Here is a 115,343-nt window from a genome sequence, read left to right as displayed (position 1 = left end):
CGACGATATAGGTATTCGCGCCAGGGGCTGGATTTAAAGCCAGCAAAGCCTGCGCATCGGCGTCCAGGTTTTCCACTTCTTCGATCACGAACTCGGGACCCGTTTGTACCACTTTCTTGACCGTGCAACGGTCGATCGAGCGCAGGATGCCCTGGCGGTCCTTGGCCGAGATATCGGCCGGCAGCTCGACCTGAATCTTGAAAATCTGCTGATAACGGTTTTCTGGATCAACAATATTGTTTTGCGACAGGCGGATGTTTTCGGTGGAAATATTGCGCGTATCGCAATACAACTTCACGAAGTAGGCCGCGCACAGTGCCGATGATGCCAAAAAGTAATCGAACGGGCCAGGCGCCGAGCCATCGCCCTTGTAGCGGATGGGCTGGTCGGCGATGACCGTAAAATCGTCGAACTTGGCTTCGAGACGCAGCTTGTCGAGAAAGTTGACTTTAATTTCCATGAGGTAATCCAATACAGTGCTTATGAGTTAGGCGCTATTATCCGTGCTTTCTGCCGCAGGGCAAATATTGTTCACTGCGGCCGTTCTGGCCGGGCACCGTCGGGGCAATGAGGCAGGCTGATAAATATGCGAGGCGACCGAACTGAACATGCGAATAACACTGATGCGTCACGGCGAGCCGCAACTCGTCAAGGGCGGCTGGATAGCGCCCATGCAAATGGGACAGTGGATTGATCTCTACAATCAATCGCTGATCAAGGAGGGCAGTATCCCTGCGGAGTGCCCCGTGGCCGCGCTTTCCGCGTCGACCATCGTGGCCAGCACGGCACCCAGGGCATGCTCGACGGCCAGGGCGCTGGGTGACTTGCCATTCACGCAAGAGGCGATTTTCACTGAAGCGGAGCTTCCCTTTGCGCTCTGGAAAGCGCCTTGGCTGCCGCCTCAAGCCTGGGCAGTGATTTTCCGCCTGCTGTGGCTTTGCGGTTATGCGCGCGGCTCGGACTCGCTGACGCTCACCCGGCAGCGTGCCAGGGCCGCCGCCGAGCGGCTTGTTGCGCTTGCCGCCAAGGGGCCTGTGCTGCTAGTCGGACATGGCATCATGAATCGTTTGATCGGCAAGGAACTGCAGGCATTGGGTTGGCTTGCCCGCAACAGGCAAGGCAGCCGCTACTGGAGCATGGGCGTCTACGAGTTGTGAAACTGGCGGGGCGTGGATCGATACAATAGATGGTGATGTGATCGAAACGCTTGGACCTTCCCATTGCGAAGGTCAGCGTCATTCATAAAGAAGGCCGTGCCGATGCAAATTTCCATGAATGATGTGATCACCGAGCAAGAAGTGATAGCCCTCTACAAGGCCAATCACTGGTCGTCCGCGGAAAAGCCCAAAGAGCTGATGGCTGCGCTGCGCAATTCCCACAGCCTGGTGACGGCCCGTGCCGATGGCAAACTGATTGGCATCGGCAATGCCATTTCCGATGGCCATCTGGTTGTTTACTTTCCGCATATGCTCGTCGATCCGATGGCGCAGGGCCAGGGCGTCGGCAGAAAGATGATGGCGGCCATGCTGGAAAAATATGCGGGATTTCACCAGCAAATGCTGACGGCGGACGGCAAGGCCATCGCGTTCTACGAATCCGTGGGATTTGTTCGTGCCGGGAAAACAGAGCCCATGTGGATCTATGCGGGCGATGAGCATTGAATGGTGATGCCGACATAAAAACAGCGGCTGCCCATGCTGGCGCAGCCGCTGTTTTTTTAGGTGGATACGGTGGTCAGAACTTTACCCACAGCCGTCCGAAATACGAAGCGCCGTTCAGGCCGAACTGCACGCTGTCGTATTTGAAGCCGTTATCCGTCTCATCCGCGTTTTGCGTGGTGGGCTTGACGTTGAAGATGTTGTTGCCGCCGAAAGTCAGCTTGGTGTTCTTGCTGATGCTGTAGGTAAAGCTCAGGTCGGCCGAGGTCTTGGCCTTGTAGCGGGCGTTCGGTACGCCTTCGGCCGTGCCGCTGAAGGTGCCCAGGGTTTGCGGGCCAAAATAGATGATGCGCAGATCCGATTCCAGCTTGCCCGTGATGTAGTCGAAGCCCAGCGTGGCTTTCGCGCGCGGGCCGCCCTGTTCGATGAACAGGCGTTCGCGCTCGGACAGCAAGACATCTTCGAAGCCCGTCAGCGAGGCGGGCGTCTTGACTTTCGTCACTTCCGTCTTGCTCAAGTTCAAGGCCACGAAGGTATTCAGGCGGTTGCCGGCCAGCTCGCCCTTGTGCGAAGCCGTCAGGTCCAGGCCGCGCGTGCGCGTGTCGATGGAGTTGACGAAGAATTGCGCCTCGCCCACGCCCAACAGGGCCAGGCGCGCGGCCAGGTCAGGGTAATTGTCGGCATTGAAGCGGCCCGACAGCACGATGCGGTCCTTGATCTTGATGTTGTACAGGTCGGCCGTGACGGAGATGGCTTGCGTCGGCGTCCAGGTGGTGCCCAAGGTAAAGCTGGTGGATTTTTCCTCTTTCAACTTGGGAATGCCGGCCGCGTTGGCGACGGTGCCGCCGTTCGGCGCCAGCACCACGTCGGTGGGCACGCCGCCGATGAAGTCGGTGAAGGTGGACGAGAAATACACTTGCTGCAACGATGGCGCGCGGAAACCCGTGCTGGCCGAACCGCGCAGCAGCACGTTTGGCGCCAGCTTGTAGCTGCCGGCCAGCTTGCCCGTCACGGTGGAGCCGAAGTCGCTGAATTTTTCATAGCGCAAGGCTGCCTGGGTTTTCAGGCGTTCCGTCCATTCCAGTTCCACGTCGCCATACGCGGCGATGCTGTGGCGCTTGGCCTTGGTGGCGTCGCCGGGCTGGAAGCCGGGGAAGCCCTGGCTGCCCGCATTGCCGCCCACGCCCACGCCGTCGGCGTCGTTGTAGGAGCCCGGTTCGCCGGCCATGATCTTGTATTCCTCGCTGCGGTATTCGGCGCCGAAGGCCACGTTCATGCCGCGCATCACCGTGTCATAGTAGCGGCTGAAGTCGGCGTTGCTGGTCAGCTGCTGGAACGAGAAGCCGCCCGCGTCGTAGCTGCTGGCGCTCACGCCCTTGCCGCCGTTCATCAGGTCGAGGTTGGCGATCGAGGCGTTCAGCGTGTTGCTGATGTCGTAGCGCATCTTGTTGTAGCCATAGGTTTGCGAAAAGTCCGCATGCCATTCGCCGATCTGGCTGCGGTGGCCGATGGTGGCGTACTGATCGTCGATCTTGCCGTTAATGAAAGGCACGAAACCGTCCGGGTACATGGCGGCCGAATTGCGCGACGGGATGTCATCGCTGCCGATGCCGCCCCGGCCAAATGCGGCGCTCGAGGCGTCGCGTGTCTGCGCGCCGGCAGTGAAGTACAGCTTGCCCGTGCCGCTGGTGGCGTAGTCGCCATTCACGTACAGGGTTTTATTTTTGGATTTGGTGTCGCCGATGATGCGCATGCTGTCGGAATCGGCCCGGTTCGAGCGGCCCCGGTCCAGGTATTCGCCGGTGATGGCCAGGGTGCCCTTGTCGCCCAGCGCGATGCCGCAGTAGGCCGAGGTCATGTAATTCTTGCCGTCGCCTTCCGAATACTGGCTGTAGCCGGCCACCGCTTCGCAGCCCAGGCTTTTCTTCAGTTCGATGTCGATCACGCCGGCAATGGCGTCCGAGCCGTACTGGGCGGCGGCGCCGTCGCGCAGCACTTGCACGTTCTTGATCGCCAACAAGGGAATCGCATTCATGTCCGTGCCCGTGTTGCCGCGGTTGCGCGCGCCAAACAGGTTGACGAGGGCCGTCGTGTGGCGCCGCTTGCCGTTGACCAGCACCAAGGTCTGGTCGGAACCGAGGCCGCGCAGGGCTGCTGAATCGATCAGGTCGGCCCCGTCGGCGCCCGTCTGGCGCGTGGAATTGAACGAGGGCGAGATGTATTGCAGCGATTGCGCCAGGTCGAATTGGCCGCCTTGCTCGGCCACCTTGGAAATCGGAATGATATCGACCGGCACCATCGTATCGGTGGAGGAACTGGCGACCCTGCGCGAGCCGACCACGCTGACCGTTTGTACGGGGCCTTCTGTGGCCGCAGGGTCGTTGCTCTGCGCCATGGCGGCGGGACTGAAGGCGGCCAGGGCGGCGCTGCCGTACAGGCTGATGAGGACTGCTTTACGCAAGGTGGTGAGGGTCGGCACGCAGTATCTCCAAGTGGTATTGTGACTTGATTCTAGTGCCATCATTTCATCATTCACCAGCGATACTTTGTTTTCTTATTACAAATTTGTAGTAACTGTTGTTTCCTAGTTGATTATCTTTTCGCCGCTGCCCGGCTTGCCTTGTACTGGTGCGGCATGCCCCGTTCAGGTGCTGCGTTGCACCATGCCGCCCACCCAGATTGCCTGCGCGCTGTATTGCACCTCGATCAAACAAGGTTGCTGCGTCACGTGACCCTGACGCAGGCGCAGCGACTGCTGCAAATGGGCTGACAGCGCGCCCGCCGCCACGCCCGTGGCGCTGTCTTCCAGCGCCGGGTCGAGGTGGTTGAAGTTGCGTCCTTCGTACTCGTGTTCGCCCGTGCGGCAATACGCATAGCAGCCGTTGACCTGATGCAAGGCACTCCAGTCGGCGATCAGTTCCAGGTTCGGCCGCAGCGCGCGCAGGGTGGTGCGGTCGGCCACTTCCAGCAGCAGCTTCGGGCTGCCGACGGAGGCGACCACGGGTGGCGACAGCAAGTGCATGTGCTGGCCCATCAGTTCCGACGGCACATATTTTTCCACTATGACGGCCGGCGCCGGCTGCTGCGCCAAACCAATAAATAAATTTTCTGCGCGGCGCACCAGCTGCAAGGCTTGCCCGCGCATGGCCGTGGCGACCGTCAAGGTTGCCGGGGCGCCAGGCGCCGTCAGCAGCACATGCGCGGCCGCCAGGGTGGCATGCAGGCACAGGGGACTGCGCGTGTGCGGATAAAAATAGTCGAGCACGACGCCTCCGTCCGCTTGCCGGTCGAGGAAGACGCAGGCGCTGACCTGGCGCTCGCTGGCGAATTGCTGGCGCGCCGTTTCGCTGCTGTCGTCGTTTTCCACGACCAGCGCCGCATTGCCGCCACCGGGTGCGGCGCCGAAACATTTTAAGAAGTGGACGATCATGGTGGGCGAGGCATAAGGTAAAACACGAGCATAAACGAAAATATGCGCAACGCCTCTTGCAATCCTGCCAGCCTGTAGCGATAAGGCTCTGCTTATTGACGCCTTCATGGAAGCTGCATATCAACTGATGATATACTTTGCCGCATGTGGATCGATCCTGCCATTGATACATTGCTGGACCTTGATGGTTCCATACTCGACCAGGATGGCGGCTATTGGATCAAGATAGAAGCCAGGCGGACAAAGGTATCGGATGAGATCCCCCACGGCATACGCTACTCGCTGACGTTGCACGAACCGTATGGCAAACGCATCCTCGGTTACGACAATGCCCATATGGTGAAGCCGCCAAAGAAATTCAAATATGCGGGACGTATCGTAACTTTTGACCATAAACATCGGCATCCGTCAGATCAGGGAGTGCCATACGAATTCAAGGACGCACAGCATCTGATCAATGACTTCTTTGCTGACGTGGACCGCATTTTGCTGGAGGTAAAAAAGCAATGAAACCGATTTTTATTGGCATCATGCCGCAAGAGAAAATCCGCGAACGCGTGCTCGCCATCGCTCGCGGTACCTATAAACCGAAGCCGAACGAACCCAAAGTCTGGTTCACTTCCATCAAATCGCTGGCGGAAGTCCTGAGCGACGAAAACCGGGCATTACTGCACGTGATTCTGGAAACGCAACCGGAATCCATCTCGGCCTTGGCTGAGACAACGGGCCGTAAACCGAGCAATCTGTCGCGGACACTGAAAACCATGTCCAACTACGGCATCGTGGAATTGAAACGGGAGCGCAATCAAGTTCGTCCCATCGCCACCGCAACGGAGTTTCGTATTGTCGCGCATTGACTTTTCAGGCTCTCAGCTTTTGACTTTCTAAATCAACAGCTGTTGCGCTTCCCTGCCACCTATCCCTTCCGTTCGCTATGGCTTCTTCATGCAGTGCTGGCCCCTGCTTAAACCGGCCCCTTGCTTCCAGATGAGTATAGTATACTGTGTTTATATACAGTATTGAGGTGGATCATGTGGGGCGCCGTCTTACCCGAGTATGCTGAGCTGTACTGCTTGAGCAATTTCAGCTTCCTGCATGGAGCCTCGCATGCGGAAGAGCTGGTGGCGCGCGCCGTCCAGCTCGGGTACAAGGGGTTGGCCATTACCGACGAGTGCTCGCTGGCGGGCGTCGTGCGTGCCCATGCGACAGCCAAGCGGGCCGGTTTTCCGCTGATTATCGGCGCGCATTTTCATTTGACGCAGGCCGACGGCAGTCCGGCCCTGTCCTTGCTGGCGCTGGTGCGGGACATCGACGGTTATGGCAATTTGTCGGAACTGATTACCATGGCGCGCACGCGGGCGGCCAAGGGGCGCTATTTGCTGACGCCCGACGATTTTGCGGCGCCTTCGGCGGAGTTTGCCCATTTGCAGGGGCTGCCCGGCTGTCTGATGATCTTGCTGCCCAGCTATCCGGCCCAGCCGGAAACCGTGCGCGCACAGGGGGCGTGGATGGCGGCCACCTTTGGCGGCGAGCGCAGCTGGATCGGCCTGAACCTGCTGCAGCGGGCGCAGGATGACGCGCACCGCAGCGCCGTGCAAGAGGCGGCGCAGGCGCAGGGTTTGCCCGTGGTGGCCGTCGGCCACGTGTGCATGCACGTGCGTTCGCGCAAGCCCCTGCTCGACACTTTGTGCGCGATTCGCGTGGGCAAGCCCGTGGGCGAATGCGGCTATGCGTTGGCGCAAAACGCGGAGCAGCATTTGCGCGCGCGCTTGCGGCTGGCCAATGTGTATCCGCCGCAAGCGCTGGCGGAAACCTTGCGCATCGCGGACCTGTGCAAGTTCTCGCTCGACAGCCTGTGCTATGACTATCCCGACGAACTGGTGCCGCAAGGCCACACGCCGGCGACCTATCTGCGCGAGGAAACATATGCGGGCGCGCGTCTCCGCTTTCCGCTGGGCATTCCGGCCAACGTGCAGGAGCAGATCGAGCAGGAGCTGGAACTGATCGCCGAGCTGTCGTATGAAGCGTACTTTTTGACCGTGTACGACATCGTGCGCTTTGCCCGCTCGCAAAACATCCTGTGCCAGGGCAGGGGCTCGGCCGCCAATTCGGCCGTCTGCTATTGCCTGCACATCACGGAAGTGGACCCGGCACGCGGCAATTCGCTGGTCGGGCGCTTCATGTCGCGCGAGCGCAACGAGCCGCCCGACATCGACGTCGACTTCGAGCACCAGCGGCGCGAAGAGGTGATTCAATATATCTACGGAAAATATGGGCGCGAGCGGGCCGCGCTGGCCGCCGTGGTGATCAGCTACCGGCCGAAGAGCGCCTTGCGCGACAGCGGCCGGGCGCTGGGGATCGACCTGGCCATCGTGGAAAAAGTGGCCAAGGCGCACCGCTGGTTCGACGGCAAGCGCGATCTGCTGGAGCGCCTGGCCGAATGCGGGCTCGACCCGGAAGCGGCATTGTCGCAGCAGTGGGCCGGCCTGGCGCAGCAGTTGCTGGGCTTTCCCCGCCATCTGTCGCAGCATCCGGGCGGCTTTGTGATTGCGCATGGAAAATTGTCGCGCCTGGTGCCGATTGAAAACGCCACCATGGCCGAGCGCAGCGTCATCGAGTGGGACAAGAACGACCTCGAGGAGCTGGGCTTGATGAAGGTCGATGTGCTGGCGCTGGGCATGCTGTCGGCCCTGCGCCGCGCCCTGGAACTGGTCGGTGCGCGGCGCGGCGAGGAGTTCCGCCTGCAGGATATTCCCCGCGAAGACCCCGCCACCTACGACATGATGTGCGAGGCCGACACCATCGGCGTGTTCCAGATCGAGTCACGCGCGCAGATGAGCATGCTGCCCCGGCTGCGGCCCCGTGAATTCTACGACCTCGTCATCGAGGTGGCGCTCGTGCGCCCCGGCCCCATCCAGGGCGGCATGGTGCATCCGTATCTGCAGCGCCGCCAGCAGAAGGAACTGGTCGAGTATCCGAAGGGCCTGGAAAAGGCGCTGGGGCGTACTCTCGGCATTCCCATTTTCCAGGAACAGGTGATGCAGGTGGCTATCATCGCGGCCGATTTCACGCCCGGCGAAGCGGACCAGTTGCGGCGCGCTATGGCGGCCTGGAAACGCAAGGGCGGCATGAACAATTACCATGACCGCATCGTCAATGCCATGGTGGACAATGGCTATGAGAAAAAGTTTGCCGAGGCCATCTTCAGCCAGATCGAGGGCTTTGGCGAATACGGTTTTCCCGAGTCGCACGCGGCCAGTTTCGCCCTGCTGACGTACGCCAGTTCCTGGCTGAAATGCCACGAACCGGCCGCCTTCCTGTGCGCCTTGCTCAACAGCCAGCCCATGGGCTTTTACAGTCCCTCGCAACTGGTGCAGGATGGTCGCCGGCATGGCGTGCAGGTGCTGCCCGTCGACGTGGCCATCAGCGCCTGGGAAGCGACGTTGGAAGAGGCCGAGGAAGGGGGCGCGCCCGCCGTGCGCCTGGGCTTGAACAGCCTGTTCGGCATGCGTGCCGAGGCCGCCCGGCGTATCGAGGATGCGCGCGCCATTGCCGCTTTTATCGACGTGGCCGACCTGTCCCTGCGTGGCGGCCTGGACCGTCATGACTTGCAGGTGCTGGCCGCCGGCAACGCGCTGCACGCGCTGGCCGGGCACCGGCGCGAAGCGCTGTGGCAGGCGGCCGGCGCCGTGCCCGACAGGGATTTGCTGCGCGCCACGACGCAAGAGGAAGACTTGCCCATGCTGGCCGCGCCGACGGAAGGCGAGAGCATCGTCAGCGACTACCGCGCGCAAGGCCTGACCCTGGGCCGCCACCCGCTGGCGCTGCTGCGCAGGCAATTGCTGGAACAGCGTTTCATGCCGGCGTCCACGCTGATGACGTACACGAGCGGGCAAGTGGCGCGCGCCTGCGGCATCGTCACCGTGCGCCAGCGGCCGGGCACGGCCAAGGGCGTGATCTTCATGACACTGGAAGACGAGACGGGCACGGTCAACGTCATCGTCTGGCCAGACCTGGTGGAAAGCCAGCGGCGCGAAGTGCTGAGCGCGCCGTTGCTGGGCGTGTACGGCATATGGCAGCGCGAGGGCATCGTGCGCAACCTGGTGGCCAAGCGCCTGGTCGACATGTCGCATTTGCTGGGACGCTTGCGGACCAGCAGCCGGGATTTCTGTTGAGAGTTGCAGGCGGGGAGGAGGGCATGGCATTATTTAAGAATGACAACATTACCCGAACCGACACTGCGTCCCGCCCTCGTCGCCGACGCGCCCGCCATCGTTGCCCTGATCGACGACCTGATGCCCTTTTTGACCCTGCATCCGGATGGCGCGGGGGCGGAAAAGTTCATCGAACACTGCCGCCAGCCCGCCATTGAAGGCTATCTGTCACAGTCGCGCTACGCGTATCAGCTCGCGCATATCGGCGGCGAGCTGGCCGGCGTCGTGGCCATGCGCGACAACACGCATCTGTTCCACATGTTCGTGCCGCGCGCCCTGCACCGGCGCGGCATGGCGCGCCGTTTGTGGCAGGCAGCCCGCGATGCGTCGCTGGCCAGGGGCGATGTGACGGCCTTTACCGTCAACTCCTCGCTGTATGCCTTGCCCCTGTACACGAGCCTGGGCTTTGTCGCCACGGGGCCGAAGGTGGAAGAGGGCGGCATCGCCTTCGTGCCGATGCGCATGGAGTTGACGGCCTGATTACCAGCGCACGATCTTCCCCGGATTCATGATGTTCTTCGGGTCCAGCGCGTGCTTGATGGCGCGCATGGTGTCGATGGCGCCTACACCATGTTCTTCCACCAGGAAAGCCATCTTGTGCATGCCCACGCCGTGCTCGCCCGTGCACGTGCCGTCCATGCCGATGGCGCGCGTGACCATGTCGCTGTTGACCTTTTCCGCGCGCGCGATGTCGGCCGGGTCGTCGGGATTGACCAGCATCTGCACGTGGAAATTGCCGTCGCCCACGTGGCCGATGATGGCGTAGACGAGGCCCTGCGCTTCGCAATCGGCCTTGGTGGCGAGGATGCATTCGGCCAGGCGCGAAATCGGCACGCAGCAGTCGGTGGAAATGGCGCGGCTGCCGGGGCGCATCTGCAGCAGGGCGAAATACGCATTGTGGCGCGCGGCCCACAGGCGCGAGCGGTCTTCGGGCCGGCTGGCCCATTCGAAATCGCTGGCGCCGTGTTCGGCCGTGATGGCTTGCACCAGCTGCGCCTGCTCGGCCACGCTGGCCGGCGTGCCGTGGAATTCAAACAGCAACAGCGGCTTTTGCGGCAGCGCCATCTTGTCGTAGGCATTGATGGCTTTCACGCCATTTTCATCGAGAAACTCGACCCGCGCCACAGGAATGCCCATCTGGATGGTCTGGATCACGGCGCTGACGGCTTCGCCCGTGCCGGGGAACGAACACACGGCCGCCGAGATCGCTTCCGGCAGCGGATACAGTTTCACGGTCACTTCCGTGATGATGCCCAACGTCCCTTCGCTGCCGACGAACAAGCGCGTCAGGTCGTAGCCGGCCGACGATTTTTTCGCCCTCGTTCCCGTCTTGATGATGCGGCCATCGGCCGTCACCACGGTCAGGGCCAGTACGTTTTCGCGCATGGTGCCATAGCGCACGGCGTTCGTGCCCGAGGCGCGCGTGGCCGCCATGCCGCCCAAGGACGCATTGGCGCCCGGGTCGATGGGGAAGAACAGGCCCGTGTCGCGGATTTCTTCATTGAGCTGCTTGCGCGTTACGCCTGCCTGCACGGTGGCCGTCAAGTCTTCACCATGCACGGCGACCATCTGATTCATTTGCGACAGATCAATCGTCACGCCGCCATGCAGGGCCAGCACGTGGCCTTCGAGCGAGGTGCCGCTGCCGTAGGCGATGATGGGCACGTCGTGCGCGCTGCACAGCTTGACGGCGGCCGCCACTTCCTCGGTGGAATGGGCGAAGATGACGGCGTCCGGCAGCATGGGGGGATAGCTCGACTCGTCGCGTCCATGGTGTTCGCGCATGGCTTGCGTCATGGAAAAGCGGTCGGCAAAGATCAGGGAAAGTACGGCAGCAAGAGAGTCTGGCAGCGGTTTTTTCAGTACCGCCAACTGGTCAGTTTGATTCACGCAAGTCCTCCGTTTTTTTTATTCTACCCCGCACCTGGAGATTTCACCGAAGCACCATTTTTGCCAGTTGTAAAAAATTCCGCATGATGCGCCGCGCAGTGGTTGTAAATGAGAATCATTTCTATTAAAATGCCAGCCAGTAGTTATTTTGCAATGCGTGCTTCAACCCGAAAGGCCATGCCCATGAGATTCCCCCTGTCCCTCGCCGCCGTCCTGCCCGCCTGCGTGCTGGCCCTGAGCGCCTGCGGCAGCGTCACGCCCGTCACCGGCGCCACCGCCGTTGCGCCTGCCGCTGCGCAAGACGTGCGCCAGCTGGGCGAGATCGTCGACCTGCGCAGCGGCAAGCGCGTGACTGCCGAGCAATTGCTGGCCCAGCTGGCCGCCGCGCCGCGTGTCATCGTGGGCGAGCAGCATGACCAGCTCAGCCATCACCAGATCGAGCAATGGCTGTTGCAGCAGTTGCAGGGCCAGCGTCCGCAAGGCAGCGTGCTGCTGGAAATGCTGAACCCGGACCAGCAAGCCAAGGTGGACAAGGTCAAGCCATGGCTGCAGACGGACCCCGTCGTGCGCCCCGAACACGTGGCCGAGCTGGTGGCCTGGCAGCCGAACTGGAAGTGGGCGCAATATGGCGACCTGGTGATGACGGTGATGCGCGCGCCGTATCCCGTCTGGTCGGCCAACCTGGACCGCAGCGAGATCAAGCAAATGTTTATCGACAAGCCGGCCGTGCAGGGCAAGCATTCGAACCTGGCCAACGATGGCAAGGTGCATGACAAATTGAAAGACATCATCCGCGTCATGCATGACAACCAGATCGACGAGCCGCGCCTGGCCGCCATGCTGTCGGTGCAGCAGCAGCGCGACCGCCGCATGGCCGAGCGCCTGCTGGCCGCACCCGTGCCGGCCGTGCTGATCGCCGGCGCCTACCACGCGCACAAGGACCTGGGCGTGCCGCTGCACGTACAGGACTTGACGGGCGGCCCCGCGCCGCTGGTGCTGGTCCTGGCGCAGCAGGGCGCGACGGTGCTGGCGCCGCAGGCCGATTTCGTCTGGTTCACGCCGGTTGTTACGCCCGCCGTCGCCAGCGCCAAGTAAGCCTTAGCGCCTCCGCCGGGCGTTCAGCCCGGCATTCTCCCCCAGCAAGCTTCTTCGCAGCAGCTAGGTAGTTCGTCCGATTTTTTTGCATGCGCGTGCGCGCCGTTGGCGCAGCCATGCCTGTTACCTGTTGAAGCTTCCATGCGTATCTCCTGTCTCAAAGCCGCTACCTGCGGCGTATTGCTGTCCCTGTTGCATGCCACCGCGCAAGCGTCCGCCTTGCCGCACGATATGTCGCCGCTGGGCATGTTTTTCGCTGCCGACCAGGTCGTCAAAAGCGTGCTCATCGGCTTGCTGGTCGCCGCGCTGGCCACCTGGGTGGTCTTGCTGGTGAAGGGCGCCAGCTTGCTGCAAGCGCGGCGCGAAGCGGCGCAAGCCGTCGCCGTGCTGAAGACGGCCACTTCCTTGCCCGACGCGGCCGTCAAAGTGGAGGGCGCGGGCAGCACTTCGCTGGCGCAACAGCTGCTCGACGACGTGCAGCAGGAATTGAATTTATCGCACGCCAGCGCGCCAGCGGCGGCCCTGAAGGAACGGGCCGGCTTTCGCCAGGAACAGTTCATTGCGCAGCAGGTACGCAGCATGACGCAAGGCATCGGTCTGCTCGCCAGCATCGGCGCCGTAGCGCCGTTCGTCGGCCTGTTCGGCACCGTGTGGGGCATCATGAACAGTTTCATCGGCATCGCCGTCAGCCAGAGCACGAATTTGGCCACTGTCGCGCCCGGCATCGCGGAAGCCTTGCTGGCCACCGCCCTGGGCTTGGTGGCGGCGATTCCCGCCGTCGTCATCTATAACGTATTGAGTCGGGGCATCAACCAGTACAAGGCGCAGCTGCGCGCCGCTTCCGCGCAAGTGCTGCTGATGCTGAGCCGCGACCTCGACACGCGCAAGCAGGCCTGAGCCATGGCTTCCCTGTTTCCTTCCTCGGATGACGACACCGCCGACATGCCGGAATTGAGCGAGATCAATGTCACGCCCTTCATCGACGTGATGCTGGTGCTGTTGATCATCTTCATGGTGGTCTCGCCGCTGGCCACCGTCGACCTGAAAATCGACTTGCCGGCCGCCACGGCCAAGCCGGCACCGCGCCCCGACAAGCCCCTGTTCGTTTCCCTGAAAGCCGACCGCAGCCTGTACTTGGGCGAGGCACCCGTGGCGCGCGAGCAATTGGGCAGCCTGCTCGACGTGCAAACGGGCGGCGACCGCCAGCGCATCCTGTTTTTCCAGGCCGACAAGCAAGCGGCCTATGAAGATGTGCTGGGCGTGATGGATGCCCTGCGCCAGGCCGGCTATCTGAAAGTGGGCCTGGTGGGCCGGGAGGGCGGGTGAATCCGCGTCCGATATTGAGCTGGGGCATCGCCACGTCGCTGGTAGTGGCGGCCGTGCTGGCGCTGCTGCTGTGGGCCGGCTGGCGGCCCGCCAGCGTCGCTCCCACGCAGCCGCCCGCCAGCGTGATGGTGGTATTTGCCGCGCAAGCGATGTCGCCGGAAACGCAACAGGCGACAGCGGCAGGGGCGCGCCAGTCGGCGGCGTCCAGTGCCGCCCAACCCAAAAAGAGCACGGCCAGGCAAGAAGCGCTGCCCGTGCTGGCGCGCGCCGCCGCGCCGGATATCGTCGCGGCGGAAAAAGAAGCGAAGGCGGAAACCAGTCCGTCGGCGGAGCCGGGCAAGGATGCCGTGAAGGAAGCGTCATTACCCGCGCAAGCCAGCAGCAGCGCGACGCCGGCGCCGGCCGCCGTGCGCGGTCCGCAGGCGGCGCCATTCGATAGCGATACGCCGTCGACCAATGCCGCGCCCGCCAGCTGGCAAAGCCGCGTGCTGGGCCACCTGGCCCATTTCAAACGCTATCCGGGCGATGCGCGCCAGCGCAAGCGGGCCGGCGCCGCCTGGGTGCGTTTCCAGGTGGACCGCGACGGCAAGCTGCTGGCCAGCGAGCTGGTCACTTCATCGGGCACGGTGCTGCTCGACCGCGAAGCCTTGCAAGTGCTTGAGCGCGCGCAACCGCTGCCGGCGCCGCCCGACAACGTCTTGCACCAGGGCACGGTGACGGTGACCTTGCCCGTGTCGTTCAAGCTCGACGCCAAGAGCGGCCACGGCGCCAGCTGACTTTTTCAATTACATAAGAAATCGAGGGTGTATGCATATCAAGACAATGACGCAGGCCGTAGGCATCTGCATGGCCTTGCTCGCGCAGCAGGGATGGGCGCAACAGGCACAAGACAATGGCAAGGTCGTGTTTTCGCCGCTGAACGTATCGGGCGAGGCTGTGTCGGCGGAACAGCAGGCGCTGGAAAAACCGGGCGCCGTCAGTGCGCGCGGCGCCGATACGCGCTTGCAGCCGGTCGACCAGATACTGCGCGGCATGCCGGGCACGTTTACCCAGATCGATCCGGCGCAAGGGGCCGTCAGCGTCAACATCCGTGGCCTGTCCGGCTTTGGCCGGGTCAACACCATGGTCGATGGCGTGACGCAGAATTACTATGGCAGCGCACCGTCGGAAGTGGCGCATGGTAGCGTGCCCAGCAGCCAGTTCGGCGCCCTGATCGACCCGAATTTCATCATCGGCGTGGACGTGTCGCGCGGTAATGTCGTCGGTGGCGACGGCGTCAATGCGCTGGGCGGCAGCGCCAACTTCCGCACCATCGGCGTCGATGACGTGGTGTTTACGGGTGAGAAGGTGGGCGCGCGCACGAAGATGTCCGCCGGTAACAATGGCGTGGGGCGCAGTGCCATGCTGGCCGTGGCCATGAAAAACCCCGCCTTCGATGGCGGCAGCGTCGGCTTCATGGCGGCCACGAGCGCGAGCGTGATCGGCAACAACTACAAGAATGGCAAGGGCACGGATAGCGAGCAATTCGGCTTCGGCTACAACCGTTTCTATCAACAAAAGCCGAAGTCGCAATTGCTCAAGCTGGACCTCAAACTGAACGATTTCCATGCGCTGGAACTGTCGGCACGCGATTACCGCAATACGTTCACGCGCCGCGATATCCGGAGCGATGACTACTATGTGAAATATCACTACACGCCGTTTTCGGAATTGATCGACCTGAATGTGACGGCCAGCAGCAGCCGCGGCAAGCAGAAATACATGCCGGAAGCGTTGATCAATTTCGTCAACACGAGCACGGCCAACCGTGCCGATGCCTTTGACATCAACAACACGAGCAGCTTCAAGCTGGCGGGCGGCGATGCGCTGGTGACCGTGGGCGGCAAGCTGATGCGCAATCAATACAGCAAGCACGTGGAAAGCCTTGTCGACGATCCCGACAATCCGGATGCCAACCGGCAGTCGATTGAAAACAATACCTTTGGCCCGGCCGGCAAGCAAAAGATCGACAGCCTGTATGCGGGCCTGCAATACAACCGCGGTATCTACCAAGTCAATGCCGGGCTCAATTACACGCGTTTCGAATTGACGGGCTACAAGCCGGCCTGCGACGAGCGCGTGAAATGCTTCCCGCAAGGGGCGGCGAATATCGCGCTGAAGGAACACGGGATCAATCCTTCGCTACTCGTTTCCGCACAGGTCACGCCATGGTTCCAGCCGTTTGCCAGCGCCGAGCGCACCATGCGCGGGCCGAATCCGCAGGAAGTGTTTTTCTCGAACGATGGCGGCGCGTCGATGAACCCCTTCCTGAAGGGAGAAAAGGCGACGACCTATCAGCTGGGCTTTAATTCCAGCCTGCACGGTTTGCTGAGCGCGAACGATGCGCTGAACTTCAAGGCCTTGTATTTCAAGAGCAAGATCGACGGCTATATCACCAGCCAATCCTTCCTTGTCTGTGACAACGGGCGCAAGTGCAATATCTCGGAAGTGATCGCCACGGACTGGGAGACGGTCGACGAATACGTGACCAATATGTATATCTACATCAACTCGGCCACGCCCGTACGCACGCGCGGCTGGGAACTGGAAGCGCAATACCAGCTGGGCCCGGCTTTTGCGCGGCTGTCGTACACGCGTGAAAAGACCAGCCAGCCCACCTCGATCGCCAGCGCGTGGTTTGGCGCGTCCGACATCAGCGAGCTGCCCAGCACCTACTACAACCTCGATGTGGGCACGCGCTTGCTGGACAATAAAATGGAGGTGGGCGCCATCATCAAGCACACGGGATCGAACCGCCGCCTGTCGCCGGACAACGAAGCCGATGCGGTGACGGGGGAAGTGGCGAAGGTGGACAATCCGAAGATCCCGGCCGTGATCGATTTGTATGCGAGCTGGCAAGTGACGAAAAACCTGTTCCTGCGCCTGTCGGTGCAGAACGCCATGGACAAGAATTATTCGGAAGCGCTGAACCGGCTGAACTCGATGCCGTCGCAGTCGAACGACAATACGCCGATGAGTACGGCGCGGGGGAGGACGTATGTGGCGGGGCTGGAGTACCGGTTCTAGTTTAAAGCTGGGGTCAGTTCCTTTGGAATCGGCATGCGGTCCATTGGGCCGCATGCCCCCGGCGGGTCTGACCCCAAATGAGGCCAGCTCTTAATACTCGCGCGGCGTCGTTCCATAATAACTGTGGATCGACGTCGCCCAGGCTTGGTCCGCCATGTTCGGCCAGTTATCCGTGTCGAAGCCGGGCGCGTTTTCGATGCGTTCCTTGTCGACGTTGAGGGTGAAGCGCTTGTTGACGGTGTCGAGCAGCAGCGCTTCCCACGGCACGGCGAACAGCTTTTCGCCGATGGTGAACACACCGCCGTGCGACATGACGGCGTAGGCGATTTTGCCGCTGCGCATGTCGATCATGATTTCCTTGATTTCGCCCAGATGTTCATCCTTGGCGTTGTGCACATGGTCGCCGATCAGGGTGTCTGCACCCATCAGTTCCGGGCCGGGACCTTTGTGGCCGCGGTTGACATACATGCCGTAGGCGTCGCGTTCTTCGTAGCTCATGATGGACCTCCTGTTGAAAATGCCAGTGTGCCGCCAGGGTGCGGCAGGGTCTGTTCGCTCTCCCACACAAAGTATGGAATTGGAAATATTTCAGTTATTGCTAGCTTGCAATTTTGTTGTGCGTAGACAGCAGGAGGGGGAGGGATAGTCGGTATTTGGCGCAAATTTCCGCGCGCGGGAGGCGACGCAGGCGGGCTTTAGTGTATAATTTCAATTTCCCGCACGTGCCGTTCGGCACCATCTGCAATGACCAAATTTGTCTTCGTCACTGGTGGCGTTGTGTCTTCCCTTGGAAAAGGGATTGCCGCCGCCTCCCTCGCCGCGATCCTCGAATCGCGCGGCCTTAAAGTCACCATGCTCAAGCTCGACCCGTATATCAACGTCGATCCTGGCACGATGAGCCCTATGCAACACGGTGAAGTATTCGTCACCGACGACGGGGCCGAAACCGACCTCGACCTCGGTCACTACGAGCGCTTCATTTCCACCCGCATGAAAAAGGTGAATAACTTCACCACTGGCCAGATCTATGAATCGGTGATCCGCAAGGAACGCCGGGGCGAATATCTGGGCAAGACCGTGCAGGTGATTCCGCATATCACCAATGAAATCCAGGATTACATCCGCCGTGGCGCCGAAGGCTACGACGTGGCCCTGTGCGAAATCGGCGGCACCGTCGGCGATATCGAATCGTTGCCATTCCTGGAAGCGGCGCGTCAGCTGAGCCTGCGTGCCGGCCGCAAGAACACGGCCTTCGTCCACCTGACCCTGGTGCCTTACATCGCCTCGGCCGGTGAACTGAAAACCAAGCCGACCCAGCACTCGGTGCAAAAGCTGCGCGAAATCGGCATCTTGCCAAACGCGCTGCTGTGCCGCGCCGACCGCGCCATCCCGGAAGACGAGCGCGCGAAAATCTCGCTGTTCTCGAACATCGAGGAAGACGCCGTCATTTCCGTGTGGGACGTTGACACCATCTACAAAGTGCCGCAAATGCTGCACGACCAGGGCCTCGACAAGATCATCTGCGATGCGCTGGACCTCGACCCCGCACCGGCCGACCTGTCGATCTGGAGCAAGCTGATCTACACGATGGAACACCCGAAGGCGGAAGTCACCGTCGGCATGGTCGGCAAGTATGTCGAGCTGACCGAGTCGTACAAGTCGCTGATCGAAGCGCTGCGCCACGCCGGCATCCACACGGAAAGCCGCGTCAACATCGAGTACATCGATTCGGAAGAAATCGAAACGACCGGCTGCGACGGCCTGGGCAAGTACGACGCCATCCTGGTACCGGGCGGCTTCGGCAAGCGCGGCGTGGAAGGCAAGATCAAGGCGGCCCAGTTCGCCCGTGAAAACAAGATCCCTTACCTGGGCATCTGCCTGGGCATGCAAGTGGCCTTGATCGAATACGCGCGCAACAAGGCAGACATGCCGAACGCGAATTCGACCGAGTTCGACCTTGATACGGATCAACCTGTCGTTGCACTGATCAATGAGTGGCAAAACCACGATGGTAAAGTCGAGTTGCGCGATGAAAACTCGGACCTGGGCGGTACCATGCGCCTGGGCGCGCAGACCTGCGCCGTCAATCCGGGCACCCTCGCCGCCGAGATCTACGGCAGCGTGGTGACCGAGCGTCACCGTCATCGCTACGAAGCCAATAATCACTACCTGGCCCGTGTCGAAGCGGCTGGCCTGATCGTTTCGGCCCGTACGCCGAGCGAAGATTTGTGCGAAATCATGGAATTGCCACGCACGGGTGAAAATGCCCACCCATGGTATATGGGCGTGCAATACCATCCCGAGTTCAAGTCGACGCCACGCACCGGCCATCCGTTGTTTACCTCGTTCATCAAGGCAGCGCTGGCGCACAAAGAAGCCAACGCCGCTGCTGAATAACGCGGTCGATCGCGACAGTATTACCCGTAAGACAGCTCCCGGCCTGATGGTTCCCGCCGGGAGTTTCTTTGCCCCCTTTGTGCAATTGCGCATCAGAACGCAGTGTGCAGCCCCCTGTTACGCTTAACTTTGGAGAATGACATGAGTGCTATTGTTGATATTATCGGTCGCGAAATCCTGGACTCGCGCGGTAACCCGACCGTCGAATGCGATGTGTTGCTGGAATCGGGCGTGATGGGCCGTGCGGCCGTACCGTCGGGTGCCTCGACCGGTTCGCGCGAAGCCGTGGAATTGCGCGATGGCGACGCCAAGCGCTACTTCGGCAAGGGCGTGCTGCAAGCATGCGAAAACATCAATACCGAAATCTCCGAAGCCATCATGGGCCTGGACGCCAATGAACAGGCTTTCCTCGACCGTACCCTGATCGACCTGGACGGCACGGAAAACAAATCGCGTCTGGGCGCCAACGCCATCCTGGCCGTCTCCATGGCCGTCGCCAAGGCTGCCGCCGAAGAAGCGGGCTTGCCGCTGTACCGCTATTTCGGCGGCTCGGGCGCCATGCAGATGCCAGTGCCGATGATGAACGTCATCAACGGCGGCGCACACGCCGACAACAACCTGGACATCCAGGAATTCATGATCATTCCCGTGGGCGCCCCGTCGTTCAAGGAAGCCGTCCGCTACGGCGCGGAAGTGTTCCACACGCTGAAAAAGATCCTGCACAAGAAGGGCCTGAACACCAACGTCGGCGACGAAGGCGGTTTCGCGCCATCCTTGGCCAACCATGAAGAAGCCATCAAGCTGATCATCCAGGCCATCGAAGAAGCGGGCTACGAGCCAGGCACGCAGATCGCCATCGGCCTCGACTGCGCCGCGTCCGAGTTCTACAAGAACGGCAAGTACGAAATGGAAGGCGAAGGCCTGAGCCTGACGGCCACCGAGTTCACCAACCTGCTGGCGACCTGGTGCGACAAGTACCCGATCATCTCGATCGAAGACGCGATGCACGAAGGCGATTGGGACGGCTGGGCGATCCTGACGGCGGAACTGGGCAAGAAAGTGCAACTGGTCGGCGACGATCTGTATGTCACCAACACCAAGATCCTGAAAGAAGGCATCTCGAAAGGCATCGCCAACTCGATCCTGATCAAGATCAACCAGATCGGTACCCTGACGGAAACGTTCGCCGCCATCGAAATGGCCAAGCGCGCCGGCTACACGGCCGTCATTTCGCACCGCTCGGGCGAAACCGAAGACTCGACCATCGCCGATATCGCCGTTGCCACGAACGCCCTGCAGATCAAGACCGGCTCGATGTCGCGTTCGGACCGCATGGCCAAGTACAACCAGCTGCTGCGTATCGAGGAAGACCTGGGCGACATCGCCAGCTACCCTGGCCGCGATGCGTTCTATAATCTGAAGTAAGCTGATGTAAAACCCACTGGCCGGCCGGAGATATCCGGCCGGTTTGTTAACCGACTACCCCATGCGCCTGATTACGCTCGCCCTGGCAGCCCTGCTGCTGCTGATCCAATTTCCCCTCTGGCTGGGTAAAGGCGGCTGGCTGCGCGTTGCCGACATGGAAGCCCAAGTGGCGGTGGCGAATAAAAAGAATGTGGAATTGAAGGCGCGAAACGCCAAGCTCGAATCCGAAGTGCGCGACCTGAAAGATGGTACGGGCGCCGTCGAGGAGCGTGCCCGCTATGAGCTGGGCATGGTCAAACAGAATGAGATTTTCGTGCAGATCGTGCGCAAGGGACAAACCCCGCCACTGCAGGAAACGCCGGTGGACACTGCCGCGCCGCACTGAGTACTTCCCACTTGCCAGCCTGGACCGATTGCCAGGCTGACATATCACAGCTTTATTGCTACCTGGTACTTCTTACTTTCTACTGCTATGCACGACTGTCTTGCTGTTTGCTGATCAGAAACGGGCCTTGCCGGTCGAGATCAGGTAGAAATGGATGCCGGTAACGACGACGGCTACGGCGATCAGTGCGGTTTCGAGAATCATCATATAAAAATCCTTTCAGTATTGAGTTAGCCGCGCGAAGCGAGGAAGCGCAACTCAGAAGCCAGATTCGGCATCAGGTTTTCGTAACGTGCCGCTTCCGAGTTCAGCAGGGCGATGTCGCGCTTGCTTGGGCGCACATAGCGCTCTTCATTGGCGACGCTGCTGGCGATGACTTCCTTCTGTGCCAAGTCGCTGTACGGCTTGGAAGCGAGCAGGGCGCCCAGGAAGGCGCGCGTTGCACGGCCCAGGTTGCTGAAATAGTTGACGTTGTCGTTGCTGTAGGTGTTGGTAAAAGTGGACATATGCCCTCCATGAATGGTCTGTTGTTGCATTGCACAATAATGGAGTTCGCGATATATGTCTAATTCCAAATTCCAATTTCAGAAATTCAAGAAACGAATAATAAGGGCGTAGCCGCCGGCCACGCCCTGAAAAAGAATTTGTTACGAAATGTTTATCCGGCGGCGATGCGTCCCAAACCCGGATCGTCGCTGAAAAAGCCGTCCAGCCCCGTCTCGATATAGCGCCGCATTTCCGCCACGGAACCCGCTTCGTTGCGCGCATTCTCGCCATTGCCATCGCGGAAATCGGCCGCCAGGAAACGGTTTTCCGGACGGAAGGTCCACGTGTGCAGCAGCAAGCCCGCCTGGTGCGCATCATCGACGATGGAGGCAGGCTTGGCCAGGCGCTGGTCGGCGCCCAGTGGGATGATTGCTCGCGTTGGCGGCGCCACCACGTCCGCATAGGCGGCGATGTCGCGCAGGCCGGCCGGCGTCGTCATCTGCCCGAACGTCAGCTTGCCGCCCGCCTTGGCCACGTCCATGGGGCGGATATCGCCGCCCACCACCAGTTGCATCAGGCGCACGTTGGCGCGCCGTCCCAGCTTCTCGCGCAAGTATTTCAAATTTGCCACTTCGAAGGACTGGATTTCGATCGGTGCGCGGCGCGTGTACTCGTGCGCCAGCAGGGTTGAGAGGAAACGGTCTTCCAGCGCCAGGCCCGCATCGCGGAAGTAGGTCGAGCTTTTCAGCTCGGGCACGAGGCCGATGATGCGTCCGCTGGCGGCCGATTGCGCTGCAACAAAATCGATGATTTCTTCCCAGGTCGGGATCTGGAATTGTCCATCGTACAAGGTGTTGCCGGTGCGTACCTTCGGCAAGCGTTCGATGGCACGCAGGGTTTTCAGTTCGGCCAGGGTGAAGTCGTCGACGAACCAGCCTTCATGCCATTCGCCGTCGACCATCTTCTTGCCACGCCGGCTGGCGAATTCGGGACGGCGCGCCACGTCGGTGGTGTCGATCAGGTTGCTTTCATGGCGCGCCACGAGGATGCCGTCGCGCGTGGCGACCAGGTCCGGCTCGACGTAGTCGGCGCCGTCGAGGATGGCCTTGGCGTACGACGCCAGGGTGTGCTCGGGACGCAGGGCGCTGGCGCCCCGGTGGGCGAACACGAGCGGACGGGCAGGTGGCGTGGCCAGCAGGCTGGCCGCAAAGCCGGGCGCGGCGGCCAGCGCCAGGCCGCCGGCGGCCGCCCGGACGAAGCTGCGGCGCGAAAAATGCCGTTGCGGCAAGATTGGCGTACGCATCAGAAGTCCGCCGTCAAGGTCAGGAAGCCCTGGCGCGGGGCGATCGGGAAGGTGTTGTAGGTCTTGTCGGCCGCACCGACGACCACGTTCAGCGAGCCTTCGCGGTTGGCCAGGTTGCTGACGTTCACTCTCCAGCGCGGGTTTTTCAGCCAGCTGGCCATGGCCGGCAGCTTGCCCGACACGCCCAGGCCCATCAGGAAATAGCTGGGCACGGACAAATCGTTGGTGTATGTCGCGTAGCGCTTGGCCACATAGTCTCCCGTCAGCTGCACTTCGATATCGCCAAACGTTGCGGAAGCCACGAACTTGTTCAGCCATTCCGGCGAGCCGGGCACGTTCTTGCCAGCAGTCAGGACCAGCGCGGCGCCATTGTTGTAATTGTCCGCGTACTGCGAACGGTTGTACGACAGGGCATTGTAGAACGAAAAATTGTTGCCGAAGTGAACAGTGCCGGCGATATCGATGCCGTCCGTGCGCACGCTGCCCACGTTGGCCAGCACGGGGTTGCCGCCGATGATGGAGGAAATCACGGGGGTCGGGCTGATCTGCAGCAAGCGGTTGCTGAAGTCGACGTGGTAGACGTTGATTTGCCCATCGATGGACGTGATGGCGCCCAGGTTCAATGGATGGCTGCCGCGCACGCCCACTTCATAGGTGAGGGCCGTTTCCGGTTTGGCATCGCGCTTGAACAAATCAAAAGCGGCCTGGCTCGACAAGCTCCATGGCGAGGCGCCGCCACCGCCATAGGTGACGAACTGGCGCATGTTTTTCTGGATGTTGAAATACAGCTGGTCTTGCGGCGTGAAGTCCCAGCGCGCGCCCACTTGCGGCAGGAACCATTTTTTCGTGTTGATGGTGCCGACCGGCAAGGCCGTCGAACCGCCGGCGATGGCGCCCTTGGCCGGCTGCACGGGGAATCGGCCGTCGGCAAACTGCAGGCTGGACTTGAAGCCGGCTTGCAGGGCGATATCGGGGCGGATGCGCCATTCATCCTGCAAGTGCAGCTGCACCACCTTGTTGTCGATCTCGCTGCCGTATTGCGTGATCAAGGGATTGCTGGGGCGGTCGTACGGCGACGTCGGGTTGTTGACGTCGAGCGCATACCAGCGGCGGTAGGCGGACGAGCGGTTCTGTTCCAGCCACAGGCCCGCTTCGAGCTGGTGATTGCCGATTTCCTTGCGAAGTGTGGAAATGAAACCGCCGCGCTTGATGTCGTATTCCGTCGTGCGCACGGCGTAGCCCGAGTTGCCGAAGACTTCTTTCAGGTTCTGCTTCGGATAGTACACGCTGAACAGGCCCGGCAAGCCGGCCACGCCGATGGGGCCGGCCACCACGCCCGCGCCGTCATCCTTGTGGTAATACACCTGGTTCGACCAGGTCATGCCTTCGGATAAGTTGGCGTCGAACTTGGCGTAGGCCAGGTAATCGGTGCGCTGCGCATCGCTGTAGTAATTGCGGTAATTGTTGCCGTCGGCGGCGGGCGTGGCGCCCGTCGGCGACAGGTAATTGAGGGCCGCCTTGAAGTCCGGATACAGGAAGGGGCGCGTGTACGGCGCGCTCGTCTCGCCGGCCACGTGCACGGTGCTGTCTTCGTTCGGCTCGATCTTGTCCGAGTAATTGAAGAACAGGGTCAGCTTGCCCGCATCGCTGCGGTTGACGTATTTGGCGTTGAACTGGTCGCCGCCTTGGCGCGCATCGAAGTCCCAGGCCCGCGCTTCGTGGTGCAGGATGGAAAAGTAGGCGCTGCTGCCGTCGCCGAAGGCGCCCGTGTCGTAGCGGGCAAACGTGCGCGAGGTGCGGTGGCTGCCCACCGTTTGCTGCAGGCTGGTGCCCTGCGTGGCCAGCGGGTCGCTGGAATAGGTTTCGATAGTGCCGCCCAGGTTGCTGGTCGAGGCCGTGGCCAAATCGCCCGCGCCCGACGACAGCACGACGCTGCGCACGTTTTCGCTGATCACGGCGCGCTGCGGCGACAGGCCGTTATAGTTGCCATACTGCTGGTCACCCAGCGGCACGCCATCCATGGTGTAGCCCAGTTGTTGGCCGGAAAAGCCATGCACGAACAGCGACAGGTTCTGTTCGTTGTTGCCCCACGGGTCGGCCGTTTGGAAACTGACACCCGGCAAGGTTTGCAAGGCTTTCAGTGGATTCGTGCCGGGCAGGATTTTCTGGATTTCATTCTTGCTCAGGGCGACCGAGGAGCGCGTCTTGCGCGAGGAAATCTCCACGGTGGCCATAGTCGCGCCATCATCGGCGGCAGTGGCGGGCGCGGCCATCTCGGTCGTGGCCGAGGCCACGGCGGCAGCCACGGCCGTTTGCGCCAGGGCCGGCAAGGAGAGACCTGCGGCGCAAGCGCCCAGCAAAACATGGAAGGAATGGCGGCGCAGGGCCAGCGTCAAGTGGGTGGTCATCATCAGCCTGTGGAAAGTATTGGAAGTAATACAAGCTGCGCAGCGTAACGGCGGCGCGTGACGGGCTGATGACGAACTGATGACGGGAAGATGACAGCAGAAACAAAGGCGCCGCCTGAGAGGCGGCGCGGGGAGTATTACAATTAGTTAATGCTGGCTGCGGGTGGGATGAGCACCTCTGCCGGCGCATCCGTGACGAACAGCTGCGCGCAATCGACCTTGTCGAACTCGTAGTGCTGGCCGCAGAAATCGCAGTTCACGCCCACTTGTCCCACTTCTTCCAGGGTGCTGTTGACTTCTTCTTCGCCCAGCATCTTGAGCATATTGCCCACTTTTTCGCGCGTGCAGCTGCAATGGAAGCTCGGGTGCAGCGGGTCGAAGACGCGGATCGTTTCTTCCCAGAACAAACGCTGCATCAGGGTCTCGATGTCCGTCGACAGGATTTCCGCTTCTTTCAGGGTCGACGCCAGCATCACGGCGCGGTTCCACGTGTCGAGCGCGTCTTCTTCCGACACGGGCGTCGCTTCGGCCTTGCCGCCATGGTGGGGCAGCTTTTGCAGCAGCAGGCCGCGCGAGACGGTGTCGTCCGTGGCCAGCCACAGACGCGTGTCGAGCTGTTCCGAGCGCAACATGTAGTTTTCGATCACGGTCGCCATGTCGTCGCCGTCCAGCGGCACGATGCCCTGGTACGGTTGCTGGCCCGGTACCTTGTCGGCCGGGTCCAGGGTAATGATGAAGCGGCCCTTGCCCGTGGCGTTGAGCAATTGCGGCACGGTGGCCACGTCGGCGATGATGGCGTCCGGGTCGAGCTTGGCCGTGGCGCGCAGGCGCAGGTCGGAGTCGCACTCGACCACCATCAGGCGCACGGGGCCGTCACCATGGATTTGCATGATGATGGAGCCGTTGAATTTCAGGTTGGCCGACAGCAGGGCGGCGGCTGCCACCATTTCGCCCAGCACTTTTTTCACGGCCGTCGGATAGGCGTGGCGCGACACCACTTCCTGCCAAGTGTGGGACACGTCGATGAACTGGCCGCGCACGGCGGCGTTGTCGAAAATAAATTTTTGCAGGGTATCCTGGCCGGTAGCGGCTGCGCTGACGGCGCCCGTGGTTTCAGTCGTCATTCTTTTATCCAATCTTCTTGAGTTGCGTATTAAATAGCTGGCCGCGCTGTACATAGTTCACGGCGTTGCCTTGTAACCTGGTGATATCGTCTGCCGTCAGGGCCCGCACGGCTTTCGCCGGTGAGCCGAGGATCAGCATATTGTCGGGAAATTCCTTGCCTTCCGTGACCAGCGCGCCCGCGCCGACCAGGCAGTTCTTGCCGATCTTCGCGCCATTCAGGATCACGGCCTGGATGCCGATCAGGGCGCCATCGCCGATCGTGCAGCCATGCAACATTGCCTGGTGGCCGATGGTCACGTTCTGGCCGATGTCGAGCGGGTAGCCCGGGTCCGTGTGCAGCACGGCGCCTTCCTGTACATTGCTGTTGGCGCCCACGGTGATGCGTTCGTTGTCGCCGCGAATCGTGGCGCCGAACCATACGGACGTATTCGCTTCCAGGGTCACCTTGCCGATCACGTTGGCCGTGTCGGCAACAAAAGCGGAAGCATCAATCTGCGGCGCATCGGCGCCCAATTGGTAGAGTGTCATCGTTAGCCTGTGGCGGTGGTGGAAGCGCCGGGCGCGGCCGGACGCGGAAGTTTTGCGCTATTTTACGCTGTTGCAGGGCAAGTCCGAGCGCCGACCGCCAATCCGGTATAATTATCGAACGGTCGTACTTTTATGTCCGCACTATCTACAGACACAGCATGTGGCGCCATTCGCGCCACTTTCAAGGCAGGCATGCGATGAAACCCATGAAACTTTCCCGTTCCGAATTCATCAACATCCGCGGCGCCCGCACGCACGTGCGCCACTGGGGCCGTGTAGGGGCGCCCATCCTGTTCATGGTACACGGCTGGATGGACGTGGCCGCCTCGTTCCAGTTCGTCGTCGACGAGCTGGCCGGCGACTGGCACGTGATCGCGCCCGACTGGCGCGGCTTTGGCCTCAGCGACTACACGCAATCGGACACCTACTGGTTCCCCGACTACCTGGCCGACCTGGACGCCATGCTGCTGCATTACTCGCCGGACGCACCCGTCAATCTGCTGGGCCACAGCATGGGCGCCAACGTGGCCGGCCTGTACGCAGGCGTGCGGCCCGAGCGCATCAGCCGCTTCATCAACCTGGAAGGCTTCGGCATGATGGCAACAAAACCGGAGCAGGCGCCGGGCCGCTACGCCAAGTGGCTCGATGAATTGCGCGAGCCGCCCGCCATGCGCAGCTATCCCACGCAAAAGGCCGTGGCCGAACGCCTGCAAAAGACCAACCCGCGCCTGCCGGACGAGCGCGCGGCGTTTCTGGCCGAGCACTGGTCGGCGCAGAACGAGGCGGGCGAGTGGGACATCATGGGCGACCCGCAGCACAAGCGGGTCAATCCCATCCTGTACCAGGTGGAGGAAGTGATGGCGTGCTGGCGCCGCATCACGGCGCCCGTGCTGTGGGTGGAGGCCGATGACACGAATATGTGGCAATGGATGGGGCCCAAGGAACAGGCACGCATCGAGATCGACCGGCGCTTGGCCTGCATCAAGGATGTGCGCTGCGAGATGATGCGCGATGCGGGCCACATGCTGCATCATGACCAGCCGGCGGCACTGGCGCGGCTCGTGGAAGCCTTTTTGGCCTGATGTGTGACGGGAACGCCGCAGCGCGATTTGACAAGCAGCGTACAATGAAAACTTCTTCCATGCTGAGCCCGTGCAGGGTATTGTTTTCACATGCTTAAAGTCGACCTGCATTGTCATTCGAATATCTCCGACGGCGTGCTCGCGCCCGCCGCCGTGGCTGCGTACGCACGCAAGGCCGGCGTCGATGTGTGGGCGCTGACGGACCACGATGAGGTGTCCGGTGTTGCCGCCGCGCGCGCGGCCGCGCTGGACCTGGGCATGCGTTTCGTGGCCGGCGTGGAAATTTCCATCACGTGGGCCGGCGAAACCGTGCACATCGTGGGCTTGCAAGTCGATGAAAACAATCCCGGTCTCGTGCAGGGCCTGCACCAGACGCGTTCCGGCCGCGACGCGCGCGGCCGCGAAATCGCCCGCCAGCTCGATCTGGCCGGTATTCCCGACGCCTATGAAGGGGCCTTGAAATTCGTCGGCAACCCGGACCTGATGTCGCGCACGCACTTTGCCCGCTACATCGTGGAAATGGGGAAATGCGCGAACATTCCCGACGTGTTCAAGAAATACCTGTCGGAAGGCAAGCCCGGTTATGTCGAGCACCGCTGGGCGACCCTGGCCGAGGCGGTGGGCTGGATACGCGGCGCGGGCGGCGTGGCCGTCATCGCTCATCCGGGCCGCTACCGCTTCAGCGACATGGCGCAAGGCGTGCTGTTCGATGAATTCAAGCAGCTCGGCGGCGTTGCCATCGAAGTCGTCACGGGCAGCCACAGTCCGGACCAGTATCCCGAATACGCGCAACTGGCCAACGCCTACGGCTTCCTCGCTTCGCGCGGCACGGATTTCCATGCGCCGGGCGAATCGCGCGTGGATTTTGCCAAGTTGCCGCCTTTACCAGCGAATGTAACGCCCATCTGGCACGACTGGTTCTAGGGCGCGGCTGGCCTGCGCCTGCCATGCGGGCTTGAAAAGTCGCGGCTGCATACTTATCTTTTAGCTATTCTGTTTTTCCGGAGCCAACGCCCATGAAACGTATCGTCCTGTTTATTGCAACCAACCTGGCCGTGATGCTGGTGCTGTCGCTCGTGCTCAGTTTGCTGGGCGTGGGCAATCCGGCGCGTGGCAGTACCTTGAACCTGGGTAGCCTGCTGGTGTTTTCGCTGGTGGTGGGCTTCACGGGATCGATCTTTTCCCTGTTGATCAGCAAACCGATGGCCAAGTGGAGCACGGGCGCGCGCGTGATCGACAACCCGACGTCGTCGACGGAATTGTGGCTGGTCAATACCGTGCGCGCGCTGTCCGAGCGGGCCGGCATCGGCATGCCGGAGGTGGCCGTGTACGAAGGCGACGCGAATGCGTTCGCCACGGGTGCTTTTAAAAATTCGGCGCTGGTGGCTGTCTCGACCGGCTTGTTGCAAAGCATGAACCGCGATGAAGTCGAAGCCGTGCTGGGCCATGAAATCGCCCACGTCGCGAATGGCGACATGGTCACTTTGACCCTGATCCAGGGCGTGGTGAATACCTTCGTCGTCTTCATGGCCCGTGTCGTGGGTTTCTTTGTCGACAATGTGCTGCTGAAAAATAACAACCGCGAAGGCGGCGGACGGGGCATCGGCTATTTCGTCACCGTGATGGTGTGCGAAGTGATCTTCGGCTTGCTCGCTTCCATCATCGTTGCCTGGTTCTCCCGCCAGCGCGAATTCCGCGCCGATGCCGGTTCTGCCAAGCTGTTGGGCAGCCCCACGCCGATGATGCATGCGCTGGCACGCCTGGGCGGCGTGCCGCCGGGCGAGCTGCCGCAATCGATGCAGGCGCTGGGCATCAGCGGCGGCAATGGCGGCTGGGGCGCGTTGTTCGCCACCCATCCGCCGATCGAACAACGCATCGCCGCGCTGCGCGGCGTACAATAATGCTAACTTAACAAGCTGGTTCGCCAGAACGCTTACACATGAGTCAATTTTTCCAGATTCACCCTGACAATCCGCAATTGCGCCTGATCAAGCAGGCGGCGCAGATCATCCAGTCCGGCGGCGTCGTGGCCCTGCCTACGGATTCCTGCTATGCGCTCGTATGCCAGCTTGACGACAAGGGCGCCGTCGAGCGCCTGCGCCGCATCCGTGGTGTGGATGAAAAGCACCATCTCACCTTGCTGTGCCGCGACTTGAGCGAGCTGGGCGTGTACGCCCGCGTGGACAATCGCCAGTTCCGCCTGCTCAAGGCGGCCACGCCGGGCGCCTATACCTTCATCCTGGAAGCGACGAAGGAAGTGCCGCGCCGCCTCAGCCACCCGTCGCGCAAAACCATCGGCCTGCGCGTGCCGCAGCACCGCATCGTGCAATGTCTGCTGGAAGAGCTGGGCCAGCCCCTGCTGGGCGCGACATTGACTCTGCCCGGCGATGAAGAGAGCCTGACGGACGCCGACACCATCCGCGAACGCCTGGAAAAACTGGTCGACCTGATCATTGATGGCGGCGTCTGTGCGCATGGCCCCAGCACCGTGATCGACCTGACGGGACCGGAGGCGGAAGTGGTGCGCGTGGGACGCGGCGACCCGGCCGTGCTGGGCTTGTAGAGGGATATCGCGCGCCTGTTGCCGCGCCGGTCTTCACCTGTTCTTAATGACAACGTAAGAAAGAGGCTGTGGCGCCTCTGGTAGAATCGCGGTCATGAGCGATTTCAATACGATAGTCCAGACCATTGCGGTGTACCTGGTACCGGTGCTGTTTGCCATTTCCCTGCATGAGGCGGCGCACGGCTACGTCGCCCGCTATTTCGGTGACCCCACGGCTTCGAACGAGGGCAGGCTGAGCCTCAATCCCATCCGGCACATCGATCCTTTCGGCACGATCTTGCTGCCCTTGATGCTGTATTTCGCAATCCAGGTACCGTTCGGCTATGCCAAGCCGGTACCCGTCGATTTCAGCCGCCTGCGCAATCCGAAGAAGCAGATGGCCTGGGTGGCGTTTGCCGGGCCTGGCGCCAATTTCGTGATGGGCCTGGGCTGGATGATCGCCTTTGTCGTGCTCAGCGTTATGCCGCCGACGGAAATGGGCATGTTTTTCCGCAAGATGGCGGGCGCCGGCGTCAGCGTGAATGCTGCCATGTTCGTCTTTAACCTGATTCCCGTGCCGCCGCTCGATGGCGGACGCATCATGACAGGCTTGCTGCCGATGCAACTGGCGCGCCCTTACGCCAGCATCGAGCGCTACAGCCTGTATGTGTTCGGTGCCCTGGTGCTGCTGATGTACACGGGCGTACTGAACCGCGCCTTGCTGGCGGCAATCGAATTTGTCATAGGCATTTTTGTCACCATGGTCACGCCCCTGACGGCCCTGTTGACGTGATACAAGCAACCGGATGGTCGCAAATAATTGATGGAAGTACCGATGCAAGCAATTGAACCAACAGTAGAAACCGAAGCGATTTCCGGCTGGCTGCGCCGCTGGGCGCCGCTGATCCCGGGCGGTGAAGTGCTGGACCTGGCCTGCGGCGCAGGCCGCCATGCGCGCCACCTGGTGAGCCTGGGCCACCCCGTGATCGCGCTCGACCATGATCCGGAAATGCTGGAAAAAGCGGCCGGCACGGGCATCACCACCTCGCTGGTGGACCTGGAAGCGCCGGGCGCCGTATGGCCCTTCGCGCCCGGCCGCTTTGCCGGCATCGTCGTCACCAATTATCTGCACCGGCCGTTGCTGGACGCCATGGTCGCCAGCCTGGCGCCCGATGGCGTGCTGCTGTATGAAACGTTTGCCGAGGGTAATGAGCAGTTCGGCAAGCCGTCGAATCCGAAATTTTTGCTGAAGGAAGGCGAAATGCTGAGCTGGGCGGTGCAGCAGGGATTGCGTGTGGTAGCGTATGAGGATGGGCGTGTGGAACAGCCAAAAGCTGCTCTGGTGCAACGAATTTGCGCCGTCCGGCCGGATTTTCCACGGTTGGCGGCGCTGCTGCCGACGTTTTGAGCGGCCATACTATGTCAGAATGCACCACAGGCGCGGGCTATCCGCTACAATCGTTGTTTTATTTATCGGCGCTATAAACTTACTATGATCAAGGGCAGCATTGTAGCAATCGTCACCCCGATGCACGCAGACGGCAGTCTGGACTTTCCAGGTCTGCGCAAGCTGATCGACTGGCATATCGCCGAGGGTACGGACGGCATCGTCATCGTTGGCACAACGGGCGAATCGGCAACAGTCAGCGTGGAAGAACACTGCGAACTGATACAGTTGACCGTCGAACATGCCAAGGGACGCATTCCTATCATCGCCGGCGCCGGAGGCAACTCCACGGCCGAGGCCATCAAACTGACGCGCTACGCGAAAGAAGCGGGCGCCGATGCTGTCTTGCAAGTGGTGCCGTATTACAACCGTCCTACCCAGGAAGGCATGTACCAGCACTTCAAGGCCATCGCCGAAGCCGTCGACATCCCCGTCATCCTGTACAACGTACCGGGCCGTACGGTTGCCGACATGAGCAACGAGACCATCGTGCGCCTGTCCGCCATCCCGAATATCGTCGGCGTGAAAGATGCGACCGGCAATATCGGCCGTGGCATCGACCTGCTGCGTTTGGTCCCAGCCGACTTCGCCGTGTACTCGGGCGACGATCCGACAGCCATGGCGCTGATGTTCTGCGGCGGCCACGGCAATATCTCCGTGACGGCCAACGTCGCGCCGCGCGCCATGCACGAACTGTGCGTCGCGGCCATGGCGGGCGAGCGCGCCACGGCAATCGCCATCAATAACAAGGTTTTCCCTCTGCACCAGAAGCTGTTTGTCGAGCCCAACCCGGTGCCCGTCAAATGGGCGATGGCCGAAATGGGCCTGATGCCTGCCGGCATACGCTTGCCACTGGTGCCGCTGGCTGAAAACTGCCATGCGACCGTGCGCGATGCCTTGCGCGACGCCGGCATCCTGTCTTAAGACCGAACTTCAAGCCCGGACTTGACCAGTCCGGACCTTCCCTGATTCCAGCTGCTACTTAGCTTCTTATCCAGTTACGACATGACTAATTGCAAGAAAAACCAATCGGCGCCTGCCACCATCGCCGTCCGCGGCATCGTCATCGGCGCCATCGCAGCCAGCCTCGCGGGCTGCGGCATGATCAGTTCGGTAGTCGGCGGCGACAAGGTCGACTACAAGTCGGTCAAGAAAGCCGGCACCCTGGACGTGCCGCCTGACCTGACGCAATTGCAGCAGGACAACCGCTACTCGCTGCCGGATGCGAAAAACGGCGTGGCCACGGCTTCCGGCTACAACGCGCAGCGCAACGCCACGGCCGGTACGTCCGTCGTCGTGGGTGCCGACGGCGTGGTCGGTGTCGTGCCGGTCACGGCAGGCGGCGTGAAGGTCGAGCGCGCGGGCAACCAGCGCTGGCTGGTCGTCAAGCAGTCGCCTGAAGTGCTGTGGCCGCAACTGAAGCAGTTTTGGGAAGATTCGGGCTTTACCATTGCCGTCGACCAGCCTACGGCTGGCATCATGGAAACCGAGTGGAATGAAAACCGCGCCAAGGTGCCGCAAGACTTTATCCGCAGCACCATCGGCAAGGCCTTCGATTCGCTGTACTCGACCGGTGAAAAAGACAAGTTCCGCACGCGCGTGGAGCGCCTGGCCGATGGCTCGACCGAGATCTACGTCAGCCACCGTGGCGTGGAAGAGGTTGTCACGGGCCGCGACAAGGAAACCACCACCTGGACCGCTCGCCCGAACGATCCGGGCCTGGAAGCGCAATTCCTGGCCAAGCTGATGACGCGCCTGGGCGCGGCCAGCGACGATGCGCAAGCGAAGACGGCTGTCGATGCCGCCATCGTGCAGCCGCAGCACGCCAAGCTGGTCGGCGACGCCGCCACGCCGGCGCGCGCAATCGAAGTCGATGAAGGTTTCGACCGCGCCTGGCGCCGTGTCGGCCTGGCGCTGGACCGCGTCGGCTTTACCGTGGAAGACCGCGACCGCACGCAAGGCACGTATTTCGTGCGTTACGTCGATCCGGATGCGGTCAAGAAAGACGGTTTCTTCTCGAAACTGTTCAGCTGGGGTTCGTCGTCCGACAAGGACAAGGAAGCGCAGCGCTACCGCGTCCTCGTCAAGGCCGGCACGGGCTCGACCAGCCTGGTCAGCATCCTCAGCAACGAAGGCCAGCCAGATACCTCGCCAGTGGCAGAGAAGATCCTGGGCCTGCTGAACGATCAGTTGAAATAAGGTTCACTGAGTGGCGGCGATCAAAAGCTGCCACGCATCATAAAAAAGGCTGGCCCGGTGCAAACCGGGACAGCCTTTTTATTTTGGGTACGCAATAGATGCTTGCGACGCCCAACAAAACCGTAGCGAGCGCCAGTGATTTGTGGCTAAGAAGCGCAGCCGTACTTTAGTACGGTGAGCATCGCAGGCCGCAAAGCGCGGCGCGCAGTAGGTTTGGTTGGGTGTTTACCCAACAAAAAAGCCGGCCCTAAGGCCGGCTTTCTCTAGTGCAGGGTGCTAAATTACTTAGCAGCCGATGCAGCAGCCGAAGCAGCGGAAGCAGCGTCGGTAGCGGCCGAAGCGGCAGCCGAAGCAGCAGCAGCAGCGTCGGTAGCGGCCGAAGCAGCAGCGTCAGCAGCAGCAGCTGGAGCAGCTTCAACTGCTGGTGCTGGTGCTGGGGTTTCAACTACTGGTGCTGGTGCAGGAGCTTCTTCTTTTTTGCTGCAAGCAGCCAGAGCAACAACCATCAGGGAGGCGATCAGCAGGGATTTTTTCATTTGTTTTCCTTAATTATTTCAAAAAATAAATCAACATTGTTGCGATGAATAATTACCGGTAATTATCGCTCGTTAGGTCGTCTTCGAAGGCTTTTCGTACCAGGTGGTGCCTGCCAGACAACGGAAACTTCCTAACCGAATATTATAGCGATTTTTGGTGCGTCGCAATAGGAGCAAGAGGCAAATTCGCAACTATTTTGTGATATCGCAATATTTGCCGAAGCAAATTGCAAGCAAGTGTAAGTGTTTTGCGAAAGCGCGACAAAACGATATAAAAATAATATCTTTCTTTGCGCTGGCGCAGAAGATGTTATTTTGCTTACTGTAATACCACTTTGCTACGCTGCACCCATTCAAGCCAGTTCGATCCAGCCATCCTGATACCAAGTATATAAGGCATCCATCACGTCATCGGAAGCCATGGCCACGGCGGCGCCATCGAGGGCGCGTTCGTTGGCCAGGGTTTCCAGGGCCGCTTTGTCGGCCTTGCCAATGGCAAACGATTCGCCATTGATGAAGACATTCTTGCCACGATACAGCATCAGCGTCTTGCGCGACAACACGACACCTTTTTTCTGTGCGGCGTCCGCGAAGCGGCCCACCGTCAGCGGCTTGGACAGCGGCGTGAAAAACACATTGTGCTTCGGTTCCGACAGGTGTTCGCCGAGGAAAATGGTGACGTCTTCTTCCGTGAAGCACACCTTGTTCAGTTCTTCCGCGATGGTGCTGAGCATTTCACGGGGGATTTCCGCCGGCTTGCCCGACGCTTTCAGGTCCGGATCGCTGTAAATGCCCGGCAAGTCGATCGAGTCGGCCATGAATTGCAGGAAAGCTTCGCCCAGTTCCTGGAACGAAGGCGAGCGGAAGCCGATCGAATACGTCTGGCAGTCGCCGATGGCCACGCCGTCGTGCGCATAGTGGGGCGGCAAATACAGCATGTCGCCCGGTTCCAGGGTGAATTCTTCGTCGGGCGTGAAGTTGCTGAGGATTTTCAGCGGCAAGCCGTCGATCAGGCTCAGGTCCTTCTGCGCGCCGATGCGCCAGTGGCGCTTGCCCTGGCCTTGCAGCAGGAACACGTCATAGGAATCGAAATGCGGGCCCACGCCGCCGCCATCGGTGGCAAAGCTGACCATCAGGTCGTCCAGGCGCGCGTCCGGCAGGAAACGGAACTGGCGCAGCAGGGCGTCGGCCTTGGCGCTGTGCAGGTTGGCGCCCTGCACCAGCAGCGTCCATTCCTTCTGTTTCAGCGAAGGCAGGCTGGTCAGCGGACCTTGCTGCATGTTCCAGTGGCCATCCGCATGGCTGACCAGGCGCGATTCAACGTGATCGAGGGTAGCCAGCTCGGCCAGGGCCTTGAAATCGAACAGCGCCTTGAAGCCGGGTACGGCTTGACGGATCAACAGGGGCTTTTTATGCCAGTAGTCGCGCAGGAATTGCGCCGGCGTGATATCGCCGAGGAGAGTTAATGTTTTCATGCGCCCATTATAACAACCGGAAATGCAGGAATGCGCCTGCCGTTGGCGGCGTGAAGGTATAATTTGCCAGCTTATACAATGAAAGGAAGCATAATGAAGATTGCCAAAAATACGGTCGTGACTGTCAACTACAAACTGTCAGACGCGCAAGACAATCTGATCGAAGACGGCCGTCAGCCGATGGTCTACCTGCACGGTGATTATGAAAACACCCTGCCGAAGATCGAAGAAGAACTCGACGGCAAGGAAGTTGGCTACTCCAACACGATCCAGATCGAACCGGATGATGCTTTCGGTGAATACGATCCAGCCCTGGTCAAGGTCGAGCCGCGCAATCGCCTGCCTGAGCCGCTGGAAGTGGGCATGCAGTTCGAAGGCATGCCGGAAAGCGATTCGCCGGACGAAGAAGCGATGATCTTCACGGTCACCGATATCGCCGACGACAAAGTCGTGCTGGATGGTAACCATCCACTGGCCGGCATCGCGCTGCGCTTCTCGCTGACCGTCGCTGACGTGCGCGCCGCCACCGACGAAGAAATCGCCCATGGCCACGTGCATGGCGCACACGGCCATGACCATGGTGATGATGAAGAAGAGGGTGACGAAGGCGATCACTTCCGTTCGCATCCGATTCACTAATATCGCTTGTTCCAGGCCGGCTACATGCCGGCCTGTTTGCTGATGCGCTAGCGGCGTACAGTCGACGCTTTGGCGCGCGCTTGCGCCGATGGCCTGACGGCACGTTGACGCACCTCAAAGAATGGCGTCTTGCCTGGCCGTACGGCGATGGCGGACCAGTCGTTGTCGATGCTGACGTGGCCCAGGTTGCCTTTCCAGCTGATTTTCGGCCCGCCCGCCTTGGTTGCGGCCTTTTTACTCTTCCCCTCCTTGCCATCCGCGTCGCCATCGCGCTGCGTATCGACCAGCAGCACCTTGCCGCTGAACTTCTTCGCCAGGGTACGGACTTGCTTGCGCGGTCCGGCAAAGCCGTCCTGTTTTGAGCTGAAGCTGGGTAGCAGCGAATTGTCGTCTTCATCGAGCACACCCATGTCGCCATCGGAAAACAGCACGATGCCGTCGAGTTTCTTGCGCTGCGCCATGGCGAACAGGCGCTGCAGCCAGGAACGGTTGGCGACCAGGCGGTCTTCGAATTCGCTGTTGCGTCCCGCTTCCGGCAGGAAATGGTTGTTATTCGCGGGCAGGTTGATGGTGGCAAACAGCACGCCGCCGTATTCCCAGTGGGCATTTTCCGCATAGCTGCGGAACTTCGCCGTCGATGACAGCCGCGACAGGGTCAGCTTGCGCTGGCCCAGGCTCTGGTCGTCGGCGAAATACACGTCGCGCAAGCGGTTCAGGCGTTCGATGGCGTTGACCCTGCCGCGCGAGTTGCGGCAGTTGGCCCAATCGCTGGCCGAGAGCGAGACGATCAGCGGCGGGCCGCTGGCGTCCAGCAAGTCCTTGCGCTGGCTGTACAGTTTGTCGCTGCACGATTCGCTGGCCGCCTTGATGCCGGTGGCCACGACGAACGAGGCATTGAAAGCGCTCGTGTCGGCGATGGCTTTTTTCAGGGGGCCATCGTCCGGTCCGGCGTTGAAGGAATGGCCCAGCACGGCAAATTCGAAGCCGGCCTGGTCGCTCTGGGCGGCCAGCGCCGCTTGCCATGGCAGGCTGGCAGCCAGCAAGCCGGCGGCCAGCAGGTGGATCGTGCCGCGCCGGAGGGTCATGCGGCGGCCAGCCGTTTCAACTGATACAGCTGCTCGAGCGCATCGCGCGGCGTGAGCGCATCGGGATCGAGGTCGGCGATGGCGTCGAGCAAGGCTTGCTGCGCCGCGTTCAATGCGGCCAGCGGCGCCGCCGCGTCCTCTTCTTCCTCTTGCGCATACGGATCGGCTGCCGGGGCGGCAAACAGGTCGCGCTGCGGCGTGGCGTCGAGCGCCTGCGCTTCCAGGCGTGCCAGGTGTTTGCGCGCGGCCTTGATCACGGGCTGCGGCACGCCCGCCAGTTGCGCCACCTGCAAGCCATAGCTTTGCGAGGCAGGGCCCGGCTGCACGGCGTGCAGGAAGACGATGCTGTCCTTGTGCTCGACGGCCGACAGATGCACGTTGGCAGCGCTCGGGTGGCTGTCCGGCAATTGCGTCAGCTCAAAGTAATGCGTGGCGAACAGGGTGAAGCTGCGGCTTGTGTCGATCAGATGGCGCGCGATGGCCCATGCCAGCGCCAGGCCGTCGAAAGTCGAGGTGCCGCGGCCGACTTCATCCATCAGCACCAGCGAGTGCTCGGTGGCGCCGTTCAAAATCGCTGCCGATTCCGTCATTTCCACCATGAAGGTCGAGCGTCCGCCCGCCAGGTCGTCGGTGGCGCCGATACGCGTGAAGATGCGGTCGATGGGGCCGATGGTGGCAGACGCGGCCGGCACGTAGCTGCCCACGTAGGCCAGCAGAGTGATCAGTGCCACCTGGCGCATGAAGGTCGATTTACCACCCATGTTCGGACCGGTAATCAAGAGCAGGCGGCGTTCGTTGACGAAGCGGCAGTCGTTGGCGATGAATCGTTCGATCTGCTTTTCCACCACGGGGTGGCGGCCTTCGACGATGTTGATGCACGGCTCGTCGACCAGTTGCGGCGCAGCCCAGTTGTGCTGCTGCGCATGTTCCGTCAGCGCGTTCAGGGTGTCGAGCTGGGCCAGGCCCTGCGAGATCGTCTGCAAGGTGCCGATGTGCGGCGCCAGGTCGGCCAGCAGCAGGTCGTACAGCAGCTTTTCGCGCACGAGGGCCTTGTCTTGCGCCGACAGGGCCTTGTCTTCGAACACCTTCAATTCCGGCGTGATGTAGCGCTCGGCGTTTTTCAGGGTCTGGCGGCGGCGGTAGTCGTCGGGCACCTTGTCCGTCTGGCCGTGCGTCACTTCAATATAGAAGCCGTGCACCTTGTTGTATTCCACGCGCAGGTTGGCGATGCCCGTGCGGGCCCGTTCGCGCGTTTCCAGGTCGAGCAGGAACTGGCCCGCGTTTTCCGACAGCGCGCGCAATTCGTCCAATTCGGCATCGAAACCGGTGGCAAACACGCCGCCGTCGCGCACCATCGCGGCCGGTTCCTGCGCCACGGCGCGCACCAGCAAGTCCAGGCAGGCAACAGGCGTGGCCAAGGCCGTGTGGATGGCGGCCAGCAAGCCGGTTTCGCCGCCCTGGCCACGACCATAGCAACGCACGACGTCGCCGCGCAGGGCCGGCAGTTGCAGCAGGCCGTCGCGCAGGGCGGCCAAGTCGCGCGGACGCGCCGACAGCAGCGCGATACGCGTGGTGATGCGTTCGATATCGGGTACTTGCGCCAGGGTGGCGGCGAGCGGACCGGCCGCTTCGCTTTGCGCCAGCGCGGCGATCGCCTCATGGCGCGCGCGCGCCACCTTCTGGTCGCGCCGCGCATGGTGCAGCCAGTGGCGCAGCATGCGCGAACCCATGGCCGTGCGGCAATGATCGAGCAAGGAGAACAAGGTCGGCGATTCCTGGCCGCGGATGGTTTCCGTCAATTCGAGGTTGCGGCGCGTGGCCGCATCCAGGCCGATGAATTCACTTTCCGTTTCCGTGATCAAAGAGCGCACGTGCTGCAGACCGCGTCCCTGCGTCGATTGCGCATAGCGCAGCAGCGCGCCGGCCGCGCCGAACGCGGCGCCGAGGCCATCGGCGCCGAAGCCCGTCAAGGTCGCCACGCCCAATTGGTCGAGTAGGGCCTTGTGGCCGCCCACCACGTCGAAATGCCAGTCCGGTACGCGGTTGATATGTGTGCCCGCATAGTCGTCGAACAGGTTGCCATTGTCGCCGCTCAGGATCTCTGCCGGCACGATGCGCTCGAGCTCCTGCTGCAAGCGCACGGCCACGGTGCTGCTGTCGCCGGAAAACTCCATCAGTTTCAAGGCGCCGCTGGCCAGCGACAGCCAGGCCAGGCCCGTGGTCACCGTCTTGCGCTGCGTGATGCTGCACATGGCCAGCAGCGGGCGCTCGGCCTTCTCTGGCAGCAAGTCCGCATCCGTCAAGGTGCCGGGCGTGACGACGCGCATGACCTTGCGTTCGACGGGGCCCTTGCTGGTAGCCGGGTCGCCGATCTGTTCGCAAATGGCCACCGACTCGCCCAGCTTGACCAGCTTGGCCAGATAGCCGTCGAGCGAATGAAAGGGCACGCCGCACATCTTGATTGGATTGCCGCTGGCCACACCGCGCGCCGTCAGGGTAATGCCCAGCAGGCGCGATGCTTTTTCCGCGTCCTCGAAAAACAGCTCGTAGAAATCGCCCATGCGGTAGAAGACCAACATCGTCGGGTGGTTCTCCTTGATGCCTAAATATTGCTGCATCATGGGAGTGAGCTTTTCAGCCGAATTTTTCTTTGCCGCGGCGGCGTTGATTTCTTTTGGGACGGTGGTCATGTGTTCTTTGTCGTTGGTCCGGCGGCAGGGAAACGCATGCCTGCCGGGCTGTGTGTGGTGCTGTGTGCAGTCAAGGCCGCGCCATGTGGCGGAGCTTGGGTTCAAGGCCGTCATTTTACCGCTTTCGGCGGGCAGGGCGGGGTATTGCGTGCGTATGGAAAAAAGCCACGTCGATGGAATTGACGTGGCTTGGCGCATTTCGCCCGCTGGCGAGGCGCAGTGGATGGCATCGGCTGGCCAGGACGTGCAGTGATGGTTACTTTGCATTGCATTGCCGATATAGTCGGCAATACCACTCTCTACATGGTAGTGCTGCCACCCACCGAGCTTTCCGGGTCGAAGGAAAAGACGCGTAGTTCCGGTTGAACGTCTTCGCCGCGCATGATGCGTACCGTCATGACGAAGGACAATTCCCAGCGTCCAGAGGTATGACCTACGTCCAAATTGTGTTTCCATTCCTGACGGATGCGGTGCAGTGGCATCTGGTCTGGCTCACCCAGCAGTTGCTGGATTTCGAAGTCCAGAGGCAAATGATAGGTTGCACCTACTGCCTGGAGGAATGGTGATGGCGGTGAATAAATGGTCGGCACTTTCGGGCCGATTTGCGTCAGTTGCGGCACGGTGACGATGCAGCAGTCGATGATCTGGAATGAGGTGAAGCCGCTATCCTTGGAGCCGCAGCAAGTAACGTCGAGATAGACATGCTGACCTTTCTGGAAGTGCACGCCGCCCATGTAGGGGCCATGGCGAGGATCGGCTGTGCCGTCGCAGGAGGTGAAATTGTAGTCAAGCTGATTGGTAATCTGGTCTGCATCAAAATGCACGGATAACTTCATCCAAGGGCTTACAGGCGTCATTTTTTACTGTCTCTTTCCAGGTTGATGAGAAGTTGTTGGTAGCGGGCATCTCGCCGCAGGTTCAACAGATCGGGGGCTGATTCGATCAGATTGAGAGGGTAGCCAAGCTTGCTGGCTTGTAAAAGTGAAGCCAATGCGTCACTGCGATTGCCAATTAGTTCGTGCGTGAGGGCTGCACGGAATTGCACGTCGGCCGCTCGCGGTGCCAGATTCAGCGCTTGTCGCATGCTAGCCAGCGCTGCCTGTTTTTCTCCTACATAAGCCAAATAGAGTGCCATGCGGGAATTGACGGTGCCATCGTTTGGCATGCGTTGAAGTATTGGCCGCAGCAGGGTAATGGCGCGTAGATAGGACTGTTTTGATGCCTGAATCTGCGCTGGTATCCAACGCTGTGCATCAGCTAGGTTAGCCCACAACATATACATGTTGGGACTACCCTTGGTTTCAGAGACGGCATTTTCAAACGCTTGTACTGCGCCAAGATAGTCCCCCTTCGCAAACAGTGATGTGCCGAGGTTCGTATACAGTTCCCAATACGGGCTGATCTGCAACCCTTGCTGCAGTACTTGCAGTGCTTCGTCGTTGCGATTTTGTCGTAACAGCGCGGCGTTCAGGTAGGCGTAAGTGCCGGGTGATTGCGGATCCATACTTATGCTTTTGCGGAATGCTTTTTCAGCACCAATGTAGTCGCCTTGCTTGTAACGCATGATTCCAAGTTGGGCGACAAATACATGCTCACTTGGATAAGTGGCGATGGCTTGATCTAATATTTTTTTCGCCGAATTGAACTGATGACCAACTATAAATAGGCGGGCCTTGCCATACAAGGCTAGCAAATTATTCGGTTCCAAGTTCAGCGCAGTATTGATTGCGTGCTGTGCTTCGTCACGCTTTCCGTGTAGCTCATGTACTGCTGCCTGTGCTACATGGGCGAGGGCCAATTGGTCGTCTGCCACTAGTGCCTGTCGTGCGCTGACATCGGCCCGTTGCAGCCAGGTGTCATCGCGGCCATCACTGATATAGCGGAGGCTTGCTGCCAGCGACAGGCCGGCCGATGCAGCCGCATTATGAGGATTGTGTTGCAGCACTGTCGAGAAGTGCGCAAAGGCCTGCTTCTGGCTGCTATCGCGGTCAAACGTACGTAAGGCATCCATGCCAGCCTTCATGGACGCAATTTCCGAGTACGCCGGCGCGCCTGTAGTGCCGCGCAACCTAGCCACCAAATCGGGCCCTTGCAAGACACTCAAGCCTAGTAATAAGAAGGCTCCTGCCGCCAGCATGGTACGCTTGACGGGCACCTGCAGCCGGATAGCGATCGAAGCCGGCGGCTTGGCAGGCTGAGCGGGTTTGCTGTCGGCGTCGAGGGCGGTCGCTGTTGCCGCAGATATTTGCTGCCCACCTAGCGCCTCGCGCACAGCGCGCATGGTGCGTGGCCGTTCGGCCGGGTCGTGCGCCGTCATCGCGCGCACGAGGGCGTTGATGGCGGGTGGTACCGATTCTGGCAGGTCGGGCCACGGTTCCGTTGCCTGCATGTGGGCGGCGGCCAGGGCCAGGCCGTTCAGGTGGGCGAAGTGGCGCTGGCCGGCCAGCATTTCGTACAGCATGGCGCCCAAGGCATACACGTCGCCGCGCGTGTCGGGCAGGCGGCCCATCAGGCGCTCGGGCGCCATGTAGGCAATGGTGCCTTGCAGGTCGCACAGCGTGGTCGTTTGCGTTGCTTGCGGGTCGATGTGGCGGGCCAGGCCGAAGTCGAGGATGCGCACTTGACCGTCCGCTTCCAGCATCAGGTTCGACGGTTTCAGGTCGCCGTGCACGAGGTCCATGGCGTGCGCCTCGTCCATGGCGTCGGCGATCTGGTAGGCGATGTCGAGTGCCGTTTGCAAGTCTGCCTTGCCGCTGTGCATGAACTGGCCTAGGGTCTGGCCTTCGACCAGTTCCATGACGATGGACTGGCCCGTGCCCTGGCCTTCGATGGCGAAGATGCGCACGAAGGCCGCATGCTTGAGCGAGGCGGCCAGGCGCGCTTCATTGATCAGTTTTTCCGGGTGCAGCACGTCGGCTTGCGGTTTCAGCCGTTTCAGCGCCACGCTGCGGCACAGCTTGGCATCCCACGCTTCGAATACATGGCCGAAACCGCCTTCGCCCAGCAAGCGGCGCACTTCATAGTGCCCGCTGATCGTGTCGTCTTGCAGAGGGGGCTGACGCAGGGAGTCGAGCAGTTCCATATACCTTGGCTTCAGAGTGCATCAACATGGGCGTCAAGCATCGAAAAGGGGTAATGCGACGATTGAATGCCCAAGATGATTGATTTTGAGTAACTTCCTGATTTAAAACGATTGTTTAAAATAAGTCAATTAATATTGACAAGGAGTGAACAGAAACTGCTGGCAGTCGCCTTTGCGCGTTTCTGCCGCAGGCATGTGCTGCTACGCCACACAGGCATCGATGGCCGCGCCCAGCTTGTCGACAATTTCATCGACGTGGCTGGCGTCGATGATGTAGGGCGGCGCCAGCAGGATGTGGTCGCCGTGCAGGCCGTCGATGGTGCCGCCCATGGGATAGCACATCAGTCCGGCTTGCATGGCTTGCGCCTTGATGCGCGCGTGCAGGCGGCGGGCCGGGTCGAACGGCTGTTTGGTATTGCGGTCCCGCACCAGTTCCAGTCCCAGGAACAGGCCGCGGCCGCGGATGTCGCCCACATGCGCGTGGCTATCGAAACGCTGGCGCAGCCGCTCTTGCAGCAAGCCGCCCATGGTGCGCACCTTGGCCAGTAAATCGCGCTCCTCGATCTGCCGCTGCACGGCCAGGGCGGCGGCGCAGGCTGTGGCGTGGCCGATATACGTGTGGCCGTGCTGGAAGAAGCCCGTGCCCGCGCGGATGGTGTCGCGGATATCTGTCGATACCATGACGGCGCCGATGGGCTGGTAGCCGGCGCCCAGGCCCTTGGCGATGCAGATCAGGTCGGCGCTGATGCCTTCCTGCTCGCAGGCGAACAGGCTGCCCGTGCGGCCCATGCCGCACATGACTTCGTCGAGGATCAGCAGAATGCCGTGGCGCTGGCAGATCTCGCGCATGCGCGCAAAATAGCCGGCCACGGCGGGCAGGGCGCCGGCCGTGGCGCCGACGACGGGTTCGGCGATGAAGGCCATGACGTTGTCCGCGCCGAGTGCGGCGATATTGTCTTCCAGCTCCTGGCCCAGGCGCGCCACGTAGTCGCCATCCGTTTCATGCGCCTGCTGGTCGCGCCAGGCGTAGCACGGGGAAACGTGGGTGACGCCGATCAGCAGCGGTTCGAACTGCTGGCGGCGCCAGGCGTTGCCGCCCGTGGCCAGCGCGCCCAGGGTGTTGCCGTGGTAGCTCTGGCGGCGTGCGATGACGTGGCGGCGCTGCGGCTGGCCCCGCTCGACGAAATACTGGCGCGCCATCTTGAGCGCGCTTTCCACCGCCTCCGAACCGCCCGAGACGAAATACACGCTGTCGATGCCGGCTGGTGCCCGGGCGACGAGGAAATCGGCCAGCTGCTCCATCGGCTCGCTGGTAAAAAACGAGCTGTGCGCGTACGCCAGCGTGGCAATCTGCCGCTGCACGGCGGCAATGACGGCCGCATCCGAATGACCGAGGCAGGAGACGGCCGCGCCGCCGCAGGCGTCCAGGTAGAGCTTGCCATCGGCATCGATCAGGTAGGGGCCGTCGCCGCCCACGGCGACGGGATAGCTGGCGGTCAAGCTGCGGTGGAAGACATGGCTCATGGCATCGCTTTCTTATCGACAAGTGGGATGGCCGATTATAGGAGGCGTTGCGCCGCAATGCAACGAATGATGTATTTGTTTTTAATTTACATCGTTTGATGTTTTGACATAGGCCCCCAGCGTTCGCAGCTGGTTTTCCGCCGCGCCGATGGCCGTGACGGCATCGGGCCCCGCGCGCGCCACCAGCAGTTCCACCAGGCTTTCCACGGCCGCGACGCCGGCCACGATGGAGGGGAAGAACGAGGGGCTGTCGACGGCGATGACGATGCTGGCATCGGCCTGAAGGGCCAGCGGCGACATGGCGCTGTCGCTGATGGCGATCACCTGGCAGCCGCCCTGGCGCGCCGCCTGCGCCACCAGCAGCGCTTCGCTCGAGTACGGCGCGAAGCTGACGACGACGACGGCTTCGCCCGCCTGCAGGGCGCGCAAGTCCATTTCCAGGGTGCCGCCCTGGCCGCTCAGCAGCTGCACGCTGGGGCGCAGCAGCCGGTACAGATAATGCAGGGTGTAGGCGATCGGGTGGGCGGCGCGAAAGCCGGCCACGTGCACGCGGGGCGCTGCCTGCAGCAGAGCGGCGGCCGCCTCCAGGGCGGCGTGGTTGGCGCTTTCCGTGGCGGCCAGGTTGCGCTGCTGCACCGTGAACACTTCGGTGACAAGATCACCGTCTTTATCGGCCAGCGCGCCCGCTTTTGCCGCGTAGCCGCTTGGCCCCGCGCGCAGGCGTTCGACGAAGATGGCTTTCAGTTCTGGCCAGCCGGCAAAGCCCAGCTGCTGCGCCAGGCGCACGAGGGCGGCCGATTGCACCTGCGCGCGCGCGGCGATGCTGCGCATCGACGAGACGGCCACTTCATCCGGATGGTCAGCCAGGTAGCGTGCGCCGGCCTGGAATTGCGGGCTCAGTTCCGCATGGCGCGCCTTGATCAGGTCCATCAGTGCCGCATAGGAATCGTGGGGTGTCGCTGCCTGCATCGCCGTGCCTCATTGAATAGGTTGCGGCGATGGTACAGGATTCGTCAGCGGGCCGGTAGCGGCGCGCTGTGCGCCAGGGCGGCCGTGCGCGGGCGCAGGCGGGCAAACAGGTGCGGCCCGGCCGGTTTGCGGTGCGGTCCCGTCGTCAGCACGCGCAAGGCGGTGGGCAGTGCCACGTCGTGGCAGTGCAAAAACAGGGCGGCGGCGCCCGTGCCGGCCATTTCCTGCAAGGCCAGCGCATGTTCGACCAGCGCCGCCGTGCGCATGTCGAGCCGCACCGGGATGTCGGGTTGAAATAACTGTATGTCGACGTGCCGTGCATCGCGCATGCTGTCCCCGCCAGGTTCGATGGTCAGACTGCCAGCATAAAAGCGCCCCGGCGCCACCACTTTGCGTTAAATCAATTCCTATGTCGAATAGATTCCACAAGGCAAAAAAACGCCAACCGTCACCGGCTGGCGCTGAACACCCTCAAGGAAGAAGACATGTATTCCAACGACGTTTCGACGCCTGACAAAACCATCGCGAGCGGCAGTGATTTGTGGCCGAGAAGCGCAGCGGCACTGTGGTGCCGTGAGCATCGCCGGCCGCAAAGCGCGCCGCGCAGCCGGTTTGGTCAGGTGTTCATCACAAGCTCCAGCGTACTGATAAACCTACTACCTTGTCGTAGCGCCGCACGTCGCGCACATAGTCCGGCGTGTCGTGGTAGTCGCGATAGGTCGAGTCGAGCAGGTTGTTCGCGTCGAGGGTCACCGTGGTGTTCGGGTTGAGCTTGTACGACACCGACGCGTCCAGGGTCTTGGTGGGCGCCACAGTCAGGTGGATGCCCTTGCCGCGGTAGTTGTAGTCGTCGACGTATTTGTCGCGCCAGCTGTAGGCCAGGCGTGCCGACCACGGTCCCTGTTCGTACAGACCGACGATATTGGCCGACCACTTCGACATGCCCGTGAACGGGTGCACGCTGCCATTCAGCTCTTCCAGCTCGCCCGTCATGTAGGTGGCGTTCGCTTGCAGGCCCAGGCCGCTCATCCAGCCGGGCAGCTTGTCGTAGAACTGCTGGTACGCCATTTCCAGGCCTTGCAGATGGCCCTTCGAGGTGTTGCGCGGGCGCGTGATGTCGTACTCGATGCCGCCATACGTTTCCTTGGCCGAACCGGACAGGATGTAGTTCTTGAAGTTGTGGCGGAACACGGTGGCCGTGACGGAACCCGTCTGCGCGAAATACCATTCCAGCGCCACGTCGAGGTTCTTGCCTTCCACGGGTTTCAGGTCGGGATTGCCGCCGCTGCCCGTCGGGCGCACCATCTCCAGGCTCTGGCCCAGGCTCACGCCGGGGTTGAAATCGGCGAAGTTCGGGCGCTGCACGGCCTTGCCGGCCGTCAGGCGGGCGACCAGGTCCTGGCGCAGCATGGCTTTCAAGGTCATGCTGGGCAGCACGTCCGTATCCGAGGTTTTTACGCGCACGGGCGTGATGATGCCGTTTTGCGAGGAATTGCCCTGCAAGTCCTGCTTGGTCTGCACCACGCGCACGCCCAGGGTGCCGTCGACCGGTACCTGCGCCAGGTCAAAGCCGATGCGCGCCTTGCCGTAGACGGCATTGGTTTTTTCCACATCCTTGTAGTGGGTCATCGGATCGTCGGGGCTGCGTTCGCTGCTGCCCGTAAACAGCTGGCGCAGCGCGGCCGTGTTGTTGAGCATGAAGTCGCGGCACGGCGTGAGCCAGCTTTGCAGGCCGAAGTTGCCCGTGTTGTCGTGCGAGGCGCACGCCAGGCCGGGGATCGCGTCCGCAGTCATGACCGACGCCAGCCCGCCCTGGCCATTTTTTTCGCGGATCGATTCGGCCTTGCGCTTGGCCAGGCGCACGCCGCCCGAAAATTCGCGGAAGAAGCCCGTGCTGTCCATGTCGTAGGTGACGTCGCCGCGCCAGTCGGTCGAGCTGCCTTCGTCGTGGCTGTGATTGTCGTAGAAGCCGAGCAGCGTATAGTTCTTCGGGTCCATCATGTTGTAGCCGGGGTAGCTGATCTGCGCTCCGCCGTTCACGTTCGTGCTGCCGATCACGCTGGTCGGATGGGCGAGGAAGTCGAGGATGGGGAATTCGCGCTCGAAGTTGCTGACCGTGCGCGCCAGTTCCGTCGTGGCGCGCAGTTGCGGCGTGATGTCCCAGCGCGCGCCGATGGCGCCTTGCGATCCGATCGAGCGGTCGCGCCGCGCCTGGGTCGAGCCCAGCGTGAACGGCGACCATGGGCCGTCGATCTTGCCCACCGTGGCCGCCTGATTGGTGCCGGGGATCAGGGTGATGTCCGGGTTCTGGCCCCATGGCAGCGAACCGACGAAGAACTGGCTGTCGAAAGCGTGCTTGATCAGGGTCGACATGCCTTCCGCATACACTTCCACCTGCGAGTTCGGGCGCCACTGGAAGGCGGCGTTGGCCGCGTAGCGCTTGCGGTCGCCCACGGTCGGGATCATGCCGACGGAATCGGGGCCCGTGATGTTGCCCGCTTCCGGGCGCTTGACGGGTTCGGCGTTCCAGATCGTCTCGTCATAGTATCTGCCGCGCTGGTAGGACAGGCCGAGCAGGGCGCCGAATTCGCCGTATTGGGTCTTCCAGCGGTTCGAGACCATGCCGCTGACGTTCGGGTCCGTCGAGCCGGACTTGTCGCGGTGTTCGGCGCGCACGTTGCCCGATGCCGTAAAACCCTTGAAGTCGAACGGGCGGTTGGTGCGCACGTCGATCACGCCGGCCGTGCCGCCTTCGACCATGTCGGCGCCCTGCGATTTATAGACGTCCACGCGCTGCAGCATGGCCGTCGGAATATCGGCCAGGTACAGGCTGCGGCCCACGGAGGTGAACATTTCGCGGCCGTTGAGCAGGGTCACCACGCCAGGCAAGCCGCGGATGATGACGGTACCGGCTTCGCCGCCTTCGCGGCGGACCTGCACGCCCGTCACGCGGCCGAGGATTTCAGCCACGTTCTTGTCGGGGAATTTGCCGATTTCATCGGCGACGATGGAGTCGACCACCTGGTCGCTGTTTTTCTTGATCGTCTGCGCGCTTTGCGCCGCCCTGCGCACGCCCGTAACGGCGACGACGGCGATGCCGCCATTGTTGGCTGGCGCTGCTGCCGGTGCCGCTTCTGCCACTGGTGTTTCCACGGCGGGCGCTTGCTGCGCCCAGACGGAGGCGCTGCTCAGCAGGCCTGCGCCGGCCAGGGCGGCCACCGTCGCCTTCAAGGTCAAGCGTGTATTTTGTCGGGGCGTGCGGGTGCCCGTTGCCATCAATCGCATCATCCTGTCTCCACCTGTATTTTAGTTATGTTGAGAACGCTGCGGCAGTCGCCGCCAGAGCTGGAACTGGCTCAGGAAGCATGGTAGGGGCGAATGACTTTGCGCCACAAATGACTTCTTTTGCGATGTCCATATCAATTCCGGTATCCCTGCCGCATTCATGCACCTGCCGGCCTTGCCCGCTCTCCACACGTGGCGAAAATAGTTTTGTATTTTTTGCCGGTGGCGGCGTTGAGGTAGCGATGCAGCGGCACCAGATGGGGCGTCGCCATCCCACTCAATGAAAGGAAGCACCATGTTGGCATCCACTATCACCGAACCGTTGCTGCGGCACTTGCAAGCGGACGGATATCAGGCGCAGATCGACAGCGATGGCGATATCGTCTTCCGTTTCGAAGGCATGGGCTATGTCCTGTGCTTTGACGCCGATGACGCGCAATTTGGGAAACTGCTGTTGCCGAATGTGTGGACCATCGATACGCCGGAAGAGTTGCTGCGCGTGCGTGCCGCGCTCGATGAAGTCAACCGCCGCATCAAGCTGGTGAAAGGCCATGTGCAGCGCGGTCAGGTATGGTTCTGCATCGAGATGCTGCTGCTCGAGCAGCAGCACTGGACGCATTTCCTCGCGCGTGCCACCCGCGCCATCGCGCATGCGGCGACGCTGTTTGCCAGCGAGATGCGGGCCGGTGCGCTGGCTGCGCAGGCGATCGAGAAAGCCGGCGCCGACTGAGGCGCCGGGATGAAAAAGGGCGGCCCGCAGGCCGCCCTCGTATGCCGTCAGGCTGCGCTTAGGCTTCGGCGACGCGCTTGGCGATGTGCGCCAGCGCTTCTTCCACCTGGTCGATCAGGATCAGGCACAGATCGCCTTCGCCGAGGCGCGCCAGGGCCTTGTCGATAGCGACGAATTCGCCGTTGATTTCATCGATATGGCTGGTGCGCTTGGCGCCGTTCAAGCCCTGGCGCAGCAATGCCACCACTTCGCCGTCGGCGCGGCCGCGCTGGCATTGATCCTGGTACAGCAGCACGTCGTCGAAGGCGGCGCCGAGGATTTCCGTCTGCTGGCGGATGTCTTCGTCGCGGCGGTCGCCGGCGCCGCTGATGACCACCGAGCGGCGCTTGGCCGGCATGCTTTCCACTGCCTGCACCAGCGCCAAGATGGCGTCCGGATTGTGGCCGTAGTCGGCGATCAGGGTGGCGCCCTTGTAGTCGAACACGTTGAAGCGGCCTGGCGCATTGTCGGCTTCATTCGCAAAGGTTTTCAGGCCCAGCGCGATGGTTTTCCAGTCCAGGCCCACGGCCCAGGCGGCGGCCAGCGACGCCATGACGTTGTCGACCTGGAAGCCGATGGCGCCGTTGCGCGTGATCGGCACCTGCGACAGGGGGATTTCGTGGCGCTCCTTGCCTTGCGCCGCGACCAGCTTGCCGTCCTCCACGTACACGACGCGGTTGCCCTGCGCGCGGTGCGTGGCCATCACGGGGTGCGTCTTGTCGGCGGCGAAGAAGGTCACCGTGCCGCTGCAATTCTTGGCCATGCGGGCCACGGCCGGGTCGGTGGCGTTCAGTACGGCCACGCCGCTGTCGGCCACGTTCTGCACGATCACGCGCTTCAGGACCGCGAGGTCTTCCACGGTGGTGATGTAGTTCAGGCCCAGGTGGTCGCCCGCGCCGATGTTGGTCACCACGGCGACCTGGCAGCGGTCGAAGGCGAGGCCTTCGCGCAGCATGCCGCCGCGCGCCGTTTCAAACACGGCCGCGTCGACGTCCGGATGCAGCAGCACGTTGCGCGCGCTGCGCGGGCCGCTGCAGTCGCCGCTGTCGATCTGGCGTCCTTCGATGTACACGCCATCAGTGTTGGTCATGCCCGTGCGCAGGCCGGAAGCCGTCAGCAGGTGGGCGATCAGGCGCACGGTGGTGGTCTTGCCGTTGGTGCCGGTAACGGCAACGACGGGAATGCGGCCATCGTCGCCCTCGGCGAACATGGCGGCGATGATGGCTTCGCCGACTGGGCGCGGCTTGCCGAACGACGGCGCCAGATGCATGCGCAGGCCGGGGGCGGCGTTCACTTCGACGATGCCGGCGTTCTGCTCTTCCAGCGGTTTCAAAATGCTGTCGGAGACGACGTCCACGCCGCAGATATCGAGGCCCACCATGTGCGCGGCCGCGACGGCGCGCGCCGCCACTTCCGGATGCACGTCGACGGTGACGTCGGTGGCCGAGCCGCCTGTCGACAGGTTGGCGTTATTGCGCAGGATGACGCGCTTGCCGACCGGCGGCACGGAGTCGGCCACATAGCCCTGCTTGGCCAGGCTGGCCAGGGCGATGTCGTCGAAGCGGATCTTCGTCAGCGAGGTGGCGTGGCCGCTGCCGCGGCGCGGGTCCAGGTTGACCTGGTCGACCAGTTCGCGCACCGTATGCTGGCCGTCGCCCACCACTTGCGGCGGGTCGCGGCGGGCCGCTGCCACCATCTTGTTGCCGATGACGAGCAAGCGGAAATCGTGGCCCGGCAGATAGCGCTCGACGAGGATATCGTCGCGGAATTCCTGCGCCGCGAGGAAGCCGGCCGTCAGCTGTTCGCGCGTGGTGACGTTGACGGTGACGCCCTTGCCCTGGTTGCCATCTTTTGGCTTCACGACGACGGGCAGGCCGATCTCGCAAGCGGCGGCCCAGGCATCGTCCGCATCGACGGCGACGCGGCCTTGCGGCACGGGCACACCGGCCGAGTCCAGCAGCTTCTTGGTCAGTTCCTTGTCCTGTGCGATGGCTTCGGCAATCGCGCTGGTGCCGTCCATTTCGGCGGCCTGGATCTTGCGCTGCTTGCTGCCCCAGCCGAATGTCACGAGGCTGCCTTCGGTCAGGCGGCGGAACGGGATGTTGCGGGCCACGGCGGCGTTGACGATGGCGCCCGTCGATGGACCGAGACGTACGTCTTCATCGAGCTCCTGCAACTGGTGCAGGGCGCCGGCCAGGTCGAACGGCGCATCGTCGAGCGCGGCCTGGCACAGCTGCTGCGCCAGTTCCAGCGCCAGGCGGCCGACGGCTTCTTCCGAATATTCGACGACGACCTGGAAGATGCCCGTTTCCAGTGTCGGCGTGGTGCGGCTGAAGGTGACGGGGCAGCCGGCTTGCGCCTGCAGGCCCAGCGCCGCCAGTTCCAGCACCTGCGCCATCGGCGCGGCGTTGTAGTTGCCCAGCGGTTGCAGCGGGCTCAGTTGCGGGAAGAGGGCGCGCAGGCGGGCTTCGAAGCCGGGCAGCTGGGCGATGTCGAGTTCCTGCGTGGTGCAGGAAACAATGGCTTCCACGGCGGTGTCGTGGCTCCAGAGGTTAGGGCCACGCAAGGCCCGTACGCGAGATACTTCCATAATTAAACCGTAATCCTGTTGTGTTCTTGTGGGCCCGGCCGTCCTGGCCGGGCTTGAGTGCTGTCTTAATTCCCGATGCAGCCGGGCGCGGCGTCAAACGTGCGCAATCCTGCGCAAATCAGGTCGACTGGCAGGTTCAGGGCCCAGGCGGCGGCCGCGACGGCCAGCACGCTGTCGACATTGCCGGCCGTGGCCGGTTTCAGCAAGTCCAGGCACAGCAGGACCGTTTCGATGCCGCCTTCGGCCAGCACGATGTGGTTGCCGCGCACGAACACGGCGCGCTGGCCGGCGGCCAGTTGCGCCGCGATGGCTGGCAAGCCGCCATCCTGCGCATACAGGGTCACGGTGCCGTCGCACAGTTCGGCCAGTTCCAGCACGTGCGCGTTGGCGGCGTTGAGCACGGCGACGCCCGTCGGCACCACCACGTCAACCTGGCTGCGCACGGCCTTGTACAGGCCCGCTTCGTCCAGCACGTCGAAATCCTTCACGCTATCGAGGCTGCCCATGTCCGTGACGACGCCGATCTGGCATTTGTCGTAGGCCAGGCCTTCGGCCAGGATCATGCGCGGATTGCTCTCGAACAGGGCCGTCTGCACGGTGCGGTTGAGCAGCAAACGCTGGCCCGCGTCCCAGTTCACGCAATCGCTGCTGACGACACGGCGCTGGTCCAGGTACATGCCTTCGCTGCAGACGGCGCCCGTGTGCAGGCCCGACAGGTTGAGCAGCTTGCACAGCATGCGCACGATCAGGCTGGCGCCGCGCGTGCCCGTCACGCCGATCAGCGGAATGCGGCCCGTTTCCTCGGGCGCGAACAGGTGGTCGACGATGGCCGCGCCGACAGGGCGGGGCTGGCCCACGCCCGGCTTGATGTGCGCCAGCAAGCCAGGGCTGGCATTGACTTCGATGATGGCGCCGCGCTGTTCTTCCAGCGGACGCGTGATGTCGGTGGTGACCAGGTCGATGCCGGCGATATCGAGGCCGACCACGCGCGCGGCCAGCAGGGCCGCATGCACGACGGATGGGTGCACGTCGTCCGTGACGTCGATGGCCACGTTGCCGTTCGGCTGGATCAGCACTTTTTGGCCGGCCTGCGGCACGGACATGGCGGTCATGCCCTGGCGCTGCAGTTCCAGCACGATTTCGCCCGACTCGTGCGGCTTGACGGTACCCAATGGGAAATCTTCGCCTTCGCCGCGGCGCGGGTCGGTATTGATCTGCGTGTTCACAAGTTCCAGCACGGTCGAGACGCCGTCGCCGTCGACCCACAGCGATTCGCCCTTGGCGGCCGCGATCAGCTTGTTGCCGACGACGAGCAAACGGTGTTCGTCGCCCGTGATGAAGCTTTCCACCAGCACGGCCGAGCTGTCGCCCTTGCGCGCGGCCAGTGCATAGGCGGCCTTCACGTCCGCTTCCGTCATCAGGTTCAGCGACACGCCGCGGCCATGGTTGCCGTCATACGGCTTGACGACGACGGGCACGCCGATGTCCTGCGCTTCTTCCCAGGCCGCCTCGGCGCTGCGCACCAGGCTGCCTTCAGGGACGCGCACGCCGCACGATTTGAGCAGGAATTTGGTCAGATCCTTGTCGCTGGCGATGCCTTCGGCGATCGCGCTGGTGCGGTCCGTTTCGGCCGTCCAGATGCGGCGCTGCGCCGCGCCGTGGCCCAGTTGCACCAGGTTGCCGTCGTTCAGGCGCAGCGAAGGGATGCGGCGCTCGGTGGCCGCATCGACGATGCTGGCCGTGCTCGGACCCAGGCAGCGCGAGTCGACCATGTCGCGCAGGGGCGCCAGCGCCGCTTCCAGGTCATAGGCTTCATCGTTGATGGCGGCCATCAGCAGTGTGCGCGCGGCGGCCAGGGCGGCGCGGCCCACGTGCTCTTCGCGCGTGCGGAAGGCCATCTTGTAGACGCCGCGCTGGCTGGTCGAGCGCGTCTGGCCGAAGCCCGTACGCATGCCTGCCAGGTTTTGCAGCTCCAGCACCACGTGCTCGAGGATGTGGGCCGCCCACGTGCCTTCGCGCAGGCGCTCGAAAAAGCCGCCCCGTTCGCCCACGCCGCAGCGGTGCTCGATCATGCCGGGCAGCCACGCCACCAGGCGTTCGTACAGGCCCGGCAGGGTATTGGATGGATAGTCTTCCAGTTCGCCGATGTCGACCCAGGCTTCAATCACCGGGCGGTAAGTCCAGATGTTCGGGCCGCGCAAGTGGGTGACGCGGGCAAATTCGATGTTCTTCTTCTTGATCATGTAAGTGGTTTCTTGATAACAAGCCAGGCGTCTGGGCGCCAGATACTTTATGTTGGCTCTACAGAGTCTTTTCAGGCTCGTGCTTGGTTCTTTATCCCGGGTATGCGCAGTGTGCCACTTTTAGCGGCCTCTTGTCGCGTTTGCTGCCCTTATTCTGCTGGTGTTGTCATTCTAATTGTTACTAATTGTTGCCATACTTGTTATAAAGATACCGACTCTGCTTAAAGCTGGAGCATTTGCGCAACAGCGGGCTGTTGTATACTTGCTCCCGTACGACGGACGCTGATTTTTTTGCGCCGTTTTGCCATCATTCCTTACCGGCAGGCATCCATTCGATACAATACAGGAAATTGCCACTGGTGCATCCACCTCGCCATCGCGCAGTACACAAACATTGATCGGGCGTCTGCCCCATCCCCCAAATCCCGCCCTGAAGGGCTTGGCCTCGAGCCGGAGTATGCTTTACGATGACAACTGAACTGAGTGTTCCTGCAACAACTATTCCCCTCACATCGCTGCCTGAACACTGGCTGGCGGAAGTGGAGAGCAACCTTTCTCCAGGGGAGAACGTTTTAAGTAGCGTTGAGGTTGACCTCGATGCGCGATTACGTTTCACAAAAGGCATAATAGTTGTCACCGAGAAGCGTTTGCTGGCCCGTTCGCCGGGCGATACCACCTGGAAAAGTTGGTCTTTCCGCCACGGATTACGCCTGACGCACCATGACCACGCCGGTGTCGGCCACCTGGAACTGTTCGACGACCACGGCCGCCTGGCGTCGTGGCGCTTTACCCTGGGCCAGAACCTGCATGCGATCCGCGTGCTGGAACAGTTCGTCGAGCGCCTCGACAGCCACCTGACGGGCCAGCCCGTGCTGGAAGCGGAGCAGGAAGTGTGCCCCAGCTGCAAGGCGCCTTTGGAGCCGGAACAGGAAGAATGCCCGATCTGCGCCAAGGTGCTGCACACGCCGCCATCGACCTGGACCCTGTTCCGCCTGTGGCGCTTCGCCCATCCCTACCGTGGCCAGCTGGCCCTGGGCTTCATGCTGATGCTGCTGAGCACGGCCGCGCACATGATTCCACCGTATCTGACGGCGCCGCTGATGGACAATGTGCTGATCCCGTATCAGAACGGCAAGCATATCGACCCATGGCTGGTCGTGTATTACATGAGCGGCTTGCTCGGTTCGGCCCTGCTGGCCTGGCTGCTGGGCTGGGGCAAGACCTATGTGCTGGCCCTGGTGTCCGAACGCATGGGCGCCGACTTGCGCTCGGCCACGTATGAACACCTGATGAAACTGTCGCTGGAATTTTTCGGCGGCAAGCGCACGGGCGACCTGATGGCGCGCATCGGCAGCGGCAGCGACCGTATCTGTGTCTTCCTGTCGCTGCATTTGCTCGATTTCGCTTCCGACGTGCTGATGATCATCATGACGGGTGTGATCCTGTGGTCGATGAATCCGTGGCTGGCCATCATGACCCTGGCGCCATTGCCCTTCATCGCCTGGATGATCCACCTGGTGCGCGACCGCTTGCGCACGGGCTTTGAAAAGATCGACCGCGTGTGGAGCGAAGTGACCAACGTGCTGGCCGATACGATTCCCGGCATCCGCGTGGTGAAGGCGTTTGCGCAGGAAAAACGCGAAGCGGCCCGCTTCCGCGACGCCAATGCGCACAACCTGGCCGTCAACGATAAACTGAACAAGGTCTGGTCGCTGTTCTCGCCCACCGTGTCCTTCCTGACGGAGATGGGCTTATTGGTCATCTGGTGCTTCGGCATCTGGCAACTGTCGCGCGGCGAAATCACCGTCGGCGTGCTGACCGCCTTCATCGCCTACAGCACGCGCTTCTATGGCCGCCTCGACTCGATGAGCCGCATCGTCTCCGTGACGCAGAAATCGGCGTCGGCCGCCAAGCGCATCTTCGACATCCTCGACCACGTGTCGAGCGTGCCGGAACCGGCGCAGCCCGTGAAACTGGACAAGATCGAAGGCAGGATCGACCTGCGCGAAGTCGGTTTCCGCTATGGCAACCGGGCCGTCAACCGCGGCATCACCCTGAACATCAAGGCGGGCGAGATGATCGGTCTGGTGGGCCACAGCGGCTCGGGCAAGAGCACCCTGGTCAACCTGATCTGCCGTTTCTACGACGTGTCGGAAGGCGCGATCCTGCTCGACGGCGTCGACATCCGCTCGTTCGCCGTGTCCGACTACCGGCGCAATATCGGCCTGGTGCTGCAGGAGCCGTTCCTGTTCTTCGGTACCATCGCGGAAAACATCGCCTACGGCAAGCCGCACGCGACGCGCCAGGACATCATCGCCGCCGCGCGCGCCGCGCATGCGCACGAATTCATTCTGCGCCTGCCGCAAGGCTACGATTCGATGGTGGGCGAGCGTGGCCAAGGCTTGTCCGGCGGCGAACGCCAGCGCATCTCGATCGCCCGCGCACTGCTGATCGATCCGCGCATCCTGATCATGGATGAAGCGACATCGTCGGTCGACTCGGAAACAGAGAAGGAAATCCAGAAGGCGCTGGACAACCTGGTGCAGGGCCGCACGACGATCGCCATCGCGCACAGGCTGTCGACCTTGCACCGCGCCGACCGCCTGGTGGTGCTGGACCGCGGCCAGGTCGTCGAAGTGGGCAGTCACGATGAACTGATGGCGAAAGAGGGCGCCTATTTCCGCCTCTACGAAGCACAGGCGCGCAACAACGAACTCGCGCTCGACGACAAGGAATAAGCATGGCCAGTACAACTTTTACATTAAGCCGCGACACCTTCGGCAAGCTGGTGATGACGGACGCGGACGGCCAGGTTTTTGAGGGCGTGGCGCCCGTGCGCGCCTTTCCCATCCAGTCGCCCGATGAAGGCATTTCGCTGGTGCTGGGCAATGGCAAGGAAGTGGCGTGGATCGACCGCCTCGACGCCTTGCCGGAACCGGCGCGCAGCCTGCTGCAGGAAGAGCTGGAAGGACGCGAATTCATGCCCGAGATCGCGCGCGTGAAAAGCGTGAGCAGCTTCGCCACGCCGTGCACGTGGTACGTGGACACGGACCGGGGCGAGACGCAGTTCGTGCTGAAAGGCGAGGAAGACATCCGCCGCATCGGCGCCACGTCGCTCTTGATCGCCGACAATCACGGCATCCACTTTTTGATACGCGACATGTTCAATATCGACAAGACGACGCGCAAGATACTCGACCGTTTCCTGTAAGCGTTGGACTTGCCTGAAAACCGCTGCCTGCAGCGGTTTTTTTCGTCTGTCGGGCATGAAAAAGCCGCACAGGAGTGCGGCTTTCGTGGGTAGCACCGGCAGCCATTTCAGGCCGCCGGGGATGGTGCTGCATTACATGAACTTGTAGCCTGCGCCGATGTAGAAGTAACGGCCGCGCACGTTGTACAGCTGGGCAAAGCCCAGGGTGCCATACTGGTTGCTGGCACCCGTCGCGCTAAATGGTGGCATCTTGTCGAACAGGTTCTTGATACCAGCCGTGAAGGTCAGGTTTTGCATCGCCACGTACTGGCCCGTCAGATCCACTTCCGTGTGCGAAGGAATCGTGCGGGTGCCCGGCTTGATTTCGTCGCGGCGCAAGGGCGAGTCGATCATGTCGCCCGTCGTGCGGATGACCAGGGAACCGGACATATTGTCCTTTTCCAGGCTGGCAGTGAACGTGTTGCGGTACTTCGGATTCATGAACGTCTTCAGCGTGCTTTGCACCGGATCGGTTTCCGTATCCTGCGTTTCCATGCGGGTGTAGATGGTGGACGCATTGCGGATCGTGAACTTGCCGAACATCGTTTGCGGCGACGTGTAGCGCAAGTCCGTATCGAAACCCTGCACTTCGGTCGTGGCCAGGTTCTGGTTGTTCAGCAGGATGCGCGCGTCGCCATTCTTGATTTCCACGTTGCCGCGCTCGATTGCCTTCAGTTCCGACAGGGTGCCGATCTCGTTCTTCTTGTTGATCTTGAAGTAGTCGACGCTGACCGTCAGCGAGTTCACTGGCGAGAACACCATGCCCAGGTTGTAGGTCTTGCCCGTTTCAGGTTTCAAGTCCTTGTTGGAACCGGAGACCTCGTAGTAGGAGAAGTTGGTGCAATTGCCGGCGATCGAAGGGAAGGCTTTGCAGATATCAGTATCGTTGGTCGTGTAGGCGCCCGCATCGACGCCGCCAAACATCTGTTTCAACGATGGCGCCAGGTAGCTCCCCGCATACGAACCACGGAACATCAGGTTGTTCAGCGGTTGGTAGCGCAATGCCAGTTTCGGGCTGGTTTTGCTGCCGACATTTGAGATATCGTCATAGCGCACGGCCACTTGCGCTTCGACGTTTTTCAGGAAGGGAATCGACAGTTCGCCGAAGATGCCCTTGGAATTGCGGTCCGCCTTCACGGCAGCCTGCTGGATGCTGCCGAAGACCAGGTTATCGATCTGGTTCTGGTCGGGCTGGTCGCTCAGCGTTTCCTTGTTGTAGGACACGCCGACGGCGTAAGCCATCGCGCCGCCTGCCAGGTCCATGATCGGCGCCGATGCCTTGGCGTTGAAGAAGGTCAGTTCCGACTTGCCGGCGCGCGTAGGCGTGAGACGGATCTTGTCGACGGCGGCCTGCGGGTTGTCGGTGCGGGTCGGGTCGATCGTGCCATTGGCGATCGCTTCGTTGAACAGATCCGACTGCGCATAGTTCGAATCGCGGTTGGTGGCCTTGCTCACGCCCTTGCCGATGGCGACGTCCCAGTCGATGCCGCGCGTCGTGCCTTCCAGGCCCGTCGAGAACTGGGTCATCGTACCCTTGCGGTTGGTCTGGCGCGGGCCCATTTGCATGAAGCGGCCGGCAACGATCTTGCCATTGGATACGAAGTTGCCAGGCGCAGGCTGGGACGAGAAGTCGTCCTTGCTTTCGGAATAGGTAAATTCCGCGAACGCGCGAATGCTGTCGCTGATTTTCAGGCTGCCGATCAGCATGCCGCTGGCGCGGTCGGCGCCGTTGGTCGAGGTCAGCAAGGTCTTGTTGACGTCGAAACGGCAGGAACCGGCGCTCAAATCGCCCGGTGGACAAGGCACGAGGGTGCCGCCGCCGGCAATGTTGCCGCTAGGATGGAAGCCGCTGCGGCCATCCGGACCGCCAAAGCGGCGGAAGTCGGCCGAACTGGTCAGGTCGCGGTCTTTGCGGTAGATCGGATCGCGCTTGAACACGTCGACCGTGGCCAGCACGTTGAAGCCCTGGGTGTCATAGTCGCCAAAACCGTACACGAGGTTGGCCGTCTTTTCCTTGGCGTCCGAACGCGAGCTTTGGCCGTAGCTGGTTTTCGCTTCCAGGCCTTGGTAGTTCTTTTTGGTGATGAAGTTCATCACGCCGGCAACGGCATCGGCGCCATAAATGGCTGAACCGCCATCCTTCAGGATTTCAATGCGTTCCAGCGCGCTCAGCGGGATGGCGTTGACGTCAACCGCGGCGCCCGCGCCCGAACCGTCAGCCAGCGCATTGGTCGGCAGGCGGCGGCCGTTCAACAGGATCAGCACGTTGCGTTCGCTCAAGCCGCGCATCTTGATGTTGGTGGTGCCGGAACCGGAAGGCGAGCTGGCGCTCAGTTCGCCCTGGTCATTGATGTCGATGGAAGCCAGGTTCCGCACCAGTTCAGCGACGCTGGTGGCGCCCGTGCGCTCGATATCTTTCTTGCTGTAGATTTCCACCGGTGCGGCCGTTTCGGCATCCACGCGCTTGATGGCGGAACCGGTGACGACCACACGCTGCACTTTTTCCTCGCCAGCCTTGGCTTCCTGCGCCTGGACGGCCTGGTGCATGAAACCTGCGCTCATGACCAAAGTGCCGGCAAACATCATGCGCAAGGATTTGCTCAATTTCTTTTCAATCATTGTCCATCCTCCAACTAGGAAACTTTAGTTTCCTTAGGGTTTTATGTAGCTATTTGAAAGTATTTTCAAAATGACTATGTTTACAAATTTAGTATTTTAAATTTGCAATTCATCAGACCATTTTTTGATCTTGACTGTCAAGAACTGCCGGGTATTTGTTCAGGTGCATGGCACGAGGCAGAATGAAGGTGGATGAATTTTATTTGTGGCAAGCAGGAAAGTATTAAATTTCAATTGTTAAATAAATTAAATTTGCAATTATGTTCAATTATCATTGAAAGTTTGGTCTTTGCTGATCGCCTGTCTAGACAGCTGTGGTTTTTTTGTGACAATGTCGGGGGTGAACAAGGCGGGCAGCAGGACAAAAAAAAGCCGCCCGGCAGGGGCGGCTGGCGCTGGGAAAGGCGCTATTACTGAAACGCCACTTCCGCAAAGCTGCGCAATTTCCGGCTGTGCAGCCTGTCCACGCCCTGGCGGCGCAGCAGTTCCACGGCGCGGATGCCGATGCGCAGATGCTGGTCGACGCGCTCGCGGTAGAAGTGATTGGCCATGCCGGGCAGCTTGATTTCGCCGTGCAGCGGCTTGTCGCTCACGCACAGCAGGGTGCCGTAGGGGACGCGGAAACGGAAGCCGTTGGCGGCGATCGTCGCGCTCTCCATATCGAGCGCGATGGCGCGGCTCTGGCTGAAACGGCGCTCCGGCGTGCGCTGCGGCAGCAATTCCCAGTTGCGGTTGTCCGTGCTGGCCACGGTTCCCGTGCGCATGATGTGTTTCAGGTCATGCCCAGTCAGCTGGGTGATTTCCGCCACGGCCGTTTGCAGCGCCTGCTGGATTTCCGCCAGCGGCGGGATCGGCACCCACAGCGGCAAGTCTTCGTCGAGCACGTGGTCTTCGCGCACATACGCATGCGCCAGCACGTAGTCGCCCAGGCTTTGCGTGGTGCGCAAGCCGGCGCAATGACCGAGCATCAGCCAGGCGTGCGGGCGCAGCACGGCGATATGGTCGGTAATGGTCTTCGCATTGGCGGGGCCGACGCCGATATTGACCATGGTGATGCCGCTGCCGTCCGCGCGCAGCAAATGGTAGGCGGGCATCTGCGGCAGGCGCGGCGGCGCGGCGCCCAGTGCATCCTCGCTTTCGACTGTCTGGCCGACCCGGCGCGTGACCACGTTGCCCGGTTCGACAAAGGCGATGTAGCCGTCGTCGTCCGAAGGCGCGGCCGCATCGGGCGCGCGGTCCATCATGGCGTGGCCCAGGCGGATGAATTCGTCGATGTAGAACTGGTAATTGGTGAACAGGACGAAGTTCTGGAAGTGCTGCGGCGACGTGCCGCTGTAGTGGCGCAAGCGCTGCAGCGAATAATCGACGCGCGGTCCCGTGAACAGCGACAGCGGCTGCGCTTCGCCATGTGCCGGTTCGTGCGTGCCGTTGGCGATGCCGTCGTCCATGGCCGACAGGTCGGGCAGGTCGAACAGGTCGCGCATGGCCAGGCGGCGGCCCGCATCCATATTGCCTTCGATATGGTCATGCTCGGCGAACGAGAAATGCACGGGGATGGGCTGGGCGCTCACGCCCACTTCCAGGTGCACCTTCTGGCCGCTGTTATGGTTTTTCAGCAGCAGGGTGAACTGGTCCAGGTAGTAATCGCCGAACAGGTCGGGGCGCGTCAAGGTGGTTTCAAACACACCGGGACCGGCGACAAAACCGTAGGCCAGCGGCGAGTCGGCGCGCGCCACGGTGTCCGTCTGGATGCGCACGAAGGGGTAGCAGGCACGCACACGTTCGTGCATGTCTTCGCCGGCGACAAAGCGCTGCAGCGCATCGCGCAAGTGTTCGATGCTGCTGCGGTAAATGGCTTGCACCTGTTCCAGCGCCAGGCGTGGATCGTCGAAGCGGGAGGAGGCGATGAAGGGGGGCGTAAGCAAGCGGATTCTCCTTGTGGCGGTTCGTGCATACCATTGTAAGGCAGCAGGGCCAGTCGTGTTGCCGCTCGTGTGGGTCCATGGTTGGGTGCTTGACGAATTCAAATAGAATCTGTATTCTATTTGAATGGTCAGACTAGCTAAATTCAACGAAAACAACTTCATCGACAGCGCGATCGCCGTCGCCGCCCAGTGCGGCGTGGGCGCCGTCTCGATGGCCGCCATCGCCGTCAAGGCCGGCGCGCCCATCGGCTCCGTGTATCACCGCTTCGATTCGCGCAACGCCATCCTGGCGCGCGCGTGGCTGCGCGTAAAAAGCGACTTCCGCGAGGAAGTGGCCAGCCGCTGGCTCGGCGGCGACACCTGGGCCGGCGTGCATGGCTTGCTGGACTGGTGCCGGCGCAAGCCCGTGTATGCGCGCTTCCTGCTGCAATGCGCGGACAGCCCCGATTTCAACAGTGGCCTCAGCGAGGAATTGCTGGCCGCCGTGGAAGAGGAGCAGGCCGCGCTCGACGCCTGCTTTGTCCGCTGCGCCGAAGCCATGCCCGCCACCACGGAACTGGACCTCGATCACATGCTGCTCAAATTCGTGCTGATCGATGCGCCCGTGGCCGTCGTCAAACCTTACCTGACCCAGGAGCGGCCGATACCGGCCAGCGTCGACGCCATGCTGCGTGCCTCGCACGACGCCGTGCGCGGCTGGGCCGCCCATACCACCTCACACTAACAAAGAAAAGAATCCCCATGCGCTATTCCACCCAGCTTGAACACGGCAAGAAAATCCCGCTGCACGACGAAGAAGGTTTCATCGGCATGCGCGCGGCCGGCCGCATCGCCGCCGACACGCTCGACTACATCGCGCCTTTCGTGAAGCCGGGCGTCTCGACGGCCAAACTCGACGCCCTGTGCGAAGAATTCATGCGCGCGGCCGGCGCCATCCCCGGCACCATCGACTACCACGGCTACAAGCACGCCAGCTGCATCTCCGTCAATAACGTGGTCACGCACGGCATCCCGTCCGAGACCAAGATCCTCAAAGTGGGCGACATCCTCAACATCGACGTGACGCCAAAGTTCAACGGCTGGTTCGGCGATACCAGCCGCACCTTCAAGGTGGGCGCCGTCTCCATCCTGGCCAACCGCCTCGTCAACACGGCGTATGACGCCATGATGGCCGGCATCCACACCGTGCGTCCCGGAGCGACCCTTGGCGACGTGGGCGCCGCCATCGAAGCGGTAGCCAAGGCGCAGGGGTTTTCCTCCGTGCGCGACTTCTGCGGCCATGGCGTGGGCCAGGTCTTCCATGACACGCCGCAAGTGCTGCATTACGGCCGCGCCGGCACGGGCATCGTGCTGGAACCGGGCATGATCTTCACGATCGAACCGATGCTCAACGTGGGCAGCTACCAGGTCAAGGTCTTGCCCGACAAATGGACGACGGTGACGAAGGACCGCTCGCTGTCGGCGCAGTTCGAGCACTCGCTGGCCGTGACGGAAACGGGCTTTGAAATCTTTACCCTGACCGGTTCGACCGAACCGCTGGTGTAAGCATGGATGACGCGCGCCGGCAGCAGCTCACCGATATCGTCGCCGCGAAAGCCGGCGTGGATGTCGCTTGCGCGGCGCGTCACCTGGCGCTGCATGATTACGACGTGGCGGCCGCCTTGCGCGGCATCGACGCCGAACGTTATACGCTCACACAGCGTCTGCTGAACAAGTACCGGCGCGATCCGGAAGACGCGCTGCAGCACGTGGCGCTGGCCGTGCTGCAGCAGGAAGGCATCGGCAGCGACAGCGTGCTGCGCGCTGAGCGCATCGCGGCCCTGGCGCCGCCCGTCGCCGGCATGGTGATGCTGGCCGAGTGGCTGGCCTATGTGGACTGGGAAGGCTACGACAGCGCCCTGTACGCGAATATCGACGCAGTGGCGGCGCTCATCGCCGGTGCATTGGACCTGCCCGAGGTGGCCGCCAATCTGCTGCAAACGCGCGACGAAACGGTGTTCGAAGCGCAGCGCCCCGCGCTGGCCGCTGCCGCCCTGCTGTTCATCGAGCGCCACACTACGCAGTTTCCCTGACGGCTGGCGCTTTGCCGCCGGCGGGCGCGCGTCTTACAATGGCGGCAAGCACTGTTGCCCCATTTTGAAGACTTCCGCATGAGCGATTTTCCCGAAGATATCTACACCGAGCCGTCCGCCGACGTGCACACCCTGAACAACCTGGGCCCCTTGACGGGCATGGCCGGCATCTGGACGGGCACGCGCGGCCTGGACGTCAAGCCGAAAGCGGACGGCCCGCGCAAGCAGGCCTTCGTCGAGCGCATCGAACTGCAGCCGATCGACCCCGTCACCAATGGCCCGCAACTGTTCTACGGCTTGCGCTACTACATCCACATCACCAAGCCGGATCAAGTCAAAACGTACCATGAGCAGGTGGGCTACTGGCTGTGGGAGCCGGCCACGGGCGCCGTGATCCAGACCCTGGCCATCCCGCGCGGCCAGATCGCCATGGCGTCCGGCACGACGACGGCGGACGCCACCAGTTTCGAACTGGTGGCCAAGCGCGATTCGACGGCGTACGGCATCTGCTCGAACCCCTTCCTCGAACACGCGTTCACCACCGTCGAATACCGGATCAAGGTCGATATCCACGCCGATGGCACGTGGGGCTACGACGAAGACACGGTCATGCTCATCCGAGGCAAGGACGAACCGTTCCACCACACGGACCGCAACCTGCTGACGAAAATCGCCGAGCCGACGCCGAACCCGATGGCGCTGCAGGCGCTGGCGGCAGCCGCTTAAGGTTTTCCCTGGGCCACAGCCTTGATGGCCCGTTCTTCGCCCATGGCGGCCGCGATCTTCCAGCGCTGCATGGCGCTGGCGCGGTCGGGGCGTTTCAAGCCCGCGCCTTCCCAGTCCATCAGTCCCAGGTTGTAGATGTCGCCCGCGCTGCCCTTGTCGGCGGCCAGGGTGAACCATTTGCGCGCTTCCTTGTGGTTGACGGGAATCTGGTAGCCGCGCACGTGGTACAGGCCCAATAAGTGCATGGCTTGCGCATTGCCCTTGTTCGCGGCCTGTTTCAGCAGGTCGAGGCCGCGCGCCATGTTGCGCGGTTCCTGCCAGCCTTCGGCCAGCATCACGCCTTTCGCCGCCAGCGCATAGCTGTCGTTCTTCACGAGGCCCTTGCCGATCAGGGGCTTGGCGGCCACATGGCGCGCTTCGCGCTGCTGCGCCGTTGGCGCCGTGATGGGGCCCGGCTTGCCTTCGCCCATCAGCAGCATCCAGCCATACAGGCCATACGCGCCGGCGTCGCCCTTGCCGACCAGGCTTTCCAGCATGGCCAGCGCCTGCACCTTGTCGCCATTTTCGTACAGCTTGACGGCCTTGGCGCTACTCGCATCTGGCGGCACTGGGGCTGGCGCATGGGGCGCGATGGGCGCCGATGCCATGGCCGTTTGCGGCGGTGGAGCAGCTGGGCGCACGCGCACCGGCAAGCCATAGCTGGCGGCCAGCACGGCCAGAGTGGCGGGCGCGAGGATCAGCACTTGCGCCAGCTGGTTGCGGCGGCCCTTGCCGGCGATGCCCATGGCCCGCTCGGCTTGCTGCTCGCCGCCCAGCGCCTCGCTCAGCACGGCTTTCACCTTGCGGTTGAACAGCCAGTAGCCGGCGCCCGTGACGAGCAGGCCTGCGACGGCGGCCGCCCCGCGTCCGGCGAAGAACCAGGTGGCGATGGCGGCGGCCAGTGCGGCCAGTACGCTTTTCCACCAGAATTGCTTGGCCAGCCGCGTGTAGACCTGGCGCAGGGCGCCCAGCACGCAGGTACGTACATTGTTGGCATAGTCGGCGGAGACGACATCGACGTGCGCGTGGTCCGCGTCGCCGCTGAGGACGGACTCGATCACGTCCGCATTCAGTTCCGAGGCGGCCACGTCGCGCAGCGGCGTCAGCAAACCCTGCACGTGGGCCGAGAACAGGCCGTCGTCGGCGCTGCCGGCCAGCGCGTCGCTGAGCGCCTTGAGGTCGCCGCGCAGCAGCTTTTCCACGATGTCGTCCAGGGTCAGCCAGCGCAAGTCCGTGCCGTACGCAACCAGGTGGTGCTTTTCCGCGTTGCACGATGCATCGAGGCGCACGATGCGCAGCTTGGCCGCATACAGGGCGTCGACCTCCTGCGGCTGGTCTTCATTGTAAATGCTCACTTTCGCCAGTGCCAGGCTGCTGGCAATGGCCGCCAGTGAGTGCACGCTCTCCTTGTCGCGGATGCGGCGCGCGTCATCGGGCGCCTGCTTGGGCAGGCTGACGCTGTAGCCGGGCGTCACATGCACGTCGACCCAGGCCGCCTTGCCCACCTTGCCGGAGCCGTCGCACGGGTTGCAGCGCAAGTCGCCCACGCCGCTGCAGGTGCGGCACGTGACCTTGCCGCTGGCGCGGCAGGTGCCGCAATTGATGTTGCCGGAACCGTGGCAAGTGTTACAGCTGACCTTGCCGTAGCTGCAATGGTAGCAAGAGCGGTACTCGGTGCGGTACTGGGGCCGCGTCTCGCTGTGGTAGCTGGTGTGCGAGCTGCCGTTACTGTAGGTGGTAGTGGGCACTTGCACCGTGATGTAGTCGGTGACTTGTTCGGAGACCGTGCCGCTGCCGCTGCAATACGAGCACGACACCTTGCCGCTGCCGTAGCAGCCATACGCGTCGCAGCTGACGGTGCGCCCGCCGTGGCAGTTCCAGCATGTTTCCGTCGTCGAGCCGTAGCAGGTGTGGCAGTTGATGCGGCCGCTGCCGGTGCAGTTGTTGCAGGTATCGAGGTGCCAGTACTTGACGGCGTGCGGCAGGTAGACGCCCGCCTCGACGCCGTTGTAGGCCTGGCCTGGCTGGCGCAAGGCATTGTCGAGCTTGCCCGCCGCGCGGCGCAGCCGTTCCTTCTCCTGCGCGTTAGCGAGCGCTCCCACCTCGTGGGAGCCGCAGCGGCAGTCATTGCCCGCTGGCGTGAAATAGCCATTGATGACGCGCTGCTCGAAGCGCGCCTCGAGCGCGTAGTTCGCTTGCAGCGAAAACTCCTGCAGCACGTCTTCCTCGTCCAGCGGCGTGATGTCGTGCGGTTCGAAACGCGTCTTGTCCTGCACCAGGGTGCGCAGCTTGCCCAGCACCGTCGGTATCTCTTCCTTGTCGAGCTTGAGGGGCGCTGGCGCCGTCACGGCCGTTGCTGATGCCTGGGGCATGTCCTCGTTGCCTTGGGTATCGGTGGCCGTCTCGGTGCTGGGGTTCATGTGCGTCCTTTTGCTCTCTGGAAAGATGTTTGAATTTTAGCATCCCAATATGACAAACCATGACAAAGCGGACCCGCTTTTTCAGCGCAGGCCGCGGCGGAACTGGTCGGGCGTGCCGCCGCTCTGGCGGCGAAACATGGCGATGAAAGCGGAAGCCGTGCTGTAGCCCAGTTCCAGCGCGATCGCCTGCACGGTGTCGCCCCGTTCCAGCAGGGGCAGGGCGGCCAGGAAGCGCTGGCGCTGGCGCCATTCGCCGAACGGCATGCCCAGTTCGCGCTGGCAGCGGCGCGCCAGGGTGCGCTCCGTGACGTGCAGTTGCGCGGCCCACTCGGCCAGTGAGCGGTTACTGCCGGGCTCCGCCTGCAGGGCCGCAAGCAGCGCCGCAATGACGGGCTCGTCGCTGCCAGGCAGATAGTTGCGGCTGCACGGCGCCAGCTGCAGCTGGTCGACCAGCACCTGCGCCAGGCGCTGGTCGGCTTCGGTGGCGGGCGTGGTGACATGGCGCCCGGCAAAGTCGCCGAGGATGGCTTTGAGCAGGGGGCTCATGACCAGCGCGCACGGCTGGGCCGGCAACTGCGCGCACAGGCTGGCGTCGATGTAGGCCGAGTGAAACACGACATCCTGGCGGATATAGCCGTCGTGCAAAGTCTCGGGCGGTATCCACACGGCGTACTGGGGCGGCGACAGGTAGCGCTGGCCCGCGACCATGATTTCCATCACGCCCGTGGAGCAATACGTGAGCTGTCCCCAAGGATGGCTCTGGTAATCGAATTGCTGGTGCGCGCGGTAATCGTCGAGGCGGAAATACACGGGATGGGGCAGGGCGTCGGAAACGGCGGGGAAATGCTGGTTGCTGGCCATGGTGTCTTTGTCCTGTTCTTCGCATCGATTGTCCGCTATGCATTATATCCATGGAATCGGACCATGCGAAAATGGCGGTCCTGAATACTGGAGTACGCCGCATGCAAGTGAAGCACTATCTGTTACCCGTGATCGCCGTGCTGATCTGGGCCATCAATACCATCGTCAGCAAGATGGCCGTCGGCGTGATCGATCCGGCCGCCATCTCGTTCTACCGCTGGCTGCTGGCCGGCGTGCTGCTGGCGCTCGTGTTTGCCCGTCCCGTATGGAAGCAGCGCTCCGTGGTGCGACCGTATCTGGGCAAACTGTTTGTGCTGGGTATGTTGGGCATGGTCATGTACCAGTGCCTCGCCTACATCGCCGCGCAAACGACGACGGCCACCAATATGGGCATCCTCGCATCGATGATGCCGCTGCTGGCCGTGGGCCTGTCCGTGCTGCTGCTCGGTGAGGCGCCCACCGTGGGCGGCGTGTTCGGCGGCCTGGTGTCACTGCTGGGCCTGGCTTACCTGCTCAGCCATGGCGACCCGGCCGCCCTGCTGGCCCATGGCGCGGCCGTGGGTGACGCGCTGATGCTGCTGGCCTGCCTGTCGTATGCGGGCTATGGCGTGCTGCTCAAGCGCTGGAAGATTCCCCTGAATAACTGGCATTCGCTGCTGATCCAGGTGTGGTGCGCCGTGCCCGTGCTGTTCGTGTACTACCTGAGCCAGTCCGCGCCGCCCGTCACCGGTGCCGGTTTGCCGCTGGTGCTGTTTGCCGGCATCCCCGCCTCCATCATCGCACCGTTCTTGTGGATGCATGGCCTGGCCAAGCTGGGGCCTAGCCGCGCGACGACCTTGATGAATCTGCTGCCCGTGTTCACGGTGATCATCGCCATGCTGTTCCTCGGTGAAACCTTGCACAGCTACGATGTGATCGGTGGCGGCGTGACCCTGCTGGGCGTGGTGATGGTGCAGTATCTGAAACGTCCGCTGCGCCGTGCACCGGCATAGTTTTTTTGCTATGCTGGTGTTTTGAACAAGGAGGCGCCATGCCCAGCATCGATACTCTGTTGAGTGAACTCGAAGCATTCGGTAACACCAATGATGCGGCGCACACCGCGCGCGCCAGCCGCATGCTCAACATCACGCGCGACACGGGCGAATTGCTGGCCGTGATGGTGCACGCGCGCGGTGCCCGGCGGGTGCTGGAAATCGGCACCTCGAACGGCTATTCCACTTTGTGGCTGGCGCGCGCCGTGCAGGCGCTGGGCGGCAAGGTGGTGACGGTGGAAAAGGCGCAGGACAAGTTCGACATGGCGCACGACAACTTCGTGCGCGCGCAATTGCAGGGCGTGATCGGCCAGCTGCTGGCGGACGCGGGCGACGTGCTGCGCGATGCGGCGGACGGCGCCTACGATTTCATCTTCCTCGATTCCGCGCGCCAGCAATACGCGCAGTGGTGGCCGCAGCTGGACCGCGCGCTGGCGGCAGGCGGCGTGCTGGTGGTCGACAACGCCAGTTCGCACTACGCGGACATGGCCGGCTTCATCGAAGCCATCCGCGCCGACAGCCGCTACACGACGTGCCTGGCGACGGTCGGCAAGGGCGAATTCATCGCCGTCAAGGCGGGCAACTAGTTATTCAGCAACGATAGCCGCTTCCAGCACGCGCACCAAGGATTCGACGCCTTGCGCGTCGACGTCGTCAAAGCGGCTGACGAGCGGGCTGTCGAGGTCGAACACGCCGATGATCTGGCCATTTGAAAACACGGGCACCACCAGTTCCGAACGGGAATTGACGTCGCAGGCGATGTGGCCGGGAAATACATGCACGTCCTGCACGACGATGGACTTGCCTTCGACCACCGTGGTGCCGCACACGCCGCGCCCCTTCTTGATGCGGATGCAGGCGGGCTTGCCCTGGAACGGTCCCAGCACCAATTCCTCGCCCTTGAGGAAATAAAAGCCGGCCCAGTTGAGGCCCGGCATGGTGTTGAAGACCAGCGAACTGAAGTTGGCCGTATTGGCGATGAAGTCGGTCTCGCCTGACAGCAAGCCTTGCAGCTGCGCGCGCAAGTCCGCATACATGGCTTGCTTGGCGGCGGGGGTATCGGTGCCGTAGGCGGCGTCGCTGATGGTAAACGTCATGGTCGTGGTGGCGCTTGAAAATGGGGAAGGCGATATGGTAGCGCGTCTGGCGCATCCGCGCGCGGCCGTCACTGTTTCAGATATTCCTGCGCCAGCTGGCGCAGCAGGAGCAGGGCCGCATGGCCGTGGTCGGCTTGCCAGGCCAGGCCGATGCCGGCCGCCAATTCCTCGCCTTCCGCCAATGGCCGGTAGATCACGCCATCCATGCGCAGCGCGCGGAACGAGTCGGCCAGCAGCGCCATGCCTTTGCCTGCGGCCACGTCGCCGAGCAGCACATGGTGGTCGGGTGCTTCGCGCAGGAAATGCGGCGCGAAATCATGCCGGCGGAACACTTGCTGGCAATGGTCGAAAAAGGCGGGCTGGCGCGCCCGTTCGAACCAGTAGATGGGTTCCTGGGCGATGTCAGCAAGGCTGAGCTTGCGCCTCTTCGCCAGCCGGTGCCCGGCGGGCAGGGCCAGCATCATGGGCTGGCGCGCCAGCGGCTGCACGGCCAGTTCGAACGTGGCGCTGGGCAAGGCAAGCAGGGCCGCATCGAGCTGGCCCTTGCGCACGGCGGCGACCAGGCGCGGCGACGGGGCCGCCGTCAATTCCAGGCGGACATTGCCCAGTTGCTCCTCCAGTGCCGCCAGCAAAGGACGGAACAGGCCGGCCGCCACGGAACTGGTCAAGCCCAGACGCAGGCGCGCGGGTGCGCTGTCTTGCCGCAGCGATTGCTGTGCCATCTCCAGCAAATCGAGGATGTGCAGCGCCTGCGGCAGCAGGGTACGGCCCGCTGGCGTCAAGGCCACGCCTTGCGTGTCGCGTTCGAACAGGCGTGCGCCCAGCTTGTCTTCCAGTCCCTTGATGGCGCGCGACAATGGCGGCTGGGTCATGTGCAATTGCTCCGCAGCCTGGCGAAAGTTCAGGCAGCGGGCGACGGCGCAAAACAGGGTCAAGGCATGGGTATCGAGGGCTCTCATACCAGAAAGGTATCACGAAATCGGGCATTCCCTTGTCATCCGGCGCGGCCCAGACTGGCGGCATCGAGTCAACAACTGAGGAGAGCAGCATGCAACAGCGACGCATCGGCAATAACGGTATGAGCAGTTCGGCATTGGGCCTGGGCTGCATGGGCATGTCGGAATTCTATGGCGCCACGGACGAGGCGCAATCCCTGGCCACCCTGGAAGCGGCCCTGGCGGCGGGCGTAACCCTGTTCGACACGGCCGACGCCTACGGTTTCGGCCACAACGAACAATTGCTGGGGCGCTTTTTGACCAGCCATCGCGGCCAGGCCCTGGTCGCCACCAAGTGCGGCCTGGCGCGCGAGGCGGGCAGTTATGCGCGCCGCGTCGACAATTCCCCCGCCTACATCCGCCAGGCGTGCGAAGCGTCGCTGGCGCGCCTGGGCGTGGAGCGCATCGACCTGTTCTATCTGCACCGCCTGAACCTCGAGACGCCACTGGAAGAGTCGATGGGCGCGCTGGCGCAACTGCTGCAAGAGGGCAAGATCCGCGCAGTGGGCCTGTGCGAAGTGAGCGCCGCCACCTTGCGGCGCGCGGCGGGCATCTGCCCCGTGGCGGCCGTGCAGAGCGAATACTCGCTGTGGACGCGCGAACCGGAGCAGGGCGTGCTGGCCGCCTGCCGCGACGTGGGCGCCAGCTTCTTTGCCTACAGTCCGCTGGGCCGGGGATTTTTGACGGGTGCCATTGCCGATGCGGCCAGCCTCGACGCGGGCGACTTTCGCCAGTTCAATCCCCGCTTTGCCGCCGATAACCTGGCGCGCAATCAGGCCATCGTCGCGCAAGTGAGGGACATCGCGCGCGCAAAAGGCTGCACGCCGGCCCAGCTGGCGCTGGCCTGGCTGCTGGCGCAAGGCGACGACATCATTCCCATTCCCGGCACCAAGCGCATCGCGTATTTGCACGACAACCTCGGCGCGCTGGCCGTGCGGCTGGACGGGGCGGAACTGGTGGCGATGAACGCGGCCTTTCCCTTGGGCATGGCGGCCGGCGCGCGCTATACGGAGGAAGGCATGAAGGGCGTGGATGCCTGAAAAAAGGCTATGTCACCGTTAGATGTGGGAATGCTCCTAGTGTTGCCTTCAATAATGTTTCTGGCGAGCGGATGCGCCCGGCGTCGAGTATCCAGCGCCAGCCCAGGTAATTCGACAGGTAGCGTGTGGCTACGCCGTGAAACGGCCGTAGCCAATCCCGCAAGCGGCTGTGATACGCATTGACGTTTTGCACGTGGGCGGCGCCCCGCACGCGGATGCCGGCACGCAAGTTGACGGCCTGGTGGCTGACCCCTGCTTCATGGGCGAAGGCGCGGTAGGCGGCATGACCATCGGTGACCAGCAAGATATCCTTGTCGATGACGGGTGGCAGGCAAGCATGTAGCTGTGCCTTGGTCAGTGCTCCTTTCCCGTGACGAAATCGAGGGTTTGCCCAGTGCGGTCACGCGCCACCAGGATGCAGACTTGCTCATTCGATATGCCACGTTTAAAGGCATGACCACCACGGCGCCGCGCCGGGCGCGTCAAATGCCGCGATCCCTTCTCCGATTCCAGTACATACAGCTCGTCCGCTTCGGCGATGCCATGCAGGCGATGGGGCCGGTCCGTTTTTGCCAATGATAAAAACCGGTGGCGCCAGCGAAACGTGGTATTGCGGTGCACGCCCAGCTGTAACGCCGCCTTACGCACGGAATCCGATGTCAGCATGCAATGGGCATACTCAAGCCACAGCGCCTTGTGGCGCAAGCGGGCAAGCGGCGTGCCGGTGAGTGCATTGAAGGTGCGGCCGCAAGGCACGCAACGGTAGCGCTGCAGTCCGTGCGCATGGCCGTGCCGGTGAGCATGGTTGCTGTTGCAAACCGGACAGTGCGGTTGTTGGCGGGCCACGCTTTCGATCAATGCCACGGCGACGTCTTGCGATGCGGCCCAGTGCAGCAGGGCGATGCCCGCCAGGCGCTGGCGGCGGTTCAGTTCGGCGAACTGGGCGATGAAGGTTTTCCATTGGGCTGGCTGCATGGAAGGCTCCCGCTTGTCTGCGATGCTCAGTCAGACAGCAGGGACACGGGAAGATTCCCGGAATTCCCCTACTTGTCGAGGACAGAGCCGAAAAAAACGCGTGAGTGTACGCCAGCGTACCTAACTGAAACTTTCTCTACAGGATAATTGCCGGCGATCTGCTAGCATTTGGCAGTGACTGCGCGCTGCGCTTTGCACGCTGTTCAACGGTCAGGTATCCGATGAGGTGGATGTTGTTAGATGACGATATTTTCGATATAGAACTGAAGTTATTGCTTGAGGGAATACTGCTGCGCTATCAGCACGATTTCCGCGATTATTCCGTGGCCTCCCTGCGCCGGCGCATGCGCCAGGCCATGGAGCGCTTCGGCTGCGCCAGCCTGTCGCAATTGCAGGACCGCATCTTGCACGAGCCGGCCATGTTCGCGCAGATGCTGCAGTTTTTCACGGTGCAAGTGAGCGAGATGTTCCGCGATCCCGCGTATTTCCGTGCCCTGCGCGAAAAAGTCGTGCCCATCCTGCATACCTATCCCTCGATCAAGATCTGGGTGGCCGGCTGCAGCAGCGGCGAAGAGGTATGGTCGCTGGCCATCTTGCTCGAAGAAGAGGGCTTGCTCGAGCGCAGCATGATTTATGCGACCGACATCAATGTGGAAGCGCTGGCCGCCGCTGAAGCGGGCATTTATCCCATCGAACGCATCGCCCAGTTCAGCGAGAATTACCAGCTGGCGGGCGGCAAGCGCTCGCTATCCGACTATTACACGGCCGCCTACAAGGGCGCCATCTTTGACCGGCGCTTGCGGCGCCAGTTCGTCTTCGCCGACCACAGCCTGGCGACGGACAGCGTGTTTTCGGAGGTGCACATGGTTTCCTGCCGTAATGTCATGATTTACTTCAACAAAGACTTGCAAGACCGCAGCCTGGGCCTGTTCCACGAAGCGCTGGTGAACCGGGGCTTCCTGGGTCTGGGCATGAAGGAAAGCCTGCATTTCAGCCGCCATGCGGACAGCTTCAACGAGCTGAGCCCGGCCGAACGCATCTTCCAGCGTGCCTGACATGCTGCCAGGCTGCGACGTCGCGCCACCGCCCGCCGGCCTGCGCCTGATCGCCATCGGCGCCTCGGCCGGCGGCGTGGAAGCGCTGGGCATCGTGCTGCGCGCCTTGCCCGCCACCTGCCGCGCGGCCGTCGTGGTGGTGCTGCATCTGGCGCCGGGCCGCTCGAGCCAGTTGCCGCAGCTGTATGCGGAACGTTGCCAGCTGCCTTTGCGCGAGGCGCAGGACAAGGAACCGCTGCAAGCGGGCGTCGTGTATTTCGCGCCGCCCGACTACCACCTGCAAGTCGAGCCCGATGGCTTTTTTTCCCTGTCGCAGGAAGCGCCCGTGTATTTTTCGCGCCCGTCCATCGATGTCTTGCTGGAAACGGCGGCGCTGGCTTACCGGCGAACCATGCTGGCCATTATCCTGACGGGCGCTTCGGCCGATGGCGCGGCGGGCCTGGCGCGCGTGCGGCAGCTGGGCGGTAGTGCCTGGGTGCAAGACCCGCAGCGGGCCAGTTGTGGCATCATGCCGGCGGCCGCGCTCAAGCTGGCGGGCGCCGACCGCGTGCTCGATTTGCCGCAGATGGCCGCCAGCCTGGCATTGCTCGGCGATGGCGAACACAAGTGAATGAGAGTGGTGTAGTGCGTGTAATATATGTGAGAATTGAAACAATGTTGATGTTCATATCGAAACACGATGGCATCTTGCCGTTGCGATGCCTGAAGATGATTCCGTGACCGCACCTATCCATATCCTCGTCGTTGACGACATCGCGCAAAACCTGGTCGCCGCCGAAGCCGTGCTGGCACGGCCCGGTATTGTCATCCTGAAAGCAAGCTCGGGCGCGCAAGCGCTGGAATTGCTGTTGACGCATGAAGTGGCGCTGGCCCTGATTGACGTGCAAATGCCGCACATGGATGGTTTTGAGCTGGCCGAGCTGATACGCGGCAGCGAGCGCACGCGCAGCATTCCCCTGATCTTCCTGACGGCGGCGTCGCGCGAACCGAGCTACAGCTTCCGCGGCTACGAGGCGGGCGCCGTCGATTTCCTCTACAAGCCCATCGACGTGAAGGCCTTGCAAAGCAAGGTGGCCGTGCTGGTCCAGCTGTACCAGCAGAAACGCGAATTGTCGGCCCAGCTCGACGAGCTCAAGCATGCCTTGCACCTGAATGAACTGTTCACTGCCGTGCTGGGCCACGACTTGCGCACGCCCTTGTCGGTGGTGATGAACGGCGCCATGCTGTTGCCGATGATGAGCGACCACCCGAAGGTGATCGTCACGGCGCAGCGCATCGAAAGCAGCGCCAAGCGCATGGGGCGCATGGTCGACCAGCTGCTGGACCTGGCGCGCATCCGTTCCGGCACGATGGAGTTGCGCAGCAGCACGCACGACTACCTGGCGCTGGCGCGCGCCATCGTCGAGGAATTCGAGACGGCGGGCCAGGCGCCGCTGGTCGAGGTCGACAGCGCGGGTAATCTGCACGGGCAAGGCGATGCGGGTTTGCTGTCGCAAGTCATCTCGAATCTGTTAAACAATGCCATCACGCATGGCGAGCCGGGCACGCCCGTGCAACTGGACCTCGATGGACGCGCCGCCGACCATATCGAGTTGCGCATCGCCAATCGCGGCGCCATCCCGGCCGCCTTGCTGCCGACCCTGTTCGAACCATTCCAGCAGGCGGGCGAGAAGCGCAGGACGGGACAGGGCCTGGGGCTGGGCTTGTACACGGTCAACATGTTCGTCAAGGCCCACGGCGGCACGGTCGAGATCAGTTCGACGGCCGCGCAGGGCACGCTGGCGACCGTGCGCATCCCGCGCCAGTGCCAGGTGCGCGTGCAAGCGGGATTGGTTACATGAGCGCGCCAGCCTGGCCGCGCGGCGGCGGCAATATGGGCGAGCTGGTGCGCCAGCGCGACTGGTCCGCCACCAGCCTGGGCCCGCTCGATGGCTGGCCCGCCCATTTGCGCACCAGCGTCGACATCGTGCTCAATTCGCCGATGGCGATGGTGCTGATGTGGGGCCCGCAGCACGTGATGATTTACAACGACGATTACATCCAGATCGCAGGCGAGCGCCATCCTGCCGCGCTGGGCGGCACGGTGCCGGCCATCTGGCCTGAAATCTGGGGCTGGAATGCGCGCATCCTCGAAACGGGGTTCCGCGGGGAAACACAGGTGCACCGAGAATGCTGCTTGCCGCTGTTGCGCGGCGGACAGCGCACCGACGTCTGCTTCGACCTGTTTTATACGCCCGTGCATGGCGACGAGGGCCAGGTGGACGGCGTGCTGTGCACGGCACTGGAATTGACGGCGCGCATGGAAGAAGGGCGCCAGCTGAAGCTGGCCACGGCCGAGCTGGGCAAACTCAACACGACCTTGCAGGCCGAGAGCGAGGCCGTGCGCGCGGCCAACCGCCGCCTGGGCGAGGAACGCGCGCTGCTGCGCGCCCTGTTCCAGCAGGCGCCCAGTTTCATGGCCATGCTGCGCGGGCCGCGGCACGTGTTCGAGCTGGCGAATGAACATTATCTGCGCCTGGTCGGTCACCGCGATCTGCTGGGCAAGACAGTCGAAGCGGCCTTGCCTGAAGTCAAGGAGCAAGGTTTCATCGAACTGCTCGACCAGGTCTACCGCACGGGCGAACCGTACGAGGGACGCCAGGTGAAGGTGGATTTGCAGACGGCGGACGGGCAGACGGGCCAGCGCCAGATCGACTTCGTCTACCAGCCCATCAAGGATGACGAGGGCGCGGTCACGGGCATCCTCGTCGAAGGCATCGACGTCACCGAACGCATGGAAGGCGAGGAGCGCTTGCGCCTGGCCCAGCAGGCCGGCGGCATCGGCACCTTCGAATGGTTCCCCGAGACGGGCGCGATGCTGGTGTCGCCCACCTTCCGCCGCCTGTGGGGCATTGCCGACGAGGTGGAAGTGACGGAACGCTTGCTGGTGAGCCTGGTCGATGCGCGCGACCAGCAAAAGGTCGGACCGAGCAAGCTTGCTGTGGCGCCCAATCCCCTCGAATACGTGGAGTACCGCATCCGCCGCCCGGCCGATGGCGCGCTGCGCTGGATCGCGCGCCAGGGCGAGGTGGTGGCAGGCCGCGTGCCGGGCCAGCGCCGCTACGTGGGCGTGTCGTTCGATGTGACGGAGCGGCGCCAGATCGAGGATGAACTGAACGCCAGCCAGGAGCGCATGGCGGCCATTTTCGGCCAGGCCTCGGTGGGCTTGTCCGAACTGGGCCTCGACGGCAGCTTCCAGAGGGTCAACGGCGCCCTGTGCTGCATGCTGGGCCGCTCGGCCGAAGAGCTGTTGAGCCTGAACATGAACGACATCATGCATCCGGCGGACGTGCCCGGCAACAGCGTGCTGTTCCAGCGCCTGGTGGAAACGGGCGAATCGTTCTCGCTGGAAAAGCGCTACCTGAAGCCCGACGGCTCGCAAGTGTGGGTGTCGAGTAATGTCAGCCGTCTGGTTGATGAACAGGGACAGACGCGTTCCTTGATCGCCGTCAAGACGGATATCACGGACCGGCGCCGCGTGGAAAAAGCGCTGCATGAATTGAACGAAACGCTCGAGCACCGGGTCGAACAGGAGGTCGGTGAGCGCACGAAGGCGGAAGACGCCTTGCGCCAGGCGCAAAAGATGGAAGCCGTGGGCCAGCTGACGGGCGGCATCGCGCACGATTTCAATAATGTGCTGCAAATCATTTCCGGCAATTTGCATTTGCTGCAGCATTTGGCGGGCACGGATGGCGTCATGCGCCAGCGCCTCGATACGGCGATTGCCGCCGTCGAGCGGGGCGCCAAGCTGTCGTCGCATCTGCTGGCGTTTGCCCGGCGCCAGCCTTTGCAACCGGTGGTGGCCGACCTGGCGCGCGTGGTGCGCAACATGGATGCGCTGCTGCGGCGCGCCCTGGGCGAAGCGATCGACATCGTGCTGGTGGGCGGCGGCGGGTTGTGGAATACCCTGGTCGACCGCGGCCAGATCGAGAACGTCATCCTGAACCTGGCCATCAATGCGCGCGACGCCATGGATGGCGTGGGCAAGCTGACCATCGAGCTGGGCAACGTCGTGCTCGATGAACAGTATGTGCACAACCTGGTCGACGTGCCTGCCGGCCAGTACGTGATGCTGTCGGTGACGGACACGGGCCGCGGCATGAGCGGCCCCGTGCTGCAGCGCGCGTTCGAGCCGTTCTTCACCACCAAGCCGGAAGGCGCGGGCACGGGCCTGGGCTTGTCGATGGCGTATGGCTTTGTCACGCAAAGCCGCGGCCATATCCGTATTTACAGTGAACCTGGCGTGGGCACGGGAGTCAAAATCTATTTACCCCGTTCCCTGATGGCGGAAGCGGACGAGGAACTGGAACTGAGTGGCGTCGTCACGGGCGGCACGGAAACGGTGCTCGTGGTGGAAGACGACGTGGGCGTGCGCACCACCGTCGTCGATATGCTGGGCGCGCTCGGCTACAAGGTGCTCAAGGCTGAGGATGGCGAAAGCGCGCTGGCCGTGCTGCATAGCGGCGCGCAGATCGACTTGCTGTTTACGGACGTGATCATGCCCGGTCCCGTCAGCAGCACGGAGATGGCGCGCCAGGCGCGCGAGTTGCAGCCCGATATCGCCGTCTTGTTTACGTCGGGCTACGCGCAGGATGTCATCGTGCACGAAGGCAGACTCGACGCGGGAGTGGAATTGCTCAGCAAACCGTACCGGCGCGAAGAGCTGGCGCGCAAGCTGCGCCATGTGCTGGCCAACCGCCAGCAGCAAATGCGCGCGCGCCAGTTTGAACGGTCCGGCGCACCGGTGGCCGGCACGCAAGCGGGTGGCGGCCTGGCGGCCAGCGTGCTGGCAGGCGGCACGCCGGGGCTGGACTTGACGGGGCATGCGCCAGAACCGCAGGGGGACATGCCGACATCGATGAAGATACTCGTGGTGGAAGACAATCTCGATTCGCAGCTGATGGTGTGCGAACTGGTGGGCATGCTGGGCCACACGGTCAGCGGCGTGTCCGATGGCGAGGCGGCGTGGAAATTGCTCAACGAGCAAGACTTCGATATCCTGTTTACGGATGTCAGCCTGCCCGGCATGTCCGGCATCGCGCTGGCGCGCATGGTGTTGCGCGATAAACCGGGCATGCGCATCATCTTTTCCACGGGCTATGGCAAGGAGTCGATGGATGAACTGGGCTTTTCCGCCAGCGTCTTGCGCAAGCCCTATGATTTGCTGGAGTTGCAAGCGGCACTCGACCAACCCTGACGGGCACGTGCCGGCATGGCTTGCCCGTCTCACTCTGCAGAGGCAAATGGATGACTCCTGAACTGACGATGCTGGCCTGCACCCTGGTGCTGGCGCTGGTGCAAATCCTGCTGCCCGCCCTGTTTCGCACGCGCGAAACGGGCACGGCCTATAACGTGAGCGCGCGCGACGGCGACGGCCCGCCCGTGGGCAAGATCACGGCCCGCTTGCGCCGGGCCCAGGCGAACCTGTTCGAAACCCTGCCCCTGTTCGCCGCCGCCGTGCTGATCGCCCACGTGACGGCGCAGGAAAGCGCGCTGACCCTGTACGGCGCCGCCCTGTACCTGGCCGCGCGCGTGCTGTACTTGCCCTTGTACGCGTTTGGCGTGCCCGTCGTGCGCACGCTCGTATGGTGCGTGTCGATTGCCGGCTTGCTGATGCTGTTCTGGGCCATCCTGTTTGCTTCCTGAATTCCTACGTCAGCTGTGGCGCCCGTCCTATGGCGGCGCGCCAGGCCCGGCCGTAAAGTAGCTGCACCCTGGCGCTGTGGCGCCGGCATGGCGGTTTTACTTTTAGGATGGCAATGATGCTTGCTTCGCTGAACAAGTCTGGTCGACACATCCAGCGTCTGCTGCGCTCGGTATTTGGCGTGGCACGGCTGCGCACGGGCCAGCAGGAAGTCATCGACAGCGTGCTGGCCGGGCGCGATACCCTGGCCATCATGCCCACCGGCAGCGGCAAGTCCCTGTGCTACCAGCTGCCCGCCGCCCTGTTGCCCGGCGCCACCCTGGTCGTGTCGCCGCTGATTTCGCTGATGAAGGACCAGCTGGAAAAGCTGCACGAACTGGGCATCACGGCCGTGCAGCTCAACAGCAGCCTGTCGCGCGCCGAAGAGGACGACGCTATCGCCCGCATCGCCCAGGGCGGCAGGCTGATCATTTTTTGCACGCCGGAACGCCTGGCGATGCCCGAGTTCCTGTCCTTGCTGGCCAGCGCGCCGCCCAGCCTGGTCGTCATCGATGAAGCCCATTGCATTTCCCAGTGGGGCCATGACTTCCGTCCCGCCTACCTGGAAATCGCGGCCGCCCTGCGCGCGCTGGGCCGTCCGCCCGTGCTGGCGCTGACGGCCACGGCCACCGGGGAAGTGATAGCCGATATCGACGCGCAGCTCGAAGCGCGCAAGCTGCAGGTCATCAACACGGGCATCTACCGCGCCAATTTGCGCTACCGCGTGATCCAGGTCACGAATGCGGGAGAGAAACAGGACGAAGTCTTGCGCCTGCTGCGCGAGACGCCCGGCGTGGGCATCGTGTATGCGGCCACCGTCAGAGCTGTCGAGGATCTGGCGGCGCGGCTGGGCGAATTGGGCGAGAGCGTCACGTGCTACCACGGCAAGCTGGCGGCGCGCGAGCGCAAGCATAACCAGGACTTGTTCATGAATGGCGAGCGCCGCATCATGGTCGCCACCAACGCGTTCGGCATGGGCATCGACAAGCCCGACACGCGCTTCGTCATCCACTTGCAGGTGCCGGCCAACCTGGAAGCGTATTACCAGGAATCAGGCCGGGCAGGGCGCGATGGCTTGCCCGCCGACTGTACCTTGCTGTACTTCCTGGAAGACAAGCGGGTGCAGCAATTCTTCCTGGCCAAGCACTATCCCACGGCCGAAGAACTGGCCGCCATCGTGGCGGCCGCGCAAGAATTGCCTGCCACGTTCGCGTTCGCCGCCCTGGCAGCGCGCCTGCCCGAGTTTTCCGACGGCCACTTGAAGGTGTGCCTGAAACTGTTAAAAGACGGCAAGCTGCTGCGCCAGGACCGCAAGCTCGGCTACCGCTTGACAGCCCAGTCGGCCGCCACGCCTGCGTATGCGCAGCTGTCGCAGATCTATGTCGACAAGCAGGAGCGCGACAAGCAGGCGCTCGAGCAGATGGTGGCGTATGCGCAAAGCGGCCTGTGCCGCTGGAAACTGCTGCTCGATTATTTTGGCGATGCCGGCGATTTCGAGCGCTGCTGCACCTGCGACAATTGCCAGTCGCCGCCCGCGCTGGCCGCGCCCATCAGCCTGGACGAATTCCCGCCCGCGCCTGCTGAAACGCCACCGCCAGCACCGGCGCCCCAGATCGCCGTCGGCAGCCGCGTGCGCGTGCCCCGCTACCAGATTGGCACCGTGCTGTCCGTGGCGGGCGACCAGGTCACCATTGCCTTTCCGGAAAACACCAGGCGTACCTTCATGGCCGAGTTCGTCGTCCCCGCGTGAAGCCATGGTGCGCTGCCGAACAGTGATTTGGCGCAAGAGCGCTAGAATCAGCCCATTCCAACGCGCTTTTTTTAAGGCAGGGGGCAGGGCATGGCAGACATGGTGGTGGTGCGCAAGGAAGGCTTGTACTGTGTGCCGGGGCAGTTCTACATCGACCCGTGGCGTCCCGTCGAGCGCGCCATCATCACGCATGCGCACGCCGACCATGCGCGTGTCGGGCATCGGCACTACCTGTGCGCCGCGCCCGGCGAGCAAGTATTGCGCGCGCGCCTGGGCGCCGTGTCCATCCAGGGCCTCGCGTATGGCGAGACCATCGAGCACCACGGCGTGCGCGTGTCGCTGCATCCGGCCGGCCACGTGCTGGGCTCGGCCCAGGTGCGCATGGAAGTGGGCGGCGAAGTGTGGGTGGCGTCGGGCGACTACAAGCTGCAGCCGGACCCCACGTGCGTACCGTTCGAGCCCGTGCGCTGCGATACCTTTATTACGGAATCGACGTTCGGCCTGCCCATCTACCGCTGGCAGGCGCCGCAGGAAGTTTATGACGACATCAACCAGTGGTGGCGCAGGAATGCGGCAGAAGGGCGCACCAGTGTGCTGTTCTGCTATGCCTTCGGCAAGGCGCAGCGCATCCTGGCCGGGCTCGATCCTTCCATCGGCCCCATCATCTGCCACGGCGCGGCGCAGGCCTTGACGCAGGTCTACCGCGAATCGGGCGTGGCCTTGCCCGCCACCGTGCTGGTGGGCGACGTGACGGACAAGGCGGCCCTGAAGACGGCGATGGTGATCGCGCCGCCGTCGGCCGCCGGTTCGCCGTGGATGAAGCGTTTCGGCGACTACAGCGATGCGTTCGCCAGCGGCTGGATGCTGTTGCGCGGCGCGCGCCGGCGGCGCGGCGTGGACCGGGGTTTTGTCCTGTCCGACCATGCCGACTGGCCTGGCCTGATGCAAGCGATCAAGGCCACGCAGGCCGAACGCATCATCGTCACGCACGGCTCGATTCCCGTGATGGTGCGCTGGCTGCAGCAGAACGGCTGGCAGGCGGGCGGCTTCGAGACGGAGTATGGCGACGACGAGGCCGATGACGGCGTGCCCGGTGCGTCCACGGCAGCGGAGGACGTCGCCCATGCGTGACTTTGCCCGGCTGTACGCGGAACTCGACGAGACGACCTCCACCAGCCGCAAGCTGGCGGCGCTGCAAGCGTATTTTCGCGGCGCCTCGCCCGAGAATGCGGCCTGGGCCGTGTACTTCCTGGCCGGCGGCAAGCCGCGCCAGGCCGTGCCCACCAAGTTGCTGCGCGAGTATGCGACTGAGCGGGCGGGCCTCGACGCCTGGCTGTTCGACGAGGCCTATCACGCCGTGGGCGACCTGGCCGAAACCATCGCCCTGATCCTGCCCGCGCCCGCCAAACGCAGCGACGTCGGCCTGGCCGAGTGGGTCGAGCAGCGCATCGCACCGTTGCGCGGCGCGCCGCCCGAGACCATCCGCGCCGACTTGCTGGCCTACTGGGACGAACTGGAAACGCGCGAACGCTTCCTGCTGATCAAACTGATCGGCGGCGGCTTTCGCGTGGGCGTGTCCAAACTGCTGGTGACGCGCGCGCTGGCCTCCATCGCCGCCGTCGACAGCAAGCTGATCGCCCAGCGCCTGATGGGTTGGACCGATGGCAAGGTCAGCCCCACGAGCGCGGGCTTTCTCAAACTGATCGCCGCGCAGTCCGATGGCGAACATGCGCTGCGCGGCGGCCAGCCGTATCCGTTCTTCCTCGCCCATCCCTTGCAGGCGGAGCCGCAGAGTCTCGGTGATATCGGCGACTGGCTGGTCGAGTGGAAATACGACGGCATGCGCGCCCAGCTGCTGCGCCGCGAAGGCGTGAACTGGCTGTGGTCGCGTGGCGAGGAATTGATCACGGAGCGGTTTCCCGAGCTGGCGCAGCTGGCCTTGCCCGAGGGTACCGTACTCGATGGCGAAATCCTCGTCTGGCAGCCGGGCGACGTGCCGGCGCCGTTTGCCGATCTGCAACAACGGATGGGCCGCAAGAGCGTGTCGTCCAAGCTGCTGGCCGAGCTGCCGGCCGTGCTCGTGGCCTACGATGTGCTGGAACTTGATGGCGTGGACGTGCGCCAGCTGCCCCAGCTCGAGCGCCGCGCGCTGCTGGAAGCGGTAGTGGCCGGCGTGGCTTCTCCCGCGCTGCGTTTGTCGCCGCGCATAGTGGCGGCAAGCTGGGAGGCGCTGGCGGCCATCCGCGCTGAATCGCGGGCGCGCGGGGTGGAGGGCATGATGCTCAAGGCCATGTCTGCCGCGTATGGTGTGGGTCGCACGAAAGATGTGGGCACCTGGTGGAAGTGGAAGATCGACCCGTATTCGATCGACGCCGTGCTGATCTACGCCCAGGCGGGTCACGGCCGGCGCGCGTCGCTGTACACGGATTACACGTTTGCCGTCTGGGATGACGTTGAGGAAGGCGAGCGCAAGCTGGTGCCGTTCGCCAAGGCGTATTCGGGCTTGACGGATGCGGAGATCGGCCAAGTCGACGCCGCCATCCGCAAGACGACGATAGAAAAATTCGGCCCCGTGCGCAGCGTCAAGCCGACGATGGTGTTCGAGATCGGCTTCGAAGGCATCGCCGCGTCCAGCCGCCACAAGGCGGGCATCGCCGTGCGCTTTCCCCGCATCCTGCGCCGGCGTGACGACAAGGCCATCGCGGATGCGGACACGCTGGCCACGCTGAAGGCCATGCTGGTCCAGGCCACATGAGCAAGCGATGAGCAAAAGCGCGCTGGCGCAGCGCATTGATGCGTGGTTTGACGCGCGCGGCTGGGCGGTGTTCCCATTCCAGCGCGCCGTCTGGCGCGCGGCCGCACAGGGGCAATCGGGTTTGCTGCATGCGAGCACGGGCTCCGGCAAGACCTACGCCGTCTGGTTCGGCGCCTTGCTGCGCGCCGAGCGACTACAACGCAAGGGACGAAAGCAGGGCTTGCGCGTGCTGTGGATCACGCCCATGCGGGCGCTGGCGGCCGACACGGTGCGCGCGCTGCAAGCCTCGGGCGCGGAGCTTGCACCGGGCTGGCGCATCGAGGCGCGTACGGGCGACACGAGCGCCGCGCAGCGGGCGCGGCAGGCGAAGGCCTGGCCCGAGGTGCTCGTCACGACGCCGGAAAGCCTGTCCTTGATGCTGAGCCAGGCGGATGCCCGCGAACGCTTCAGCCTGCTGGAAACCGTGATCGTCGATGAGTGGCATGAATTGATGGGCAGCAAGCGTGGCGTGCAGGTGCAGCTGGCGCTGGCTCGCTTGCGCCGCTGGCATGGCGCATTGATGACGTGGGGCCTGTCAGCCACCCTGGGTAATTTGCAGCAGGCGCAGGACGTCTTGCTGGGCGAGGAAAGCACCGGCGTGCTGGTCGAAGGCAAAGTCAAAAAGCGCATCCTCGTCGACAGCCTGATTCCCGTCAACCCCACGCGCTTTCCCTGGGGCGGGCATTTGGGCATCCAGATGCTGCAACCGTTGATCGCCGAGATCGAGGGCAGCGCCACCACCCTGGTGTTTACCAACACGCGTTCGCAGGCCGAGCTGTGGTACCAGCACCTGCTCGATGCGCGGCCCGACTGGGCGGGACTGATCGCCCTGCACCACGGTTCGCTGGACCGCGAAGTGCGCGAGTGGGTCGAGCAGCACCTGAAAACGGGCGAGCTGAAAGCCGTCGTGTGCACGTCCAGCCTGGACCTGGGCGTCGATTTCCTGCCCGTCGAGCGGGTGCTGCAGGTGGGTAGCGCGAAAGGCATCGCGCGCCTGGTGCAGCGGGCCGGGCGCAGCGGCCACGCGCCGGGCCGCATTTCGCGCGTCACCCTCGTGCCCACCAACAGCCTGGAATTGCTGGAAGCGGCCGCTGCCCGCACTGCCCTGGCGCAAGGCCACCTGGAAGCGCGGCCCGTGCCGGACAAGCCGCTCGACGTGCTGGTGCAGCACCTGGTGACGATTGCGCTGGGCGGCGGTTTCCAGTCTGCCGAGCTGTACGCGGAAGTGCGCGCGGCCTGGTCCTACCGCCACCTGACCCCGGACGAGTGGCAATGGGCGCTCGATTTCGTCGCGCGCGGCGGGCAAAGCCTGACCGTGTATCCGGAATACCGCAGAGTGCTGCCGGACGAGGAGGGCGTGTACCGCGTGCCGGACGTGGCGCTGGCGCGGCGCCACCGCATGAGCATCGGCACCATCGTCTCGGAGGCGGCGATCCAGGTCAAGTTCCTCGGTGGCGGCCGCATCGGCAGCATCGAGGAATCGTTCATCGCGCGCCTGAAGCAGGGCGACCATTTTTTGTTTGGCGGGCGCATCCTGGAATTCGTGCGCGTGCACGAAATGACGGCCTACGTGCGGCGCGCCACGGGCAGCCGCGGCGCCGTGCCGCGCTGGCAGGGTGGCAAGATGCCGCTGTCGTCGGAACTCGCGCATGCCGTGCTCGACCAGTTGCAACTGGCGCAGGAAGGCAAGGCCAGCGGGCCGGAAATGCGCGCGCTGGCGCCGCTGCTGGCCATCCAGCAGGCATGGTCGAGCCTGCCCACGCGCGCGGCCCTGTTGGTGGAAACCTTGTCCAGCCGCGAAGGCCACCACCTGTTCGTGTATCCGTTTGCGGGACGCTCCGTGCACCTGGGCTTGGCGTCCTTGCTGGCCTACCGCATCGCGCGCGTGCAGCCGGCGACCTTGTCGATCGCCGTCAACGATTACGGCTTTGAATTGCTGGGCGCGGACGACATCGATTTTGCGCCGCTGTTGACGGGCGCCAGCGGCGCCGACCTTGCCCTGTTCAGCACGGACAATCTGCTCGAGGACGTACTGGCCAGCCTGAATGCGACGGAGCTGTCGCAGCGGCGCTTCCGCGAAATCGCCCGCATCGCCGGCCTCGTGTTCCAGGGCTATCCGGGCCAGCCAAAAAGCGCGCGCCAGTTGCAGGCCTCGTCCTCGCTGTTTTTTGAAGTGTTCCGCAAGCACGATGCGGCCAATCTGCTGCTCACGCAGGCGCAGCGCGAAGTGCTGGAACAGGAACTGGAATTGACGCGCCTGCGCACCACCTTGCGCGAGCTGCATGGACGGCGCATTTCCCTGCAAGCGCTGGAGCGGGCCTCGCCATTTGCCTTCGGCCTGATGGTCGAGCGCTTCCGCGAACAGCTGACGACGGAAAAGCTGTCGGACCGGGTGGCGCGCCTGGTCAGTGCGCTGGAAAAGGCGGCCGCATGAGCGGCCAGCAAGCGCACTGCGTGGTGGAGCTGGCTGGCGAGATAGTCTGGCTGCTGGCGCACAAGGCCATCTATTGGCCGGCGCGCAAGATGCTGGTCGTCGCCGACATCCATTTCGGCAAGGCGGCCGCGTTTCGCGCGCTGGGCGTACCCGTGCCACGCGGCACCACGACGCAAAACCTGCTGGCGCTCGACGCCTTGCTGGCCAGTTACGCTTGCGAGGAAATCGTCTTTCTCGGCGACTTTCTGCACGCGCGCGCCGCCCATGCGCCCGCCACCGTGGCGGCCATGCTGGCCTGGCGCGCGCGCCATCGGGACCTGCGCCTGACGGTGGTGCGCGGCAACCACGATGCGCATGCGGGCGACCCGGCCGCCACGCTGGGAATCCGCATGGTCGACGAACCGCACCAGGTGGGCAAGCTGTCGTTTTGCCATCATCCGGATACGGTGGCGCCCGGCTACGTGCTGGCTGGCCACGTGCATCCCGTGTTCCACTTGCGCGCAGCAGGGACGGGACGACATGGGGGTAGCTTGCGCCTGCCGTGTTTCCTGCTGGGGCAGGAACGCGCCATTTTGCCCTCGTTTGGCGCCTTCACGGGCGGCCATGCGGTGCGGCCAGCTGCTGGCGAGCGCGTCTACGTGACGGCCGACGCGGCGATTTTTCCGCTGCCCGCTAACTGCTGAGTGTCTGGTACTTTTGGTGGAAAACTAAAAGTAACTACGCTACCGTAGGCGGGACTCATCCTACATGCGCTCTTGCCATCCTCCTATTTCTTGTGGCCCATGCGCGCACTAAGATGACGGTTCCCTTGCCATGCGAGGGGGAAGATTTGCATGGTTTGCATTGTTTTTTGCATTGTTTCTGATTCCATCGATCAAGGAGATCATCATGGCCACATCGAGCGACAATAAACAGCAAGGTAATAAAACCAGTAGCAGTAGCAGCGGCGGCAACAAGCAAAGCGATACCAGCAAACGGGGTTTCGCTTCCATGGACCCCGCCCAGCAGCGTGAAATCGCCAGTGAAGGCGGACGGGCCGCACATGAAAAAGGCACGGCCCATGAATTCACGTCCGAAGAGGCCCGCCGCGCAGGCAGCCAAAGCCACAAGAACGATGCCAACCGGCAAAGCGCCTCCAGCTCCAGCGGCTCGCGCGACAATGCCAGCATGAACCAGGATGGCGGCCGCGACAGTGGCAACAAGCAAAGCGGCGGTTCCGGTTCCAGCTCGGGGTCGCGCAACAAGTAGTGACTGGCAAGCAGTAGCACGTTGCAAGTAGCAATGGGCCCTGGCCGGCGGGAGGCAGGCACGCCGCTGGCCAGGGCCGCGCTTGTTTGGCTACCGCTGGCTAGCGAAAATTTTGATGCATTGCAGCAGGCATGGACTATGATGAAATAGCTGCGCCGGCCACGGCCCACGCGCAGTCAACGCAGTGAACGCAGTCAATCCGCACTCACGTACTCACGATCAGGGAGAAGATGATGGGCAACTCCACTACGCCGCAGCCCGGCAATAGCCAGGGCGGTGCGCCGTCCATGGCAGGCAGCAAGCAAAGTACGGCCGAGTCGGGCGAAAACTTTGTGCTGGTCGATAGCGAGCAAGGCCTCGATATCGGCGACGATCTGTTTTCCATCGGCGAAGTGCGGCGCGCCGACCGCTTGCCCCATCACCAGGCCGGCTCCGCCGGGCAGAGCCGGCAGAGCGCCGACGATGCGCCCGATACCACGGGCAGCACGGGCGTCTGATCTTTCCACCGTCGCTTAATCTTCGGACCATCCCCGCTGGGCCAGCCGCGAGACGTGTTCGCGCACATCGGCTGGCCAGTCCTGCACGCATGCGAGGAACGCCGGCTGCTTGCCGGCGAACAGGGCGCGGCTCGCTTCCTCGAAGCCGGGCGCGTCGCCTGCCAGCGCATTCATGACTTTATAGGCCGCTTCGCGTGCCTGGCGCTGCTCATCGTGCGCCTTGTTGCCGCGCTGCGCGTGTTCCACCAGTTTGCGCAAGGCCACGGAAGCACCACCCGGCTGCGTTGCCAGCCATTCCCAGTGACGCGGCAGCAAAGTGATTTCGCGCGCCACCACGCCCAGTTTCGGCCGGCCCGCCGTGCGCGCGGGAATGTCTTCCTGTGGCGCCGGCGTGGCCGCGCGTGGCAGGCGCTGCAGCACGTCGGCCAGGCTGCCATGCAGGTTCAGGTCGACCTGGCTGCCGCTGGCGTCGTCGAAAATCAGGATCTGCGCATAGGGTTCGCGCGTCACCAGTTCCTTCAGTGTTTGCGCCACGGCGTGCAAAGAGCCGGCGGCCACTTTGCGTTTGCCGGCGAAGGCCGTGAGCTCGGGTATTGCGGGGGTATGCATGTCTTGCCTCCATGGGGAATGCAGGCAATTTTACCCGGGTCAAATTGAAAGTCAATAACACCCGGGTAAAATAGGAAAAATCTGCTACAGATCGACCCGGCCGTGTTCGCCCATGTCTTTCGGCGGCTCGCCCGTGATGGCGGCCTTGGCCATTTCATAGAATTGCATCATCTTGCTGGCGCTGCTATCCCAATATTCGGCCGACTGTATCGTCACCTTGATCAGCGACAGTTTCGGATCGTCGAGTCCGCCCGGGAACCATGCTTTCACCAACGGGTTCCACAATTCCTCCGCCTTGGCGCGGTCTTTCAGCAGCTGCGCGTGGCCGCAGACGGACACATACAGGCTGTCGCCCGTGTCGACAAAGCTGACGTTGACTTGCGGATTGTTCAGCAAGTCGCGCGTGTAAGCGGCATCGTCCGAGACAAAAAACCAGATTTGCCCTTCGCTGTCGACCTGCTGCTGCGTCAACGGCCGGCTGGTGAGCGTGCGCATGTCGTCGCTGGTGGTCAGCATGCCGAATTTGACGTCCTTGATCTTGGCCGCGATGTTGGCCAGTTGTTCGCTGGAATACTGTTGCATGTGCTTGCTCCTGTTTGATTGTCCTGAACAACAGCATAGGCGGGTGCTGCAAGCGGCTCTGTACGGCAGCTTACGTAGCAGGCCAGCTTTGTTTCAAAGCTGTTACAAAACGCTGGTCCGGCGGGGCGCCCCATGTATTGACTTAATAAATGATAATCATTATCATTTGTTTGAAAATATGAGCATGCACTTTGATTGAAGGATGGGAATGAAGCACACTGACTTGTCGCGCCACCTGGCCCGCTCCTTGCCGGGAGCGCTCAATGGCTGATGCGGGCGCCGCAGACAAGGCCAGGAACAACGCCAGCCGCGCCGTCTGGCTGAAGAACTTGCATCAATGGCACTGGATCAGCTCGGCGCTTTGCCTGCTGGGCATGTTTCTGTTCGCCATTACCGGCATCACCCTGAACCACGCCGGCCAGATCGAATCCAAGCCGGCGATCACGCGCCAGAAGGCCGAGCTGCCGGCGCCCCTCGTCACGGAACTGGCCGCGTATGCCGCCAAGCACGACGGCGCCAATGCGCCGATGCCGGCCGCCGCCGAAGCCTGGCTCAAGCAGCAATGGTCGCTCAATGCGGGCGGGCGTCCCGCCGAATGGTCGGTCGACGAAGTGTATCTGCCGTTGCCCAAGGCGGGCGGCGACGCCTGGGTGCGCATCGGCCTCGAAGACGGGGCCGCCGAATATGAATTGACGGACCGGGGCTGGGTGTCCTGGCTCAATGATGTCCACAAGGGCCGCAACACGGGCGTGGCCTGGAGCTGGTTCATCGACATCTTTGCCGGTGCCTGCATCGTGTTTTGCCTGACGGGATTATTGATTTTGAAGTTCCACGCGGCCAACCGGCCATTTACCTGGCCGATGGTGGGCCTCGGTATCTTGATACCTTGCGCGATCGCCTTGCTGTTTATCCACTGATGTTTTTATTTTTCCTTTTTACAGGCACACCATGAAATTACGCTACTCCCTGGCGCTTGGCCTTCCCCTGATCGGTACGTCGGCGATGGCTGCCGACCTGTCCCTCAAGATTGAACTGCCGCAACTGAACGTGGCGGAATACCACCGTCCCTACGTGGCGGCGTGGCTGGAAACGGCGGACCAGAAGGTCGTTGGCAACCTGGCCGTGCTGTATGACGTGAAAAAGAAGGACAAGGCCGGCGAAAAATGGCTGAAGGACATGCGTCAATGGTGGCGCAAGAGCGGCCGCGACCTGGCCATGCCTGTTGACGGCGTCAGCGGCGCCACGCGCGCACCCGGTGAACATACCTTGACGTTCCCGGGCGCCAAGGCCTTGCTCGACAAGCTGCCGGCCGGCGAATACCAGGTCGTCGTGGAAGCGGCGCGCGAAGCGGGCGGACGCGAACTGGTGCGCGTGCCGTTCCAGTGGCCGCTGAAATCGGCCCAGTCCGTGCCTGCCAAGGGCAAGGAAGAACTCGGCAATGTCGTCGTCCAACTCAAACCATAAGGCGCACATCATGTTCAAGCAATTCAACAAAACCCTGATCGCTGTGGCCCTGGCCGGCCTGGCCATGAACGCCCACGCCCACCGCGGCTGGATGGTGCCATCGAGCACGATGGTGGAAAGCAAGGATGCCTGGGTGACGGTGGACGCAGCCGTCTCCGACGGCCTGTTCGAGATCGACCACCAGCCGTTGCGTCTGGATGCGCTGCAAGTGACCGGTCCGGATGGCGCGAAGGTCACGCCGGCGAACACCGTCACGGGCCGTTTGCGCAGCGTCTTCGACGTAAAAATGGAAAAGCCGGGCACGTACAAGGCGGCCATCGTGTCGCAAAACGTGATGGGCAGCTACAAGCTCAATGGCGAGCAGAAGCGTTTCCGCGGCAATGAAGAGACGTTCAAGAAGGAAGTGCCGGCCGACGCGCAAGAGCTGAAAATCACGCGCACGGCAGCGCGCCTGGAAACTTTCTTCAGCAATGGCGAAACCAGCACGGAAGTGTTCAAGCCGACCGGCGTGGGCCTGGAACTCGTGCCCGTGACGCACCCGAACGACTTGCGCGCGGGCGAGAAAGCCACGTGGCGCTTCCTCGTCGACGGCAAGCCGGCGGCGAACCAGGCGTTCAGCCTGGTGCCAGGCGGCGTGCGCTACCGTGGCGTGCTCGGTGAAATCCGCCAGAGCACCGATGCCAAGGGCGAGATCACGTTCACTGTGCCGGCGGCCGGCATGTATTACCTGAGCAGCACCTGGCCAGCGGCCGCACCGGCCGTGGCCGGCCAGCCGCCGGTGATGCCCGAGCGCCGCATGACGTACGCGGCCACCGTGGAAGTGCTGCCGCAGTAAGCGGCGGCATCGTCACGAGAGCGCCGATGCGCCGGGTCCTGCTGCCGCAGCATATTTCCGATCAGGCCGCGCCGCCCGGCGCCGCGATCCGGGACTTGCGCGGCTTGTCCATGGGCACCAGCTGGTCGGTGCGCCTGCTCGAGTCCGCCATGCCGGGACGCGCGGGCAGCGCCGACTTGCAGCAGGGCTTGCAGCAGCAGCTGGACCTGGTCGTCGCGCAAATGAGCCACTGGAACGACGAGTCCGACCTGGGCCGCTTCAACCGGGCCGGGCCAGGCAGCTGGCACAGCCTGCCCGCCGCGTTTTGCGAGGTGCTGGGCTTTGCCATGCACGTGTCGCAAGCATCGGGCGGCGCGTACGACCCGTGCGCGGGCGCCCTCGTCAATCTGTGGGGCTTCGGTCCCCGCCACCGTTACGATGAACCGGGCTTTTTGCTGCCAAAAGACGATAGCGTGGCCCTGCTGCTGGCGCAAGGCCAGCGCCGCCGCCTGGAGCTGGACTTGCCGGCGCGCCGCGCGCGCCAGCCGGGCGGCTTGCAGCTCGATTTGTCCGCCATCGCCAAGGGCTATGGCGTGGACCGCCTGGCACGCTACCTGGACAGCCAGGGCATCCACCATTACCTGGTCGAAGTCGGTGGCGAGCTGCGCGGCGCCGGCAGCAAGCCCGACGGCCAGCCGTGGTGGGTCATGCTGGAACAGGTCGATGGCGCCGCCGATAGTGCCGATCATGCGCAGCATCCGGCGGAAATGCTGCTGGCGCTGCACGGCTTGTCCGTGGCGACGTCGGGCGATTACCGGCGTTTCTTCAAGGACGGCACGGTGCGTTTCTCGCACACCATCGATCCGCGCAACGGCATGCCGATCGCCAATCAACTCGCTTCCGTCACCGTCGTGCATGAGCAATGCATGGCGGCCGACGCCTGGTCGACGGCCCTGACCGTGCTGGGTGTCGAGGCCGGCATGGTGCTGGCGGAAGAACAGGGCCTGGCCGTGCGCTTTGTGCAGCGCGACGGTCACGGCTACCATGAAACGCTGAGCAGCCACATGCTGGCCATGCTCGACGAATGAACGATTAATCCATGATTTTTACGCACGATACGACGCGGCTGGCCTTGCTGGCCGCCCTGTCCCTCAGTTATGCGGGCGTGTGCCTGGCGCCCTGGCTGCGCGCGCGCGCCAAGCGCCGCACGTCCGACGCGGCCAAGGCGGCGCTGGCCAACAGCCGTCCCTGGCTGGTGGCGTATGCGAGCCAGACGGGCAATGCCGAGGAACTGGCCACGCAAACGGCGCAGAGCCTGCAGCTGGCCGGCATCCCCGTGCGCCTGTGTGCGCTGGCCGAAGTGACAGCCGCTGATCTGCAACAGGCGGAACGGGCCTTGTTCCTGGTCAGCACGTATGGCGAAGGCGACGCGCCCGACAATGCGGCCGCCTTCATGGGCCGATTGATGACGGGTGAGATTGCGCTGCCGCAATTGCACTATGCCGTGCTGGCCCTGGGCGACCGCAGCTATGGCCAGTTCTGCGGTTTCGGCCGCGCGCTCGATGCCTGGCTGGCGGCGCAGGGCGCGTCGCGTCTGTTCGAACGCATCGAAGTCGACCGCAGCGCCAGCGCCGCCATCGAGCAATGGTTCCAGCACCTGAGCCACCTGGCCGGCACCAGCGATGCGCCGGACTGGAGCGCGCCCGCGTTTGGCGACTGGCGGCTGACGCAGCGCCGCCACCTCAACCCTGGCAGCGCGGGCGGCGCCATTTATCACGTGGAACTGGCGCCCGTGGCGGGCGCCTTGCCGGAGTGGCAGTCGGGCGACCTGGTGCAGGTGACGGCGCCCGCCGACCCATCGCAGCCGCGCGAATATTCGATCGCCTCGATCCCGCGCGATGGCGGCGTGCACTTGCTGGTGCGCCAGCATGCGCATCCCGATGGCAGCCTGGGCCTGGCCTCGGGCTGGCTCACGGCGCAGGCCAAGGTCGGCGACGTGGTGCAGCTGCGTTTGCGCCAGCACCGGCGTTTCCGTCTGGAAGACAATGCCCAGCGGCCATTGATTTTGATCGGTAACGGCAGCGGCATCGCCGGCTTGCGCGGACATTTGAAAAGCCGCGTGCTGGCAGGGCAGCGGCGCAATTGGCTGATCTTTGGCGAACGCAATGTGGCCCACGATTTCCATTATCGCGAAGAGATTGAAGGCTGGCACGCCAGCGGCGACTTGCCGCGCCTGGATCTGGCGTTTTCGCGCGACCAGGCGGAGCGGACCTATGTGCAGGACCGCCTGCGCGGCAATGCCGATGAAGTCAAGCTGTGGCTGGAGCAGGGCGCGGCCATCTATATTTGCGGCAGCCTGGCCGGCATGGCGGGCGGCGTCGACCAGGCGCTGCAAGAGATCCTGGGCCGGCCCGCGCTCGATGCGCTGGCAGCTGAAGGGCGCTACCGGCGCGACGTGTATTAATACGGAGGGGACTGCTTACGGCTGGATATCGGCCAGCGGCGCCGTGTCCATGTCGCCGCTCACTTCCTGCAAGCCGCGCGCCAGACTGGAGATGCTGGGGTTGTCGATGAAGACGCAGCGTTTGCCCGTGCGCTTGCAATAATCCTTCACGCGCCAGTAGGCGCTGTGGCTGATGCAGCCCGTCTGGCAAATCACCAAGTCGGCCGCCGCCAGGCTCGAGTCGAGCAGGTTGGCATTGTCTTCCAGGCCCCCGTCGTGGTGGGCGAACTGCGCGCCCACTCGCTCGATCAGGGCGCGGTAGGTGGCGACATTGCCGCTGCGTCCGCCCACGCACAAGACGCTTTGGTCGACGAGGCGGATCGGCATTTTGAGCTTGCCGCTGGTCGGCACTTCCAGCTTCGGCGCCGGTGGCGGCGCGACAGCGGCCGGGCGCGGCTGGGCCTGTTTCAATTCCGCGATTTGCTGGCGCAATTCCTTTTCGCGCTCATCCATTTGCGCCAGGCGTTCGACCAGGCGCGTGCGCGATTCCAGCGCGGGGATGGCGGCCTGCAATTGCGCCAGTTCCGCGCGCAAGCCGTCGATCACGCTATCCTTGCCGATGGCCTCGGCACGCGTGCGCAGCAGCACGGCTTCCTGGCGTTCCAGCTCGCCCGTCTTTTCCATCAGTGCTGCCTGGCTGCGTTGTTGCAGCTTGGCCAGTTCCTGTGTCAGGCGCGCGTTTTCTTCCTGCAAGGCCGTAAATTTACCCATGTCGGCGCGCACGCAGGCGCCGGCCTGGTGCTGGATCATGTGCAGGTCGCGGCACATCTGCTCTTCCAGCTCGGCATCGCAGCGCGGGTGCGTCAGGCCGGCCCAGAAAGCGCCCGACACGTCGCCGTTGGCGACGGCCGTGCGCCACAGTTGCGCTACCTGCTCCGTGGTCTTGGCGCCGCGAAAGCGCAGGATCACGGGAGCGTAGCGGCGTTCGAGTTCCTTTTGCAGCGCTTCGGACAGGCGGTTGCGCGCGCCGCATTCCGTCACGGCGCCCACGTGCACTTCGTAGTCGTCGGCCAGCACGCGTCCGCCCGTCATCTTGCCTACCAGCTTGCGCAGGTAGCCCAATGGCAGGCCCACGCCCACCAGCGGGCAATGGCAGGTGTGCGACAGTTCCCACAGCCGGCGGCGGCGCGAAGCGAGCGCGGCCGTTTCCGTGTCGGCGTGGGCGCAATTGCTGATGACGGGCAGGGACTGGTCTTTGTCACACATGGCGGTATCCTGTTAGGCGGTGGAAATGTTGAAGAGAACTATTGCGGCAGGGGCGAAGCGGGGCGCCTGGCGCTCAGCATGCGTGCCAGGCGATCCAGCAAGGTGGTCTTCGGCGGCGTGGGTTGGTGCAGTGCCACCAGGGCGGCCCATTGCTGTGACAGTTGCTGGCAAGTTGCTTGCAGCACGGGACTCAGGCCGGGTGAGCCGGCCAGCGCTTGCAGATGGCGTTCGATGACACCGGCCAGTTTCTCGCAGGGACTGCCCGCATGATAGTGCGACATCAGGTGCAGCACGGCCGATAGCAGCAATTCAGGCTGTTGGCTTTGCGGGGAAGAAAACATCGGGGAAGGTCGGTCGTGCGCCATCAAACACTCCTGTGCGGTGGTTTGGCTGGCTGCGCGCACGGGGCGCGACTGGCTGGCGAGTGTGGTGACTGGCTGCCGTGCTGCTTCAGGCAGTCAGGATCAGCTTGTTCAATTGGGTGACGCGCAGGCGATAGATCTTGCCGCTGTGTTCAATCTCCACTTCGCGGCCCTGCTGCAACAGGGCTTCGCTGGTGATGCGGCGCGCCGGCTGGGCCATGCTGACGGGAGGACGGACGTGGGCAGTAGCGGCATCCTGGATCAAGGCTGGTTTTGAGCTTTGCATGTTGGGCTTTCTTTATCTCAGTTGAGAATGATTCGTATTTGCATTATTGTTGAATGTGGCCCGAAAAGCAAGGCTTATTTGTGCGGAATCCGCGCTTTTTTATGGCAGCACGACGCCTTGGCCGACGAGGTCGTTCAAAGGCGGCCGCTGGCGCGGCGTGGAGGGGCGGTGGCGGCAAAAAAGACCCGGCAAGGCGGTGCGCGCCTTGGCCGGGTCAAGCCTGTGCCAAGCTGGAAGAAAGCGGGATGGCGTTAAATCGTGGCCAGCAATTGCGCCGAGGCAGTGGCGGCCGCAGTGGTGTCGGCCTTGAGCTTGGCGGCTGCCAGCTGCTTGGCGCGCGAGCGCGAAGGTGGCAGGCGGCGCAGGGTTTTCAGGGCGTCCGGATCCTTGATGCCGATGGTGCGCTGGTCAACCGAGATCAGGCCGATTTCATTGAAGGCGGATAAGGTGCGGCTCACCGTTTCCAGGGTCAGGCCCAGGTAGCTGCCGATTTCATGGCGCGTCATGCGCAGGTTGAACAGCTTGCTCGAGTAACCCATCTGCGCGAAGCGGTCGGCCAGCGAAACGAGGAAGCGCGCCACGCGGGCTTCGGCACTCAAGGCGCCCAGCATGCCGATCATCGCCTGTTCGCGCACCAGTTCGCGGCTCATCACGCCGTACATGACGTTTTCCAGTTCCAGGTGAACACGTCCCAGCGCCGTCAGCTTCTTGAACGGCAGCAGGATCAGGTCGCAGTCGGACAGGGCCACCGCTTCCGAGGAGTAATGGCGCGAGTGGATGCCGTCAACACCCAGCATGTCGCCCTTCATGGGAAAGCTCAGTACTTGTTCATTGCCGAATTCATCAATGAGCACGGTTTTCAGGAAGCCCGAATTGACGATGTACAAGGTGTCGAACGGCTGGCCGATGGTGTGCACGCGCTGGCCCGTCTTGAATTGCACGTGCTGGAACAGCAGTTCGTCGGCGGCGATGGTGCAGGCGCTGGAGATATGCAGCAGGTCGCACACCTCCTTCAGGTTCGACCAGAGCCGCCCCTGGCGCTGGCGCCCTGCTTCCATCGGAGAGGAGGGGGCCAGCGATGGGGAGGCGGCGCGGGTTTCGGGCGTTTGCGTGGACAGCATGTTCATCTCCTGGTGACAGGTAGTTCAGAGTTGAATAACAGGGTGCGCAGGACGGCGGGCAGGGAAGGGGCGGCGCGCGTCCAGGCAGGTAAAGCTCAATTCGCTGACGACTTGCTGTGTGATGAAATAACTTCCCAGCAACTTGATTACTGGTTTCAGTATGCCAACAACCGTATCCAATTAATATCAGCAGTGGCTGAATATGGCAGTAGGAGCTGTGGTAGGTGAGGTAGGATTGTTCCTACGGTCGACGCGCGGGCGCGCGCCGCCGTGCTCAAGTCTTGAAGGGGGATAAGAGGCGGTGCGCCACGGCGTACTGGACCATTTCCGACAGCGAACTCATGCCCATCTTTTGCATGATGCGCGTCTTGTGCGTACTCACCGTCTTGACGCTCAGGTGCAGATTGTTGGCGATTTCCGTGATCGACTTGCCCGCCACCAGCAGGGAAAAGACTTCGAACTCGCGGTCCGACAACTGTTTGTGCAGCAAGCTTTCATTCGGCATCATAATGTTGAGCACGAGCTGCTCCGCCACCTCGGCGCTGATATACGGACGTCCCGACGCCACCTTGTGGATGGCGCCCACGAGCTGGGTGCCCGCGCTTTCCTTGGTCAGATAGCCTTGCGCGCCAGCGCGGATGGCGCGCACCGCATATTGTTCCTCCTCGTGCATGGTGAGGATCAGGATCGCCAGCTTCGGCGCCTCGCTGCGGATTTGCCGGATCAGGTCGACGCCGCTGCGGCCCGGCATCGACAGGTCGAGCAGCAGCAGGTCGAAGCCGCCCTGGCGTACGTGGTTGAGTACTTCAAAGCCGTCGATGGCTTCACCCACGATATCGATGTCCGGCGCGCCGTCAAGGATGCGCTTCAATCCTTCTCGCATGATGGTGTGGTCGTCGGCAATCACAATACGTATCATAGGCGGGCAATCTGGATGCGTGAAATCTGCTCTGTCCGTCACCGGACAATCAAATGTTGAGAAACGAGAAACGTTGCCATTTTAACTGACGCGGCCGAAAATTTGCCTTTTTCTTAATGTGCCGGCAACGGCGGTCTGCGTGGCCATGTGACCCCTTATTCCGATGGTGGTTCCTTGATCAGCCTATGCACGAGTACCGGCAGTTTTGAGTGCGACAGCACCTTGTTGGTCACGCTGCCCAGCAGCAATTGTCCCCAGCCGCTGCGGCCATGCGAGCCCATGAAAATCAGGTCGCAATGCTGCAATTGCGCCACTTCCACGATTTTCAGGGCGGGGCTGTCGGAAAAGGCCGTCAAGCCCGTCGCTTCCAGACCCCGCTTGGCGGCCGCGTCGAGGATGGGCTGCCAGTGGTCGGCGCCCGCCTTGCGCATGGCGATGCGGTACTCCTCCTCGCTGGGGTAGCTTGGCGGAATGATCTCGATGTATACCGGGTACTGGTATTCGGGCGCCACGTACACGGCAAGGATGTCGGCGTGCATCTGTTCGGCAAAGGCAACGCCGGCACAGGCCGTCAAGTTGGAGACGGTGGAGCCGTCCGTGGCGATCAGAATTTTCTTATACATGGCAGATCCTTTGACGGTGACTGAGCGCACGCAACGCCTCTTATTGTAGACGCGGCGGCAGCATTGTATTCATGTAAAGACTTGATAATTATCAACACAACTGCACCTTCAGTATAGACAACATTGGCAGAAAGATCGTGTTTTAGCTGCAACGATGTCCATACTGCGCTGTTGCGCAGGCGCCCGGAAGCAGGATTTGTTGTACTGCGCGTGGTCTTGCACCCACGCCAATGGTAGTATTTCAAAATACAACAGCAGGAACACTTATTTCCTGGTGGAAAAGCTCTTGTGGACCAGCTTTGCACCAGGAAGCGCGTTTTGAGATTTACCAACAGGGCGGCGCCCTGCTACACTCGCACCATCGCAGCGGTATTGCCTCAAATCATCTTAATCGAGAAATTGTGGGTATCAGTCTGTAAAACGCACAGTTCAGGCGGAATTTTGACAAATTATGGAGAAGCAGGGATATGACCAACGCCGCTGATGATTTCGACGCATTATTCGATGAAGTATCTGCGCAAAGTGCGGCCGCGGCTCAGCCCGCACCTGCCGCCGCGCCCGCTCCCGCCGTGATTGCGGATGACGATTTCGACGCGCTGTTCGACTCCGTGTCGGCCAGCGCCGCCGTGCCGGCAGCCGCTGCGGCAGAAACGCCAGCCGCGCCGGAAGCGGCGCCCGTGGCCAGCGCCGATGCGCCTAGCGACGCGGCCGATCCCGTCGACCAGTCCGACAAGCCGATGTTCGAGCGCCTGGGCGGCATCGTGCGCCTGCTGCACGATTCGCTGCGCGAACTGGGCTACGACAAGGCGTTGACGGAAGCGTCGTCGCAGATCGTCGACGCCCAGGACCGTCTGGAATACGTCGCCACCCTGACCGAACAGGCAGCCAACAAGGTTCTGAACACGCTCGACGAAGGCATGCCGGCGCAAGATGTGCTGTCGAAGAAGGCCAAGGACATGGACAGCCGCTGGACGGCCCTGTTCGATGGCAAGCTGAGCCTGGAAGAATTCAAGGCCCTGGCCGGCGATTCGCGCCAGTTCGCGCAAGCCGTTTCCGAAGCAACGGAAGCGGAAAAAGCGCGCTTGCTGGAAATCATGATGGCGCAGGACTTCCAGGACATCACGGGCCAGCTGATCAAAAAAGTGGTCAACATCACCAAGACGGTGGAAAACGAACTGGCCCAGCTGCTGCGCGACAACGCGCCGGCCGAAGTGCGCGAGAAACTGGCGCAAAAGCCGGTGCCGCTGATGCAGGGCCCGTCCGTGCCGTCGGTGGCGCTGGACCAGGATAATGTAGACGACCTTCTTGCGGATTTGGGATTCTAATGGACGATATGCTCAAGGATTTCGTCGTTGAGGCGATGGATCTTGCGGTTAATGTTGAAGAGCACTTGTTGCGCCTCGAGCGCGATCCTGACAACAAGGAAACACTGAATGCCGTGTTTCGTTCCTTCCACACCATCAAGGGCGGCGCCGGCTTCATGGGCTTGCCCGCGCTGGTGGCGGCCTGCCATCTGACGGAAAACCTGTTCGATGCCTTGCGCACGGGCGCCGCGCCCGTGACCCCGATCGCCATCGAGGCGGCGCTGCAAGCTTCCGGTTTCGTCGCCGACCAGCTGACGGAGCTGGCCAATGGCGCCGCGCCGGAAAGCTTGCCGGCCATGCCGGAAGAGCTGGAACATATCCTGACGAACGCTATCGAAGGCAAGGGCATGGACGCGCCTGCGCCAGCCGCCGCCGTGGCGGAAGTGGCCGCGCCCGTTGCCGAGGTTGCCGAAGTTGTTGTGGCCGCGCCGACCGCTGCCGTTGCCACTGCCAGCGCCGATGGCCTGGACTGGGAAGCCATGTACAACGCCGTCGTGCCCGAAGGTAGCCGGGTCGCAGCCGCGCCCGTGTCCGCCGCCGCTGCGCCTGCCGCCGTGGCCGCCGCGCCTGCTGCACCTGCCGCTGCTGCCGCCAAACCGGCCGCCAAGGCCTGGGATGGCGCCGAACGGCGCGAAGAGCGTCCGGAAGTACGCCATGCCGCGCCTGTCAAGGAAGACAGCATCCGCGTCGACGCCGTCAAGCTCGACGCGCTGCTGGAAGTGGCCGGCGAATCCGTGCAGGCCGCCAACCAGGCTGCCGTGCTGCTCGAGCGCTTGCTGCAATTCAAATTCGAAGGCCAGGCCGCTACTCTGATGGCGACCCTGGCGGAAACCCTGGAACGCGCCTCGCGCTACTCGACGGAACTGCAGCGGGCCACCCTGGCCACGCGCATGCAGCCCGTCGGCCGCCTGTTCCAGAAATTCCCGCGCCTGGTGCGCGAACTGGCGAAAGACCTGGGCAAGGATGTCGAGCTGACCATCGAAGGCGCGGAGACGGAAGTCGACCGCGTCGTCGTGGACAGCCTGTACGATCCGCTCGTGCACATGCTGCGCAACTCGCTCGACCATGGCGTCGAATCGCCGGAAGCGCGCCTGGCTGCCGGCAAGCCCGCCAAGTCGTATATTTCACTGAAAGCATGGCAGGAAGCGAACAGCGTCATGATCGTGCTGCAGGATGACGGCAAGGGCATGGACCCGGTCTTCCTGCGCAGCAAGGCCCAGCAAAAGGGCTTGATCAGCGAAAACGCGCAACTGAGCAACGACGAATGCTTCCAGCTGGTGTTCCTGCCGGGCTTCTCGACCAAGGAAGTCGCCTCCAGCGTTTCCGGCCGCGGCGTGGGTATGGACGTGGTGAAAACGGCCGTGGAGAAAAACCGCGGCGCCATCCATATCGAATCGTCGCTGGGCAAGGGCACGAAGTTCGCCATCCGCCTGCCGATCGAATTGTCGATCGTGCCGACCATGCTCGTGTCGACCTCGGGCGCCGCGCTGGCGCTGCCGATGGCGGTGGTGCAGCGTGTCGTCGAATTGCCGGAAACCTTCATGGAAGTGGGCGGCGCGCCCGTGCTGAAAGACCAGGGCCGTCCATTGCCCGTGCGGTCGCTGGCCGGCTCGCTGGGCTACGAATCGTGCAGCGAGCGCGTCGGCATCGTTGTCGCCGCGCCACAGCCGTACATTCTGGCCGTGGAAGCCGTCGATGGTACGGCCGACCTCGTGATCAAGCCGATGACGGCCATCACCGTGGAAGGCATTACCGGTACTGCCCGCTCGGCCGAAGGCGAGCTGGTGCTAGTCGTGGGCCTATCTTTCCTGATGGATGGTTGCAGGGGAAGTGTGCGCATGGCTGCCTAGAAACACCGGCACTGACACCAAGCCCGCTGCAGACCTCTGCAGCGGGCTTTTTTTTCGGCTTTTTTCGATTTTTATTCGCCCCGCCGGCATTTTGGCGGATTTTCGTATCAGCAATTTTTTCGTCATATCCGCAAAGCATGCCAAATTTTGTATCGCCTATCCCACGCTGGAGCGGCTTTTGGTTCTGCATTGCACAATATATGGCATAATCATTGCCGATCCCTTCGATCAGTACGACAGATCACTTACTACAGGCTGTGGCAACGCTGCATAAATCATGATGAAGACGCTTTACGACAAACTCTGGGAATCCCACGTTGTTCGGGCCGAAGATGATGGCACGACAATTTTGTATATCGACCGGCACCTGCTGCACGAAGTCACCAGCCCGCAAGCCTTCGATGGCCTCAGCGTGGCGGGCCGCCAGCCATGGCGCATTTCCGCCAACCTGGCCGTGGCCGACCATAACGTGCCGACCACCAGCCGCATGGACGGCATTGCCGATCCGGTCTCGCGCCTGCAGGTGGAAACCCTGGACAAGAACGCCAAGCACTACGGCTTGACCTACTTCAACATGAACGACAAGCGCCAGGGTATCGTGCACGTGATCGGCCCCGAACAGGGCGCGACCCTGCCCGGCATGACGGTCGTCTGCGGCGATTCGCACACGTCCACGCATGGCGCCTTCGGCGCGCTGGCGCACGGCATCGGCACGTCCGAAGTGGAACACGTGCTGGCCACGCAGACCTTGCTGCAAAAGAAATCCAAATCCATGCTGGTGCAAGTCGACGGCGCGCTGCCGGCCGGCGTGACGGCGAAAGATATCGTGCTGGCCATCATCGGCAAGATCGGCACGGCCGGCGGCACGGGCTACTGTATCGAGTTCGGCGGCTCGGCCATCCGCGCGCTGTCGATGGAAGGCCGCATGACGGTGTGCAACATGGCCATCGAGGCGGGCGCGCGCGCCGGCATCATCGGCGTGGACGACACCACCATCAATTACGTCAAGGGCCGTCCGTTTTCGCCGGCCGGTCCGCACTGGGAACGCGCCGTTGCCTACTGGCGCACCCTGCATTCGGACCCGGGCGCCCGCTTCGACCTCGTCGTCACCCTCAATGCGGCCGAGATCGTGCCGCAAGTGACCTGGGGCACGTCGCCCGAAATGGTGGTCGGCGTCGATGGCCGCGTGCCTGACCCTGACCAGGAAAAAGACAGCGTCAAGCGCGATGCGATGGAAAAGGCGCTCGTCTACATGAACCTCAAGCCGAACACGGCCATCGAAGACATCCGCATCGACAAGGTCTTCATCGGTTCCTGCACCAATTCGCGCATCGAGGATTTGCGCGCGGCGGCCGCCGTGGTGCGCGGCAAGTACCGCGCCTCGAACGTCACCCTGGCGCTGGTCGTGCCCGGTTCCGGCCTTGTCAAGGACCTGGCCGAGCGCGAAGGACTGGACCGCATCTTCAAGGATGCCGGTTTCGAATGGCGCGAGCCGGGCTGCTCCATGTGCCTGGCCATGAATGCGGACCGTTTGGAGCCGGGCGAACGCTGCGCGTCCACGTCGAACCGCAACTTCGAAGGCCGGCAGGGGCAGGGCGGCCGTACCCACCTGGTGTCGCCCGCGATGGCGGCCGCGGCGGGTATCGCCGGCCACTTTGTCGACGTGCGGGGATTGCGATGACGGCAGGGACTGGCGCCGCTGGTTTACACTAGCGGTATCAGTCCCATCTTTCTTATCGAGAACTCATCATGAAAAAACTCTTCGCCCTCCTCATCGCCACCGTCATCCTGTCTGGCTGTAACACCGTCTCCGGCATCGGCCGCGATGTGCAGAAAGTCGGCCAGGTTGTCACTGGCGCCGGCGGAAAATAAACCGTGACGTGCGGGCGCATTGCGCCGCGCGTCTTACCGAGTAGAAACAGCATGGATAAATTTACGATTTACGAAGGCCTGGTCGCCCCGCTGGACCGCGCCAACGTCGACACCGACGCGATTATTCCGAAGCAATTCCTGAAATCGATCCACCGCAGCGGTTTCGGCCCCAACCTGTTCGACGAATGGCGCTACCTCGACCATGGCGAGCCGGGCCAGGACAACAGCCGCCGCCCGCTGAACCCCGAGTTCGTGCTCAACGAGCCACGCTACCAGGGCGCTTCGATCTTGCTGACACGCAAGAACTTCGGCTGCGGCTCCTCGCGCGAACACGCGCCGTGGGCCCTGGATCAATATGGTTTCCGCGCCATCATCGCGCCCTCGTTTGCCGACATCTTCTTCAACAACTGCTACAAGAACGGCTTGCTGCCCATCGTGCTGTCGGAAAGCCAGGTCGAGCACCTGTTCAATGAAGTCAAGGCTTTCCCCGGCTACAAGCTGGTGGTGGACCTGGAGCAGCAATGCGTGCGCACCAGCAATGGTTCCGTGTCGTATCCGTTCGAGATCGACGCCTTCCGCAAATATTGCCTGATGAATGGCCTCGACGATATCGGCCTGACCCTGCGCCACGCCGACGATATCCGCGCCTTCGAAGAGCGGCATCTGCATAATCAACCCTGGCTCGCCAACGTCATCTAATCGATAAAAATATGAAAATTGCAATCTTACCCGGCGACGGCATCGGTCCTGAAATCGTCGCGCAAGCCGTCAAGGTTTTGCATGTGCTGGGCGAATCGTTCGAACTGGAAACGGCGCCCGTGGGCGGCGCCGGCTATGCGGCCCATGGCCATCCTTTGCCGGAAGCCACCCTGGCGCTGGCAAAAGCGGCCGATGCCGTGCTGTTCGGCGCCGTGGGCGACTACAAATATGACAATCTGGAGCGCCAGTTCCGCCCCGAGCAGGCGATTCTGGGCTTGCGCAAGAACCTGGGCCTGTTCGCCAACCTGCGTCCGGCCATTCTGTATCCGGAACTGGCGGGCGCCTCGACCCTGAAGCCGGAAGTGGTGTCCGGCCTGGATATTTTGATCATCCGCGAATTGACAGGCGACATCTATTTCGGCCAGCCCCGCGGCGTGCGCGAGTGCCCGGACGGTCCGTTCAAGGGCCAGCGCGAAGGCTTCGACACGATGCGCTATGCGGAAGGCGAAATCCGCCGCATCGCCCACGTGGCTTTCCAGGCTGCGCAAAAGCGCGACAAGCGCCTCACCAGCGTGGACAAGGCGAATGTGCTGGAAACCTTCCAGTTCTGGAAAGACATCGTCACCGACGTGCACAAGGAATACCCGGACGTGGCGCTCGACCACATGTATGTCGATAACGCGGCCATGCAGCTGGTGCGGGCGCCGAAGAAATTCGACGTCATGGTGACCGGCAACATGTTCGGCGACATTCTGTCGGATGCGGCCGCCATGCTGACGGGTTCGATCGGCATGCTGCCGTCCGCCTCGCTGGATGCCAACAACAAGGGCTTGTACGAGCCATCGCACGGTTCGGCGCCTGATATCGCGGGCAAGGGCATCGCCAATCCGCTGGCGACGATCTTGTCGGCCGCCATGATGCTGCGCTATTCGCTGAACCGCGAAGAGCAGGCAAACCGTATCGAGGGTGCCGTCAAGCAGGTGCTGGCGCAGGGCTTGCGCACGGCCGACATCCATGAAGCGGGCACGACTTTGGTCGGTACCGAGGCCATGGGTGATGCAGTTGTAAAAGCACTGGGATAAAATAGTCTAATGACGGCAGTCGCCGTCTCATCTTGAGGAATGGTAATGAAATTAGTTGGCTTGGTAGGTTGGCGCGGTATGGTCGGTTCGGTCCTGATGCAACGCATGCAGGAAGAGGGCGATTTCGCCCATATCGAACCGGTGTTTTTCACCACTTCGAACACGGGCGGCTCGGCTCCGGCCATGGCGAAGAATGAAACCATCCTCAAGGATGCCAACAACATCGCCGAACTGTCCAAGTGCGACATTATTATTTCCTGCCAGGGCGGCGACTACACGAGCGCCGTCTTCCCGCAGCTGCGCGCCAGCGGCTGGAATGGTTACTGGATCGATGCGGCCTCGACCTTGCGCATGGAAAAAGACGCCGTCATCGTGCTCGACCCCGTCAACCTGCACGTCATCAAGGATGCGCTGGGCAAGGGCGTCAAGAACTACATCGGCGGCAATTGCACCGTCTCGTGCATGATGATGGGCCTGGGCGGCCTGTTCCAGCACGATTTGATCGACTGGATGACGTCGATGACGTACCAGGCGGCATCGGGCGGCGGCGCGCAGCACATGCGCGAACTGCTGACGCAGTTCGGCACCATCAACGGTTCCGTCAAGGCGCTGCTGGACAACCCCGCATCCGCCATCCTGGAAATCGACCGCCAGGTGCTGGCCACCCAGCACGGCTATTCCCCGGATGAAATCAAGCAATTCGGCGCGCCGCTGGCCGGCAACCTGATCCCGTGGATCGACAAGGACCTGGGCAACGGCCAGTCGAAGGAAGAGTGGAAGGCGGGCGCGGAAACGAACAAGATCCTCGGCCGCGGCCTCGATTTCGGCACCAAGGAAATTCCAGTCGACGGCCTGTGCGTGCGCATCGGCGCCATGCGCTGCCATTCGCAAGCGCTGACCATCAAGCTGAAAAAAGACGTGCCGCTCGATGAAATCAACGACATCATCGCCAGCAACAATGAATGGGTGAAATTCGTGCCGAACACGCGCGAAGCGTCCGTGCGCGACCTGTCGCCGGCCGCCGTCACGGGCAGCCTGACGATACCCGTCGGCCGCGTGCGTAAGATGAGCATGGGCGGCGAATACCTGTCCGCGTTCACCGTGGGCGACCAGTTGCTGTGGGGCGCGGCCGAGCCGCTGCGCCGCATGCTGCGCATTTTGCTTGACGCGTAAGAGCAATAGATCAGCCATAAATTGCTGATCAAGATCAAGCCGGGGCTGTTTTCCCGGCTTTTTTTTCGTCCTGAGCCCGTCAAGGCTCAACCATGCGGAGCTTGCATAGCTCTGGGCATGATGATATGTTGATACCTCTGGAAAAGTAACAGTTTTCCCATGTCAACTAAGATGCCGCCAACTATGCCTGTACACACTCGTCCCCGGGTCGCCTCCCTTGCCATTAAAACACTCAGCAGCGCTGTTGCCTGTGCGGTGTTATTGTCACCGGCGGCATCCGCAGCCGAGCTGGGCAAGATTACGGTGCTGTCCGCCGCCGGCCAGCCGCTGCGCGCCGAGGTCGAATTATCGGCCATCAAGCCAGGCGAGGCGTCGAGCTTGCTGGCCAAGCTGGCGCCGCCGGACGCCTACCGCCAGGCCAACGTGGAATTCAATCCCGCGTTGAACGCGCTGACGTTTGCCGTGGAAAACCGCAATGGCAAGCCTTTCATCCGCATCAGCTCGGCGCAGCCGGTGGCCGAGCCCATGGTGGACTTGCTGCTGGAACTGAGCAGCAAGAGCGGACGCCAGGTGCGCGAATATGCGTTCGTGCTTGACACGCCGGAAGCGCGCCAGACGCGCGGCGCGCAAGTGACGGCACCGGCCGAACCGGGCAAAGGCAAGGCGGCCGCTGAAGCTGCCCCAGCCGCGGCGAAAAAAACGGCCGGCGAATACAAGGTCAAGACGGGCGATACCCTGAGCCGCATCGCCAGCGAACTGAAGCCATCGGGCGTGTCGCTCGACATGATGCTCGTGGCCCTGTACCGTGCCAATCCCGACGCTTTCAAGGGCGAGAACATGAACCGTATGCAGGCCGGGCGCATCCTGGCCGTGCCGGGCGCGGACACCGTGCGCGCCACCGGCGCTGCCGAAGCGAAGGGCATCGTGACGGCGCACGCCATCGATTTTGAAGCCTACCGCAACAAGCTGGCAGGCCAGGTATCGCAAAGCAAGCCGGCCAAGGCGGCGGAAGCGACGCAAAGCACGGCCGGCAAGATCGGCGCGACCAAGGTACAGGAAAAGCCGACGGCCGTGAGCGAGTCGCAAGACAAGCTGAAACTGTCGAAGGCGGAGCCGGCGGCCAAGTCGGCCGGCAAGAGCGCGGTGGCCAGCGAGGAAGACAAGATCGCCAAGGCCAAGCAGGTCGATGAAGCGGCCGCCCGCGTCAAAGAGCTGGAAAAGAACGTCAGCGACCTGGAAAAGTTGATGGCGGTCAAGAGCAAGGCCATGGCCGACAAGAGCGCCCCGGCACCCGCCAAACCGGCCGAGGTCGCCGCCAGCGCACCGGTTGTTGCCAGCGTGCCAGCCGAAGCCCAGCCTCCCGTGCCCAAAGCGAAGCCGGTGCCGTTGGTGAAAAAACCGTCGCCGCTGGAACCGACCATTACCGACAAGATTAATGACCACCTGGGCGCCATCGGCATCGGCATCGCCGCGCTGCTGGCCGCCGTGGCCGCGCTGGTGATCGCGCGCCGCCGCAAGGAGACGCCGCCGCCCGCCCAGGAAGATATCGCGCCCGTGTTCGAATCGGAAGCGCCCGTGACGCCGCCGTCCGGCCTGGCGCCGGAAGACCAGCAGTCCGAAGCGAGCAACCACCTGTTCGGTACGGGCGCCGCCGCTGCCGGCGTGGCCGCCGCGGCGGGCGCCAGCATGCTCGATGCGAATGAAACGGACCCCGTCGCCGAAGCGGACGTGTATATCGCCTACGGCCGCGATGGCCAGGCGGAAGATATCCTCAAGGAAGCCTTGCGTATCCATCCGGAACGCCATGCCGCCCGCCTGAAGCTGCTGGAAATTTATTCGGCCCGCAACGACGTGCGCGCGTTTGAAGACCAGGCCAGCGAGCTGTACAGCCTGACCCGGGGCCAAGGCGAAGAGTGGCCGCAGGCGGCCGCGCTGGGCCTGGCGCTCGACCCCACCAATCCCCTGTATGGCGATACGGAAGACGACGCCGTCGTCAGCCTGAGCAAGGCTGCCGGCGACGACGTGCATGGCCAGAGCATGGATTTGCCCGACGAGCCGCCAGCACCGCTGGCCGACCTGGCGCCGGCCGAGCCGGTGTCTTCCGTGGCGGCCCGCGATACGCGCGATCCCCTCGATTTCGACCTCGACAGCCTCGATTTCGAGCCTGTTTCTACCACCGACCCGATCGTCATGCCGGGACCGGACAGCAAGCCGGTCTCCGCCGCGCAGGATGCGCAGTATGACGCCAGCATGGATTTCGGCCTGGACCTGGAGCCGCCTGCCGGTCCCGTGAATGGCGTGGGCGCCGGCCTGACGCCGTTGCCTGATCCGCTGAAGGATATCGACCTGGCCCATTTCGACCTCGACGAGCCCGTGGCGCCGGCTGCCGCGCCGGTCGCGGTGGCCGAGCCTTCCCTCGACAGCCTGTTCGACGATGCGCAAACGCCTGCGTCCTTGCCGGAAGCCATACCGCCCGCACAGGAGTTCGACCTGTCCGGCATCGACCTGGATCTCAACGATGGCAAGACGGCCAGCGTGGGCGTGGACGACCCGCTGTCGGCCATCCACATGGAAATGGATACCAAGCTGGACCTGGCGATCGCCTATCAGGAAATCGGCGACAAAGAAGGCGCGCGCGAGCTGATCGATGAGGTCATCAAGGGCGGCAGCGAAGAGCAGGTTGCGAAAGCCAATACCATGCGTGCGCTGTTGAGCTAGCAGTGCCCGTCGGTGCGGCAGGCTGCCGCGCCGGTATAATGCTTCGATGCAAAATATTACGACAGCAACGCCATTGAAGCGTATCGTCCTCGGCCTACAGTATGACGGCACGGCCTGGCACGGATACCAGAAGCAGGAAGACGGGCAGACGGTGCAGGACCAGCTGGAAAACGCGCTGGAGCAGTTTGCCCGCGTGCGCCTGGCCACCACGTGCGCCGGCCGTACGGATACGGGCGTGCATGCGCTCGAGCAAGTCGTGCACTTCGATACGGAATTGAACCGCGACGTGCACTCGTGGGTACGCGGCGTCAACGCCTTCCTGCCGAAATCCATCGCCGTGCGCTGGGCCAGGGAACTCGAAGGCGACCCGACGGTCAATGATTTCTTCCACGCCCGCTTCAGCGCCCGCGCGCGCACCTATCATTATGTGTTGTACAACAACGCCACCCGTTCGCCGCTGGTGGAAGGGCGTGCCGGCTTCTTTTTCCGCCCGCTCGACGTGGAACTGATGCGCCAGGCCGTGCAGCCGCTCTTGGGCTGGCATGATTTCACGGCCTTCCGCGCCGCGCAATGCCAGGCCAAGTCGCCTGTCAAGCTCATGCATGACATCCGCATCGAGCGGCGCGGCGATTGCGTCATTTTTACGATTACGGCCAATGCCTTCCTGCACCATATGGTGCGCAACCTCGTCGGTTCGCTCGTCTACATCGGCACGGGGCGCGAAAAGCCGGAATGGCTCGGGCATTTGCTGGAAAGCAAGGATCGTCACGCGGCCGCGCCCACTTTCATGCCGGACGGCCTGTACCTGGCGCAGATCGATTACGATCCGAAATGGGCATTGCCGCAAGACAGCAGCAGCGCCTTGCCCTGGTTCTGACGTTTTACTTCAAGCAATAACTTCAAGGAAAAGCCATGCCACGCACACGCATCAAGATCTGCGGCCTGACCAGAGTCGAAGACATCCACGCTGTCGTGGCGGCGGGCGCCGACGCCATCGGCTTCGTGTTTTATCCGCAGAGCCCCCGCTATGTGACGCCCGAACAGGCAGCTGCTCTGATCGCGACCATGCCGCCCTACGTGACGGCGGTGGGCCTGTTCGTCAACGCCAGCGTGGACGAGGTGCGGGCGACCAGGGCCGTTGCGCCCTTATCGATGCTGCAATTCCATGGCGACGAGACGCCCGAACACAGCGCCGCGCTGGCCGCGGCCGTGAATACGCCGTTTACGCAAGTGTTCCGCGTCAAACCCGACACCAGCTTTGAAGATTTGCTAGAATACGAACAGCGCTATCGCGCCGCCAGTCCCTTGTTTGCCAGCCTCTTGCTGGACACCTATGTGGATGCCTATGGCGGTGCAGGAAAGGTATTTGATTGGTCCCTCATTCCAAAAGAACTCGCGCCTCGGGTCGTTTTAAGTGGTGGCTTGAGCGTACAAAACGCGACTGACGCAGTGGTGCGCGTGCGCCCTTACGCCGTCGACATCAGCAGTGGTGTCGAAGCGTCCAAGGGTATCAAGGACGCATCCCGAGTACGCGCGTTCATCGCCGCGGTGCAGGATGCCGATGCCATCATTGCCAGAGGAAACAACCATGAATGACCACACCACAGCGCCCGGCGCAGCCGCCGCATTGTTCCACGCCACCGATTACCCGTTCCCCGACCTGCGCGGCCACTTCGGCCCCTACGGCGGCTCCTTTGTTGCCGAAACGCTCACGCATGCGCTCGCCGAGCTGAAAGACGCCTACGCCCGCTACAGCGCCGACCCGGAATTCCTCGAAGAATTCCGCTACGAGCTCAAGCACTTCGTCGGCCGTCCGTCGCCGATCTACCACGCCAAGCGCTGGTCCGAGCTGGCCGGCGGCGCGCAAATCTATTTCAAGCGCGAAGACTTGAACCACACGGGTGCGCACAAGATCAATAACGTGATCGGCCAGGCCCTGCTGGCCAAGCGCATGGGCAAGCCGCGCATCATCGCCGAGACGGGCGCCGGACAGCATGGCGTGGCCACCGCCACCATCTGCGCCCGCTTCGGCCTCGAATGCGTGGTTTACATGGGCAGCGAAGACGTCAAGCGCCAGGCGCAGAACGTGTACCGCATGAAATTGCTGGGCGCGACCGTCGTGCCCGTCGAATCGGGCTCCAAGACCCTCAAGGATGCGCTGAACGAAGCCATGCGCGACTGGGTCACCAACATTGAAAACACCTTTTACATCATCGGCACCGTGGCTGGCCCCCATCCGTATCCGATGATGGTGCGCGACTTCCAGTCCGTGATCGGCGAGGAATGCCTGGTGCAGATGCCGGAAATGACGGGCCGCCAGCCTGACTACGTGCTGGCCTGCATCGGCGGCGGTTCGAACGCCATGGGCATCTTTTACCCGTACATCGACCAGAAAGAGGTAAGGCTGATCGGCGTGGAAGCGGCCGGCGAAGGCCTCGATACGGGCAAGCATTCGGCTTCGCTGACGGCAGGTTTCCCGGGCGTGCTGCACGGCAACCGCACCTATCTGCTGCAGGATGAAAACGGCCAGATCATCGAGACGCATTCCGTCTCGGCCGGCCTCGACTATCCGGGCGTGGGACCGGAACATGCGTGGCTGAAAGACTCGGGCCGCGCGCAATACGTGTCGATCACCGATGACGAAGCGCTGCAGGCTTTCCACGACTGCTGCCATATTGAAGGCATCATCCCGGCCCTGGAATCGTCGCACGCACTGGCCTACGCGGCCAAGCTGGCGGCCACCTTGCCGAAAGACCAGATCGTGCTGGCCAACCTGTCGGGCCGTGGCGACAAGGACATGCATACCGTGGCGGAACGCATGGGATTGAATTTCAGTTAAATAACTGACAACCCCAGTATTGCGTAGGTCGGATTAGCGCGCAAGCGCGTAATCCGACACCCTCCACCGATAAAGAAAGCATCCCATGTCCCGTATCGCCACCACCTTCGCCACTTTAAAATCCAACAACAAGACCGGCCTGGTCACCTTCATCACCGCCGGCGACCCCGGCCCCGACGCCACCGTACCGCTGATGCACGCGCTCGTCGAGGGCGGCGCCGACGTGCTCGAGCTGGGCGTGCCGTTTTCCGATCCCATGGCCGAAGGCCCCGTCATCCAGCGCGCCTGCGAACGGGCCTTGAAATTCAACGTCGGCATCCACGACGTGTTCGGCTATGTGCGCCAGTTCCGCGAGACGAACCAGACGACGCCCGTGGTGCTGATGGGCTACGCGAATCCCATCGAGCGTATCGGCAGCGCAGCGTTCATTGCAGCGGCGCAAGCGGCCGGCGCCGACGGCGCCATCGTCGTCGATTATCCGCCGGAAGAGTGCGAGGAATTTGCCGGCGCCATGCGCGAAGCGGGCCTCGACCTGATTTTCCTGCTGGCGCCCACTTCGACCGAAGAGCGCATCGCGCAAGTGGCCAAGGTCGGCGGCGGCTTCAGCTATTATGTGTCGCTCAAGGGCGTCACGGGCGCCGGCAACATTGATACGGAACAGGTGGCCGAGCGCCTCGCCGCCATCCGCCAGCATGTAAAATTACCTATCGGCGTGGGCTTCGGCATCCGCGATGGCGCCACGGCCAAGGCCGTTGCCAAGGTGGCCGATGCCGTCGTCATCGGCAGCCGCATCATCCAGGAGATTGAAAATGCCCCGGCAGGCGGCGCCGTCGACGCCGTGCGCAGCTTTACGGCAGGCATCCGCGCCGCACTGGATGCCTGAGCAAGCTTGTTATTTACGCAAGCCCGGGTGGCGGCAAAGTTCGACAGCCCGGCGATAAACGGCTACACTTCGGCCACTGATTTGCCTGTAATTGTGCAATAGATAAAATTTCTGGTGGTGCCCTATGGGGTGTCGCCGTTTACCGTCTGCCGGGGGCGTCCACCGACGCTACCCCTACAAGGGCCCAAGGAGAAAATATGAGTTGGTTGGAAAAACTGCTGCCACCGCGCATCCAGCGTTCTGATGCTGCCGCGCGCAAGACCATGCCGGAAGGCCTGTGGGTCAAGTGCCCGTCGTGCGAAGCCGTGCTGTACCGTACGGACCTGGAATCGAATTTGCACGTATGCCCGAAATGCGACCACCACATGCGCATCCGCGCGCGTGAACGCCTCGACAGCCTGCTCGACGCGGGCGGCCGCTATGAAATCGGCCAGGAAATCCTGCCCGTCGATACCTTGAAATTCAAGGACAGCAAGAAATACCCTGACCGCCTGAAGTCCGCCATGGAAGCGACGGGCGAGACGGATGCGATGGTCGTCATGGGCGGCGCCATCATGAGCCTGCCGGTGGTCGTGGCGTGCTTCGAATTCGAATTCATGGGCGGCTCCATGGGCTCCGTCGTGGGCGAGCGCTTCGTGCGCGGTGCGCAAATCGCGCTGGAACAGAAAGTGCCGTTCATTTGCATCACCGCCACCGGTGGCGCGCGCATGCAGGAAGGCTTGCTGTCCCTGATGCAGATGGCGAAAACCACGGCCATGCTGACCAAGCTGTCCGAAAAGAAATTGCCATTCATCAGCGTGCTGACCGACCCGACCATGGGCGGCGTGTCCGCCTCGTTCGCCTTCATGGGCGACGTCGTCATCGCTGAACCGAAAGCGCTGATCGGCTTTGCCGGTCCGCGCGTGATTGAAAACACCGTGCGCGAAAAACT

At 62.8% G+C, this 115,343-nt stretch carries 99 protein-coding genes and 1 pseudogene (2 of these 100 running past the window's edge); 63 read left to right on the top strand and 37 right to left on the bottom strand.

The genetic code is table 11. The annotated features are described in order from the left end of the window. Positions 1-460: the 5' end (the start) of an OsmC domain/YcaO domain-containing protein gene (locus AC54AG_RS00990; protein ID WP_496629305.1), read on the bottom strand. 1,739 nt of this gene lie to the left of the window's left edge; only the first 460 of its 2,199 coding nucleotides appear in the window; the start codon lies at positions 458-460; the stop codon falls past the left edge of the window. A gap of 148 nt (positions 461-608) precedes the next feature. On the opposite strand from AC54AG_RS00990, the gene AC54AG_RS00985 reads away from it, so the two are divergent. Together AC54AG_RS00985 and AC54AG_RS00980 are read left to right on the top strand one after the other, a co-directional pair. Next, positions 609-1,157, top strand: coding sequence for a histidine phosphatase family protein (locus AC54AG_RS00985; protein WP_496629304.1), 549 nt, complete (start codon positions 609-611; stop codon positions 1,155-1,157). A gap of 114 nt (positions 1,158-1,271) precedes the next feature. Further along, entirely contained in the window at positions 1,272-1,661 is a 390-nt protein-coding gene (locus AC54AG_RS00980; protein ID WP_217494634.1) for a GNAT family N-acetyltransferase, read from the top strand. 73 nt (positions 1,662-1,734) lie between these two features. Here the strand turns inward: AC54AG_RS00980 and AC54AG_RS00975 are convergent, their stop codons facing one another. Then, a complete protein-coding gene (locus AC54AG_RS00975; RefSeq protein WP_081368282.1) occupies positions 1,735-4,137 on the bottom strand; it encodes a TonB-dependent receptor plug domain-containing protein in 2,403 nt (800 codons plus the stop codon). A 165-nt stretch (positions 4,138-4,302) separates the two neighbouring features. After that, the gene (locus AC54AG_RS00970; protein ID WP_496629303.1) at positions 4,303-5,088 is read right to left on the bottom strand and encodes a PhzF family phenazine biosynthesis protein; all 786 of its coding nucleotides are present in this window, start codon (positions 5,086-5,088) and stop codon (positions 4,303-4,305) included. 144 nt (positions 5,089-5,232) lie between these two features. Here AC54AG_RS00970 and AC54AG_RS00965 point away from each other — a divergent pair, with 144 nt between their 5' ends. The 4 genes from AC54AG_RS00965 to AC54AG_RS00950 all read left to right on the top strand — a co-directional run bounded on the left by AC54AG_RS00965 (position 5,233) and on the right by AC54AG_RS00950 (position 9,782). Next, positions 5,233-5,598 carry a toxin-antitoxin system TumE family protein gene (locus AC54AG_RS00965; RefSeq protein WP_034750731.1) on the top strand — a complete coding sequence of 122 codons (366 nt, stop codon included), beginning with the start codon at positions 5,233-5,235 and terminating at the stop codon, positions 5,596-5,598. Continuing rightward, the gene (locus tag AC54AG_RS00960) at positions 5,595-5,945 is read left to right on the top strand and encodes an HVO_A0114 family putative DNA-binding protein (protein ID WP_034750728.1); all 351 of its coding nucleotides are present in this window, start codon (positions 5,595-5,597) and stop codon (positions 5,943-5,945) included. The genes AC54AG_RS00965 and AC54AG_RS00960 overlap by 4 nt, the downstream gene beginning before the upstream one ends. 174 nt (positions 5,946-6,119) lie before the next feature. Continuing rightward, a complete protein-coding gene (locus tag AC54AG_RS00955) occupies positions 6,120-9,263 on the top strand; it encodes an error-prone DNA polymerase (protein WP_496629302.1) in 3,144 nt (1,047 codons plus the stop codon). A gap of 39 nt (positions 9,264-9,302) precedes the next feature. Then, positions 9,303-9,782 carry a GNAT family N-acetyltransferase gene (locus AC54AG_RS00950; RefSeq protein WP_257620154.1) on the top strand — a complete coding sequence of 160 codons (480 nt, stop codon included), beginning with the start codon at positions 9,303-9,305 and terminating at the stop codon, positions 9,780-9,782. Here AC54AG_RS00950 and AC54AG_RS00945 read toward each other — a convergent pair whose 3' ends face one another. Beyond that, positions 9,783-11,192, bottom strand: a complete 1,410-nt coding sequence (locus AC54AG_RS00945; RefSeq protein ID WP_219327592.1) for an FAD-binding oxidoreductase — start codon at positions 11,190-11,192, stop codon at positions 9,783-9,785. A gap of 183 nt (positions 11,193-11,375) precedes the next feature. Here AC54AG_RS00945 and AC54AG_RS00940 point away from each other — a divergent pair, with 183 nt between their 5' ends. From AC54AG_RS00940 to AC54AG_RS00920, 5 genes are all read left to right on the top strand, one after another. Continuing rightward, complete coding sequence (locus tag AC54AG_RS00940; protein WP_219327591.1) at positions 11,376-12,287, top strand: ChaN family lipoprotein; 912 nt, start codon at positions 11,376-11,378, stop codon at positions 12,285-12,287. A gap of 141 nt (positions 12,288-12,428) precedes the next feature. Beyond that, positions 12,429-13,184: a tonB-system energizer ExbB gene (gene exbB / locus AC54AG_RS00935; protein WP_496629301.1), complete on the top strand. Its 756-nt coding sequence runs from the start codon at positions 12,429-12,431 to the stop codon at positions 13,182-13,184. Positions 13,185-13,187: 3 nt separating this feature from the next. Beyond that, positions 13,188-13,613 carry a TonB system transport protein ExbD gene (gene exbD / locus AC54AG_RS00930; RefSeq protein ID WP_331778374.1) on the top strand — a complete coding sequence of 142 codons (426 nt, stop codon included), beginning with the start codon at positions 13,188-13,190 and terminating at the stop codon, positions 13,611-13,613. Next, positions 13,610-14,389, top strand: a complete 780-nt coding sequence (locus AC54AG_RS00925; protein ID WP_496629300.1) for an energy transducer TonB family protein — start codon at positions 13,610-13,612, stop codon at positions 14,387-14,389. The genes exbD and AC54AG_RS00925 overlap by 4 nt, the downstream gene beginning before the upstream one ends. 31 nt (positions 14,390-14,420) lie before the next feature. Then, on the top strand, positions 14,421-16,679 hold the full coding sequence (locus AC54AG_RS00920) for a TonB-dependent receptor domain-containing protein (protein WP_496629299.1): 2,259 nt from the start codon (positions 14,421-14,423) through the stop codon (positions 16,677-16,679). A 90-nt stretch (positions 16,680-16,769) separates the two neighbouring features. On the opposite strand, the gene AC54AG_RS00915 is transcribed toward AC54AG_RS00920, so the two are convergent. Beyond that, a complete protein-coding gene (locus AC54AG_RS00915; RefSeq protein ID WP_034750714.1) occupies positions 16,770-17,177 on the bottom strand; it encodes a PRC-barrel domain-containing protein in 408 nt (135 codons plus the stop codon). Positions 17,178-17,423: 246 nt separating this feature from the next. Here AC54AG_RS00915 and pyrG point away from each other — a divergent pair, with 246 nt between their 5' ends. The 3 genes from pyrG to ftsB all read left to right on the top strand — a co-directional run bounded on the left by pyrG (position 17,424) and on the right by ftsB (position 20,886). Next, entirely contained in the window at positions 17,424-19,076 is a 1,653-nt protein-coding gene (pyrG, locus tag AC54AG_RS00910; RefSeq protein WP_319990991.1) for a CTP synthase, read from the top strand. Between the two features lie 141 nt (positions 19,077-19,217). Beyond that, positions 19,218-20,501 carry a phosphopyruvate hydratase gene (gene eno / locus AC54AG_RS00905; protein WP_034750709.1) on the top strand — a complete coding sequence of 428 codons (1,284 nt, stop codon included), beginning with the start codon at positions 19,218-19,220 and terminating at the stop codon, positions 20,499-20,501. Positions 20,502-20,562: 61 nt separating this feature from the next. Further along, positions 20,563-20,886 carry a cell division protein FtsB gene (gene ftsB / locus AC54AG_RS00900; RefSeq protein ID WP_496629298.1) on the top strand — a complete coding sequence of 108 codons (324 nt, stop codon included), beginning with the start codon at positions 20,563-20,565 and terminating at the stop codon, positions 20,884-20,886. A 230-nt stretch (positions 20,887-21,116) separates the two neighbouring features. Here ftsB and AC54AG_RS00895 read toward each other — a convergent pair whose 3' ends face one another. The 5 genes from AC54AG_RS00895 to AC54AG_RS00875 all read right to left on the bottom strand — a co-directional run bounded on the left by AC54AG_RS00895 (position 21,117) and on the right by AC54AG_RS00875 (position 26,736). Continuing rightward, complete coding sequence (locus AC54AG_RS00895) at positions 21,117-21,392, bottom strand: hypothetical protein (RefSeq protein WP_319990992.1); 276 nt, start codon at positions 21,390-21,392, stop codon at positions 21,117-21,119. A gap of 152 nt (positions 21,393-21,544) precedes the next feature. After that, positions 21,545-22,675, bottom strand: coding sequence for a glycerophosphodiester phosphodiesterase (locus tag AC54AG_RS00890; RefSeq protein WP_496629297.1), 1,131 nt, complete (start codon positions 22,673-22,675; stop codon positions 21,545-21,547). Then, the gene (locus AC54AG_RS00885) at positions 22,675-25,086 is read right to left on the bottom strand and encodes a TonB-dependent receptor (RefSeq protein ID WP_496629296.1); all 2,412 of its coding nucleotides are present in this window, start codon (positions 25,084-25,086) and stop codon (positions 22,675-22,677) included. Before AC54AG_RS00885 ends, AC54AG_RS00890 begins: the two co-directional genes overlap by 1 nt. 140 nt (positions 25,087-25,226) lie before the next feature. Continuing rightward, positions 25,227-26,207 carry an Hsp33 family molecular chaperone HslO gene (gene hslO / locus AC54AG_RS00880; RefSeq protein WP_070303508.1) on the bottom strand — a complete coding sequence of 327 codons (981 nt, stop codon included), beginning with the start codon at positions 26,205-26,207 and terminating at the stop codon, positions 25,227-25,229. A gap of 4 nt (positions 26,208-26,211) precedes the next feature. Beyond that, complete coding sequence (locus AC54AG_RS00875) at positions 26,212-26,736, bottom strand: gamma carbonic anhydrase family protein (protein ID WP_131687534.1); 525 nt, start codon at positions 26,734-26,736, stop codon at positions 26,212-26,214. Between the two features lie 206 nt (positions 26,737-26,942). Here AC54AG_RS00875 and AC54AG_RS00870 point away from each other — a divergent pair, with 206 nt between their 5' ends. The 8 genes from AC54AG_RS00870 to bamC all read left to right on the top strand — a co-directional run bounded on the left by AC54AG_RS00870 (position 26,943) and on the right by bamC (position 34,006). Then, positions 26,943-27,818 (top strand): alpha/beta fold hydrolase, encoded by an 876-nt coding sequence (locus AC54AG_RS00870; protein WP_338679455.1) that lies wholly within the window; start codon positions 26,943-26,945, stop codon positions 27,816-27,818. 90 nt (positions 27,819-27,908) lie between these two features. Further along, complete coding sequence (locus tag AC54AG_RS00865; protein ID WP_034750693.1) at positions 27,909-28,742, top strand: 3',5'-nucleoside bisphosphate phosphatase; 834 nt, start codon at positions 27,909-27,911, stop codon at positions 28,740-28,742. A 92-nt stretch (positions 28,743-28,834) separates the two neighbouring features. Continuing rightward, positions 28,835-29,719, top strand: a complete 885-nt coding sequence (gene htpX, locus AC54AG_RS00860; RefSeq protein WP_070303511.1) for a protease HtpX — start codon at positions 28,835-28,837, stop codon at positions 29,717-29,719. Positions 29,720-29,757: 38 nt separating this feature from the next. Next, on the top strand, positions 29,758-30,381 hold the full coding sequence (locus AC54AG_RS00855) for an L-threonylcarbamoyladenylate synthase (protein ID WP_070303512.1): 624 nt from the start codon (positions 29,758-29,760) through the stop codon (positions 30,379-30,381). Positions 30,382-30,475: 94 nt separating this feature from the next. Further along, on the top strand, positions 30,476-31,153 hold the full coding sequence (locus AC54AG_RS00850; protein ID WP_034750684.1) for a site-2 protease family protein: 678 nt from the start codon (positions 30,476-30,478) through the stop codon (positions 31,151-31,153). A gap of 42 nt (positions 31,154-31,195) precedes the next feature. Next, positions 31,196-31,768: a class I SAM-dependent methyltransferase gene (locus AC54AG_RS00845; protein ID WP_072455247.1), complete on the top strand. Its 573-nt coding sequence runs from the start codon at positions 31,196-31,198 to the stop codon at positions 31,766-31,768. A gap of 84 nt (positions 31,769-31,852) precedes the next feature. After that, the gene (dapA, locus tag AC54AG_RS00840) at positions 31,853-32,731 is read left to right on the top strand and encodes a 4-hydroxy-tetrahydrodipicolinate synthase (protein ID WP_034750679.1); all 879 of its coding nucleotides are present in this window, start codon (positions 31,853-31,855) and stop codon (positions 32,729-32,731) included. Positions 32,732-32,812: 81 nt separating this feature from the next. Further along, complete coding sequence (gene bamC / locus AC54AG_RS00835) at positions 32,813-34,006, top strand: NlpB/DapX family lipoprotein (protein WP_496629295.1); 1,194 nt, start codon at positions 32,813-32,815, stop codon at positions 34,004-34,006. Positions 34,007-34,287: 281 nt separating this feature from the next. Here the strand turns inward: bamC and AC54AG_RS00830 are convergent, their stop codons facing one another. Together AC54AG_RS00830 and AC54AG_RS00825 are read right to left on the bottom strand one after the other, a co-directional pair. After that, positions 34,288-34,542, bottom strand: coding sequence for a hypothetical protein (locus tag AC54AG_RS00830; RefSeq protein WP_034783358.1), 255 nt, complete (start codon positions 34,540-34,542; stop codon positions 34,288-34,290). A gap of 353 nt (positions 34,543-34,895) precedes the next feature. Further along, positions 34,896-36,017 (bottom strand): JmjC domain-containing protein, encoded by a 1,122-nt coding sequence (locus AC54AG_RS00825; protein WP_496629294.1) that lies wholly within the window; start codon positions 36,015-36,017, stop codon positions 34,896-34,898. A gap of 93 nt (positions 36,018-36,110) precedes the next feature. Here AC54AG_RS00825 and AC54AG_RS00820 point away from each other — a divergent pair, with 93 nt between their 5' ends. Further along, entirely contained in the window at positions 36,111-36,656 is a 546-nt protein-coding gene (locus tag AC54AG_RS00820; RefSeq protein ID WP_070303515.1) for an FKBP-type peptidyl-prolyl cis-trans isomerase, read from the top strand. A 47-nt stretch (positions 36,657-36,703) separates the two neighbouring features. Here the strand turns inward: AC54AG_RS00820 and AC54AG_RS00815 are convergent, their stop codons facing one another. The 8 genes from AC54AG_RS00815 to AC54AG_RS00780 all read right to left on the bottom strand — a co-directional run bounded on the left by AC54AG_RS00815 (position 36,704) and on the right by AC54AG_RS00780 (position 49,294). Beyond that, positions 36,704-37,741 carry a hypothetical protein gene (locus AC54AG_RS00815; protein WP_496629293.1) on the bottom strand — a complete coding sequence of 346 codons (1,038 nt, stop codon included), beginning with the start codon at positions 37,739-37,741 and terminating at the stop codon, positions 36,704-36,706. After that, complete coding sequence (gene mutS / locus AC54AG_RS00810; RefSeq protein ID WP_496629292.1) at positions 37,738-40,431, bottom strand: DNA mismatch repair protein MutS; 2,694 nt, start codon at positions 40,429-40,431, stop codon at positions 37,738-37,740. Before mutS ends, AC54AG_RS00815 begins: the two co-directional genes overlap by 4 nt. Before the next feature lie 299 nt (positions 40,432-40,730). Continuing rightward, on the bottom strand, positions 40,731-41,288 hold the full coding sequence (locus AC54AG_RS00805) for a hypothetical protein (protein ID WP_139143402.1): 558 nt from the start codon (positions 41,286-41,288) through the stop codon (positions 40,731-40,733). Beyond that, positions 41,285-43,513, bottom strand: a complete 2,229-nt coding sequence (locus AC54AG_RS00800) for a protein kinase domain-containing protein (protein ID WP_496629291.1) — start codon at positions 43,511-43,513, stop codon at positions 41,285-41,287. Before AC54AG_RS00800 ends, AC54AG_RS00805 begins: the two co-directional genes overlap by 4 nt. Before the next feature lie 201 nt (positions 43,514-43,714). Then, positions 43,715-45,037 (bottom strand): aspartate aminotransferase family protein, encoded by a 1,323-nt coding sequence (locus AC54AG_RS00795; protein WP_496629290.1) that lies wholly within the window; start codon positions 45,035-45,037, stop codon positions 43,715-43,717. A gap of 81 nt (positions 45,038-45,118) precedes the next feature. After that, positions 45,119-46,006, bottom strand: a complete 888-nt coding sequence (locus tag AC54AG_RS00790; protein WP_496629289.1) for a MurR/RpiR family transcriptional regulator — start codon at positions 46,004-46,006, stop codon at positions 45,119-45,121. Positions 46,007-46,050: 44 nt separating this feature from the next. Further along, the gene (locus AC54AG_RS00785) at positions 46,051-46,335 is read right to left on the bottom strand and encodes a hypothetical protein (protein WP_319991004.1); all 285 of its coding nucleotides are present in this window, start codon (positions 46,333-46,335) and stop codon (positions 46,051-46,053) included. Between the two features lie 298 nt (positions 46,336-46,633). After that, entirely contained in the window at positions 46,634-49,294 is a 2,661-nt protein-coding gene (locus AC54AG_RS00780; protein WP_496629288.1) for a TonB-dependent receptor, read from the bottom strand. Positions 49,295-49,586: 292 nt separating this feature from the next. Between AC54AG_RS00780 and AC54AG_RS00775 the strand changes: the two genes are divergently transcribed. Beyond that, positions 49,587-50,021 (top strand): hypothetical protein, encoded by a 435-nt coding sequence (locus AC54AG_RS00775; RefSeq protein WP_331778357.1) that lies wholly within the window; start codon positions 49,587-49,589, stop codon positions 50,019-50,021. A 58-nt stretch (positions 50,022-50,079) separates the two neighbouring features. On the opposite strand, the gene cphA is transcribed toward AC54AG_RS00775, so the two are convergent. Next, positions 50,080-52,650: a cyanophycin synthetase gene (cphA, locus tag AC54AG_RS00770; protein ID WP_219327534.1), complete on the bottom strand. Its 2,571-nt coding sequence runs from the start codon at positions 52,648-52,650 to the stop codon at positions 50,080-50,082. A 65-nt stretch (positions 52,651-52,715) separates the two neighbouring features. Next, a complete protein-coding gene (locus tag AC54AG_RS00765; RefSeq protein ID WP_496629287.1) occupies positions 52,716-54,893 on the bottom strand; it encodes a cyanophycin synthetase in 2,178 nt (725 codons plus the stop codon). Between the two features lie 467 nt (positions 54,894-55,360). Between AC54AG_RS00765 and AC54AG_RS00760 the strand changes: the two genes are divergently transcribed. Both AC54AG_RS00760 and AC54AG_RS00755 read left to right on the top strand, forming a co-directional pair. Then, positions 55,361-57,631, top strand: a complete 2,271-nt coding sequence (locus AC54AG_RS00760; protein WP_080698525.1) for a cyanophycin metabolism-associated ABC transporter — start codon at positions 55,361-55,363, stop codon at positions 57,629-57,631. A 2-nt stretch (positions 57,632-57,633) separates the two neighbouring features. Next, on the top strand, positions 57,634-58,104 hold the full coding sequence (locus tag AC54AG_RS00755) for a cyanophycin metabolism-associated DUF1854 family protein (RefSeq protein ID WP_034750645.1): 471 nt from the start codon (positions 57,634-57,636) through the stop codon (positions 58,102-58,104). 132 nt (positions 58,105-58,236) lie between these two features. Here AC54AG_RS00755 and AC54AG_RS00750 read toward each other — a convergent pair whose 3' ends face one another. Together AC54AG_RS00750 and AC54AG_RS00745 are read right to left on the bottom strand one after the other, a co-directional pair. After that, complete coding sequence (locus tag AC54AG_RS00750; RefSeq protein ID WP_331778354.1) at positions 58,237-60,762, bottom strand: TonB-dependent receptor; 2,526 nt, start codon at positions 60,760-60,762, stop codon at positions 58,237-58,239. 410 nt (positions 60,763-61,172) lie between these two features. Then, positions 61,173-62,687, bottom strand: a complete 1,515-nt coding sequence (locus AC54AG_RS00745) for an AMP nucleosidase (protein WP_034750639.1) — start codon at positions 62,685-62,687, stop codon at positions 61,173-61,175. A 124-nt stretch (positions 62,688-62,811) separates the two neighbouring features. Here AC54AG_RS00745 and AC54AG_RS00740 point away from each other — a divergent pair, with 124 nt between their 5' ends. The 4 genes from AC54AG_RS00740 (at position 62,812) to AC54AG_RS00725 (ending at position 65,485) form a co-directional block, all read left to right on the top strand. Then, positions 62,812-63,411: a TetR/AcrR family transcriptional regulator gene (locus AC54AG_RS00740; protein ID WP_331778353.1), complete on the top strand. Its 600-nt coding sequence runs from the start codon at positions 62,812-62,814 to the stop codon at positions 63,409-63,411. A gap of 17 nt (positions 63,412-63,428) precedes the next feature. Continuing rightward, entirely contained in the window at positions 63,429-64,232 is an 804-nt protein-coding gene (gene map, locus AC54AG_RS00735) for a type I methionyl aminopeptidase (protein WP_051991081.1), read from the top strand. A gap of 2 nt (positions 64,233-64,234) precedes the next feature. Next, positions 64,235-64,759, top strand: coding sequence for a hypothetical protein (locus AC54AG_RS00730; RefSeq protein ID WP_496629286.1), 525 nt, complete (start codon positions 64,235-64,237; stop codon positions 64,757-64,759). Between the two features lie 78 nt (positions 64,760-64,837). Further along, positions 64,838-65,485, top strand: coding sequence for an FABP family protein (locus AC54AG_RS00725; RefSeq protein ID WP_034750633.1), 648 nt, complete (start codon positions 64,838-64,840; stop codon positions 65,483-65,485). Here the strand turns inward: AC54AG_RS00725 and AC54AG_RS00720 are convergent. Continuing rightward, complete coding sequence (locus AC54AG_RS00720; RefSeq protein ID WP_496629285.1) at positions 65,482-67,944, bottom strand: tetratricopeptide repeat protein; 2,463 nt, start codon at positions 67,942-67,944, stop codon at positions 65,482-65,484. The genes AC54AG_RS00725 and AC54AG_RS00720 overlap by 4 nt on opposite strands. Positions 67,945-68,025: 81 nt before the next feature. Next, positions 68,026-68,805, bottom strand: a complete 780-nt coding sequence (locus AC54AG_RS00715; RefSeq protein WP_034750628.1) for an AraC family transcriptional regulator — start codon at positions 68,803-68,805, stop codon at positions 68,026-68,028. Between the two features lie 101 nt (positions 68,806-68,906). Here AC54AG_RS00715 and AC54AG_RS00710 point away from each other — a divergent pair, with 101 nt between their 5' ends. Beyond that, positions 68,907-69,797, top strand: a complete 891-nt coding sequence (locus AC54AG_RS00710) for a DMT family transporter (protein ID WP_331778351.1) — start codon at positions 68,907-68,909, stop codon at positions 69,795-69,797. 38 nt (positions 69,798-69,835) lie between these two features. Further along, entirely contained in the window at positions 69,836-70,423 is a 588-nt protein-coding gene (locus tag AC54AG_RS00705) for an O-methyltransferase (RefSeq protein WP_034750625.1), read from the top strand. Here AC54AG_RS00705 and AC54AG_RS00700 read toward each other — a convergent pair whose 3' ends face one another. Further along, positions 70,424-70,933, bottom strand: coding sequence for a GAF domain-containing protein (locus AC54AG_RS00700; RefSeq protein ID WP_496629284.1), 510 nt, complete (start codon positions 70,931-70,933; stop codon positions 70,424-70,426). A 68-nt stretch (positions 70,934-71,001) separates the two neighbouring features. After that, positions 71,002-71,892 carry a LysR family transcriptional regulator gene (locus AC54AG_RS00695; protein WP_496629283.1) on the bottom strand — a complete coding sequence of 297 codons (891 nt, stop codon included), beginning with the start codon at positions 71,890-71,892 and terminating at the stop codon, positions 71,002-71,004. Positions 71,893-71,981: 89 nt separating this feature from the next. Here AC54AG_RS00695 and AC54AG_RS00690 point away from each other — a divergent pair, with 89 nt between their 5' ends. Beyond that, positions 71,982-72,968 (top strand): aldo/keto reductase, encoded by a 987-nt coding sequence (locus tag AC54AG_RS00690; protein WP_331778349.1) that lies wholly within the window; start codon positions 71,982-71,984, stop codon positions 72,966-72,968. 7 nt (positions 72,969-72,975) lie between these two features. On the opposite strand, the pseudogene AC54AG_RS00685 reads toward AC54AG_RS00690, so the two are convergent. Then, positions 72,976-73,943, bottom strand: a pseudogene (locus AC54AG_RS00685) (IS1595 family transposase). A 230-nt stretch (positions 73,944-74,173) separates the two neighbouring features. Here AC54AG_RS00685 and AC54AG_RS00680 point away from each other — a divergent pair. From AC54AG_RS00680 to AC54AG_RS00625, 12 genes are all read left to right on the top strand, one after another. Then, positions 74,174-74,998, top strand: a complete 825-nt coding sequence (locus tag AC54AG_RS00680; protein WP_200873008.1) for a CheR family methyltransferase — start codon at positions 74,174-74,176, stop codon at positions 74,996-74,998. Between the two features lies 1 nt (position 74,999). After that, positions 75,000-75,608 carry a chemotaxis protein CheB gene (locus AC54AG_RS00675; RefSeq protein WP_496629711.1) on the top strand — a complete coding sequence of 203 codons (609 nt, stop codon included), beginning with the start codon at positions 75,000-75,002 and terminating at the stop codon, positions 75,606-75,608. Positions 75,609-75,714: 106 nt separating this feature from the next. Further along, entirely contained in the window at positions 75,715-76,839 is a 1,125-nt protein-coding gene (locus AC54AG_RS00670; protein ID WP_496629282.1) for a hybrid sensor histidine kinase/response regulator, read from the top strand. Then, positions 76,836-80,234, top strand: a complete 3,399-nt coding sequence (locus tag AC54AG_RS00665) for a hybrid sensor histidine kinase/response regulator (protein WP_496629281.1) — start codon at positions 76,836-76,838, stop codon at positions 80,232-80,234. The genes AC54AG_RS00670 and AC54AG_RS00665 overlap by 4 nt, the downstream gene beginning before the upstream one ends. Positions 80,235-80,284: 50 nt before the next feature. Next, positions 80,285-80,683 carry an MAPEG family protein gene (locus tag AC54AG_RS00660; protein WP_070303540.1) on the top strand — a complete coding sequence of 133 codons (399 nt, stop codon included), beginning with the start codon at positions 80,285-80,287 and terminating at the stop codon, positions 80,681-80,683. Positions 80,684-80,799: 116 nt separating this feature from the next. After that, the gene (locus tag AC54AG_RS00655) at positions 80,800-82,470 is read left to right on the top strand and encodes a RecQ family ATP-dependent DNA helicase (RefSeq protein ID WP_496629710.1); all 1,671 of its coding nucleotides are present in this window, start codon (positions 80,800-80,802) and stop codon (positions 82,468-82,470) included. Between the two features lie 90 nt (positions 82,471-82,560). Then, the gene (locus tag AC54AG_RS00650; RefSeq protein WP_496629280.1) at positions 82,561-83,601 is read left to right on the top strand and encodes a ligase-associated DNA damage response exonuclease; all 1,041 of its coding nucleotides are present in this window, start codon (positions 82,561-82,563) and stop codon (positions 83,599-83,601) included. Then, positions 83,594-85,225, top strand: coding sequence for an ATP-dependent DNA ligase (locus AC54AG_RS00645; RefSeq protein WP_496629279.1), 1,632 nt, complete (start codon positions 83,594-83,596; stop codon positions 85,223-85,225). The genes AC54AG_RS00650 and AC54AG_RS00645 overlap by 8 nt, the downstream gene beginning before the upstream one ends. Before the next feature lie 7 nt (positions 85,226-85,232). Continuing rightward, positions 85,233-87,698, top strand: a complete 2,466-nt coding sequence (locus AC54AG_RS00640) for a ligase-associated DNA damage response DEXH box helicase (protein WP_496629278.1) — start codon at positions 85,233-85,235, stop codon at positions 87,696-87,698. After that, positions 87,695-88,381, top strand: coding sequence for a ligase-associated DNA damage response endonuclease PdeM (pdeM, locus tag AC54AG_RS00635; protein ID WP_496629277.1), 687 nt, complete (start codon positions 87,695-87,697; stop codon positions 88,379-88,381). Before AC54AG_RS00640 ends, pdeM begins: the two co-directional genes overlap by 4 nt. Positions 88,382-88,586: 205 nt before the next feature. Next, a complete protein-coding gene (locus tag AC54AG_RS00630; RefSeq protein ID WP_034750907.1) occupies positions 88,587-88,946 on the top strand; it encodes a KGG domain-containing protein in 360 nt (119 codons plus the stop codon). A 233-nt stretch (positions 88,947-89,179) separates the two neighbouring features. Further along, positions 89,180-89,443: a hypothetical protein gene (locus AC54AG_RS00625; protein WP_175560434.1), complete on the top strand. Its 264-nt coding sequence runs from the start codon at positions 89,180-89,182 to the stop codon at positions 89,441-89,443. Between the two features lie 15 nt (positions 89,444-89,458). Here the strand turns inward: AC54AG_RS00625 and AC54AG_RS00620 are convergent, their stop codons facing one another. Continuing rightward, the gene (locus AC54AG_RS00620) at positions 89,459-90,052 is read right to left on the bottom strand and encodes a DUF2239 family protein (protein ID WP_072452435.1); all 594 of its coding nucleotides are present in this window, start codon (positions 90,050-90,052) and stop codon (positions 89,459-89,461) included. Between the two features lie 84 nt (positions 90,053-90,136). Further along, positions 90,137-90,634 carry a pyridoxamine 5'-phosphate oxidase family protein gene (locus AC54AG_RS00615; RefSeq protein WP_072452437.1) on the bottom strand — a complete coding sequence of 166 codons (498 nt, stop codon included), beginning with the start codon at positions 90,632-90,634 and terminating at the stop codon, positions 90,137-90,139. Between the two features lie 263 nt (positions 90,635-90,897). On the opposite strand from AC54AG_RS00615, the gene AC54AG_RS00610 reads away from it, so the two are divergent. Genes AC54AG_RS00610 through AC54AG_RS00590 form a run of 5 tightly spaced genes read left to right on the top strand, consistent with a single transcriptional unit; the run spans position 90,898 to position 95,376 of the window. Further along, complete coding sequence (locus tag AC54AG_RS00610; RefSeq protein ID WP_496629276.1) at positions 90,898-91,551, top strand: PepSY-associated TM helix domain-containing protein; 654 nt, start codon at positions 90,898-90,900, stop codon at positions 91,549-91,551. A 31-nt stretch (positions 91,552-91,582) separates the two neighbouring features. After that, positions 91,583-92,098, top strand: a complete 516-nt coding sequence (locus tag AC54AG_RS00605; protein ID WP_070303571.1) for a DUF2271 domain-containing protein — start codon at positions 91,583-91,585, stop codon at positions 92,096-92,098. 10 nt (positions 92,099-92,108) lie between these two features. Next, a complete protein-coding gene (locus AC54AG_RS00600; RefSeq protein ID WP_496629275.1) occupies positions 92,109-92,933 on the top strand; it encodes a DUF4198 domain-containing protein in 825 nt (274 codons plus the stop codon). A 26-nt stretch (positions 92,934-92,959) separates the two neighbouring features. Then, on the top strand, positions 92,960-94,000 hold the full coding sequence (locus AC54AG_RS00595; protein ID WP_496629274.1) for an FAD:protein FMN transferase: 1,041 nt from the start codon (positions 92,960-92,962) through the stop codon (positions 93,998-94,000). Positions 94,001-94,011: 11 nt separating this feature from the next. Beyond that, entirely contained in the window at positions 94,012-95,376 is a 1,365-nt protein-coding gene (locus AC54AG_RS00590) for a sulfite reductase subunit alpha (protein WP_496629273.1), read from the top strand. Positions 95,377-95,391: 15 nt separating this feature from the next. Here AC54AG_RS00590 and AC54AG_RS00585 read toward each other — a convergent pair whose 3' ends face one another. The 6 genes from AC54AG_RS00585 to AC54AG_RS00560 form a co-directional block, all read right to left on the bottom strand. Beyond that, complete coding sequence (locus AC54AG_RS00585; protein ID WP_319991026.1) at positions 95,392-96,621, bottom strand: DUF2325 domain-containing protein; 1,230 nt, start codon at positions 96,619-96,621, stop codon at positions 95,392-95,394. Between the two features lie 38 nt (positions 96,622-96,659). After that, positions 96,660-96,986, bottom strand: coding sequence for a hypothetical protein (locus AC54AG_RS00580; RefSeq protein ID WP_496629272.1), 327 nt, complete (start codon positions 96,984-96,986; stop codon positions 96,660-96,662). An 85-nt stretch (positions 96,987-97,071) separates the two neighbouring features. After that, positions 97,072-97,269 carry a hemin uptake protein HemP gene (hemP, locus tag AC54AG_RS00575; RefSeq protein WP_034750559.1) on the bottom strand — a complete coding sequence of 66 codons (198 nt, stop codon included), beginning with the start codon at positions 97,267-97,269 and terminating at the stop codon, positions 97,072-97,074. A gap of 251 nt (positions 97,270-97,520) precedes the next feature. Next, positions 97,521-98,327 carry a Crp/Fnr family transcriptional regulator gene (locus AC54AG_RS00570; protein ID WP_034750901.1) on the bottom strand — a complete coding sequence of 269 codons (807 nt, stop codon included), beginning with the start codon at positions 98,325-98,327 and terminating at the stop codon, positions 97,521-97,523. 337 nt (positions 98,328-98,664) lie between these two features. Further along, positions 98,665-99,309 carry a response regulator gene (locus AC54AG_RS00565; RefSeq protein WP_034750556.1) on the bottom strand — a complete coding sequence of 215 codons (645 nt, stop codon included), beginning with the start codon at positions 99,307-99,309 and terminating at the stop codon, positions 98,665-98,667. 155 nt (positions 99,310-99,464) lie between these two features. After that, complete coding sequence (locus AC54AG_RS00560; RefSeq protein WP_034750554.1) at positions 99,465-99,932, bottom strand: universal stress protein; 468 nt, start codon at positions 99,930-99,932, stop codon at positions 99,465-99,467. Positions 99,933-100,399: 467 nt separating this feature from the next. Between AC54AG_RS00560 and AC54AG_RS00555 the strand changes: the two genes are divergently transcribed. The 13 genes from AC54AG_RS00555 to accD form a co-directional block, all read left to right on the top strand. Next, the gene (locus AC54AG_RS00555) at positions 100,400-101,257 is read left to right on the top strand and encodes a protein phosphatase CheZ (RefSeq protein WP_496629271.1); all 858 of its coding nucleotides are present in this window, start codon (positions 100,400-100,402) and stop codon (positions 101,255-101,257) included. Then, positions 101,257-103,146 (top strand): chemotaxis protein CheA, encoded by a 1,890-nt coding sequence (locus AC54AG_RS00550; protein ID WP_331778332.1) that lies wholly within the window; start codon positions 101,257-101,259, stop codon positions 103,144-103,146. Before AC54AG_RS00555 ends, AC54AG_RS00550 begins: the two co-directional genes overlap by 1 nt. A gap of 277 nt (positions 103,147-103,423) precedes the next feature. After that, positions 103,424-104,827, top strand: coding sequence for a 3-isopropylmalate dehydratase large subunit (gene leuC / locus AC54AG_RS00545; protein ID WP_331778331.1), 1,404 nt, complete (start codon positions 103,424-103,426; stop codon positions 104,825-104,827). 68 nt (positions 104,828-104,895) lie between these two features. Next, a complete protein-coding gene (locus tag AC54AG_RS00540; RefSeq protein ID WP_010400408.1) occupies positions 104,896-105,018 on the top strand; it encodes an entericidin A/B family lipoprotein in 123 nt (40 codons plus the stop codon). A gap of 51 nt (positions 105,019-105,069) precedes the next feature. Further along, entirely contained in the window at positions 105,070-105,717 is a 648-nt protein-coding gene (gene leuD / locus AC54AG_RS00535; RefSeq protein ID WP_058049067.1) for a 3-isopropylmalate dehydratase small subunit, read from the top strand. Between the two features lie 11 nt (positions 105,718-105,728). Continuing rightward, complete coding sequence (gene leuB, locus AC54AG_RS00530) at positions 105,729-106,799, top strand: 3-isopropylmalate dehydrogenase (RefSeq protein ID WP_034750539.1); 1,071 nt, start codon at positions 105,729-105,731, stop codon at positions 106,797-106,799. A gap of 45 nt (positions 106,800-106,844) precedes the next feature. Then, a complete protein-coding gene (asd, locus tag AC54AG_RS00525; RefSeq protein WP_072452459.1) occupies positions 106,845-107,972 on the top strand; it encodes an aspartate-semialdehyde dehydrogenase in 1,128 nt (375 codons plus the stop codon). A 255-nt stretch (positions 107,973-108,227) separates the two neighbouring features. Further along, positions 108,228-110,690, top strand: a complete 2,463-nt coding sequence (locus AC54AG_RS00520; RefSeq protein ID WP_496629270.1) for a motility hub landmark protein FimV — start codon at positions 108,228-108,230, stop codon at positions 110,688-110,690. A 73-nt stretch (positions 110,691-110,763) separates the two neighbouring features. Then, complete coding sequence (gene truA, locus AC54AG_RS00515; RefSeq protein ID WP_034750899.1) at positions 110,764-111,567, top strand: tRNA pseudouridine(38-40) synthase TruA; 804 nt, start codon at positions 110,764-110,766, stop codon at positions 111,565-111,567. Between the two features lie 35 nt (positions 111,568-111,602). Further along, on the top strand, positions 111,603-112,286 hold the full coding sequence (locus AC54AG_RS00510; RefSeq protein ID WP_070303556.1) for a phosphoribosylanthranilate isomerase: 684 nt from the start codon (positions 111,603-111,605) through the stop codon (positions 112,284-112,286). Then, a complete protein-coding gene (gene trpB, locus AC54AG_RS00505; protein ID WP_496629269.1) occupies positions 112,279-113,529 on the top strand; it encodes a tryptophan synthase subunit beta in 1,251 nt (416 codons plus the stop codon). Before AC54AG_RS00510 ends, trpB begins: the two co-directional genes overlap by 8 nt. An 85-nt stretch (positions 113,530-113,614) precedes the next feature. After that, a complete protein-coding gene (gene trpA, locus AC54AG_RS00500; protein WP_496629268.1) occupies positions 113,615-114,412 on the top strand; it encodes a tryptophan synthase subunit alpha in 798 nt (265 codons plus the stop codon). Between the two features lie 197 nt (positions 114,413-114,609). Next, a protein-coding gene (gene accD / locus AC54AG_RS00495) for an acetyl-CoA carboxylase, carboxyltransferase subunit beta (protein ID WP_010400390.1) crosses the window boundary here: on the top strand, positions 114,610-115,343 show its 5' portion. 139 nt of this gene lie beyond the right edge of the window; 734 of the gene's 873 nt are visible here — the first part of the coding sequence; its start codon is at positions 114,610-114,612; the stop codon falls past the right edge of the window.

The sequence above is a fragment of the Janthinobacterium sp. BCJ23 genome, from assembly GCF_059617945.1.
The sequence above is the reverse complement of the archived record's forward strand: the minus strand, read 5'-3'. Positions and strand labels throughout refer to the sequence as shown.

Coding starts and splice junctions, on each gene's coding strand:
- AC54AG_RS00690 (WP_331778349.1), top strand. CDS start 71,982: ATGCAACAGCGACGCATCGGCAATAACGGTATGAGCAGTTCGGCATTG.
- AC54AG_RS00730 (WP_496629286.1), top strand. CDS start 64,235: ATGGATGACGCGCGCCGGCAGCAGCTCACCGATATCGTCGCCGCGAAA.
- AC54AG_RS00580 (WP_496629272.1), bottom strand. CDS start 96,986: ATGGCGCACGACCGACCTTCCCCGATGTTTTCTTCCCCGCAAAGCCAA.
- AC54AG_RS00570 (WP_034750901.1), bottom strand. CDS start 98,327: ATGGAAGCAGGGCGCCAGCGCCAGGGGCGGCTCTGGTCGAACCTGAAG.
- dapA (WP_034750679.1), top strand. CDS start 31,853: ATGATCAAGGGCAGCATTGTAGCAATCGTCACCCCGATGCACGCAGAC.
- AC54AG_RS00710 (WP_331778351.1), top strand. CDS start 68,907: ATGCAAGTGAAGCACTATCTGTTACCCGTGATCGCCGTGCTGATCTGG.
- leuB (WP_034750539.1), top strand. CDS start 105,729: ATGAAAATTGCAATCTTACCCGGCGACGGCATCGGTCCTGAAATCGTC.
- AC54AG_RS00665 (WP_496629281.1), top strand. CDS start 76,836: ATGAGCGCGCCAGCCTGGCCGCGCGGCGGCGGCAATATGGGCGAGCTG.
- AC54AG_RS00865 (WP_034750693.1), top strand. CDS start 27,909: ATGCTTAAAGTCGACCTGCATTGTCATTCGAATATCTCCGACGGCGTG.
- AC54AG_RS00920 (WP_496629299.1), top strand. CDS start 14,421: ATGCATATCAAGACAATGACGCAGGCCGTAGGCATCTGCATGGCCTTG.
- AC54AG_RS00550 (WP_331778332.1), top strand. CDS start 101,257: ATGGACGATATGCTCAAGGATTTCGTCGTTGAGGCGATGGATCTTGCG.
- AC54AG_RS00785 (WP_319991004.1), bottom strand. CDS start 46,335: ATGCGCGATGCACGGCACGTCGACATACAGTTATTTCAACCCGACATC.
- AC54AG_RS00820 (WP_070303515.1), top strand. CDS start 36,111: ATGAAGATTGCCAAAAATACGGTCGTGACTGTCAACTACAAACTGTCA.
- AC54AG_RS00695 (WP_496629283.1), bottom strand. CDS start 71,892: ATGAGAGCCCTCGATACCCATGCCTTGACCCTGTTTTGCGCCGTCGCC.
- AC54AG_RS00765 (WP_496629287.1), bottom strand. CDS start 54,893: ATGATCAAGAAGAAGAACATCGAATTTGCCCGCGTCACCCACTTGCGC.
- AC54AG_RS00640 (WP_496629278.1), top strand. CDS start 85,233: ATGAGCAAAAGCGCGCTGGCGCAGCGCATTGATGCGTGGTTTGACGCG.
- AC54AG_RS00680 (WP_200873008.1), top strand. CDS start 74,174: ATGTTGTTAGATGACGATATTTTCGATATAGAACTGAAGTTATTGCTT.
- AC54AG_RS00740 (WP_331778353.1), top strand. CDS start 62,812: ATGGTCAGACTAGCTAAATTCAACGAAAACAACTTCATCGACAGCGCG.
- AC54AG_RS00660 (WP_070303540.1), top strand. CDS start 80,285: ATGACTCCTGAACTGACGATGCTGGCCTGCACCCTGGTGCTGGCGCTG.
- AC54AG_RS00650 (WP_496629280.1), top strand. CDS start 82,561: ATGGCAGACATGGTGGTGGTGCGCAAGGAAGGCTTGTACTGTGTGCCG.
- AC54AG_RS00645 (WP_496629279.1), top strand. CDS start 83,594: ATGCGTGACTTTGCCCGGCTGTACGCGGAACTCGACGAGACGACCTCC.
- hemP (WP_034750559.1), bottom strand. CDS start 97,269: ATGCAAAGCTCAAAACCAGCCTTGATCCAGGATGCCGCTACTGCCCAC.
- AC54AG_RS00655 (WP_496629710.1), top strand. CDS start 80,800: ATGCTTGCTTCGCTGAACAAGTCTGGTCGACACATCCAGCGTCTGCTG.
- AC54AG_RS00845 (WP_072455247.1), top strand. CDS start 31,196: ATGCAAGCAATTGAACCAACAGTAGAAACCGAAGCGATTTCCGGCTGG.
- AC54AG_RS00985 (WP_496629304.1), top strand. CDS start 609: ATGCGAATAACACTGATGCGTCACGGCGAGCCGCAACTCGTCAAGGGC.
- AC54AG_RS00955 (WP_496629302.1), top strand. CDS start 6,120: ATGTGGGGCGCCGTCTTACCCGAGTATGCTGAGCTGTACTGCTTGAGC.
- AC54AG_RS00790 (WP_496629289.1), bottom strand. CDS start 46,006: ATGCAGGCAGCGACACCCCACGATTCCTATGCGGCACTGATGGACCTG.
- pyrG (WP_319990991.1), top strand. CDS start 17,424: ATGACCAAATTTGTCTTCGTCACTGGTGGCGTTGTGTCTTCCCTTGGA.
- AC54AG_RS00800 (WP_496629291.1), bottom strand. CDS start 43,513: ATGGAACTGCTCGACTCCCTGCGTCAGCCCCCTCTGCAAGACGACACG.
- AC54AG_RS00585 (WP_319991026.1), bottom strand. CDS start 96,621: ATGTGTGACAAAGACCAGTCCCTGCCCGTCATCAGCAATTGCGCCCAC.
- AC54AG_RS00895 (WP_319990992.1), bottom strand. CDS start 21,392: ATGTCCACTTTTACCAACACCTACAGCAACGACAACGTCAACTATTTC.
- AC54AG_RS00760 (WP_080698525.1), top strand. CDS start 55,361: ATGACAACTGAACTGAGTGTTCCTGCAACAACTATTCCCCTCACATCG.
- trpB (WP_496629269.1), top strand. CDS start 112,279: ATGAATGACCACACCACAGCGCCCGGCGCAGCCGCCGCATTGTTCCAC.
- mutS (WP_496629292.1), bottom strand. CDS start 40,431: ATGACCACCGTCCCAAAAGAAATCAACGCCGCCGCGGCAAAGAAAAAT.
- AC54AG_RS00590 (WP_496629273.1), top strand. CDS start 94,012: ATGATTTTTACGCACGATACGACGCGGCTGGCCTTGCTGGCCGCCCTG.
- eno (WP_034750709.1), top strand. CDS start 19,218: ATGAGTGCTATTGTTGATATTATCGGTCGCGAAATCCTGGACTCGCGC.
- htpX (WP_070303511.1), top strand. CDS start 28,835: ATGAAACGTATCGTCCTGTTTATTGCAACCAACCTGGCCGTGATGCTG.
- AC54AG_RS00815 (WP_496629293.1), bottom strand. CDS start 37,741: ATGACCCTCCGGCGCGGCACGATCCACCTGCTGGCCGCCGGCTTGCTG.
- AC54AG_RS00560 (WP_034750554.1), bottom strand. CDS start 99,932: ATGTATAAGAAAATTCTGATCGCCACGGACGGCTCCACCGTCTCCAAC.
- AC54AG_RS00630 (WP_034750907.1), top strand. CDS start 88,587: ATGGCCACATCGAGCGACAATAAACAGCAAGGTAATAAAACCAGTAGC.
- AC54AG_RS00870 (WP_338679455.1), top strand. CDS start 26,943: ATGAAACTTTCCCGTTCCGAATTCATCAACATCCGCGGCGCCCGCACG.
- AC54AG_RS00615 (WP_072452437.1), bottom strand. CDS start 90,634: ATGCAACAGTATTCCAGCGAACAACTGGCCAACATCGCGGCCAAGATC.
- AC54AG_RS00830 (WP_034783358.1), bottom strand. CDS start 34,542: ATGAAAAAATCCCTGCTGATCGCCTCCCTGATGGTTGTTGCTCTGGCT.
- AC54AG_RS00950 (WP_257620154.1), top strand. CDS start 9,303: ATGACAACATTACCCGAACCGACACTGCGTCCCGCCCTCGTCGCCGAC.
- AC54AG_RS00850 (WP_034750684.1), top strand. CDS start 30,476: ATGAGCGATTTCAATACGATAGTCCAGACCATTGCGGTGTACCTGGTA.
- AC54AG_RS00565 (WP_034750556.1), bottom strand. CDS start 99,309: ATGATACGTATTGTGATTGCCGACGACCACACCATCATGCGAGAAGGA.
- AC54AG_RS00755 (WP_034750645.1), top strand. CDS start 57,634: ATGGCCAGTACAACTTTTACATTAAGCCGCGACACCTTCGGCAAGCTG.
- bamC (WP_496629295.1), top strand. CDS start 32,813: ATGACTAATTGCAAGAAAAACCAATCGGCGCCTGCCACCATCGCCGTC.
- ftsB (WP_496629298.1), top strand. CDS start 20,563: ATGCGCCTGATTACGCTCGCCCTGGCAGCCCTGCTGCTGCTGATCCAA.
- trpA (WP_496629268.1), top strand. CDS start 113,615: ATGTCCCGTATCGCCACCACCTTCGCCACTTTAAAATCCAACAACAAG.
- AC54AG_RS00725 (WP_034750633.1), top strand. CDS start 64,838: ATGAGCGATTTTCCCGAAGATATCTACACCGAGCCGTCCGCCGACGTG.
- exbD (WP_331778374.1), top strand. CDS start 13,188: ATGGCTTCCCTGTTTCCTTCCTCGGATGACGACACCGCCGACATGCCG.
- AC54AG_RS00970 (WP_496629303.1), bottom strand. CDS start 5,088: ATGATCGTCCACTTCTTAAAATGTTTCGGCGCCGCACCCGGTGGCGGC.
- AC54AG_RS00875 (WP_131687534.1), bottom strand. CDS start 26,736: ATGACACTCTACCAATTGGGCGCCGATGCGCCGCAGATTGATGCTTCC.
- leuD (WP_058049067.1), top strand. CDS start 105,070: ATGGATAAATTTACGATTTACGAAGGCCTGGTCGCCCCGCTGGACCGC.
- AC54AG_RS00915 (WP_034750714.1), bottom strand. CDS start 17,177: ATGAGCTACGAAGAACGCGACGCCTACGGCATGTATGTCAACCGCGGC.
- AC54AG_RS00720 (WP_496629285.1), bottom strand. CDS start 67,944: ATGAACCCCAGCACCGAGACGGCCACCGATACCCAAGGCAACGAGGAC.
- exbB (WP_496629301.1), top strand. CDS start 12,429: ATGCGTATCTCCTGTCTCAAAGCCGCTACCTGCGGCGTATTGCTGTCC.
- AC54AG_RS00960 (WP_034750728.1), top strand. CDS start 5,595: ATGAAACCGATTTTTATTGGCATCATGCCGCAAGAGAAAATCCGCGAA.
- AC54AG_RS00510 (WP_070303556.1), top strand. CDS start 111,603: ATGCCACGCACACGCATCAAGATCTGCGGCCTGACCAGAGTCGAAGAC.
- AC54AG_RS00605 (WP_070303571.1), top strand. CDS start 91,583: ATGAAATTACGCTACTCCCTGGCGCTTGGCCTTCCCCTGATCGGTACG.
- cphA (WP_219327534.1), bottom strand. CDS start 52,650: ATGGAAGTATCTCGCGTACGGGCCTTGCGTGGCCCTAACCTCTGGAGC.
- AC54AG_RS00775 (WP_331778357.1), top strand. CDS start 49,587: ATGTTGGCATCCACTATCACCGAACCGTTGCTGCGGCACTTGCAAGCG.
- AC54AG_RS00885 (WP_496629296.1), bottom strand. CDS start 25,086: ATGATGACCACCCACTTGACGCTGGCCCTGCGCCGCCATTCCTTCCAT.
- AC54AG_RS00965 (WP_034750731.1), top strand. CDS start 5,233: ATGTGGATCGATCCTGCCATTGATACATTGCTGGACCTTGATGGTTCC.
- leuC (WP_331778331.1), top strand. CDS start 103,424: ATGATGAAGACGCTTTACGACAAACTCTGGGAATCCCACGTTGTTCGG.
- map (WP_051991081.1), top strand. CDS start 63,429: ATGCGCTATTCCACCCAGCTTGAACACGGCAAGAAAATCCCGCTGCAC.
- AC54AG_RS00805 (WP_139143402.1), bottom strand. CDS start 41,288: ATGACGCCTGTAAGCCCTTGGATGAAGTTATCCGTGCATTTTGATGCA.
- AC54AG_RS00795 (WP_496629290.1), bottom strand. CDS start 45,037: ATGAGCCATGTCTTCCACCGCAGCTTGACCGCCAGCTATCCCGTCGCC.
- AC54AG_RS00620 (WP_072452435.1), bottom strand. CDS start 90,052: ATGCATACCCCCGCAATACCCGAGCTCACGGCCTTCGCCGGCAAACGC.
- AC54AG_RS00595 (WP_496629274.1), top strand. CDS start 92,960: ATGCGCCGGGTCCTGCTGCCGCAGCATATTTCCGATCAGGCCGCGCCG.
- hslO (WP_070303508.1), bottom strand. CDS start 26,207: ATGACGACTGAAACCACGGGCGCCGTCAGCGCAGCCGCTACCGGCCAG.
- AC54AG_RS00675 (WP_496629711.1), top strand. CDS start 75,000: ATGCTGCCAGGCTGCGACGTCGCGCCACCGCCCGCCGGCCTGCGCCTG.
- AC54AG_RS00555 (WP_496629271.1), top strand. CDS start 100,400: ATGACCAACGCCGCTGATGATTTCGACGCATTATTCGATGAAGTATCT.
- AC54AG_RS00890 (WP_496629297.1), bottom strand. CDS start 22,675: ATGCGTACGCCAATCTTGCCGCAACGGCATTTTTCGCGCCGCAGCTTC.
- AC54AG_RS00780 (WP_496629288.1), bottom strand. CDS start 49,294: ATGATGCGATTGATGGCAACGGGCACCCGCACGCCCCGACAAAATACA.
- AC54AG_RS00980 (WP_217494634.1), top strand. CDS start 1,272: ATGAATGATGTGATCACCGAGCAAGAAGTGATAGCCCTCTACAAGGCC.
- pdeM (WP_496629277.1), top strand. CDS start 87,695: ATGAGCGGCCAGCAAGCGCACTGCGTGGTGGAGCTGGCTGGCGAGATA.
- AC54AG_RS00705 (WP_034750625.1), top strand. CDS start 69,836: ATGCCCAGCATCGATACTCTGTTGAGTGAACTCGAAGCATTCGGTAAC.
- asd (WP_072452459.1), top strand. CDS start 106,845: ATGAAATTAGTTGGCTTGGTAGGTTGGCGCGGTATGGTCGGTTCGGTC.
- AC54AG_RS00825 (WP_496629294.1), bottom strand. CDS start 36,017: ATGAAAACATTAACTCTCCTCGGCGATATCACGCCGGCGCAATTCCTG.
- AC54AG_RS00700 (WP_496629284.1), bottom strand. CDS start 70,933: ATGACGTTTACCATCAGCGACGCCGCCTACGGCACCGATACCCCCGCC.
- AC54AG_RS00625 (WP_175560434.1), top strand. CDS start 89,180: ATGGGCAACTCCACTACGCCGCAGCCCGGCAATAGCCAGGGCGGTGCG.
- AC54AG_RS00715 (WP_034750628.1), bottom strand. CDS start 68,805: ATGGCCAGCAACCAGCATTTCCCCGCCGTTTCCGACGCCCTGCCCCAT.
- AC54AG_RS00540 (WP_010400408.1), top strand. CDS start 104,896: ATGAAAAAACTCTTCGCCCTCCTCATCGCCACCGTCATCCTGTCTGGC.
- AC54AG_RS00600 (WP_496629275.1), top strand. CDS start 92,109: ATGTTCAAGCAATTCAACAAAACCCTGATCGCTGTGGCCCTGGCCGGC.
- AC54AG_RS00855 (WP_070303512.1), top strand. CDS start 29,758: ATGAGTCAATTTTTCCAGATTCACCCTGACAATCCGCAATTGCGCCTG.
- AC54AG_RS00610 (WP_496629276.1), top strand. CDS start 90,898: ATGGCTGATGCGGGCGCCGCAGACAAGGCCAGGAACAACGCCAGCCGC.
- AC54AG_RS00750 (WP_331778354.1), bottom strand. CDS start 60,762: ATGATTGAAAAGAAATTGAGCAAATCCTTGCGCATGATGTTTGCCGGC.
- AC54AG_RS00940 (WP_219327591.1), top strand. CDS start 11,376: ATGAGATTCCCCCTGTCCCTCGCCGCCGTCCTGCCCGCCTGCGTGCTG.